The following is a 115,343-nucleotide window of genomic DNA, read 5'->3' as shown; positions in this document are numbered from 1 at the left end:
GATCCCGATGACCGTCATGCGTGGCCACCACCAACCGAGCACCCACCGCCAACGGCAAGAAGAACCCCCACAACGACACATCGAACGTCGTCGCAGTCTTCTGCAAATACACATCCGACCCAGTCAGAACATACTGACCCTGCATCCACGCCATCTGATTGACGATCGCCTCATGCGAAACCGCCACACCCTTCGGCTTCCCCGTCGACCCCGACGTGAAAATCACATACGCAGCATTCGAACCACGCAGCGGCGCAACCCGATCCACATCCAACACAGGCGCATCCGAGAACCCGGACACATCCAACTCGTCAATCAACACCACATCGAACTCACCCGGCAACACCACACCGTCACCAGCAGTGGACAACACACACACCGGCGCCGCAGTACCGAGAATATGACCATTGCGCTCGACCGGATGATCCGGATCCAACGGCGCATACGCCCCACCCGCAGCAACCACCGCATACATACCCACAACAAGATCAACCGACCGACGCATCGCCAACGCCACCAACGACTCCGGCCCCACACCCACCGAAACCAAATACCGCGCAAGGCGATTCACCCGAGCATCGAACTCCGCATACGACAGAGACTGCCCCTCGAACACCACCGCCACCGCATCCGGCGTCGCCGCCACCTGCGCAACAAACCCATCCAACACCGACACACCCGCAACCTCACGCGCCGTGTCATTCCACCCCTCGAGCACCAACGAACGCTCAACAGAATCCAAAATGTCAACGTCGCCCAAAACGGCCGACTGATCAGCAACGACGGCACCGAGGATCCGCCCGAACCTGTCCGCAAACGAGACAACCGTCGACTCGTCGAACAAATCCGTCGCATACGTCAACGACGCCGCCATCCCCGCCGGAGCACCAGATTCCTCGAACTGCTCCACCACCGTCAGCTGCAGATCGAACTTCGCCGCCACCGCAGTGGCATCGACACCCGCAACCCGCAGATCACCCAACTGCAACGCCGACTGCTCCATGTTCTGGAACGCCAACATCACCTGGAACAACGGACTCCGAGCCTGCGACCGCGCCGGATTGAGCACCTCCACCAACCGCTCGAACGGAACATCCGCATGCGCAAACGCCTGAAGATCAGCCTCCCGCACACCTGCGAGCAGATCGACGAAGCTCTCCGAAGAATCCACCTCCGTCCGCAACACCAACGTATTGACGAACATCCCGATCAAATCATCGAGAACCTGCTCACCACGACCCGCCACCGGAGTACCGATCGCAATATCGGACGTCCCCGACAACCGCGACAACAACACCGCCAACGCCGCATGCACCACCATGAACAACGACGAATTCGACTCACGAGCAACATCATTCAAACCAGCATGCACATCCGCACCCACCACGAACGAATGACTCGCCCCACGATTGGACGCCACCACAGGCCGCGGACGATCCGCCGGCAAATCCAACTGATCCGGCAACCCCGCCAACGCCGACTCCCAGAACCCGACCTGACGCGAAATCAACGACGACGGATCATCTTCCGAACCAAGAGTCTCCCGCTGCCACAACGCGTAATCCGCATACTGCACCTCGAGCGGCGCCCACCCCGGAACCTCACCCCGAGAACGAGCCTCGTACGCCACCATCACATCACGCGTCAACGGCCCCATCGACACACCATCACCACTGATGTGATGAACCACCAACGCCAACACGAACTCCGACTCCGACACCGCGAACAACCGCGCCCGAACCGGAACCTCCACCGCCACATCGAAACCGGCCGACAAGAACTCCGTCACCGCACCAACGACATCGGACTCCGACACCACCACCGGCGACACATCCAACCGCACCCGATCAGCAGACAACACCTCCTGGAACCCGACACCGTCGACCTCCGGATACACCGTCCGCAAAATCTCATGCCGCGCAACAACATCCGACACAGCAGCCTGCAGAGCCGCCGCATCCAACAACCCCGACAACCGAATCGCCACCGGAATATTGTTCGCCGACGACAACGTATCGAAACGGTTCAAGAACCACATCCGCTGCTGCGCCAACGACAACGGCACCCGCTCCGGACGCACCCGAGCAGTCAACGCCGCCCGAGCACCCGAACCGATCTCCGACTCCACCCGCGCAGCCAACAACTCCACCGACGACGCCTCGAACAACACCCGCACCGGAACCTGCGCATCGAGCGCCTGCCCCAACCGAGCCGCCACCCGAGTCGCAATCAACGAATTACCACCAAGCGCAAAGAAATCGTCATCGAGACCGACGCGCTCGACACCCAACACCTCGGCGAACACCGACGCAACGATCTCCTCCACCGCCGTCACCGGAGCCCTGAACACCGCGGCCTCGAACACCGGCTCCGGCAACAACTTCCGATCCAACTTCCCCGAAGCATTGAGCGGAAACGCATCCAACACCACAAACTGCGACGGCACCATATACGACGCCAACCGCTCCCCCACACCCACCTTCACCACATCAACATCAACCGAAGACCCCACCGCAGCAGTGACATACGCAACCAACTGATCACGCCACACCACCACCACCACAGAACCCACACCCACCTGATCCCGAACCGCAGACTCGATCTCCCCCAACTCGATCCGCTGACCACGCAACTTCACCTGAAAATCACTACGACCGACATACTCGAGCTCACCCGACACACCGATCCACCGCACCACATCCCCCGTGCGATACATCCGCGAACCCACCCCACCGAACGGATTCGCCACAAACCGCTCCGCCGACAAATCCACCCGCCCGAAATACCCACGAGCGACCTGCACACCCGACAAATACAACTCACCCGCAACACCCACCGGCACCGGACGCAACCGCGAATCCAACACCAACACCGACGAATTCCACACCGGAGCACCCATCGGCACCACCACACCCACACCATCGAGCGGACCCGCCGCCGTCGCATGCACCGTGAACTCCGTCGGACCATACAAATTATGAACCTCAACCGACGGCAACACCGACAACACCCGACCCACCACCGACGCCGGCAACGCCTCACCCGCCGCGAAAATCACCCGCAACGAACCCAACCCAGCACCACCGAGACGCGAAATCGTCGCCTCCGACGTGTCGACAACCTGATCGACGAACACCTCCAACATCGACGGCACAAACGAAACCATCGACACCGACTCCGCCGCCACCACCGACGCCAAATACCCCGGATCCCGATGACCGTCATGCGTGGCCACCACCAACCGAGCACCCACCGCCAACGGAACAAACAACTCCCACACCGACACATCGAACGTCACCGGAGTCTTGAACAACACCACATCAGAACCCGACACCGCATAACGCTCCGCCAACCACGACACCTGATTGACCACACTGCGATGACTGACCGCCACCCCCTTCGGCCGACCCGTCGACCCCGACGTGAAAATCACATACGCCGTATTCCCCGACCGCAACGGCGAAACCCGATCCACATCCAACACAGGCGCACCCGAAAAACCAGACACATCAACAACATCAACCTCGACCACCGGCACCACACCAGCATCGAAACCAACATCAGACGTACTGACCACACACACCGGCGACGCCGACTCCAACACATACCCATTACGCTCCGCAGGCTGATCCGGATCCACCGGAACATACCCACCACCAGCCCTGAGCACACCGTAAACCGCAACCAACAAATCAACCGACCGACGAACCGCAACACCCACCAACGACTCCGGCCCCACACCCACCGAAACCAAATACCTGGCAAAACGATTCACCCGAGCATCGAACTCCGCATACGACAGAGACTGCCCCTCGAACGAGAGCGCTACCGCATCCGGCGTCGCCGCCACCTGCGCATCAAACCCATCCAACACCGACACACCCGCAACCTCACGCGCCGTGTCATTCCACCCCTCGAGCACCAACGAACGCTCAACAGAATCCAAAATGTCAACGTCGCCCAAAACGGCCGACTGATCAGCAACGACGGCACCGAGGATCCGCCCGAACCTGTCCGCAAACGAGACAACCGTCGACTCGTCGAACAAATCCGTCGCATACGTCAACGACGCCGCCATCCCCGCCGGAGCACCAGATTCCTCGAACTGCTCCACCACCGTCAGCTGCAGATCGAACTTCGCCGCCACCGCAGTGGCATCGACACCCGCAACCCGCAGATCACCCAACTGCAACGCCGACTGCTCCATGTTCTGGAACGCCAACATCACCTGGAACAACGGACTCCGAGCCTGCGACCGCGCCGGATTGAGCACCTCCACCAACCGCTCGAACGGAACATCCGCATGCGCAAACGCCTGAAGATCAGCCTCCCGCACACCTGCGAGCAGATCGACGAAGCTCTCCGAAGAATCCACCTCCGTCCGCAACACCAACGTATTGACGAACATCCCGATCAAATCATCGAGAACCTGCTCACCACGACCCGCCACCGGAGTACCGATCGCAATATCGGACGTCCCCGACAACCGCGACAACAACACCGCCAACGCCGCATGCACCACCATGAACAACGACGAATTCGACTCACGAGCAACATCATTCAAACCAGCATGCACATCCGCACCCACCACGAACGAATGACTCGCCCCACGATTGGACGCCACCACAGGCCGCGGACGATCCGCCGGCAAATCCAACTGATCCGGCAACCCCGCCAACGCCGACTCCCAGAACCCGACCTGACGCGAAATCAACGACGACGGATCATCTTCCGAACCAAGAGTCTCCCGCTGCCACAACGCGTAATCCGCATACTGCACCTCGAGCGGCGCCCACCCCGGAACCTCACCCCGAGAACGAGCCTCGTACGCCACCATCACATCACGCGTCAACGGCCCCATCGACACACCATCACCACTGATGTGATGAACCACCAACGCCAACACGAACTCCGACTCCGACACCGCGAACAACCGCGCCCGAACCGGAACCTCCACCGCCACATCGAAACCGGCCGACAAGAACTCCGTCACCGCACCAACGACATCGGACTCCGACACCACCACCGGCGACACATCCAACCGCACCCGATCAGCAGACAACACCTCCTGGAACCCGACACCGTCGACCTCCGGATACACCGTCCGCAAAATCTCATGCCGCGCAACAACATCCGACACAGCAGCCTGCAGAGCCGCCGCATCCAACAACCCCGACAACCGAATCGCCACCGGAATATTGTTCGCCGACGACAACGTATCGAAACGGTTCAAGAACCACATCCGCTGCTGCGCCAACGACAACGGCACCCGCTCCGGACGCACCCGAGCAGTCAACGCCGCCCGAGCACCCGAACCGATCTCCGACTCCACCCGCGCAGCCAACAACTCCACCGACGACGCCTCGAACAACACCCGCACCGGAACCTGCGCATCGAGCGCCTGCCCCAACCGAGCCGCCACCCGAGTCGCAATCAACGAATTACCACCAAGCGCAAAGAAATCGTCATCGAGACCGACGCGCTCGACACCCAACACCTCGGCGAACACCGACGCAACGATCTCCTCCACCGCCGTCACCGGAGCCCTGAACACCGCGGCCTCGAACACCGGCTCCGGCAACAACTTCCGATCCAACTTCCCCGAAGCATTGAGCGGAAACGCATCCAACACCACAAACTGCGACGGCACCATATACGACGCCAACCGCTCCCCCACACCCACCTTCACCACATCAACATCAACCGAAGACCCCACCGCAGCAGTGACATACGCAACCAACTGATCACGCCACACCACCACCACCACAGAACCCACACCCACCTGATCCCGAACCGCAGACTCGATCTCCCCCAACTCGATCCGCTGACCACGCAACTTCACCTGAAAATCACTACGACCGACATACTCGAGCTCACCCGACACACCGATCCACCGCACCACATCCCCCGTGCGATACATCCGCGAACCCACCCCACCGAACGGATTCGCCACAAACCGCTCCGCCGACAAATCCACCCGCCCGAAATACCCACGAGCGACCTGCACACCCGACAAATACAACTCACCCGCAACACCCACCGGCACCGGACGCAACCGCGAATCCAACACCAACACCGACGAATTCCACACCGGAGCACCCATCGGCACCACCACACCCACACCATCGAGCGGACCCGCCGCCGTCGCATGCACCGTGAACTCCGTCGGACCATACAAATTATGAACCTCAACCGACGGCAACACCGACAACACCCGACCCACCACCGACGCCGGCAACGCCTCACCCGCCGCGAAAATCACCCGCAACGAACCCAACCCAGCACCACCGAGACGCGAGATCGTCGCCTCCGACGTGTCGACAACCTGATCGACGAACACCTCCAACATCGACGGCACAAACGAAACCATCGACACCGACTCCGCCGCCACCACCGACGCCAAATACCCCGGATCCCGATGACCGTCATGCGTGGCCACCACCAACCGAGCACCCACCGCCAACGGAACAAACAACTCCCACACCGACACATCGAACGTCACCGGAGTCTTGAACAACACCACATCAGAACCCGACACCGCATAACGCTCCGCCAACCACGACACCTGATTGACCACACTGCGATGACTGACCGCCACACCCTTCGGCCGACCCGTCGACCCCGACGTGAAAATCACATACGCAGCATTCGAACCACGCAGCGGCGCAACCCGATCCACATCCAACACAGGCGCATCCGAGAACCCGGACACATCCAACTCGTCAATCAACACCACATCGAACTCACCCGGCAACACCACACCGTCACCAGCAGTGGACAACACACACACCGGCGCCGCAGTCCCGAGAATATGACCATTGCGCTCCGCAGGCTGATCCGGATCCAACGGCACATACGCCCCACCCGCAGCAACCACCGCATACATACCCACAACAAGATCAACCGACCGACGCATCGCCAACGCCACCAACGACTCCGGCCCCACACCCACCGAAACCAAATACCGCGCAAGGCGATTCACCCGAGACCCGAACTCCGCATACGACAGAGACTGCCCCTCGAACACCACCGCCACCGCATCCGGAGACGCCGCCACCTGCGCAACAAACCCGTCGAGCAACAAAGCACCAACAGTCAACTCGTGAACAGTGTCATTGACCGCCACCAACACCTGCGAACGCTCGTCCTCGCCGAGCAACTCCACGTCCCCGACAACCGAATCAGGCTCCGCCACCATCGCTTCCAGAACCCGAACCAACCGCTCCGCAAACGAGACAACCGTCGACTCGTCGAACAAATCCGTCGCATACGTCAACGACGCCGCCATCCCCGCCGGAGCACCAGATTCCTCGAACTGCTCCACCACCGTCAGCTGCAGATCGAACTTCGCCGCCACCGCAGTGGCATCGACACCCGCAACCCGCAGATCACCCAACTGCAACGCCGACTGCTCCATGTTCTGGAACGCCAACATCACCTGGAACAACGGACTCCGAGCCTGCGACCGCGCCGGATTGAGCACCTCCACCAACCGCTCGAACGGAACATCCGCATGCGCAAACGCCTGAAGATCAGCCTCCCGCACACCTGCGAGCAGATCGACGAAGCTCTCCGAAGAATCCACCTCCGTCCGCAACACCAACGTATTGACGAACATCCCGATCAAATCATCGAGAACCTGCTCACCACGACCCGCCACCGGAGTACCGATCGCAATATCGGACGTCCCCGACAACCGCGACAACAACACCGCCAACGCCGCATGCACCACCATGAACAACGACGAATTCGACTCACGAGCAACATCATTCAAACCAGCATGCACATCCGCACCCACCACGAACGAATGACTCGCCCCACGATTGGACGCCACCACAGGCCGCGGACGATCAGCCGGCAAATCCAACTGATCCGGCAACCCCGCCAACGCCGACTCCCAGAACCCGACCTGACGCGAAATCAACGACGACGGATCATCTTCCGAACCAAGAGTCTCCCGCTGCCACAACGCGTAATCCGCATACTGCACCTCGAGCGGCGCCCACCCCGGAACCTCACCCCGAGAACGAGCCTCGTACGCCACCATCACATCACGCGTCAACGGCCCCATCGACACACCATCACCACTGATGTGATGAACCACCAACGCCAACACGAACTCCGACTCCGACACCGCGAACAACCGCGCCCGAACCGGAACCTCCACCGCCACATCGAAACCGGCCGACAAGAACTCCGTCACCGCACCAACGACATCGGACTCCGACACCACCACCGGCGACACATCCAACCGCACCCGATCAGCAGACAACACCTCCTGGAACCCGACACCGTCGACCTCCGGATACACCGTCCGCAAAATCTCATGCCGCGCAACAACATCCGACACAGCAGCCTGCAGAGCCGCCGCATCCAACAACCCCGACAACCGAATCGCCACCGGAATATTGTTCGCCGACGACAACGTATCGAAACGGTTCAAGAACCACATCCGCTGCTGCGCCAACGACAACGGCACCCGCTCCGGACGCACCCGAGCAGTCAACGCCGCCCGAGCACCCGAACCGATCTCCGACTCCACCCGCGCAGCCAACAACTCCACCGACGACGCCTCGAACAACACCCGCACCGGAACCTGCGCATCGAGCGCCTGCCCCAACCGAGCCGCCACCCGAGTCGCAATCAACGAATTACCACCAAGCGCAAAGAAATCGTCATCGAGACCGACGCGCTCGACACCCAACACCTCGGCGAACACCGACGCAACGATCTCCTCCACCGCCGTCACCGGAGCCCTGAACACCGCGGCCTCGAACACCGGCTCCGGCAACAACTTCCGATCCAACTTCCCCGAAGCATTGAGCGGAAACGCATCCAACACCATGATCTGCGACGGCACCATATACGACGGCAACACCGCACCCAACGAATCCACCAGTGCCGCAGTATCAACCACCGCACCCGACGCCGGCACCACATACCCCACCAACTGATCACCGGTCACCGTCGACACCACAGCCACCGACGACACAGACACCGACACATCAGCCACCAACGCCGACTCGATCTCCCCCAACTCGATCCGCTGACCACGGAACTTCACCTGAAAATCGGTACGACCGATGTACTCGAGCTCACCCGACACACCCCACCGCACCAAGTCCCCCGTGCGATACATCCGCGAACCCACCCCACCGAACGGATTCGCCACGAACCGATCCGCCGACAAATCCGGACGAGAAACATACCCACGAGCCAACTGCACACCCGACAAATACAACTCACCCGCAACACCCACCGGCACCGGACGCAACCGCGAATCCAACACGAAAACCTGCGAATTCCACTGCGGCACACCAATAGAGACCACACCACCATCGACGGCGCCCGTCACATCCGCGAACGTGATCGACACCGCAGCCTCGGTCGGACCATACAAGTTGTGAACCCGCGCACCCGACACCACACCGAAATCACGCACCGCCTGCGCCGGCAACGCCTCACCGATGACGAACACATCACGCAACGAACCCAACAACTCCGCAGACACAGCACCCGCGAACACCGACAACATCGTCGGCACGAAGTCCGTCACCGTCACACCCTGATCAGCGATCACCGACGCCAAATACCCCGGATCCCGATGACCGTCATGCGTGGCCACCACCAACCGAGCACCCACCGCCAACGGCAAGAAGAACCCCCACAACGACACATCGAACGTCGTCGCAGTCTTCTGCAAATACACATCCGACCCAGTCAGAACATACTGACCCTGCATCCACGCCATCTGATTGACGATCGCCTCATGCGAAACCGCCACACCCTTCGGCTTCCCCGTCGACCCCGACGTGAAAATCACATACGCAGCATTCGAACCACGCAGCGGCGCAACCCGATCCACATCCAACACAGGCGCATCCGAGAACCCGGACACATCCAACTCGTCAATCAACACCACATCGAACTCACCCGGCAACACCACACCGTCACCAGCAGTGGACAACACACACACCGGCGCCGCAGTACCGAGAATATGACCATTGCGCTCGACCGGATGATCCGGATCCAACGGCACATACGCCCCACCCGCAGCAACCACCGCATACATACCCACAACAAGATCAACCGACCGACGCATCGCCAACGCCACCAACGACTCCGGCCCCACACCCACCGAAACCAAATACCGCGCAAGGCGATTCACCCGAGCATCGAACTCCGCATACGACAGAGACTGCCCCTCGAACACCACCGCCACCGCATCCGGAGACGCCGCCACCTGCGCAACAAACCCGTCGAGCAACAAAGCACCAACAGTCAACTCGTGAACAGTGTCATTGACCGCCACCAACACCTGCGAACGCTCGTCCTCGCCGAGCAACTCCACATCCCCGACAACCGAATCAGGCTCCGCCACCATCGCTTCCAGAACCCGAACCAACCGCTCCGCAAACGAGACAACCGTCGACTCGTCGAACAAATCCGTCGCATACGTCAACGACATCGGCATCCCCACACCGACGCCGTCCTCCTCCAACGGTGACACCGTCAACTGCAGATCGAACTTCGCGATCTCCACACCCGCGTCGAAACCGGCAATCGACAGCCCCGGCAATTCCAAGACACTCTGCGCCATGTTCTGGAAGAACAACGCAACCTGGAACAACGGATGATGAGCCTGCGACCGCGCCGGATCAAGCACCTCCACCAACCGCTCGAACGGAACATCCTCGTTGCCGAACGCCCCCAGATCGACCTCACGAACCCGACCCAACAACTCCGAGAACGACTCCGAAGAATCCACCTCCGTCCGCAACACCAACGTATTGACGAACATCCCGATCAAATCATCAAGCTCCGGCTCACCCCGCCCAGCGATCGGCGAGCCCACCACAACGTCATCACTACCACTCAACCGCGCCAACACCACCGCCAACGCCGCATGCACCACCATGAACAACGACACACCACGATCAAGCGCCAACTGCTCGAGCGCCCGATGCAACCGCACATCAACCGAGAACTGGTAACTAGCACCACGATTGGACGCAACCAACGGCCGCGAACGATCCGCCGGCAACTCGATCCGCTCCGGCAACCCCGCCAACACCGACGTCCAATACCCCAACTGCTCAGACATCAACGACGACGGATCACCCTCGCACCCCAACACCTCACGCTGCCACAACGCGTAATCCGCATACTGCACCGCCAACGGCGCCCACCCCGGGACCTGTCCACCCGCACGCGCCACATACGCCATCGACACATCACGCACCAACGGCCCCATCGACACACCATCAGCAGCAATATGGTGAACCACCAACGCCAACACAAACTCCGACGAACCCGTCTGGAACAAACGAACCCGCAACGGCACCTCAGAAGTGACATCGAACCCCTCAGTCACCACCGGCGCCAACACACCCAACAAATCAGCCTCATCGGCCGGCACCGCAGAAATATCCACAGCGAACCCACCCACCGGAAGAACCTGCTGGAACCCGCCCCCCTCGAACTCCGGATACACCGTCCGCAAAATCTCATGCCGCGCAACAACATCCGACACAGCAGCCTGCAGAGCCGCCACATCCACCACACCAGACAAACGCAACACAATCGGAATATTGTTCACACCCGACACAGCATCAAACCGCGACAAAAACCACATCCGCTGCTGCGCCAACGACAACGGCACCCGCTCCGGACGCACCCGAGCAGTCAACGCCGCCCGAGCACCCGAACCGATCTCCGACTCCACCCGCGCAGCCAACAACTCCACCGACGACGCCTCGAACAACACCCGCACCGGAACCTGCGCATCGAGCGCCTGCCCCAACCGAGCCGCCACCCGAGTCGCAATCAACGAATTACCACCAAGCGCAAAGAAATCGTCATCGAGACCGACGCGCTCGACACCCAACACCTCGGCGAACACCGACGCAACGATCTCCTCCGCCGCCGTCACCGGAGCCCTGAACACCGCGGCCTCGAACACCGGCTCCGGCAACAACTTCCGATCCAACTTCCCCGAAGCATTGAGCGGAAACGCATCCAACACCACAAACTGCGACGGCACCATATACGACGCCAACCGCTCCCCCACACCCACCTTCACCACATCAACATCAACCGAAGACCCCACCGCAGCAGTGACATACGCAACCAACTGATCACGCCACACCACCACCACCACAGAACCCACACCCACCTGATCCCGAACCGCAGACTCGATCTCCCCCAACTCGATCCGCTGACCACGCAACTTCACCTGAAAATCACTACGACCGACATACTCGAGCTCACCCGACACACCGATCCACCGCACCACATCCCCCGTGCGATACATCCGCGAACCCACCCCACCGAACGGATTCGCCACAAACCGCTCCGCCGACAAATCCACCCGCCCGAAATACCCACGAGCGACCTGCACACCCGACAAATACAACTCACCCGCAACACCCACCGGCACCGGACGCAACCGCGAATCCAACACCAACACCGACGAATTCCACACCGGAGCACCCATCGGCACCACCACACCCACACCATCGAGCGGACCCGCCGCCGTCGCATGCACCGTGAACTCCGTCGGACCATACAAATTATGAACCTCAACCGACGGCAACACCGACAACACCCGACCCACCACCGACGCCGGCAACGCCTCACCCGCCGCGAAAATCACCCGCAACGAACCCAACCCAGCACCACCGAGACGCGAAATCGTCGCCTCCGACGTGTCGACAACCTGATCGACGAACACCTCCAACATCGACGGCACAAACGAAACCATCGACACCGACTCCGCCGCCACCACCGACGCCAAATACCCCGGATCCCGATGACCGTCATGCGTGGCCACCACCAACCGAGCACCCACCGCCAACGGAACAAACAACTCCCACACCGACACATCGAACGTCACCGGAGTCTTGAACAACACCACATCAGAACCCGACACCGCATAACGCTCCGCCAACCACGACACCTGATTGACCACACTGCGATGACTGACCGCCACACCCTTCGGCCGACCCGTCGACCCCGACGTGAAAATCACATACGCAGCATTCGAACCACGCAGCGGCGCAACCCGATCCACATCCAACACAGGCGCATCCGAGAACCCGGACACATCCAACTCGTCAATCAACACCACATCGAACTCACCCGGCAACACCACACCGTCACCAGCAGTGGACAACACACACACCGGCGCCGCAGTCCCGAGAATATGACCATTGCGCTCCGCAGGCTGATCCGGATCCAACGGCACATACGCCCCACCCGCAGCAACCACCGCATACATACCCACAACAAGATCAACCGACCGACGCATCGCCAACGCCACCAACGACTCCGGCCCCACACCCACCGAAACCAAATACCGCGCAAGGCGATTCACCCGAGACCCGAACTCCGCATACGACAGAGACTGCCCCTCGAACACCACCGCCACCGCATCCGGAGACGCCGCCACCTGCGCAACAAACCCGTCGAGCAACAAAGCACCAACAGTCAACTCGTGAACAGTGTCATTGACCGCCACCAACACCTGCGAACGCTCGTCCTCGCCGAGCAACTCCACGTCCCCGACAACCGAATCAGGCTCCGCCACCATCGCTTCCAGAACCCGAACCAACCGCTCCGCAAACGAGACAACCGTCGACTCGTCGAACAAATCCGTCGCATACGTCAACGACGCCGCCATCCCCGCCGGAGCACCAGATTCCTCGAACTGCTCCACCACCGTCAGCTGCAGATCGAACTTCGCCGCCACCGCAGTGGCATCGACACCCGCAACCCGCAGATCACCCAACTGCAACGCCGACTGCTCCATGTTCTGGAACGCCAACATCACCTGGAACAACGGACTCCGAGCCTGCGACCGCGCCGGATTGAGCACCTCCACCAACCGCTCGAACGGAACATCCGCATGCGCAAACGCCTGAAGATCAGCCTCCCGCACACCTGCGAGCAGATCGACGAAGCTCTCCGAAGAATCCACCTCCGTCCGCAACACCAACGTATTGACGAACATCCCGATCAAATCATCGAGAACCTGCTCACCACGACCCGCCACCGGAGTACCGATCGCAATATCGGACGTCCCCGACAACCGCGACAACAACACCGCCAACGCCGCATGCACCACCATGAACAACGACGAATTCGACTCACGAGCAACATCATTCAAACCAGCATGCACATCCGCACCCACCACGAACGAATGACTCGCCCCACGATTGGACGCCACCACAGGCCGCGGACGATCAGCCGGCAAATCCAACTGATCCGGCAACCCCGCCAACGCCGACTCCCAGAACCCGACCTGACGCGAAATCAACGACGACGGATCATCTTCCGAACCAAGAGTCTCCCGCTGCCACAACGCGTAATCCGCATACTGCACCTCGAGCGGCGCCCACCCCGGAACCTCACCCCGAGAACGAGCCTCGTACGCCACCATCACATCACGCGTCAACGGCCCCATCGACACACCATCACCACTGATGTGATGAACCACCAACGCCAACACGAACTCCGACTCCGACACCGCGAACAACCGCGCCCGAACCGGAACCTCCACCGCCACATCGAAACCGGCCGACAAGAACTCCGTCACCGCACCAACGACATCGGACTCCGACACCACCACCGGCGACACATCCAACCGCACCCGATCAGCAGACAACACCTCCTGGAACCCGACACCGTCGACCTCCGGATACACCGTCCGCAAAATCTCATGCCGCGCAACAACATCCGACACAGCAGCCTGCAGAGCCGCCGCATCCAACAACCCCGACAACCGAATCGCCACCGGAATATTGTTCGCCGACGACAACGTATCGAAACGGTTCAAGAACCACATCCGCTGCTGCGCCAACGACAACGGCACCCGCTCCGGACGCACCCGAGCAGTCAACGCCGCCCGAGCACCCGAACCGATCTCCGACTCCACCCGCGCAGCCAACAACTCCACCGACGACGCCTCGAACAACACCCGCACCGGAACCTGCGCATCGAGCGCCTGCCCCAACCGAGCCGCCACCCGAGTCGCAATCAACGAATTACCACCAAGCGCAAAGAAATCGTCATCGAGACCGACGCGCTCGACACCCAACACCTCGGCGAACACCGACGCAACGATCTCCTCCACCGCCGTCACCGGAGCCCTGAACACCGCGGCCTCGAACACCGGCTCCGGCAACAACTTCCGATCCAACTTCCCCGAAGCATTGAGCGGAAACGCATCCAACACCATGATCTGCGACGGCACCATATACGACGGCAACACCGCACCCAACGAATCCACCAGTGCCGCAGTATCAACCACCGCACCCGACGCCGGCACCACATACCCCACCAACTGATCACCGGTCACCGTCGACACCACAGCCACCGACGACACAGACACCGACACATCAGCCACCAACGCCGACTCGATCTCCCCCAACTCGATCCGCTGACCACGGAACTTCACCTGAAAATCGGTACGACCGATGTACTCGAGCTCACCCGACACACCCCACCGCACCAAGTCCCCCGTGCGATACATCCGCGAACCCACCCCACCGAACGGATTCGCCACGAACCGATCCGCCGACAAATCCGGACGAGAAACATACCCACGAGCCAACTGCACACCCGACAAATACAACTCACCCGCAACACCCACCGGCACCGGACGCAACCGCGAATCCAACACGAAAACCTGCGAATTCCACTGCGGCACACCAATAGAGACCACACCACCATCGACGGCGCCCGTCACATCCGCGAACGTGATCGACACCGCAGCCTCGGTCGGACCATACAAGTTGTGAACCCGCGCACCCGACACCACACCGAAATCACGCACCGCCTGCGCCGGCAACGCCTCACCGATGACGAACACATCACGCAACGAACCCAACAACTCCGCAGACACAGCACCCGCGAACACCGACAACATCGTCGGCACGAAGTCCGTCACCGTCACACCCTGATCAGCGATCACCGACGCCAAATACCCCGGATCCCGATGACCGTCATGCGTGGCCACCACCAACCGAGCACCCACCGCCAACGGCAAGAAGAACCCCCACAACGACACATCGAACGTCGTCGCAGTCTTCTGCAAATACACATCCGACCCAGTCAGAACATACTGACCCTGCATCCACGCCATCTGATTGACGATCGCCTCATGCGAAACCGCCACACCCTTCGGCTTCCCCGTCGACCCCGACGTGAAAATCACATACGCAGCATTCGAACCACGCAGCGGCGCAACCCGATCCACATCCAACACAGGCGCATCCGAGAACCCGGACACATCCAACTCGTCAATCAACACCACATCGAACTCACCCGGCAACACCACACCGTCACCAGCAGTGGACAACACACACACCGGCGCCGCAGTACCGAGAATATGACCATTGCGCTCGACCGGATGATCCGGATCCAACGGCACATACGCCCCACCCGCAGCAACCACCGCATACATACCCACAACAAGATCAACCGACCGACGCATCGCCAACGCCACCAACGACTCCGGCCCCACACCCACCGAAACCAAATACCGCGCAAGGCGATTCACCCGAGCATCGAACTCCGCATACGACAGAGACTGCCCCTCGAACACCACCGCCACCGCATCCGGAGACGCCGCCACCTGCGCAACAAACCCGTCGAGCAACAAAGCACCAACAGTCAACTCGTGAACAGTGTCATTGACCGCCACCAACACCTGCGAACGCTCGTCCTCGCCGAGCAACTCCACATCCCCGACAACCGAATCAGGCTCCGCCACCATCGCTTCCAGAACCCGAACCAACCGCTCCGCAAACGAGACAACCGTCGACTCGTCGAACAAATCCGTCGCATACGTCAACGACATCGGCATCCCCACACCGACGCCGTCCTCCTCCAACGGTGACACCGTCAACTGCAGATCGAACTTCGCGATCTCCACACCCGCGTCGAAACCGGCAATCGACAGCCCCGGCAATTCCAAGACACTCTGCGCCATGTTCTGGAAGAACAACGCAACCTGGAACAACGGATGATGAGCCTGCGACCGCGCCGGATCAAGCACCTCCACCAACCGCTCGAACGGAACATCCTCGTTGCCGAACGCCCCCAGATCGACCTCACGAACCCGACCCAACAACTCCGAGAACGACTCCGAAGAATCCACCTCCGTCCGCAACACCAACGTATTGACGAACATCCCGATCAAATCATCAAGCTCCGGCTCACCCCGCCCAGCGATCGGCGAGCCCACCACAACGTCATCACTACCACTCAACCGCGCCAACACCACCGCCAACGCCGCATGCACCACCATGAACAACGACACACCACGATCAAGCGCCAACTGCTCGAGCGCCCGATGCAACCGCACATCAACCGAGAACTGGTAACTAGCACCACGATTGGACGCAACCAACGGCCGCGAACGATCCGCCGGCAACTCGATCCGCTCCGGCAACCCCGCCAACACCGACGTCCAATACCCCAACTGCTCAGACATCAACGACGACGGATCACCCTCGCACCCCAACACCTCACGCTGCCACAACGCGTAATCCGCATACTGCACCGCCAACGGCGCCCACCCCGGGACCTGTCCACCCGCACGCGCCACATACGCCATCGACACATCACGCACCAACGGCCCCATCGACACACCATCAGCAGCAATATGGTGAACCACCAACGCCAACACAAACTCCGACGAACCCGTCTGGAACAAACGAACCCGCAACGGCACCTCAGAAGTGACATCGAACCCCTCAGTCACCACCGGCGCCAACACACCCAACAAATCAGCCTCATCGGCCGGCACCGCAGAAATATCCACAGCGAACCCACCCACCGGAAGAACCTGCTGGAACCCGCCCCCCTCGAACTCCGGATACACCGTCCGCAAAATCTCATGCCGCGCAACAACATCCGACACAGCAGCCTGCAGAGCCGCCACATCCACCACACCAGACAAACGCAACACAATCGGAATATTGTTCACACCCGACACAGCATCAAACCGCGACAAAAACCACATCCGCTGCTGCGCCAACGACAACGGCACCCGCTCCGGACGCACCCGAGCAGTCAACGCCACACGAGCACCCGAACCGATCTCCGACTCCACCCGCGCAGCCAACAACTCCACCGACGACGCCTCGAACAACACCCGCACCGGAACCTGCGCATCGAGCGCCTGCCCCAACCGAGCCGCCACCCGAGTCGCAATCAACGAATTACCACCAAGCGCAAAGAAATCGTCATCGAGACCGACGCGCTCGACACCCAACACCTCGGCGAACACCGACGCAACGATCTCCTCCGCCGCCGTCACCGGAGCCCTGAACACCGCGGCCTCGAACACCGGCTCCGGCAACAACTTCCGATCCAACTTCCCCGAAGCATTGAGCGGAAACGCATCCAACACCACAAACTGCGACGGCACCATATACGACGCCAACCGCTCCCCCACACCCACCTTCACCACATCAACATCAACCGAAGACCCCACCGCAGCAGTGACATACGCAACCAACTGATCACGCCACACCACCACCACCACAGAACCCACACCCACCTGATCCCGAACCGCAGACTCGATCTCCCCCAACTCGATCCGCTGACCACGCAACTTCACCTGAAAATCACTACGACCGACATACTCGAGCTCACCCGACACACCGATCCACCGCACCACATCCCCCGTGCGATACATCCGCGAACCCACCCCACCGAACGGATTCGCCACAAACCGCTCCGCCGACAAATCCACCCGCCCGAAATACCCACGAGCGACCTGCACACCCGACAAATACAACTCACCCGCAACACCCACCGGCACCGGACGCAACCGCGAATCCAACACCAACACCGACGAATTCCACACCGGAGCACCCATCGGCACCACCACACCCACACCATCGAGCGGACCCGCCGCCGTCGCATGCACCGTGAACTCCGTCGGACCATACAAATTATGAACCTCAACCGACGGCAACACCGACAACACCCGACCCACCACCGACGCCGGCAACGCCTCACCCGCCGCGAAAATCACCCGCAACGAACCCAACCCAGCACCACCGAGACGCGAAATCGTCGCCTCCGACGTGTCGACAACCTGATCGACGAACACCTCCAACATCGACGGCACAAACGAAACCATCGACACCGACTCCGCCGCCACCACCGACGCCAAATACCCCGGATCCCGATGACCGTCATGCGTGGCCACCACCAACCGAGCACCCACCGCCAACGGAACAAACAACTCCCACACCGACACATCGAACGTCACCGGAGTCTTGAACAACACCACATCAGAACCCGACACCGCATAACGCTCCGCCAACCACGACACCTGATTGACCACACTGCGATGACTGACCGCCACACCCTTCGGCCGACCCGTCGACCCCGACGTGAAAATCACATACGCAGCATTCGAACCACGCAGCGGCGCAACCCGATCCACATCCAACACAGGCGCATCCGAGAACCCGGACACATCCAACTCGTCAATCAACACCACATCGAACTCACCCGGCAACACCACACCGTCACCAGCAGTGGACAACACACACACCGGCGCCGCAGTCCCGAGAATATGACCATTGCGCTCCGCAGGCTGATCCGGATCCAACGGCACATACGCCCCACCCGCAGCAACCACCGCATACATACCCACAACAAGATCAACCGACCGACGCATCGCCAACGCCACCAACGACTCCGGCCCCACACCCACCGAAACCAAATACCGCGCAAGGCGATTCACCCGAGACCCGAACTCCGCATACGACAGAGACTGCCCCTCGAACACCACCGCCACCGCATCCGGAGACGCCGCCACCTGCGCAACAAACCCGTCGAGCAACCGAAGCACCAACAGTCAACTCGTGAACAGTGTCATTGACCGCCACCAACACCTGCGAACGCTCGTCCTCGCCGAGCAACTCCACGTCCCCGACAACCGAATCAGGCTCCGCCACCATCGCTTCCAGAACCCGAACCAACCGCTCCGCAAACGAGACAACCGTCGACTCGTCGAACAAATCCGTCGCATACGTCAACGACGCCGCCATCCCCGCCGGAGCACCAGATTCCTCGAACTGCTCCACCACCGTCAGCTGCAGATCGAACTTCGCCGCCACCGCAGTGGCATCGACACCCGCAACCCGCAGATCACCCAACTGCAACGCCGACTGCTCCATGTTCTGGAACGCCAACATCACCTGGAACAACGGACTCCGAGCCTGCGACCGCGCCGGATTGAGCACCTCCACCAACCGCTCGAACGGAACATCCGCATGCGCAAACGCCTGAAGATCAGCCTCCCGCACACCTGCGAGCAGATCGACGAAGCTCTCCGAAGAATCCACCTCCGTCCGCAACACCAACGTATTGACGAACATCCCGATCAAATCATCGAGAACCTGCTCACCACGACCCGCCACCGGAGTACCGATCGCAATATCGGACGTCCCCGACAACCGCGACAACAACACCGCCAACGCCGCATGCACCACCATGAACAACGACGAATTCGACTCACGAGCAACATCATTCAAACCAGCATGCACATCCGCACCCACCACGAACGAATGACTCGCCCCACGATTGGACGCCACCACAGGCCGCGGACGATCAGCCGGCAAATCCAACTGATCCGGCAACCCCGCCAACGCCGACTCCCAGAACCCGACCTGACGCGAAATCAACGACGACGGATCATCTTCCGAACCAAGAGTCTCCCGCTGCCACAACGCGTAATCCGCATACTGCACCTCGAGCGGCGCCCACCCCGGAACCTCACCCCGAGAACGAGCCTCGTACGCCACCATCACATCACGCGTCAACGGCCCCATCGACACACCATCACCACTGATGTGATGAACCACCAACGCCAACACGAACTCCGACTCCGACACCGCGAACAACCGCGCCCGAACCGGAACCTCCACCGCCACATCGAAACCGGCCGACAAGAACTCCGTCACCGCACCAACGACATCGGACTCCGACACCACCACCGGCGACACATCCAACCGCACCCGATCAGCAGACAACACCTCCTGGAACCCGACACCGTCGACCTCCGGATACACCGTCCGCAAAATCTCATGCCGCGCAACAACATCCGACACAGCAGCCTGCAGAGCCGCCGCATCCAACAACCCCGACAACCGAATCGCCACCGGAATATTGTTCGCCGACGACAACGTATCGAAACGGTTCAAGAACCACATCCGCTGCTGCGCCAACGACAACGGCACCCGCTCCGGACGCACCCGAGCAGTCAACGCCGCCCGAGCACCCGAACCGATCTCCGACTCCACCCGCGCAGCCAACAACTCCACCGACGACGCCTCGAACAACACCCGCACCGGAACCTGCGCATCGAGCGCCTGCCCCAACCGAGCCGCCACCCGAGTCGCAATCAACGAATTACCACCAAGCGCAAAGAAATCGTCATCGAGACCGACGCGCTCGACACCCAACACCTCGGCGAACACCGACGCAACGATCTCCTCCACCGCCGTCACCGGAGCCCTGAACACCGCGGCCTCGAACACCGGCTCCGGCAACAACTTCCGATCCAACTTCCCCGAAGCATTGAGCGGAAACGCATCCAACACCATGATCTGCGACGGCACCATATACGACGGCAACACCGCACCCAACGAATCCACCAGTGCCGCAGTATCAACCACCGCACCCGACGCCGGCACCACATACCCCACCAACTGATCACCGGTCACCGTCGACACCACAGCCACCGACGACACAGACACCGACACATCAGCCACCAACGCCGACTCGATCTCCCCCAACTCGATCCGCTGACCACGGAACTTCACCTGAAAATCGGTACGACCGATGTACTCGAGCTCACCCGACACACCCCACCGCACCAAGTCCCCCGTGCGATACATCCGCGAACCCACCCCACCGAACGGATTCGCCACGAACCGATCCGCCGACAAATCCGGACGAGAAACATACCCACGAGCCAACTGCACACCCGACAAATACAACTCACCCGCAACACCCACCGGCACCGGACGCAACCGCGAATCCAACACGAAAACCTGCGAATTCCACTGCGGCACACCAATAGAGACCACACCACCATCGACGGCGCCCGTCACATCCGCGAACGTGATCGACACCGCAGCCTCGGTCGGACCATACAAGTTGTGAACCCGCGCACCCGACACCACACCGAAATCACGCACCGCCTGCGCCGGCAACGCCTCACCGATGACGAACACATCACGCAACGAACCCAACAACTCCGCAGACACAGCACCCGCGAACACCGACAACATCGTCGGCACGAAGTCCGTCACCGTCACACCCTGATCAGCGATCACCGACGCCAAATACCCCGGATCCCGATGACCGTCATGCGTGGCCACCACCAACCGAGCACCCACCGCCAACGGCAAGAAGAACCCCCACAACGACACATCGAACGTCGTCGCAGTCTTCTGCAAATACACATCCGACCCAGTCAGAACATACTGACCCTGCATCCACGCCATCTGATTGACGATCGCCTCATGCGAAACCGCCACACCCTTCGGCTTCCCCGTCGACCCCGACGTGAAAATCACATACGCAGCATTCGAACCACGCAGCGGCGCAACCCGATCCACATCCAACACAGGCGCATCCGAGAACCCGGACACATCCAACTCGTCAATCAACACCACATCGAACTCACCCGGCAACACCACACCGTCACCAGCAGTGGACAACACACACACCGGCGCCGCAGTACCGAGAATATGACCATTGCGCTCGACCGGATGATCCGGATCCAACGGCACATACGCCCCACCCGCAGCAACCACCGCATACATACCCACAACAAGATCAACCGACCGACGCATCGCCAACGCCACCAACGACTCCGGCCCCACACCCACCGAAACCAAATACCGCGCAAGGCGATTCACCCGAGCATCGAACTCCGCATACGACAGAGACTGCCCCTCGAACACCACCGCCACCGCATCCGGAGACGCCGCCACCTGCGCAACAAACCCGTCGAGCAACAAAGCACCAACAGTCAACTCGTGAACAGTGTCATTGACCGCCACCAACACCTGCGAACGCTCGTCCTCGCCGAGCAACTCCACATCCCCGACAACCGAATCAGGCTCCGCCACCATCGCTTCCAGAACCCGAACCAACCGCTCCGCAAACGAGACAACCGTCGACTCGTCGAACAAATCCGTCGCATACGTCAACGACATCGGCATCCCCACACCGACGCCGTCCTCCTCCAACGGTGACACCGTCAACTGCAGATCGAACTTCGCGATCTCCACACCCGCGTCGAAACCGGCAATCGACAGCCCCGGCAATTCCAAGACACTCTGCGCCATGTTCTGGAAGAACAACGCAACCTGGAACAACGGATGATGAGCCTGCGACCGCGCCGGATCAAGCACCTCCACCAACCGCTCGAACGGAACATCCTCGTTGCCGAACGCCCCCAGATCGACCTCACGAACCCGACCCAACAACTCCGAGAACGACTCCGAAGAATCCACCTCCGTCCGCAACACCAACGTATTGACGAACATCCCGATCAAATCATCAAGCTCCGGCTCACCCCGCCCAGCGATCGGCGAGCCCACCACAACGTCATCACTACCACTCAACCGCGCCAACACCACCGCCAACGCCGCATGCACCACCATGAACAACGACACACCACGATCAAGCGCCAACTGCTCGAGCGCCCGATGCAACCGCACATCAACCGAGAACTGGTAACTAGCACCACGATTGGACGCAACCAACGGCCGCGAACGATCCGCCGGCAACTCGATCCGCTCCGGCAACCCCGCCAACACCGACGTCCAATACCCCAACTGCTCAGACATCAACGACGACGGATCACCCTCGCACCCCAACACCTCACGCTGCCACAACGCGTAATCCGCATACTGCACCGCCAACGGCGCCCACCCCGGGACCTGTCCACCCGCACGCGCCACATACGCCATCGACACATCACGCACCAACGGCCCCATCGACACACCATCAGCAGCAATATGGTGAACCACCAACGCCAACACAAACTCCGACGAACCCGTCTGGAACAAACGAACCCGCAACGGCACCTCAGAAGTGACATCGAACCCCTCAGTCACCACCGGCGCCAACACACCCAACAAATCAGCCTCATCGGCCGGCACCGCAGAAATATCCACAGCGAACCCACCCACCGGAAGAACCTGCTGGAACCCGCCCCCCTCGAACTCCGGATACACCGTCCGCAAAATCTCATGCCGCGCAACAACATCCGACACAGCAGCCTGCAGAGCCGCCACATCCACCACACCAGACAAACGCAACACAATCGGAATATTGTTCACACCCGACACAGCATCAAACCGCGACAAAAACCACATCCGCTGCTGCGCCAACGACAACGGCACCCGCTCCGGACGCACCCGAGCAGTCAACGCCGCCCGAGCACCCGAACCGATCTCCGACTCCACCCGCGCAGCCAACAACTCCACCGACGACGCCTCGAACAACACCCGCACCGGAACCTGCGCATCGAGCGCCTGCCCCAACCGAGCCGCCACCCGAGTCGCAATCAACGAATTACCACCAAGCGCAAAGAAATCGTCATCGAGACCGACGCGCTCGACACCCAACACCTCGGCGAACACCGACGCAACGATCTCCTCCGCCGCCGTCACCGGAGCCCTGAACACCGCGGCCTCGAACACCGGCTCCGGCAACAACTTCCGATCCAACTTCCCCGAAGCATTGAGCGGAAACGCATCCAACACCACAAACTGCGACGGCACCATATACGACGCCAACCGCTCCCCCACACCCACCTTCACCACATCAACATCAACCGAAGACCCCACCGCAGCAGTGACATACGCAACCAACTGATCACGCCACACCACCACCACCACAGAACCCACACCCACCTGATCCCGAACCGCAGACTCGATCTCCCCCAACTCGATCCGCTGACCACGCAACTTCACCTGAAAATCACTACGACCGACATACTCGAGCTCACCCGACACACCGATCCACCGCACCACATCCCCCGTGCGATACATCCGCGAACCCACCCCACCGAACGGATTCGCCACAAACCGCTCCGCCGACAAATCCACCCGCCCGAAATACCCACGAGCGACCTGCACACCCGACAAATACAACTCACCCGCAACACCCACCGGCACCGGACGCAACCGCGAATCCAACACCAACACCGACGAATTCCACACCGGAGCACCCATCGGCACCACCACACCCACACCATCGAGCGGACCCGCCGCCGTCGCATGCACCGTGAACTCCGTCGGACCATACAAATTATGAACCTCAACCGACGGCAACACCGACAACACCCGACCCACCACCGACGCCGGCAACGCCTCACCCGCCGCGAAAATCACCCGCAACGAACCCAACCCAGCACCACCGAGACGCGAAATCGTCGCCTCCGACGTGTCGACAACCTGATCGACGAACACCTCCAACATCGACGGCACAAACGAAACCATCGACACCGACTCCGCCGCCACCACCGACGCCAAATACCCCGGATCCCGATGACCGTCATGCGTGGCCACCACCAACCGAGCACCCACCGCCAACGGAACAAACAACTCCCACACCGACACATCGAACGTCACCGGAGTCTTGAACAACACCACATCAGAACCCGACACCGCATAACGCTCCGCCAACCACGACACCTGATTGACCACACTGCGATGACTGACCGCCACACCCTTCGGCCGACCCGTCGACCCCGACGTGAAAATCACATACGCAGCATTCGAACCACGCAGCGGCGCAACCCGATCCACATCCAACACAGGCGCATCCGAGAACCCGGACACATCCAACTCGTCAATCAACACCACATCGAACTCACCCGGCAACACCACACCGTCACCAGCAGTGGACAACACACACACCGGCGCCGCAGTCCCGAGAATATGACCATTGCGCTCCGCAGGCTGATCCGGATCCAACGGCACATACGCCCCACCCGCAGCAACCACCGCATACATACCCACAACAAGATCAACCGACCGACGCATCGCCAACGCCACCAACGACTCCGGCCCCACACCCACCGAAACCAAATACCGCGCAAGGCGATTCACCCGAGACCCGAACTCCGCATACGACAGAGACTGCCCCTCGAACACCACCGCCACCGCATCCGGAGACGCCGCCACCTGCGCAACAAACCCGTCGAGCAACAAAGCACCAACAGTCAACTCGTGAACAGTGTCATTGACCGCCACCAACACCTGCGAACGCTCGTCCTCGCCGAGCAACTCCACGTCCCCGACAACCGAATCAGGCTCCGCCACCATCGCTTCCAGAACCCGAACCAACCGCTCCGCAAACGAGACAACCGTCGACTCGTCGAACAAATCCGTCGCATACGTCAACGACGCCGCCATCCCCGCCGGAGCACCAGATTCCTCGAACTGCTCCACCACCGTCAGCTGCAGATCGAACTTCGCCGCCACCGCAGTGGCATCGACACCCGCAACCCGCAGATCACCCAACTGCAACGCCGACTGCTCCATGTTCTGGAACGCCAACATCACCTGGAACAACGGACTCCGAGCCTGCGACCGCGCCGGATTGAGCACCTCCACCAACCGCTCGAACGGAACATCCGCATGCGCAAACGCCTGAAGATCAGCCTCCCGCACACCTGCGAGCAGATCGACGAAGCTCTCCGAAGAATCCACCTCCGTCCGCAACACCAACGTATTGACGAACATCCCGATCAAATCATCGAGAACCTGCTCACCACGACCCGCCACCGGAGTACCGATCGCAATATCGGACGTCCCCGACAACCGCGACAACAACACCGCCAACGCCGCATGCACCACCATGAACAACGACGAATTCGACTCACGAGCAACATCATTCAAACCAGCATGCACATCCGCACCCACCACGAACGAATGACTCGCCCCACGATTGGACGCCACCACAGGCCGCGGACGATCAGCCGGCAAATCCAACTGATCCGGCAACCCCGCCAACGCCGACTCCCAGAACCCGACCTGACGCGAAATCAACGACGACGGATCATCTTCCGAACCAAGAGTCTCCCGCTGCCACAACGCGTAATCCGCATACTGCACCTCGAGCGGCGCCCACCCCGGAACCTCACCCCGAGAACGAGCCTCGTACGCCACCATCACATCACGCGTCAACGGCCCCATCGACACACCATCACCACTGATGTGATGAACCACCAACGCCAACACGAACTCCGACTCCGACACCGCGAACAACCGCGCCCGAACCGGAACCTCCACCGCCACATCGAAACCGGCCGACAAGAACTCCGTCACCGCACCAACGACATCGGACTCCGACACCACCACCGGCGACACATCCAACCGCACCCGATCAGCAGACAACACCTCCTGGAACCCGACACCGTCGACCTCCGGATACACCGTCCGCAAAATCTCATGCCGCGCAACAACATCCGACACAGCAGCCTGCAGAGCCGCCGCATCCAACAACCCCGACAACCGAATCGCCACCGGAATATTGTTCGCCGACGACAACGTATCGAAACGGTTCAAGAACCACATCCGCTGCTGCGCCAACGACAACGGCACCCGCTCCGGACGCACCCGAGCAGTCAACGCCGCCCGAGCACCCGAACCGATCTCCGACTCCACCCGCGCAGCCAACAACTCCACCGACGACGCCTCGAACAACACCCGCACCGGAACCTGCGCATCGAGCGCCTGCCCCAACCGAGCCGCCACCCGAGTCGCAATCAACGAATTACCACCAAGCGCAAAGAAATCGTCATCGAGACCGACGCGCTCGACACCCAACACCTCGGCGAACACCGACGCAACGATCTCCTCCACCGCCGTCACCGGAGCCCTGAACACCGCGGCCTCGAACACCGGCTCCGGCAACAACTTCCGATCCAACTTCCCCGAAGCATTGAGCGGAAACGCATCCAACACCATGATCTGCGACGGCACCATATACGACGGCAACACCGCACCCAACGAATCCACCAGTGCCGCAGTATCAACCACCGCACCCGACGCCGGCACCACATACCCCACCAACTGATCACCGGTCACCGTCGACACCACAGCCACCGACGACACAGACACCGACACATCAGCCACCAACGCCGACTCGATCTCCCCCAACTCGATCCGCTGACCACGGAACTTCACCTGAAAATCGGTACGACCGATGTACTCGAGCTCACCCGACACACCCCACCGCACCAAGTCCCCCGTGCGATACATCCGCGAACCCACCCCACCGAACGGATTCGCCACGAACCGATCCGCCGACAAATCCGGACGAGAAACATACCCACGAGCCAACTGCACACCCGACAAATACAACTCACCCGCAACACCCACCGGCACCGGACGCAACCGCGAATCCAACACGAAAACCTGCGAATTCCACTGCGGCACACCAATAGAGACCACACCACCATCGACGGCGCCCGTCACATCCGCGAACGTGATCGACACCGCAGCCTCGGTCGGACCATACAAGTTGTGAACCCGCGCACCCGACACCACACCGAAATCACGCACCGCCTGCGCCGGCAACGCCTCACCGATGACGAACACATCACGCAACGAACCCAACAACTCCGCAGACACAGCACCCGCGAACACCGACAACATCGTCGGCACGAAGTCCGTCACCGTCACACCCTGATCAGCGATCACCGACGCCAAATACCCCGGATCCCGATGACCGTCATGCGTGGCCACCACCAACCGAGCACCCACCGCCAACGGCAAGAAGAACCCCCACAACGACACATCGAACGTCGTCGCAGTCTTCTGCAAATACACATCCGACCCAGTCAGAACATACTGACCCTGCATCCACGCCATCTGATTGACGATCGCCTCATGCGAAACCGCCACACCCTTCGGCTTCCCCGTCGACCCCGACGTGAAAATCACATACGCAGCATTCGAACCACGCAGCGGCGCAACCCGATCCACATCCAACACAGGCGCATCCGAGAACCCGGACACATCCAACTCGTCAATCAACACCACATCGAACTCACCCGGCAACACCACACCGTCACCAGCAGTGGACAACACACACACCGGCGCCGCAGTACCGAGAATATGACCATTGCGCTCGACCGGATGATCCGGATCCAACGGCACATACGCCCCACCCGCAGCAACCACCGCATACATACCCACAACAAGATCAACCGACCGACGCATCGCCAACGCCACCAACGACTCCGGCCCCACACCCACCGAAACCAAATACCGCGCAAGGCGATTCACCCGAGCATCGAACTCCGCATACGACAGAGACTGCCCCTCGAACACCACCGCCACCGCATCCGGAGACGCCGCCACCTGCGCAACAAACCCGTCGAGCAACAAAGCACCAACAGTCAACTCGTGAACAGTGTCATTGACCGCCACCAACACCTGCGAACGCTCGTCCTCGCCGAGCAACTCCACATCCCCGACAACCGAATCAGGCTCCGCCACCATCGCTTCCAGAACCCGAACCAACCGCTCCGCAAACGAGACAACCGTCGACTCGTCGAACAAATCCGTCGCATACGTCAACGACATCGGCATCCCCACACCGACGCCGTCCTCCTCCAACGGTGACACCGTCAACTGCAGATCGAACTTCGCGATCTCCACACCCGCGTCGAAACCGGCAATCGACAGCCCCGGCAATTCCAAGACACTCTGCGCCATGTTCTGGAAGAACAACGCAACCTGGAACAACGGATGATGAGCCTGCGACCGCGCCGGATCAAGCACCTCCACCAACCGCTCGAACGGAACATCCTCGTTGCCGAACGCCCCCAGATCGACCTCACGAACCCGACCCAACAACTCCGAGAACGACTCCGAAGAATCCACCTCCGTCCGCAACACCAACGTATTGACGAACATCCCGATCAAATCATCAAGCTCCGGCTCACCCCGCCCAGCGATCGGCGAGCCCACCACAACGTCATCACTACCACTCAACCGCGCCAACACCACCGCCAACGCCGCATGCACCACCATGAACAACGACACACCACGATCAAGCGCCAACTGCTCGAGCGCCCGATGCAACCGCACATCAACCGAGAACTGGTAACTAGCACCACGATTGGACGCAACCAACGGCCGCGAACGATCCGCCGGCAACTCGATCCGCTCCGGCAACCCCGCCAACACCGACGTCCAATACCCCAACTGCTCAGACATCAACGACGACGGATCACCCTCGCACCCCAACACCTCACGCTGCCACAACGCGTAATCCGCATACTGCACCGCCAACGGCGCCCACCCCGGGACCTGTCCACCCGCACGCGCCACATACGCCATCGACACATCACGCACCAACGGCCCCATCGACACACCATCAGCAGCAATATGGTGAACCACCAACGCCAACACAAACTCCGACGAACCCGTCTGGAACAAACGAACCCGCAACGGCACCTCAGAAGTGACATCGAACCCCTCAGTCACCACCGGCGCCAACACACCCAACAAATCAGCCTCATCGGCCGGCACCGCAGAAATATCCACAGCGAACCCACCCACCGGAAGAACCTGCTGGAACCCGCCCCCCTCGAACTCCGGATACACCGTCCGCAAAATCTCATGCCGCGCAACAACATCCGACACAGCAGCCTGCAGAGCCGCCACATCCACCACACCAGACAAACGCAACACAATCGGAATATTGTTCACACCCGACACAGCATCAAACCGCGACAAAAACCACATCCGCTGCTGCGCCAACGACAACGGCACCCGCTCCGGACGCACCCGAGCAGTCAACGCCACACGAGCACGCCCAGTGGAAGCTGCGAGCGCAGAGGCAAGCGACGACACGGTCGAAGACTCGAACAACGTCTTGACTTGTACCCGCACGTCGAAGACAGCACTCAACCGTGCTGCCAACTTCGCTGCGACAAGCGAATTGCCTCCAAGCTCGAAGAAATCGTCATCCGCTCCGACCTGCTCCAGCCCGAGCAGTTCACCAAACACCGTGGCGATCTGGATTTCATCCTCAGTGGAAGGAGCACGGAATGGACGAGACTCGAAATGCGGCTCCGGCAACGCGGAAGCATCCAACTTGCCCACGGGTGTCAACGGAATTTCACTGATGAGAACGACAGAGGCAGGCACCATATGCCTAGGCAATTCTTGTCTGCAGACGTCGAGCATTTCCGTGATGTCTACCTCAGCTCCCGCCCGTGGCAGCACGTATGCCACCAGAGCCTGCTCCCCATTGTCGAGCTTGCGACCGAGGGTTGCAACGAAGTCGACCGCGCGATGGGATGCAAGAACTGCGTCGATCTCTCCGAGCTCGACCCGGAAGCCTCGGATCTTCACTTGGGAGTCGGATCGCCCGACGTATTCGAGGTCCCGTGCACCCCCATCTGCGATGACCCAGCGTACGAGGTCACCACTGCGGTACATTCGTTCGCCCTGCGCTCCAAACGGATTCGCGATGAAACGGTCGGCAGTCATTCCCGCCAGATTGTGATATCCGCGCGCAACCTGAGGCCCGGCAAGATACAGCTCACCTGTCGACCCGACTGGGACTGGCTGTAACCGTGAGTCCAGAACCAGGGCGGAGGCCCCGCGAACAGGTCCACCAATTGTCACGCGGTCACCTGGTGCCAGTTTCGGGCTGATGTTGGTGACAATAGTCGTCTCGGTTGGGCCGTATCCGTTGTAGAAGGCCCTGTCCCGTCCCCACCGTGCAACAAGCTCAGGTGGGCATACCTCGCCACCGACTACAGCGGTGACGATGGAATCCAACCCCGAGGGATCGACAGATGCCAACATTGACGGGGTTCCCACCACATGCGTGACGCGTTCGGTTTTCAATAGTTCCGCGAGCTCGTCACCACCGTAAACCGTCGTCGGAACGATAACCATCGTCGCGCCGGAACCGATGGTAAGCAACAGCTCGAAGAGCGAAGTATCGAAGCTGGGGGTGGCGAAGTGCAGAACCCTCGAGTGGGCTGTGGCACCAAGTCGCTCAGCCTGTTCACTCAGCAAATTGCCCAGGCCTGCGTGCGTGACAACAACACCTTTCGGACGTCCAGTCGACCCTGAGGTGTAGATAACGTATGCAGGGTGTTCGACTCGCAGAGTGCGAACACGGTCCGAATACGCCACCGGTTCGCCGGACATCGCTTCCGATGCCTGCGTCGTCTCGAGAGAATCGATCGCGATCCACCTCACAGACGATGGCAAATCAATACCTAATTCGCCGACGGTCAAGCCGATCGAGACACCCGAATCCTCGATCATGTACGCAACACGGTCAGACGGATAGTTCGGATCCACCGGCACAAAAGCTGCACCGGTCTTCGCGACTGCCCACACTGCCAGCACTGATTCGATTGACCGCGGGATGGACACGGCAACCCTGTCCTCCGGACCTACACCGCCGGCAATCAACATACGAGCCAGGCGAGACGACCGCGCATCCAATTCGGCGTAGGAAAGTGAGTGCCCCTCGAATCGCAACGCGTCCCTCGAAGGATCCAACTCGACGGCCGCCGCCAGCAACTGGGGCAGCAACAATGTCCTCGCTCGGCGAGTGCGGGCGGGCCGCTCCCGTCGACTCTTGCGAGTACCAGAGGTATCCGGCGTCACACCATCGGCGCTCATGCGGCCACGACCTGCGCTCGAACGGCGTGATGGAGGAGCTCGTGCTGCGTCAAGACATTTCACCTTCGCTTTGGTACTGCAGTTCGATCGGTATTCGCGGGAATCCGATCACTTCCGAGGTTCTACCCTTGACCTGGGCAAATCGAGTTCGACGTCCCGGTATAACCCCAGTAGTTGATCGGACACACCGAACCATTGTTACAGCTGTCGAGGAGTGGACATCATCGGACTGTTCGGGATATGGGCGTCCATCTACTTCCAGAACGGCGGCGTCAGCTCAGAGTCCACGTCGCGGAATCACACGCCAGCCGTAGATCAGGCAACGCTCCTTCGACGACATCTGTGAAGACGTCTGTCTGACCTACCGCGTGCGAAACCCACTCCTCCTCGAGGAGTCCGTGCACATCGGCATTCCTAGACTCTTCCGAGGACAGGAGAACGACGCCACCGACCACCCCGGCCAGCAGGATCGTCATAACCGATGTGTCGTCGTCCGCGGGACCGAAGTACATCAAACGCGATTCGTAGTCGACCTCGTGCTTTTGCGACATAGCATCCAACTTCGCCGCGAGCTCTCCCTGGGTGATCTGGTCAGAGGCTGATCCGGTAACCACGACCGCGACGTCGTCAACATTGAGCGGACGAACCCGGTCCGCGTAGTTCACGGAACGACTCGAATACGACGCCACCAATTCGACAACATCGGGCCGGGCCAGATCGAGGGTCGTCTCCAGCGGAACATCGGAATTCACAGAATCTGCATCGCCCGAAGTCAGCGTCAAGGCCAGACTCGGGCTTGTTCCATTCGCACCCGCTGTTCCTGTTGTAGCTCCCACGAGTACTGCCACACCTGCTTTGGACAGCGCCCAGATCGCCACTACCAGTTCGATGCCACGCAGCCCTGTCATCGCCACTGCGTCGCCCGGGCCGATCTCAAGACTGATGAGGTGGCGTGCAAGGCGAGATGATCGTGCATCGACCTCGTGGTATGTCACTTCCTCTTCATCGCACACGACTGCGACGGCGTCAGGATCAGCCTCCACGGAGTTCGTCAATCGCTGTGGCACGAGTCTGCCCGTCGAAGCGCCAACTGCCGGGGGTGGCGTTGTGTCCACGGAGCCGAGGACTTCTGCTCGTTCGGAGTCGGTGAGCAGTTCGATGTCACCGATCGGACGTGAAGGATCCGAGGACACCCGATCGAGAACGCGTACGAATCGCTCGACATGTGCGTCGGCGGTCGCTTGGTCGAAAAGATCGGCGGCGAAAACCAAATGGCCAATCAGTCCTCCTGTGATCGGATCAGAACTGAGATTGAATTGGAGGTCGAACTTCGCAGTCGCCTCCACACCCTCGACTGCCGAGATCTTCAGATCCGGCAGAGTGAACTCGGCTCCTGCCATCGGCTCGACCGACAGTGCAACCTGGAAAAGCTCGTTCGCTGACGCCGACAAGGCGCCGGTAACTTCCTCGAACGGTATGTCGCCGTTCGCAAATGCCTCGAGATCGACATTTCGAACCAGCGAGACCAATTCGCCGAATCCTGCTCCGAGGTCCGGAGCGGTCCTGAGTGCGAGTGTGTTGACGAACATTCCGACTATGTCGTCCAGTTGCTGCTCACCTCGCCCGGCTACAACTGTTCCGATCGCGAAATCTCGGCTTCCGCTCAACCGTGAGATGAGAACTGCAAGCGCGGCATGCACAACCATGAACAATGTGGCGTTGTGTTCGCGCGCAATCTCGTTGAGCCGCGTCGCCGTGTCCGCACTGACGGAGAACTCCGAGACACCGGCCTTTGCAGACATCTGCGCGGGTCGCTGACGGTCGGAAGGCAATCCGGGCGTCGACGACACACTGTTCAACGTCCGGCGCCAGAAGTCGAGTTGCTGTGCAGCCTGCGAGCCGATCTCGTCGACGCTACCGAGCAATTCGCGCTGCCAGATCGCGAAGTCCGCGTACTGAACAGTCAACGGCGTCCACGACGGCGCGGTACCGCGCATGCGGGCCTCATAGGCGACCATCATGTCTCGGGCCAGAGGTCCCATCGATTCACCGTCAGCGGCGATGTGATGAGCGACCAAGACGAATATGAAGTCTGCCGGCCCCAACTCGAGCAACCCAGTGCGTACAGGTACTTCCTGAGCTACGTCGAATCCGGTCGTCACCAACTCCACGACGCGATTGAACGCCGCGGCCTCGTCGTCCACCTGAATCGTTTCGAGAGGCGAAAGGAGTTCGTCGATCGCGACGATTTTCTGAACCGGCCCTTCGATGTCACTCGGGTAGCTGGTCCGGAGCGACTCATGTCGAACCAAAACGTCGTGAAGAGCCTGGCGCAAAGCCGCGACATCCAAGTTCCCTGTCAATCGCAGAGCCAACGGAATGTTGTATGCCGCAGAACCGGGATCCATCTGGTTTACCAACCACATTCGCTGCTGGGCCAAGGACAGAGGAAGACGTTCTGGACGTTCCCGCGCCTCCAACTCCATCCTCGCACCGGAACCTGCGGTCTTTTGCGCTACTGCAGCCAAACCTTCCACTGTCGAGTTCTCGAACAGCACGCGCACCGGGACCTGCGCATCGAGCGCCTGTCCCAATCTTGCTGCCAACCTGGTAGCGATCAACGAATTACCACCCAGCGCAAAGAAATCGTCATCCAGACCGACCCGCTCCGCGCCCAACACATCTCCGAACACCGACGCAACAATTTCCTGCACCGCTGTGACCGGCGCCCGAAACTCTGCTGCCTCGAATACCGGTGACGGGAGAGCCTTTCGATCCAATTTGCCCGAAGCATTGAGAGGAAGCTCGTCGAGGACAAGAACCTTCGAGGGCACCATGTACGTCGGAAGCACGGCCCGGGCAGACTCCAGAACTTCGGACGCATCTACTGAAGTTCCCACGACATACCCGACCAGGCTGTCGCCGAACGTCGCATCGCTGTGCAGGACGACCACCGCATCTGAAACCGCTTCGTGCGAGATCAGAGCAGATTCGATCTCGCCGAGTTCGATACGCTGCCCCCGCAGTTTGACCTGGAAATCCGATCGGCCGATGTACTCGAGCTCGCCCCGACCGTTCCACCTGACGAGGTCGCCGGTTCGATACAACCTGCTGCCGCCATCTGGGGCGCCCCTTTCCTCGACCGCAAAGGGGTTGGCGACGAAACGCTCCGCCGTCAACGCTGCTCGGTTTCCGTATCCGCGACCGACACCGACACCACCGACATACAACTCGCCGATCACGCCCGGCGGCACCATACCCAACGACCGATCCAGAACGAACAGATCCATGTTCGGCACCGGTGCACCGATCGGAACGCTGACGGTGTCATGCGCAGTCACTGCGTGGAACGAGACCACGTCCGACGCTTCCGTCGGGCCGTAACTGTTCACCAGGCGTACGCCGCCTGACAACAAACTGCCAAGACGATTGAGCCGGATCGACTCGCCTCCAAGGAACACAACATCGAGAACGCTCAGAGCAGACTCCTCATCGGAATCCACCACGGCTTCGAATGCGCTCGGCGACATGTTCGCCACTGCGACGTCACCGTGCCCGACGCGAGCGACGATCGCATCCGGATCGAAACCGTCTGAGGCAAGCACTGCGGTCCGACCGCTGCTCAGCGCTGCCCAGACGTTCTTCTGCGTCAGGTCGAAACTGGGTGACGACGCGATCAAAAGACCACCAGTTTCGGGCAACTCGCTGCGATACCAGGCCACCGTATTCTCGATGCCCGCCATCGGCACCAACGTCGGCTTCGGACGACCAGTCGAACCGGATGTCGAAATGACATACCCCAAGCGGTCCCCCGCACCGAGTTCACGCCATCGATCCGTCGGCCCCTCCACAATCGGCGAATCGCGCATGATGCTGTCGAGGACGATGACGTCCACCGCCAGATCGAGAGTCGTCGTACTCACCGCACATCGGGCGCCAGTGTCGGCGATTATCGCTTCGATCCGATCCTGTGGGTACGACGGATCGATCGGCCCGTACGCAGCACCCGCCTTCCACGCCGCCAACATACCTACGACCCACTCGACCGACCTCGGCACGATCAACGCGACGACGTCATCCGGACCGACGCCGGCCGCCGTCAATCGCTCGGCCACCACGTTTGCGTAGGCGTCGAGTTGCCCGTAGGTCAGCGCCTCGCCATCGCACTCGACGGCAAGAGAATCAGGGGTCTGCCCAACCTGTTCGTCGAACATCGCAGTCAGGGACGCGCCTGCCAACGCTGTGCGCCCACCAGTGGACCAGCTGAGAAGGTTGCTGCGCTCAGCAGCGGTAAGTACGTCGATATCACCCAACCGAACTGACGGATCAACAGTGATCTCAGCAAGGATGCGCCCGAACCTGCCGGCAAAGCCTGCCACCGTCGACTTGTCGAACAGATCCGTCGCGTACGTGAACTGCGCCGCCATCCCCGCTGGTGCGCCCGCCTCGTCAAACTGCTCGACCATGGTCAACTGCAGATCAAACTTGGCCGCCACCGTGTTGGCGTCGATTCCCGCAACTGTCAGATCGCCAAGTCGAAGCACCGACTGCTCCATGTTCTGGAACGACAGCATCACCTGGAACAACGGATTACGAGCCTGCGACCGCGCCGGATTAAGCACCTCCACCAACCGCTCGAACGGCAGATCTACATGGGCAAATGCACCCAGATCGCCCTCACGAACCCGACCCAACAACTCCGAGAACGACTCCGAAGAATCCACCTCCGTCCGCAACACCAACGTATTGACGAACATCCCGATCAAATCATCGAGAACCTGCTCACCACGACCCGCCACCGGAGTACCGATCGCAATATCGGACGTCCCAGACAACCGCGCCAACAACACCGCCAACGCCGCATGCACCACCATGAACAACGACGAATTCGATTCGCGCGCAATCTTTTTCAGAGACGAGTGCTCGATTTCGCCGATCACGAACGCATGCTTGGCACCGCGATTGGACGCCACCGCAGGCCGCGGACGATCAGCCGGCAAATCCAACTGATCCGGCAACCCCGCCAACGCCGACTCCCAGAACCCGATCTGACGCGAAATCAACGACGACGGATCATCTTCCGAACCAAGAGTCTCCCGCTGCCACAACGCGTAATCCGCATACTGCACCGCCAACGGCGCCCACCCAGGAACCTCGCCTCGAGAGCGAGCCTCGTACGCCACCATCACATCACGCGTGAGCGGCCCCATCGACACGCCATCACCACTGATGTGATGAACCACCATCGCCAACACGAACTCCGACTCCGACACCGCGAACAACCGCGCCCGAACCGGAACCTCCACCGCCACATCGAAACCGGTCGACAAGAACTCCGTCACCGCACCAACGACATCGGACTCCGACACCGCCACCGCCACCGGCGACAAATCCAACCGCACCCGATCCGCAGACAACACCTCCTGGAACCCGACACCGTCGACCTCCGGATACACCGTCCGCAAAATCTCATGCCGCGCAACAACATCCGACACCGCAGCATCCAACGCCGCCACATCCAACAACCCCGACAACCGAATCGCCACCGGAATATTGTTCGCCGACGACAACGTATCGAAACGGTTCAAGAACCACATCCGCTGCTGCGCCAACGACAACGGCACCAGCTCCGGACGCACCCGAGCAGTCAACGCCGCCCGCGCACCCGAACCGATCTCCGACTCCATCCGCGCAGCCAACAACTCCACCGACGACGCCTCGAACAACACCCGCACCGGAACCTGCGCATCGAGCGCCTGCCCCAACCGAGCCGCCATTCGAGTAGCAATCAAAGAGTTTCCGCCGAGTGCGAAGAAATCGTCATCCAGACCCACTCGCTCGACCCCGAGTACCGCCGAGAAAACAGAAGCGACAATTTGTTCTACCGGCGTGACCGGGGCCCGGAACACCGCAACCTCGAACACCGGCTCCGGCAACAACTTCCGATCCAACTTCCCAGAGGAATTCAGAGGCAACTCGTCCAAGACCATGATCGCGTTCGGAATCATGTAGACAGGTAGCGATTCAGGAAGCGCATTCCTCAGGACTTCTACGTCGATCACAGAATCCGGGACAGCGATCACATATGCGACCAGCTGATCGCCCATATCGGTGGATGCCACAGTGACCACGCACTGAGCTACCGTCGAGTGCGCCAGCAGAGCTGACTCGATCTCACCCAGTTCGATCCTCTGACCACGGAATTTGACCTGAAAATCGGTACGCCCGACATACTCGAGTTCGCCTGCGGTGTTCCACCACACCAGGTCCCCGGTGCGATACATCCGACTGCCACCGGGATTGATTTCACCGTTCGTGTCGCTCGCCTCCACAAATGGGTTCGCGACAAAACGATCACTGGTGAGATCGGGTCGCGCGACGTAACCGCGCGCCAGTTGATCACCGGCCAGATACAGCTCACCTGCAACGCCTACCGGCACCGGCTGCAACCGACTGTCCAACACGTAGACCTGCGAGTTCCACTCGGGCACCCCGATCGGAATCCCTGTTGATTCCGATCCATCGATTTCGTAGTAGGTGATCGAGACCGCAGCCTCGGTTGGGCCGTACACATTGTGCAGGCTTGCAGACGAAACCTGAGCGAATGCACGTACCGTCTCCACCGGCAACGCCTCACCGATCACGAAGACGTCCCTCAGCGACACCAACGCGTGCTCTGGAACCGAAGCCGCGAAGACGGTCAACATCGACGGAACGAAGTCCGTCAGCGTCACCCGATGATCTTCGATCAGACCAGCCAGATACGCGGGATCTCGATGTCCGTCGTGAGATGCCAGCACCACTCTCGTACCGGACAGAAGCGCGGTGAAGTAACCCCACAACGAGACATCGAATGTCGTTGCAGTCTTTTGCAGATAGACATCTTCTGTGCCGATGGCGTACTGATCCTGCATCCACAGGACCTGGTTCACGATGGCGTGATGCGAGACCGCAACGCCCTTGGGCTTGCCCGTGGAACCCGAGGTGAAGATCACGTAAGCGGCATTCACATCACGCAGTCGACCACGACGATCAGCATCGGAAACGACGGAAGGCGAATAGCTCGAGAGGTCAGCAGCATCGATCAACAGCACGTCGGCGCCGTTCGGCGCTACGAAAGCGTCCCTCGTCGTCGACAGCACACAGACTGGATCGGCCGTCGTGAGGATGTGCCCGATCCGCTCGGCGGGGTGATCGGGATCCAATGGCACGTAGGCTCCGCCCGCGGCGATCACCGCGTACATACCCACTACGAGATCGAGCGACCGACGCATCGCCAAGGCCACCAACGACTCGGGCCCAACACCATCGTCTATCAGCTTGCGTGCCAATTTGTTCACACGATCGGACACCTCGCCATAGGTCAGCGACTGGCCGTCGAACACCACGGCAACAGCATCGGGCGCCAACGCAACGCGAGTGTCGAACAGCGAAGCCAATGTCTCACTGTTCCCGACGTCACGTGCGGTGGAGTTGCGCGCAGTCAACAGCGACTCGCGCTCGGTCTCCTCCAACAGATCGATGTCACCCACAGTGATCGACGGATCCACGACCACCTGCTCGAGGATCCTGGTGAACCGATCGGCGAATCCACGAATCGTCGACTCGTCGAACAGATCTGTGGCGTATGCGAACTCGGCGAACATGCCGTCTTCGACACGGGGAGCGAGAGTAAGTTGAAGATCGAATTTCGCGATACCGGCATCGAACTCGAGGCCCGACACCTCCAACCCCGAAAGCTCCAACGCATCCTGGGACATGTTCTGAAAGAACAGCGCGACCTGGAACAGCGGGTGATGTGCCTGCGATCGGGTGGGGTCCAGTACCTCGACCAATCGCTCGAACGGAACATCGCCGTTGCCGAGCGCCTGAAGGTCCGTCCTCCGCGTTGCCGAGACGAGCGCACCGAACGGACTGGCGAGGTCGACAGGAGTCCGCAGGACCAGCGTATTCACGAACATACCGATCACATCGTCGAGCGCCTTTTCGCCTCGCCCTGCAACCGGAGTACCGATCACGATGTCACTGGTACCGGACAACCTTGCGAGAAGCACGGCGAGGGCCGAATGCATCACCATGAACAGCGACGCGTTCCGCTCGCGTGCGAGTGAGTCCAAGCTCGACCGAATCTTTTCGCTGACGGAGAAGCGGTACGTAGCGCCACGATTCGAGGCGACGACCGGGCGGGATCGGTCAGCTGGTAACGCAAGCACTTCCGGAGAATCACGGAGGACGGAGCGCCAGTGGTCCAGCTGAGCCGAGATCAAAGAATTCGGATCGTCCTCGTCGCCGAGGACCTCCCGCTGCCAGAGTGCATAATCGGCGTACTGCACCTCGAGCGGAGTCCAATTCGGAACGCCGTTCGAAACCCGAGCGGCGTAGGCAACCATGACATCCCGAGTCAGCGGACGCATCGAGAACCCGTCCGCTGCGATGTGGTGCACAACGAAGGCGAGAACAAATGCGTCCGCCCCCACCTCGAACAACTGCACACGGAACGGTACCGACGTTGTCACATCGAACCCTGCCAGAGCGAGCGTCAGCAGTGCCTCTTCGACCCGAGTTCCGCCCAGAGTGACTGGGGTGAGATCAAAAGATACCTCTGAGGCAGGCAGAATCACCTGCTGACCTTGCCCACCCGCCTCGGGGTAGATCGTCCGTAGCGATTCGTGCCGATCCACCACATCCGATACGGCCAACTGCAGTGCCGACAGGTTCAACTGGCCACTCAAACGCAGCGCAATCGGAATATTGTTGACGGCCGATTCGGGGTCGAAGCGGCTCAGGAACCACATGCGCTGCTGAGCAAGTGACAACGGAATCGTCGTGGGGCGAGGTCCTGCAACTAGTGCCGGAATGTTCCCGGAACTGACGTGTGACGAGATCGCCGCCGCCAGCGACTCTACATTCGAATTTTCGAACAGGACCCTCACGGGGATCGTCGTCTCGAGCGCTCGCCCGAGCCTGGCGACCAATCGTGTGGCTACGAGCGAATTGCCACCCAAAGCAAAGAAATCATCATCCAACCCGACACGCTCGACCCCCAGAACGTCGGCAAAGACGGCCGCTACCGCCAACTCCGTATCAGTCGCGGGTGTTCGATACTCCCGCACCTCGAATACTGGCTCCGGCAACGCCTTCCGATCCAACTTACCGTTCACCGTCAGCGGAAGCTCCTCGAGCACCACCACAGCATCCGGAACCATGTACCCGGTCAAGAACTCGCTCACCCTCGTCGACACAACGGAAGCAGCAAGATCCATGCCAGCCTCGGGGATCACATACCCCACAAGACGATCACCGAGCGCAACATCCGAGCGCACAACCGCCACAGCGCCAGCCACCCCAGGCACACGCAACAACGCAGCCTCGACCTCGCCGAGTTCAATCCGGAACCCACGCAACTGAATCTGCGAATCACTTCGGCCCGCATACTCGAGGACCCCGTCGGCATTCCACCGCGCAATATCACCTGTCCGGTACATCTGATCACCGGAACCGCTGCGTCCGAACGGGTTCGCAACAAAACGACCAGCAGTCAGCCCGGGCTGGCCCACATACCCACGCGAAAGCTGTCCACCAGCGACATACATTTCTCCTCGAACACCTACCGGCACAGGGCGAAGCCGATCGTCGAGTACGAACACCGACAACCCACCAAGGCCACGGCCGATAACCGAACCGGTCGCCTTCCGAACCATCACCGAGTCGAGTGCCGAGAACGACACATGCACAGTGGTCTCGGTAATCCCGTACATGTTCACCAATCGCGGAGAACTATCGTCATGACGGTCATACCAACGCACCAATTGAGACAAATCCAGCGCCTCACCGCCGAAGATCACATGACGCAACGACAACGAACCGGCCGAATCACCAGCCATCCGATCCGCCTCGGCGAACTGATAGAACGCCGAAGGAGTCTGATTGAGCACCGTCACCCGCTCCCGCACAACCAACTCACGGAACTGCTCCGGCGAGCGAGAAGTCAGGTAATCCACCACCACAACAGTGCCGCCGTACAACAGCGGGCCCCACAACTCCCACACCGAGAAATCGAACGCGTAACTGTGGAACAACGTCCACACGTCCGAACCATCGAAACCGAACCGCGGCTGAGCATTCGCAAACAACTCCACCACATTCCGATGACTGACCGCCACACCCTTCGGCTTCCCAGTCGAACCGGACGTATAGATCACGTAGGCAATATCATCGGCACGCAACGCAGAACGACGATCACCGTCCGACACCGGCGAACCGTCGTAATTCGCCAAGTCCAACGCCATCACATCAAGAACTGGCACCTCGACATCGACGACATCACCCGCAGCGACGACGCACACAGGACGCGCGTCCCCCAACGTGAAAGCGATACGCTCCGCCGGATACGTCGGATCAATCGGCAGATAGCCACCCCCGGCCTTCACCACAGCCAACAACGTGACAACCAACTCGACCGACCGCGGCAAAATAACCGCCACCAACGACTCCGGACCAACACCCGACTCGATCAGCTTGCGCGCCAACCGATTTGCCGCCGCATCCAGTTCACCGAACGACAACCGGCGATCCTCGAACACCACAGCGGTCGACGAAGCCTCACCCGCAACCCTCGCATCGAACATCGACACCAACGTCGTGCCTGGCTCAACCTCGACACCAGGAACCATCCAAGAATCCAAAACATCCGAACGCTCGGCAGCATCGAGCAAATCGATATCACCGACCACTACCGCGGCATCCGCAGCGATCGCTTCGAGAATCACAGTCAACCGACCGGCAAAAGATTTCACCGACGCCTCGTCGAACAAATCCGTCGCATAAACGAGTGCCACGCTCAGGCCCCCTGACGCAGCAGTCGCGTCGGACTCCCAGATCGTGAACTGCAAGTCGAATTTGGCTGTCGCCGAATCGACATCAAGCCCAGAGATGGTCAATCCCGGTACCTCGAGGCTGCTTTGCGTGCTCTGCCCAAGATTCTGCATAGAGAGCATCACTTGAAACAGCGGATTCCTCGACTGCGATCGCGAGGGATTGAGCACCTCCACCAACCGCTCGAACGGAACGTCCGAGTTACCGAATCCATCGAGATCGATATCTCGTACCCGGGCGATCAAGTCGATGAAAGACATGTTGACGTCAACATCTGTGCGGAGCACGAGCGTATTGACGAACATCCCGATGAGGTCATCGAGAGCTTGATCGCCTCGACCGGCGACCGGAGTGCCGATCGCAATGTCCGAAGTCCCGGACAACCGCGCCAGCAGAATCGCCACGGCACTGTGCAACACCATGAACAGGGATGCGTTGTTGTCCAGCGCAATTCGATTGAGAGCCTGGTGAAGGTCAGGCTCGATCGTGAATGTGTGCCCGGCTCCCCGGTTCGACGCGACGCGCGGGCGCGGGCGGTCCGACGGAAGATCGAGCTGATCGGGGATACCGGCCAACGCGTGGCGCCAGTAGTCGACCTGGCGAGTGATCAGAGAATCCGGGTCGTCCTCACTGCCGAGAACTTCGCGCTGCCACAGTGCAAAGTCGGCGAACTGTACGGGCAGCGGAGCCAGATCATGCGCAATTCCCTGTGTCCGAGACACATAGGACGAAACGATGTCCTTGGTCAACGGTCCCATGGAGAACCCGTCACCGCTGATGTGATGGACGACGAACACGAGGACGAATTCGTCGGCGGTGGGTTGGAAGAGTGCCGCCCGAATCGGAACCTCGGTGGTCACGTCGAACCCCGGGGTAACGAAGTCGGTCACGCGCTCGACGATCGCCGACTCGTCTACCCGTATGGGAGTCAGGTTCGGTACCACGGCTGCAAGGTCGACCAAGCGCTGATATCCGACGCCGTCGACCTCCGGGTACACGGTTCGAAGGATCTCGTGCCGCTCGATCAAATCTTCGAGCGCGCCCTGCAAGGCATCGACATCGAGCGCTCCGCTGAGACGCAGCGCGACCGGAATGTGGTCGACTGCCGATTCTGGTTCGAATCGGTTGAGGAACCACATGCGCTGCTGCGCCAAAGACAGCGGAACCAACTCGGGGCGCTCGCGAGGGATCAGGGGAACGTGAGCCTTGCGGTCTTCTGAGATTTTCGCTTCGTCGATGAAGACGGCAAGTTCTGCGGCGGTGGGTGCGTCGAAGAAGTTGCGCATGTCGATGGAGATGCCGTGTTCGGCATTGATCCGCGCAACCACGCGAGTGGCGAGCAACGAGTTGCCGCCCAGTTCGAAGAAGCCGTCGTCTGCCCCTACCCGATCCTGCCCGAGTAGATCGGCAAAGATCGCGACCACGCCGGCTTCGGTGGGTGTCGCAGGCTCGCGGAACTCGACCGTCTTCGACACGAATTCGGGTGCGGGCAAGGCTTTTCGATCCAGCTTGCCGCTGGCATTGAGCGGAAACTCGTCCAGTTCGACGAACATGGCAGGGACCATGTAGTCGGGTAGCCGTTCACCCAGCGACGACGTCAGAATCTCTGAATCGATGCCATCGCCGACGATGTACGCGACCAAGTTGTCACCGATCGTTTCGTCCGAATGGACGATCACCACGGCTTGGGAAACACCTTCACAATCGAGCAGTGCCGCCTCGATCTCACCGAGTTCGATGCGCAGACCGCGGAGCTTGACCTGAAAGTCAGTGCGACCGATGTATTCGAGCTGGCGGTTCGCTCCGACGCCGCGCCAACGCACCAGGTCTCCGGTTCGATACATCCGCGATCCGTCGGTAGTGCCCGGCCGAGCCACGAAACGGTCTGCCGTGAGATCGGGACGCGACACGTATCCCCTGGCCAGCTGAATCCCGGCAAGATAGAGCTCTCCTGCCACTCCTGAAGGCGACGGCCGGAGCGCGTCGTCGAGCACCAGGAGTTCGGTGTCTGCCACGGCCGCGCCGATCGGCACGGACACCTGATCTCGCTCACCGGTTTCGTAATAAGTCACGTCGACGGCAGCCTCGGTCGGGCCGTACAGATTGTGGAGTCCAGCACTGCTGACCTCGCGCAGACGTGCCGCGGTTCGAGCCGGCAACGCCTCACCGGAAGCGAACACGTAGCGAAGGGTTTTGACCTGCGCAACAAGGGGTTCGGCGACGAACACGGCGAGCATCGACGGCACGAAGTGCACCGCCGTCACTCCGCGCTCGATCATCGTGCGAGCCACGTACACCGGATCACGATGTCCGTCGGGTTCCGCGATCACCAGCGATGCACCGACCTGCAGCGGCCAGAAGAACTCCCACACGGACACATCGAAAGTGAAGGGCGTCTTCTGCAAGATCACGTCGTCGGCAGTGAATCCGTACTCGGTCTGACGCCATTGCAGGTTCGCGACGATGGCACGGTGAGAGACTGCAACGCCTTTGGGGCGTCCGGTCGATCCGGACGTGAAGATGACATACGCAGTGTTGTCCGCGCGCAGCGGCGCCAACCGGTCGGCGTCGGTGACAGTTGTCTCGGCACGACCCGACAAGTCGAGGGTGTCGACGTCGAGCGTGGGCGTACCGTGCGGCAGCACCACGGCATCGGACGTACGTGTGAGCACAGCCGTGGGCTTCGCGATCTCGAGTACGTAAGCGAGACGGTCGGCAGGATGATCCGGGTCGAGTGGAACGTACGCGCCGCCGGCCTTGACGATCGCGTACATCGAGACGAGGAGATCGATCGATCGACGCATCGCGAGACCGACGAGGCTGTCCGGTCCGACACCTGCCGCGACGAGTTCACGGGCCAGGCGGTTCGCTCGCGCGTCGAACTGCGCGTAAGTGAGCTGCGTTCCGGCGTAATCCAGCGCGAGCGCATCCGGCGTCCGCTCGACCTGCTCGTCGAAGAGTCCGGCTAGGGTCACGTGTGCGTCGGCCTCGGACGCGACCTCGACGATCGAAGTGCCGTCGGCGATGAGCCGGTCGACCACCGCGCCGAGACCGTCGGCCTCGCTGGCGATCAGCTCCGGCAGCACCGTGGAAACGACAACAGGAACCAGGGCATCCGCCCCCAATGCCCCACCCATCGCGGTGTCGAGAGTGACCAACTCGTCATTGAGTCGTCCGTAGCTGATTTCGGTTCCACCGTGGCTCAGGGCCACACGATCAGGATCTACCGCCGCAACTGCAGCTACCAACTTCGGCAGATCTTCGATCGTCAGCGACTGCGGTCCCGGAATACCGACGGACATCTACACTTCCTCCAACTGACTTTCGTGAAGTGCGCCCCGGCCGAGCACAGCGTTCTGCTCGGCCGGAGGCGTTCACTGGGCAAATACTGAATGTTACCCGGCCGTACCCCCACGGCCCGCTGACACCGACTGTGCGTCAGCTATCACCGAGCTCACAAGTGTGGCGAGACCGTCGACGCCAAGTGCCGGCAGGATGCCCGGAACAAGGCCGGCGAGCGACACCGAAACCAGTGCATCGGGAGCCAGAGCAGCGCCCATGGCGGTACGCATAGCAACGAGTTTGGTCGACAACTCACCGAAGGTGACCGCCTGATCACCGTGGGTGAACGCAATTGCCTCAGGATCGGCGGCCGCCGCCGCGGCTGCCAGTTCGGGCAGATCTGCCGCGGACTTCGGCTCGGCAGCGCTCGCTTCCTCGCGTTCCTGATCGGTCACGATGTCGATCGTACGAATCACGACCCCGGGATCGGTCACCAGTTCTTCGAGCACCCGCCCGAATCGCGCCGCGAAAAGAGCGATGGTCGATTCGTCGAACAGGTCGGTCGCATAGGTGAAACGCATCCTCAGCCCGGACAGCACCCCGGCATCGTCGAATTGCTCGATACCGGTGAGCTGCAGATCGAACATCGCCTGATCGAAACCGCTGTCGACCGCAGAGAGTTCCAGGCCTGGGAGTTGGAACGTACCAAGAGCCATGTTCTGGAATGTGAGCATGACCTGGAAGAGCGGCGAGTATGCGTGAGAGCGCTCTCGCCCCAATTCGTCGACCAACCGCTCGAACGGTACGTCGGCATTGGCGAATGCCGACAAGTCCTTGTCCTTCACGTGCCCCAGAAGGTCGACGAAAGTCGAAGCAGGAGCGATCTCCGTTCGCAGGACCAAGGTGTTGACGAACATCCCGACAAGATCGTCGAGAGCCCGCTCACCTCGACCCGCGATCGGCGTACCGATTGCGATGTCGTTCGATCCACTCATCTTCGCCAGCAGCACGGCCAGGGCAGTGTGAACCACCATGAAGACTGTCGAGTTCTGCTCCCGTGCGATCGTCGCGAGCCGGTCCGTGGTCTCGGAATCGACGGCAAACTCGAATTCCGCACCACGCATGCTCGCGCGCGCCGGCCGCGGCCGGTCGGTCGGCAGTTCCAGAAGCTCCGGAGTGCCCTTGAGCTCGTTCACCCAGTACGCGAGTTGACGGCCCAGCTGACTGTCCGCGTCCTCCGGCGATCCGAGGACATCACGCTGCCACAGCGTGTAGTCGGCGTACTGCACCTCGAGCGGAGCCCACTCCGGCGTCTCCCCGCCGGTACGTGCGGTGTACGCAACCATGGTGTCTCTGATCAACGGAGCCATCGAGAAGCCGTCACCGCTGATGTGGTGAATGACAACGACGAGGACCCGCTCGGATTCGTCGACCTCGAAGAGACGGATTCGCAACGGAACGGCTGTCGTGACATCGAAGCCCTCGCGAACTGTGTCAGCCACCTGCTCGGCGACCGACGCTTCGTCGGTTGCGATCACTTCCAGTCCCACCGTCGCTGCGGAGCGAGGCAGGATCATCTGAACCGGTCCGTTGCCCTGGTCCGGGTATACCGTCCGGAGCACTTCGTGACGCTCGATCAGATCCGACACCGCGGAGTGAAGTGCGTCGACATCGAGAGCGCCGGACAGCCGGATCGCGACCGGGATGTTGTACGCACCCGAGGTCTTGTCGAACTGATTGAGCACCCACATACGTTGCTGCGCCAACGACAGCGGGATCTCGTGCGGACGCACCTGGGCCACCAACGGTGGGCGGCCACCCGATCCCGCGTGTTCGAGAACCCTCGACGCCAATGCCCCGACAGTCGAGGCCTCGAAGATCACACGGACCGGAATCTGCGCGTCCAACGCCTCACCCAGCCTCGACACGACCTGCGTCGCGACGAGAGAGTTTCCGCCGAGCTCGAAGAAGTCGTCGTCGAGTCCGACCCTCGCCACACCGAGTACGTCAGCGAACACACCCGCCACGATCTCTTCTACGGGGTTGGTCGGCGCACGGAATTCGGTCGCCTCGAATTCGGGGTCGGGCAGGGCTTTGCGATCGACCTTGCCGTTGATGTTGAGCGGTAGTTCGTCCAAGACCATCAATGCCGCCGGCACCATGTAACTCGGCAACTCAGCCACAAGAGTCCGCTTCAAGGTTTCGACATCGATGCTTTCCCCGCTTTGAGGAACGACGTAGCCGACAAGTCGATCACCGGTACGCGCATCCGACTTGGCCACCACCACAGCGGAGTCCACGCTGGCCTGCTTGCGAAGAAGCGCTTCGATCTCACCGAGTTCGATGCGGTAGCCACGGATCTTGACCTGGAAGTCGGCGCGCTCCACGTAGTCGAGTTCGCCGTTCTGCGTCCACCGGACGAGGTCGCCCGTGCGGTACAACCGCGAACCCGCGTCACCGAAGACGTTGGCCACAAATCGTTCCGACGTCAGATCCGCGCGCCCGTGATAGCCGCGAGCAAGCTGGGCACCGGCGAGGTAAAGCTCCCCGGTGACTCCGACGGGGACCGGATGCAAACGCGTGTCGAGCACGAACACCTGCGTGTTCCATTCGGGGGCACCGATCGGCACCGACGTCGTATCGTCCGAACCGACGACGTGCGCTGTCACCGAGACCGCGGCCTCGGTCGGACCGTACAGATTCACCAACTGCGCGTCGCTGAGTTCTGCAAACTCGGTGGCCGTCGCGGCCGGCAACGCTTCACCGATCGCGAGCACCTGACGAAGCGATTCCGGAAGACTATTTTCCGACGCCGACTGCAACATCGCGAGCATCGACGGCACCACGTGGAGCGTCGTGACCTTCTCCCGCGTCATCAGGTCGAGCAGGTAGCTCGGGTCCTTGTGACCTTCAGGTTCGGCGATCACCAGTCGTGCACCGGAAGTCAGTGCCGACCAGAACTCCCAGACCGAGAGGTCGAAGGTTGCCGCCGTCTTGAGCACCATCGCATCGGATCGGTCCAGGCCGTACTGATCGCGCTTCCAGAGAATCTGGTTGACCACCGCCCGATGCGAGATCGCGACGCCCTTCGGCCGCCCCGTCGATCCCGACGTGAAGATCACATAGGCGGTGTTGTCCGCTCGCAGTGGAGCACTGCGATCCCCATCGGTAACCGTCGCGTCCGCGTAGGACGCGAGATCGATCGTGTCCATCTCGATCACAGAATCACCGAACGCCGGATTCTTCGCAGTGGTCGAGGTAGTGAGGACGCAGACCGGATCTGCCATGGTCAACACGTACTCGATGCGATCGGCCGGGTGGTTCGGATCGATCGGTACGTATCCACCACCTGCCTTCACCACCGCGTACATGGCGACCAACAGTTCGACCGATCGCTCGATTGCCAACGCGACCAACGACTCAGGACCGACACCGGTTGCAATCAGATGGCGTGCGAGACGGTTGACACGTGCATCGAACTCGGCGTAGGTCAGCGACGTGTTCCCGGCGACCAATGCCACCGCACCTGGGTTCGAACCGACCTGCTCGTCGAACAGTTCGACCAGAGTGGCTCCCGGGACGGGGTGATCGGTGTCGTTCCAGCGGTTCAGGATCCGGTCGCTCTCGGACGAATCCATCAGCGCGAAGTCGCCTACGGTCAACGACGGATCCGACGCGATCTCCCCGAGCAATCGCACGAATCGATCGGCGAAGTCCTGCACGGTCGACTCGTCGAACAGATCATGCGCGTAGCTGAACATCGACGTGATGCCGGCTGCAGATCCGTTGGCGTCGTAACGATCACTGACGATCAACTGAAGATCGAACTGCGCGACCCCATTGTCGATATCGACACCCTTGACGGTGAGTCCCGGAAGCTCAAGCCCTCCGGTTTCCATGTTCTGGAACAGGAAGCCGACCTGATAGAGCGGATGACGAGCGGTCGAACGCGGAGGGTTGAGCACCTCCACGAGTCGCTCGAACGGAACGTCCGAATGTGCGAACGCTTGAAGGTCGGTCTCCCTGACACGTCCGAGCAGGTCGAGGAACGGCGCACCGCTGTCGATCTGCGTACGGAACACCAAGGTGTTCACGAACATGCCGATGAGATCGTCGAGTGCCCGCTCACCGCGTCCGGCAATGGGCGTACCCACCGCGATGTCCTCGGTTCCGGACAGTCGAGCCAACAGCATCGCGAACGCAGTGTGCGTGAGCATGAACAGCGTCGAATTGTTTGCCCTGGCAAGACCGCTCAGCCGAGCATGCAACTCTGCATCGATATCGAAGTGCAGGTAACCGCCGCGGAAGGACTGCGTCGCGGGGCGCGGCCGGTCAGCTGGAAGTGCAAGCTGATCAGGCAGCCCGGCGAGAGCATCGCTCCAGTACGCAATCTGCTGCGAAGCGATAGATCCCGGGTCTTCCTCACGGCCCAGCACCTCTCGCTGCCACAGGCTGTAGTCGGCGTACTGAACGTCGAGAGGAGCCCAGGACGGTGTGTACCCGGCAACCCGCGAGGCGTATGCGGTCACGACATCTCGAGCGAACGGTGCCATCGAGGAACCGTCGGCGGAAATATGATGAATCGCGACACCGAGTACGTATTCGTCGGAAGCCAACTGGAACAACCGGATACGAATCGGGATCTCGCGTGTGACGTCGAAGCGCGTCGACGCCAGCGCGACCAACTCACCTTCGAGTTCGTCCACGCCGGTCGGTTCTGCGACGATTTCGTCCGACCAACTCGACACGGGCTTGACGACCTGCACCGGACCGTCTCCGATTTCCGGGTAGACGGTTCGAAGTGATTCGTGCCGCCCGATCACATCAGAGATGGCCGCGCTCAGCGCCGAGACATCGAGATCACCCTGAAGGCGCAGCGCCATCGGGATGTTGTATGCAGCAGCGCTCCCGTCGAATCGGTTGAGGAACCACATACGCTGCTGCGCCAACGAAAGCGGAATCCGCTCTGGCCGTTCGACAGCGGTCAGCGCGACTCGCCCACCCGAACCGGTCCGGCTTTCGGCATGTGCCGCGAGATCCTGCACCGTGGACGCTTCGAACAGAACTCGAACCGAAAGTTCGGTATCGAGAGCGTCGGCGATTCGCTTGATCGTACGAGTGGCGTTGAGGGAGTTGCCGCCGAGCTCGAAGAAATCGTCATCGAGACCCACACGATCGACACCCAACACCTCGGCGAACACCGACGCGACGATCTCCTCCACCGCCGTCACCGGAGCCCGGAACACCGCAACCTCGAACACCGGCTCCGGCAACAACTTCCGATCCAACTTCCCCGACGCATTGAGCGGCAACGCATCCAACACCACAAACTGCGACGGCACCATATACGACGCCAACCGCTCCCCCACACCCACCTTCACCACATCAACATCAACCGAAGACCCCACCGCAGCAGTGACATACGCAACCAACTGATCACGCCACACCACCACCACCACAGAACCCACACCCACCTGATCCCGAACCGCAGCCTCGATCTCCCCCAACTCGATCCGCTGACCACGCAACTTCACCTGAAAATCACTACGACCGACATACTCGAGCTCACCCGACACACCGATCCACCGCACCACATCCCCCGTGCGATACATCCGCGAACCCGACACACCGAACGGATTCGCCACGAACCGCTCCGCCGACAAATCCACCCGCCCGTGATACCCACGAGCGACCTGCACACCCGACAAATACAACTCACCCGCAACACCCACCGGCACCGGACGCAACCGCGAATCCAACACCAACACCGACGAATTCCACACCGGAGCACCCATCGGCACCACCACACCCACACCATCGAGCGGACCCGCCGCCGTCGCATGCACCGTGAACTCCGTCGGACCATACAAATTATGAACCTCAACCGACGGCAACACCGACAGCACCCGACCCACCACCGACGCCGGCAACGCCTCACCCGCCGCGAAAATCACCCGCAACGAACCCAACCCACCACCACCAAGGCGCGAGATCGTCGCCTCCGACGTATCGACAACCTGATCGACGAACACCTCCAACATCGACGGCACAAACGAGACCATCGACACCGACTCCACCGCCACCACCGACGCCAAATACCCCGGATCCCGATGACCGTCATGAGTAGCCACCACCAACCGAGCACCCACCGCCAACGGAACAAACAACTCCCACACCGACACATCGAACGTCACCGGAGTCTTGAACAACACCACATCAGAACCCGACACCGCATAACGCTCCGCCAACCACGACACCTGATTGACCACACTGCGATGACTGACCGCCACACCCTTCGGCCGACCCGTCGACCCCGACGTGAAAATCACATACGCAGCATTCGAACCACGCAGCGGCGCAACCCGATCCACATCCAACACAGGCGCATCCGAAAAACCAGACACATCAACAACATCAACCTCGACCACCGGCACCACACCAGCATCGAAACCAACATCAGAAGTACTGACCACACACACCGGCGACGCCGCCGCCAACACAAACCCATTACGCTCCGCCGGCTGATCCGGATCCACCGGAACATACCCACCACCAGCCCTGAGCACACCGTAAACCGCAACCAACAAATCAACCGACCGACGAACCGCAACACCCACCAACGACTCCGGCCCCACACCCACCGAAACCAAATACCGCGCAAAACGATTCACCCGAGCATCGAACTCCGCATACGACAGCGACACACCCTCGAACGAGAGCGCCACCGCACCCGGAGACGCCGCCACCTGCGCATCGAACCCATCGAGCAACAACCCACCATCAGTCAACTCGTGAACAGTGTCATTCCACCCCTCGAGCACCAACGAACGCTCAACAGAATCCAAAATGTCAACGTCACCAACACGAACGGAAGGATCGGTAGCGACGGCGGAGAGCAGTCGAAGAACTCTGTCCAGTAACGCAGTTGCGTAGTCGGCATCGAAGAAGTCCGGCAGGTACCGAAGTGTCAAGTGCAACTGCTCGTCGAGTGCGATCAGCAGGGTCAACGGGTAGTTCGTGGAATCGTCCGAGGAGATGTCGTCGATCATCATTCCGTCGAGAACATCCGCCTGTGCGGCGAGGCCCTCACGGTCTACCGGGTACGACTCGAAGACCACCAACGTGTCGAACAATGTTCCGACGTCCGCAGCTTTCTGCACATCGGTCAAACCGAGATAGTGATGATCGAGCATTCTCGCCTGCTCGATCTGGACCCTGGCAACCAATTCTTCGACGGACTCCGCAGCGTCGAGGCGCACCCGCACCGGGAGGGTGTTGATGAACAACCCGACCATCGATTCGACGCCTGTGAGTGCCGGGGGCCGGCCGGACACTGTTGCACCGAAGACAACATCGTCGGTTCCGGTCAACGCACCGAGCAGGACCGCCCACGCGCTCTGCACGATCGTGTTGGCGGTGACGCCGAGTCGTGCAGCCAGAGCTGTGAGCGTCGCGGTTGTCTCCGACGACATCGACACGTTCAGCTTCTGTGACAGCGCGGTGAATTCCTGTCCGCCTGTGACCTGAGCGAGCAGCGTCGGCTGCTCGACGCCGGAAAGCGCATCCGCCCAGGCGGTAAGTGATCGATCGCGATCCTGATCGACAAGCCACGCCAGGTAATTGCGATAGCTGCGCACACGCGGAAGAACCGAGTCGTCACCACGCGTCGCGTACAGCGCCAACAGGTTCTGCAAAAGCAGCGGCACCGACCAACCGTCGAGAATGATGTGGTGATTCGCCACGACCAAGCGGTAGTCCCCCTCCGCCATCGTGACGAAGGTGAACCGAATCAACGGCGGTGACGCCATGTCGAAGTGTGTCGCCTGGTCAGCCGTCAAAACTGCGTCCAGTGCTGCCTCACGGTCGACCGCCGCGACATCGCTGAGATCGATGTTCCGCCACGGGACAGCAACGTCCTCGAGGACTATCTGGACCGGCGTTCCGTCGTCGTCGGCCGTGAATGCTGTTCGCAGGTTCGCGTAACGGTCGATGATTCCCTGTGCTGCAGTCCGCAATCGGTCGGCATCGACCTTCCCGGACAAAGTGAGAATCATCTGCACCGAGTAGAGGTCGACGCTGGATTCCGCCAACATCGCATGGAAGAGCAAGCCCGACTGCAGCGGTGCCAGCGGCCAGATGTCGGTCACCGTACCGAATCGATTCTCGAACCCGTCGATATCTCGTTGGCTCACCGAGACAAGCGGCACGTCGGACGGAGTGAGTCCTCCGGCACCGACGGATCGAGAATGCTCCGCCAGGGCGGTCAGTGCTTCGACCCAAATCTGTGCAAACGCCTCGACGCTCTCGCCGTCGATGGCACCGACGGGGTAGGCGAAGGAGGCCTCCAGAACAGCTCCGTCTGCGCCGTCGTTGACGATCGCATTGATGTCGACGACCTTGTTTGCGGGCATGTCGACGTCTTCGGGTGCTGACACGTTGGCGAAATCGCCCGCCGGCAGCCAGCCGAGCCCCTCGACACCTGCCGGAAGATCCTCGGCGACAACCCTTCCCAAGTAGTTGAAGCTGACCTGTCCCCCGGCGAAGCGCGAAAGCACTGCGCGCGTGTCTTCGTTCAGGTAGCGCAGCAGTCCGTACCCGACGCCCTTGTCCGGGATCGCCAGCAACTGCTCCTTCACTGCCTTGATCGCGCGTCCCGCCGAATCACCTCCGGCAAAAGCGTCACCCAGATCAACATCGGCAAGATCGAGACTGATCGGGAAGGCTGCAGTGAACCAGCCAACAGTCCTCGACAGATCCGCACCGGGAATCACGGCTTCTTCACGACCGTGGCCCTCGAGTTGCAGCAAGGCAGACGTCGAGTCGATTCCGGCTCGGCGACGCCACTCGATCAGCGCGAGTGCCAGTCCAGCGAGCAGGCCGTCGTTGGCGCCGCCGTTGAAAACCTCCGGCAGCGTGGTCAACAGAGTCTCCGTCACCTGAGTGGGGACCGTCACGCTTATCCGCTGAACCGTTGCCGCAACGTCGACGGCAGAGTCGTACGCCCTCTTACCCAGCACCGGGTCCGGTGTCTGCAACACCTTCCGCCACGTATCCAGCTCGGCCACACGCGAATCCCGATGGGCCTCTTCGGACAAAGCATGAGCCCAGCGTCGCATCGACGTACCCGTAGGTTCGAGAGCCACATCCCCCGTCGCTCCGCTCGCCCCGGCCATCTGAGCCGCAGCCGACACCAGATCCGGAACGATGATTCGCCAGGAAACCCCGTCGACGATCAAGTGATGCGCAGCAATGATCAAGCGCCCGGTGCGAGTGGGACCGAAGTCGACCCACACGAACTGAACCATCACGCCGCCTGCCGGATTCAACCGGCCGAGAGCCTCGTCGAGGCCCTTGGAAGCCGTGAGAACAATTGTCGACTCGTCCGAGGACGCATCAACATCCACCCGGCTGAGTAGATCCTCGACGTCCACGGTTCCCGGCTCGGAGACCGACATTCCCCATCCGCGACCGTCGGAGATCAACCGCGAGCGGAACATGTCGTGGTGGTCGACGACGGCGGCGAGGGTTCGCACGATGTCGGTTCGCTGCGCTCCGAGTGGAAGCTCGAGAGTCATCGTCTGTGTGAATCGGTTGTAGCTGCCACCGCGCTCGACCATGAATCGTTCGATCGGCGTCAACGGCATCCAGCCGACTCCACCGCCCGGCAACTCCTCGAGCACCACCGCGGCCTCGACGTCGGCGGCATACTTCGCCACTTCGGCCAATGCCGCGACAGTCTTGCTCTCGAAGACGTCACTGGGTGCGAATACGACCCCACGTGCCTTCGCCCGCGAGACGAGCTGGATCGACATGATCGAGTCGCCGCCCTGCGCGAAGAACGAGTCGTCCGTTCCGATTCGATCCAGACCGAGAACGTCCGCGAAGATCTCGCTCAGGACTTGTTCCATCTCGGTAACCGGGGCGCGGAATTCCTTGGTCTCGAAGACCGGCGCTGGGAGCGCTTTTCGGTCCAGCTTGCCGGCCGGGCTCAGTGGCATGTCCGAGGAGACCATTATCGAAGCCGGAACCATGTGAGCCGGAAGGGTTCTGGAGACGAATTCGATCAATTCCGCCGAAGTGACCGAAGCGTTCTTTCCGGTGAACACGTACGACACCAGTGCCGGAGCACCCGACGGCAGGGTCGTACCCATCGTCGCAGCGAACTCGACCTCGGGGTGTGCGGTCAATGACGCATCGATCTCACCGAGTTCGATACGGAAACCGCGAATCTTGACCTGGAAATCGTTGCGGCCCACGTATTCCACGGCGTAGGTGGAGGGTGCGGTTCCAGCGACCCAGCGCACCACGTCACCGGTTCGGTACATTCGCTCGCCCGGATTACCGTGCGGGTTTGCCACGAATCGATCGGCGCTCAAGCCCGGGCGACGATGATAGCCGCGGGTCACCTGAGGACCGGACAGATACAGCTCGCCCGAGACTCCGAGTGGAACTGGATTGAGTCGTGTGTCCAGAACGAAAGCGGCCATGTCACCGATCGTGGCGCCGATGTCCATTCGGTCACCCGGCAGAAGCGGAACGCTGACGTTCGTCACGATCGTCGTCTCGGTCGGGCCGTAGACATTCAAGAACGTCCTGGGAGCCGAAGCCGATGCGGTCGAGCCGTCACCTGTCGTCCACTTGCTGATCAGTTCCGGCGAATACGCTTCGCCACCCACGCCTACGACCGTCAGGTCGTCCAGGCCGCTCGGGTCCATCGACGCCAGAGCAGCCGGCGTGATGAACGCATGGGTGACTCGTTCGCTACGGAACACCTCAGCCAGCTCGTCGCCGCCGTACACGCCAGGTGGGACGATGACCATCGTCGCGCCGGTGGCCACCGCGAGGAACAACTCGAGCATCGACGCGTCGAAACTCGGTGACGCGAAGTGCAATGTCCGCGAGGTGGGCTTCACGAGGTAATGCGCGGCCTGCGTGACACTGAAGCTCGCCAGACCTGCGTTGGTGGCGACAACGCCCTTGGATAGACCGGTCGTGCCCGAGGTGTAGATGACCCAGGCCGGATGAGCAGTCGTCAGTGGACGGACACGTTCCTCGGCATCGATTGGCGCTGCGGACACTCCGGCGGTCATCTGTTCGCCGCGTGGTCCGTCCACGACCAACCACTCGACGTCGTCGGTGAGGTTCGGACGTTCGACGTCGAGGGTCAGGCCTACCTTTGCACCAGAGTCGCTGAGCATGTGCGCGATACGGTCTGCCGGATAGTGCGGATCGATCGGAACGACCGCTGCCCCGGTCTTCGACACTGCCCAGACCGCGAGTACCGATTCGACGGATCTCGGAATCGACACCGCCACAAGATCTTCAGCCCCGAGACCACGGTTGATCAAAACGCGGGCCAGCTTCGACGACCACTCGTCGACCTCGCGATACGTCATGGACCTACCGGCAGCGGCCTGCGCCGTGCCGGGGTAGCGCAATGCGACGTTGTCCGGGTAACGCGCAGCAGCGTCGGCAAGAATCTCGGCCAACGGCGCCTGCGCTACTCCTGACGAAGCTCTTTGACTCGTCAGAACCTCACGCTCGGACGAGTCGAGGATTTCGATGTCACCCACTGAAGTTGCGGGGTCCGTCGCAATTCCGTTCAGGATGCGCATCAATCGTGCGGCGAATCCGCGGACGGTCGATTCGTCGAACAGATCCGTCGCGTACGTGAACGTCGCCGACAGCCCTTCTGATACCTCACTGATCGTGAGCTGCAGGTCGAACTTGGCCACAGTCTCGTCGATTGCGAACTCGGCGGCCGTCAGACCCGGCAGAGCCAACGAATTCTGCCCCAGGTTCTGGAACGCCAATGCCACCTGGAACAGCGGGTGGTGTGCCCTCGACCGAACGGGATCCAGCACTTCCACGAGCCGCTCGAAGGGAAGGTCCGAGTGCGCGAACGCCTGAAGATCGGTCTCTCGAGCCGACGACAGAAGTGTGGTAAACGGGGCCGAAGGATCAACCTCGGTACGTAGCACCAAGGTGTTGACGAACATTCCGATCAGATCGTCGAGTTCGGATTCACCTCGTCCTGCCATCGGCGCGCCGATGGTGATGTCCGTTGTTCCCGACAGACGTGCGAGAAGTGATGCCAGAGCCGAATGGACCACCATGAACATCGACGCATTGTGCTCACGACCGACACCGATCAGCCGCTCGTGCAGTTCCTGGCCGATCGAGAATTCGAATGTTGCTCCCTGACCGGAGAATACCGCCGGCCGGGCCCGATCCCCGGGAAGATTCAACTGTTCGGGCACGCCGTCCAGTGCTTGCGCCCAGTAAGTGATCTGCTGCGCGATGATTGACTGCGGATCGTCCTCGGACCCGAGAACCTCACGCTGCCACAGTGCGTAGTCGGCATACTGCACCGGCAACGGCGTCCAGGTCGGAGCCTGGCCGTTGGTTCTGGCGTAGTAGGCGGTCATGATGTCGCGGGTCAGCGGGCCCATCGAGAAACCGTCGGTCGAGATGTGATGCACCACGAATACGAGAACGTGCTCGTCGGCCTTGGTCTGGAAAAGCCTGGCGCGCAACGGAACCTCGGTTGTCACGTCGAAACCCGTCGCCACGAAGTTCGTTACCTCGGAAACAATCTCTGAATCCGAGACCAAGGTTGCAGCGAGGTTCACGTCGACATCAGACGGTGCAACGATCTTCTGGTAGCCGATTCCGTCGACCTCGGGGTAGACCGTGCGCAGAACCTCATGGCGGCCGACAACGTCCGAGACAGCCTGTTCCAGCCCCGACACGTCCAGTTTGCCGGTGAGCGTGATCGCAACCGGAACATTGTTCCCTGCCGAGTTCGTATCCAACTGGTTGAGGAACCACATGCGCTGCTGCGCCAACGACAACGGAACCTGCGCCGGACGCACCTGCGCAGTCAACGCCGCACGCGAACCACCACCAACATGAGAACCGAGTCGGGCAGCAAGCCCTTCAACGGTCGACGCCTCGAACAACTCCCGCACCGACACCGAAGCATCCAACGCCTGACCCAACCGAGACGTCACCTGCGTCGCAATCAGCGAATTACCACCGAGCGCGAAGAAATCATCATCCAAACCAACACGCTCAACGCCCAGAACATCCGCAAACGTCTGCGCCACAACCTCTTCCACCACCGACGTCGGAGCCCGGAACACCGCAACCTGCAACGACGGAACCGGCAACGCCCGACGATCCAACTTCCCGTTCACCGTCAACGGAATCGAATCCAACACCACAAACGCCGACGGCACCATGTACTCCGGCAACAACGAACCCACCGACACCCGAAGATCGTCGACCGAAACGCTCACACCCGCAGCCGAAACCACATACGCCACCAACCGCTGATCACCCGGAGAATCCTCACGAACAACCACCGCCGTCTGCGCCACCGACACATCCGCCAACACCGCAGACTCGATCTCACCGATCTCGATCCGGAACCCACGGATCTTCACCTGATCATCCGCGCGACCCAGATACTCCAAATCACCAGCACTGTTCCACGACGCCACGTCACCCGTGCGGTACAACACCTCACCAGCAGTAAAAGGACTCGCCACAAACCGCGTCGACGTCAACCCCGCCTGACCCAGATAACCCCGAGCCAACTGCACACCCGAGACATACATCTCACCCGCGACACCAACCGGCACCGGAGCCAAACGCGTATCGAGCACAAACACCTGCAGACCCGAAATAGCCTGACCCACAACACTCGCCGACGCATCCGCCGCCAACGCAGCATCCAACACACGATGGCTCACATGCACCGTCGTCTCCGTGATGCCGTACATGTTCACCAACGTCGGCGCAGAGTCACCGCGGCGGCCATACCAGTCCGACAAGCGTCGAAGCTCGAGCGCCTCGCCACCGAAAACAACCCACCGCAACGACAACTCGGCAGCCAGACCGGATTCCGACGCCAACCGATCAGCCTCGGCCAACTGATAGAACGCCGACGGCGTCTGATTGAGCACCGTCACCCGCTCAGCAGCAAGCAACTCCAGGAACTGCTCCGGCGACCGCGACGTCACATAGTCCACGACGACCAACGTGCCGCCGTACAACAGCGGACCCCACAACTCCCACACCGAGAAGTCGAACGCATAACTGTGGAACATCGTCCACACATCCGACTCGTCGAACCCGTACACACTCTCGGTATTCGCAAACAACTTCGCCACCGTGATGTGCGGAACCTGCACACCCTTCGGGCGACCCGTCGAACCCGACGTGTAAATCACATACGCAACATTCGACGACCGCAACGGCGCAACACGATCCGCATCCGTCACCACCGAACCCTCGAACTCCGACACATCCACCGCGTCGATATCAACCACCGGCAAACCAGCGGGCAACACCAACTCACGCCCGGACCACGAAATCGCAGCCACCGGAGCAGCATCGGCCAGCATGAACTCGACACGATCAGCCGGATACGACGGATCCACCGGCAAATACCCCGCACCGGACTTCACCACCGCCAACAACGCCACCACAAGATCCGCCGACCGCGGCAACGCCACCGCCACCAACGACTCCGGACCACAACCCTGAGCAATCAACCTGCGCGCCAACCGATTCGACCGAACCGACAACTCCGCATACGTCAACGACTCGCCACCGAACCGCACCGCGGTCCGATCACCAAACCGCGCAGCAGCATCATCGAACCACGCCGACAACGTCGAATCCACACCGCTGTCGACACCCGTGTCGCTCCATGACAGAACGCGATCCAACTCACCGGCGGTCAGAACATCCACGTCGCCAACGGCAGCAGTCGGATTCGCGACAACGCCACGGAGGACGGACACGAACCGATCAGCGAACTCGGCCGCTGTCGACGCGTCGAACAGATCCGTCGCGTAGGTCAGGGTGCCGGACATACCGGCGTCAGCGGCGTCTTCAAGAGTGAATTGCAGATCGAACTTGGCCAGTGCTGCGTCGAACTCGACTGCAGCAGCACTGAGGCCGGGCATGTCGAGAGACGTCTGACCGAGGTTCTGGAACGTCAACGCCACCTGGAACAACGGGTGGTGTGCCTGCGAACGAACCGGGTCGAGTGCTTCCACGATCCGCTCGAACGGAACATCCGCATGCGCGAACGCCTGCAGGTCCACCTCACGCGCCGACGCCAACAACTCGGCAAACGACATCGACGGATCAACCTCGGTACGCAGCACCAAGGTATTGACTAACATACCGATCACGTCATCGAGCTCAGCTTCACCACGACCCGCTATCGGGGCACCGATCGCAATGTCGGTCGTCGCGGACAGTCGTGCCAACAGCACCGCCAGAGCCGAGTGAACAACCATGAACGGAGTTGCATTCGTTCCCTTGGCCAGTTCGTCCAGCTCGGACCACAGCTGCGGTTCGATGGTGAAACTGTGATTGGCGCCGCGCCCTGAAGCAATCTCGGGACGCGGACGATCACCAGGCAGATCCAACTGCTCCGGAAGATCAGCCAACGCATCCGACCAGAACGCAATCTGCTGCGCGATGACGGACTGCGGATCGTCCTCGGACCCGAGAACCCCACGCTGCCACAACGAGTAATCCGCGTACTGCACCGGCAACGGCGTCCAGGTCGGAGCCTGGCCGTTGGTTCGCGCGTAGTAGGCGGTCATCACGTCACGGGTCAACGGGCCCATCGAGAAACCGTCAGTCGAGATGTGATGCATCACGAACGACAAGACGAAGTCGTCATCGGCGACCTGGAAAAGCTTGGCGCGCAACGGAACCTCGACGGTGACATCGAAGCCCTGGGCGAAGAACGAATACAGCTCCGCCTGGATTCGGTCGTCGGTGACGCGTTCTGCACCGAGATCGATCGAGACATCTCCTGCCGAGAGGATCTTCTGGTAGCCGATTCCGTCGACCTCGGGGTAGACCGTGCGCAGAACCTCGTGGCGGCCGATAACATCGTGAACTGCCGAATTCAGGGCGGCCAGATCGAGCGCACCCGTAAGCCGAACGGCAACAGGGACATTGTTGACAGCCGATGCCGTGTCGAATCGATTGAGGAACCACATGCGCTGCTGCGCCAACGACAACGGAACCTGCGCCGGACGCACCTGCGCAGTCAACGCCGCACGCGAACCACCACCAACATGAGAACCGAGTCGGGCAGCAAGCCCTTCAACGGTCGACGCCTCGAACAACTCCCGCACCGACACCGAAGCATCCAACGCCTGACCCAACCGAGACGTCACCTGCGTCGCAATCAGCGAATTACCACCGAGCGCGAAGAAATCATCATCCAAACCAACACGCTCAACGCCCAGAACATCCGCAAACGTCTGCGCCACAACCTCTTCCACCACCGACGTCGGAGCCCGGAACACCGCAACCTGCAACGACGGAACCGGCAACGCCCGACGATCCAACTTCCCGTTCACCGTCAACGGAATCGAATCCAACACCACAAACGCCGACGGCACCATGTACTCCGGCAACAACGAACCCACCGACACCCGAAGATCGTCGACCGAAACGCTCACACCCGCAGCCGAAACCACATACGCCACCAACCGCTGATCACCCGGAGAATCCTCACGAACAACCACCGCCGTCTGCGCCACCGACACATCCGCCAACACCGCAGACTCGATCTCACCGATCTCGATCCGGAACCCACGGATCTTCACCTGATCATCCGCGCGACCCAGATACTCCAAATCACCAGCACTGTTCCACGACGCCACGTCACCCGTGCGGTACAACACCTCACCAGCAGTAAAAGGACTCGCCACAAACCGCGTCGACGTCAACCCCGCCTGACCCAGATAACCCCGAGCCAACTGCACACCCGAGACATACATCTCACCCGCGACACCAACCGGCACCGGAGCCAAACGCGTATCGAGCACAAACACCTGCAGACCCGAAATAGCCTGACCCACAACACTCGCCGACGCATCCGCCGCCAACGCAGCATCCAACACACGATGGCTCACATGCACCGTCGTCTCCGTGATGCCGTACATGTTCACCAACGTCGGCGCAGAGTCACCGCGGCGGCCATACCAGTCCGACAAGCGTCGAAGCTCGAGCGCCTCGCCACCGAAAACAACCCACCGCAACGACAACTCGGCAGCCAGACCGGATTCCGACGCCAACCGATCAGCCTCGGCCAACTGATAGAACGCCGACGGCGTCTGATTGAGCACCGTCACCCGCTCAGCAGCAAGCAACTCCAGGAACTGCTCCGGCGACCGCGACGTCACATAGTCCACGACGACCAACGTGCCGCCGTACAACAGCGGACCCCACAACTCCCACACCGAGAAGTCGAACGCATAACTGTGGAACATCGTCCACACATCCGACTCGTCGAACCCGTACACACTCTCGGTATTCGCAAACAACTTCGCCACCGTGATGTGCGGAACCTGCACACCCTTCGGGCGACCCGTCGAACCCGACGTGTAAATCACATACGCAACATTCGACGACCGCAACGGCGCAACACGATCCGCATCCGTCACCACCGAACCCTCGAACTCCGACACATCCACCGCGTCGATATCAACCACCGGCAAACCAGCGGGCAACACCAACTCACGCCCGGACCACGAAATCGCAGCCACCGGAGCAGCATCGGCCAGCATGAACTCGACACGATCAGCCGGATACGACGGATCCACCGGCAAATACCCCGCACCGGACTTCACCACCGCCAACAACGCCACCACAAGATCCGCCGACCGCGGCAACGCCACCGCCACCAACGACTCCGGACCACAACCCTGAGCAATCAACCTGCGCGCCAACCGATTCGACCGAACCGACAACTCCGCATACGTCAACGACTCGCCACCGAACCGCACCGCGGTCCGATCACCAAACCGCGCAGCAGCATCATCGAACCACGCCGACAACGTCGAATCCACACCACGATCGATCTGGCCAGCACTGAAGCGGGACAGCAGGTTTCGTTCACCATCGACCAAGATGTCAACGTCACCCACCGCTACGGTGGGATCAGCAGTCACCGCACGGAAGGTCCGTACCAGCCGATCACCAAATTCCACAACGGTCGACTCGTCGAACAGATCCGTCGCATACGTCAAGGAGGCGGACATTCCGGCGGGTGCGCCGGCCTCGTCGGTCCGTTCGGTCAGGGTCAACTGGAGGTCGAATTTCGCCAGTGCAAGATCAGCACTTTCGATCGACACTTCGAGGTCGCCCAGTTCGAGCGTTGTCTGTTCGTGGTTCTGGAACGTCAACGCCACCTGAAACAACGGATGACGAGCCTGCGAACGAACCGGATCGAGAACCTCCACCACACGCTCGAACGGAACATCCGCATGCGCGAACGCCTGCAGATCCACTTCCCGCGCCGAAGCCAACAGCTCCGCGAACGACATCGACGGATCAACCTCGGTACGCAACACCAAAGTGTTGACGAACATACCGATCAGATCGTCGAGCTGCGCCTCACCGCGACCCGCGATCGGTGTACCGATCGCGATGTCGGTCGTTGCGGACAAACGAGAAAGTACGACGGCGAGCGCTGCGTGAACAACCATGAACGGTGTCGAGTTACTGCTGTGCGCAATCGAATTGACAGCTTCGTGCAGAGTGGCGTCGATATCGAACTCGACCTCGGCTCCGCACCCTGAAGCGACCTCGGGACGCGGACGATCACCAGGCAGATCCAACTGCTCCGGAAGATCAGCCAACGCATCCGACCAGAACGCAATCTGCTTCGCGATCACGGACTGCGGATCCTCCTCGGACCCGAGAACCTCACGCTGCCACAACGAGTAATCGGCGTACTGCACCGGCAACGGCGTCCAAGCCGGCACGGACGCTCGTGTACGTGCTTCGTAGGCAACCATCACGTCGCGGGTCAACGGGCCCATCGAGAAACCATCGGTCGAGATGTGATGCACCACGAACACCAGGACGTATTCGCTGTCGCCGACTTTGAAGAGCTTGGCGCGCAACGGGACTTCAGACGTCACGTCGAAGCCGACCGTCGCCAGCTCTGCGACGCCTGCAGCCAGGCGATCTTCCGTGATCGACACGGGGCTGAGATCGACAACAACGTCTCGAACGTCACGGATTTCCTGGTACCCGACGCCGTCGACGTCCGGATACAGCGTCCGCAGTGATTCGTGTCGGCCCACGACATCGAGCACGGCAGCGTTGAGAGCTGCCACGTCGAGGGCGCCCGAAATCCTGATCGCCGCCGGAACGTTGTTCACTGCCGACGCGGGTTCGAACCTGTTCAGGAACCACATGCGCTGCTGCGCCAACGAAAGTGGGATCCGAGCGGGCCGAGACTGCGGGACCAGTGGGGCCGTGGCACCCGAACCGGCGTGCAGCTCGAGCCGGAGGGCGAGTGACTGCACGGTCGACGCTTCGAAGAGCGCACGAACCGGAACGCTTGTGTCAAGCGCCTCCCCCAGCCGTGCGGCGACACGGGTCGCGATCAGCGAGTTGCCTCCGAGCTCGAAGAAGTCGTCGTCGCGGCCAACCTGTGCGACTCCGAGAACTTCGGAGAACACCTGCGCGACAGTCTCTTCGACGGTCGTGATCGGCGCCTGATACACCTTCGACTCGAACACGGGCGACGGCAGAGCTTTGATGTCCGTCTTGCCCGCGGTGGTCAACGGAATCGAATCGAGCACCAGGACCGAGTCGGGAACCATGTAGCCGGTGAGGAACGTCGACACCGACTCGATGACCTGTGTGGGATCCACCTCGGCGCCGGCCTGTGGCACCACGTATGCAACGAGGCGATCGCCGAAGTGATCGTCGGAGCGTACAAGAGCAACAGCTTGCGCAACGCCCGCGCATCGGGTCAGCGCGGCCTCGATCTCGCCGAGTTCGATACGGAACCCACGGATCTTGACCTGGAAGTCACTGCGGCCCACGTACTCCACTGCGCCACCGTCGATCCACCGGACCACGTCACCCGTGCGGTACAACCGCTCTCCCGGCGCCCCGAACGGGTCTGCGACAAAACGACCCGCCGTCAATGCCGGCTGTCCCAGGTATCCACGAGCGACCTGAACACCCGACACGTACAACTCACCTGCGACACCAACCGGAACGGGCTGCAAGCGGCCGTCCAAGATCCGCGCGGCCATACCTCGAATCGGGCCGCCGATGTTCATACGATCAAACGCGGTCAGCGTATCGCTGATGTTCGAGGCGACTGTCGACTCCGTCGGACCGTACGCATTGAAGAATCCACGCACACCGCCATCCGGAAGCGGCACCGCCCACTTGGCAACGAGTGACCGCGAACTGGCTTCGCCACCGACGACAACCACCCGCAACGCGTCGAGCCCGCTCGGATCCACTGATGCCAGCGCAGCGGGCGTCACGAACGCATGCGTCACGCCCTCCGAGCGCAAGATCTCGGCCAATTCCGCGCCGCCGTACACCGTCGTCGGCGCAATCACCATCGTCGACGCGGAGCCGAATGCCATCAGCAACTCGAGGACAGACGCATCGAAACTCGGCGAGGCGAAATGCAGCGTCCGAGCATCCGCGGTCAGCGCATAGCGCTCGACCTGCTCGGCACAGAAATTCGCCACACCGGCGTTGGTGACCACAACGCCCTTGGGCAGACCTGTGGTGCCGGACGTGTAGATGACGTACGCAGGCTGCCGCTCGTCGATCGCACTACGTCGATCCGAATCACTCACCGGCGCGCAGGATTCTGCCGCGCACGCCGCCACTGTCTTCTCGTCGTCGAGAACAACCCACGTCAACGCCGACGGCAATCCTGCCTCGACGTCACTGAGCGCAAGACCCAGCACCGCACCGGAATCGGAGATCATATGGGCGATACGGTCAACCGGATACGTCGGGTCGACTGGTACGAACGCAGCACCCGTTTTCGCCACTGCCCACAGAGCGAGAACCGAATCGGCCGAACGCGGAATCGCGATCGCGACCCGATCCTCCGGCCCGACGCCCTTCGCAATCAGAACACGAGCGAGTTGCGACGACCGCTCGTCGAGTTCGAGGTAGCTGATCGACTGACCGTCGAAGCGAATCGCATCCGCCGACGGATCCAAAGCGGCCGCCGCTGTGAGAATCTCGACCAGGGTTCCCGAGACCGACTGACCTCCATGAACATCGGCCAGCACACCCCGCTCGGCCGCATCGAGAATATCGATGTCACCGACGACAATCGAAGGAACCGACACGACAGTCTCGAGGATACGAACCAGACGCCGAGCAAACCCCTCGACCGTCGAAACGTCGAACAGATCTGCAGCAAACGTGAATTCGGCCGAGAGCCCTTGCTGGATCCCGTCTTCGCCGATCGACTCGGTTACTGCGAGTTCGAGGTCGAACTTGGCAGTGGTCGTGTCGATTTCGGCGGCCTTGATCGCCAGTCCCGGCAGTTCCAATGCCGTTTGCGCGAGATTCTGCAAGGACAGCACAACTTGGAACAGCGGATGTCTGGCCTGCGACCGGGCGGGAGCCAAGACGTCCACCAACCGCTCGAAGGGCACGTCCGAGTGAGCGAACGCTCCGAGCGCAGAATCACTCGCCGCAGCCAGCAGATCCGTGAATGCCTGGGCCTGGTCGACCTCGGTGCGCAGAACAAGCGTGTTGACGAACATACCGACGAGATCGTCGAGCGCCTCGTCGCCGCGACCGGCAACGGGAGTGCCCACGGCGATGTCCGAGGTCCCGCTCAGTCGGGCCATCAGAACGGCAAGCGCCGAGTGCAACGCCATGAAGAGCGTCGCGTTGTTCTCCCGTGCCAGCGCGTCCAATCGACGGTGCACATCCCCGGAGATCTCGAACGCGAATCGCTCGCCGCGCATCGACGCTACATCAGGCCGAGACCGGTCCGACGGAAGCTCGATCACATCCGGTAGGTCTGCCAGAGTCTCGGTCCAGTACGAGATCTGCTGCGAGATCAGTGATTCCGAGTCGTCTTCCGACCCCAGAACCTCACGCTGCCACAACGAATAGTCGGCGTACTGCACAGTCAACGGCTGCCACGCCGGCGCGATCCCGTCCTTGCGTGCCGAGTAGGCAATCATGACATCGCGAGCCAGGGGCGCCATCGACCAACCGTCAGCGGCGATGTGATGAACCACGATCGCAAGGGTGTGCTCGGTGTCGCTGACCGTCAACAGGCGGACACGGATCGGCACGTCGACGGTGACGTCGATCGCTGAGGATCCGATTGCAGCGACTCGACTTTCGAGCTCGTCCGGATCCGAAACCGACTCCACGGTCAGTCCGCCGAACGCCTCCGAAAGCGACAGAATCGACTGCTTCGGTCCGGAAGCCCCGTCCGGATATACCGTTCGGAGCACTTCATGCCGGGCCAGTACGTCCTCGAGGGCAGTTTCCATCGCGGCAGTATCGAGTTGACCAGTCAAGTGCAGAGCAAAAGTGATGTTGTAAGCAGCTGAGTCGGTGTCGAAGCGGTTCAGGAACCACATGCGCTGCTGCGCCAGCGACAACGGAATTTCCGCGGGACGCACCTGTGCGACGAGCGCCTTCTGCCCGCCGCTACCTACGTGCGACTCGATGTGTGCGGCGAGCGCCTCGACGGTGGAAACGTCGAATAGCGTTCGCACCGGCACCGTCGTGTCGAGCGCCCGCCCCAATCGGGAGGTGACCTGAGTAGCCACCAGGGAGTTGCCACCGAGTTCAAAGAAGTCGTCGTCGAGGCCGACTCGTTCCACTCCGAGAACATCCGCAATCACCTGCGCGACAATCTCTTCCACCGGCGTAGTGGGTGCACGAAACTCGCGGACCTCGAAAACAGGCTCCGGCAAAGCCCGGCGATCCAATTTGCCCACCGGGGTCAACGGAACCTCGGCGAGTTCCATGATGACGGACGGAACCATGTAGCTCGGCAGAGCCTCCGCCACGAACGAGGCGAGCACGTCCCGATCGAAACTCGACCCGTCAGCCAGTTCGACGTAGGAAACGAGGGTTGTGACACCCGCCGCGCCTTCGCTTCCGACCGTCACCGCGAAGCGCACAGACTCGTGCGAGGACAGAACTGCGTCGATCTCACCGAGTTCGATACGGAATCCGCGAACCTTGACCTGGAAGTCACTGCGGCCGACGTATTCGAGAACCCCCGCGTCACCGCGCGCGTCTCCGCCGGTCCAGCGCACGACATCGCCGGTCCGGTACATTCGCTCGCCGTCCGGCGAATACGGGTTTGCAACAAACCGTTCCGCAGAAAGACCTCGCCGCTCGTGGTAGCCGCGAGCCAATGCAGCGCCTGCAAAGTAGAGCTCTCCCCTGGTACCGACTGGAACAGGATGCAGACGCTCGTCGAGTACCAGTGCCGACATGCCCTCGACGGGACGCCCGATGTCGATCGATCGGCCGATCGCGAGATCGCCGAACGACGAGATGATAGTGGTCTCGGTCGGACCGTACCCATTGAAGTAGGCGCGCCCTGGGGCCCATTTCGCCAGCAACTCGGGAGTGGTCACGTCACCGCCGACGGAGACGACTCGCAATTCAGGCAGCTCTGCCGGCTCCATGGTCCCGAGTACTGCGGGAGTGATGATCGCGTGTGTGACCTTCTCGGAATGAAGAAGATCCGACAACTCGTGTCCACCGATAATTGTCGACGGAACGATCACCAAAGTTGCACCCGCAGAGAAGGCGACCATCCATTCGAGTACCGACGGGTCGAAGCTCGGCGAACAGATATGGAGGAAGCGTGAGGACTGTTCTACCTCGTAGCGACGCTGTGCTGCGTCTCTGACCCCACGGAGACCACCGTGAGTGACGCTGACACCCTTCGGTTTTCCCGTGGAACCGGATGTGTAAATGACATATGCAACGTGAGAACTGTGAATCGGAGCGATTCGGTCCTCGTCCGTGACCGGCGCTGAAGATTGCGTCGACAGTTCTCCGTTCAGCGCCTGGCCGTCAAGGACCAACCATTCTGTGACCGCAGGAAGCTTATCTACGAACTGTCCCGACGTGAGTCCGATCGCGGCCGAAGAATCGGCCAGCATGTGCCGGACACGATCTTCCGGATAGCTCGGGTCGACTGGGACGTATGCCGCCCCTGACTTCGCCACCGCCCATACTGCACAGACCATCTCGTACGAGCGAGGAAAGGCGAGAGCAACAATGGTCTCGGGGCCGGCGCCACGTCCGATCAGAACCCGTGCGAGCTTCGACGACTGCTCATCGAGCTCGCGGTAGGTGATCGATCGACCCTCGAAGCGCACAGCAACCGAATCCGCCTCAGCCGTGCCGGACAGGAAGATGTCGACGAGACTCTGCCGGGGCATCGTGTAATCCGCGGCTACGACCGTCAGATCGGTGCGCTCGGAGCGTGAGAGCAGGTCGATATCGCCGACGATCGTTTCAGGTCGGGTAGCCACGGCATCGAGAATGCGCACGAACCGAGTAGCGAAAGTGTTCACCGTGGCCGGATCGAACAAGTCCGTGGCGTAGGTGAAGGTGGCACTCAAGACATCCGCGTCTTCGGTCCCTTCGGGATTCTCGGACACCATGAGTTCGAGATCGAATTTGGCGACCGGTACTTCCAATTCAGCTGCAACTGCTTTGACACCTGAGAATTCCAGTTCGCGTCGTCCACTGATCTCCGCAGTGAGCGCAACCTGGAACAGCGGGTGACGAGCCTGCGAACGCGCCGGACTCAGGACTTCGACCAACCGCTCGAACGGCACATCGGCATGCCCGTAGGCAGACAAGCCCGATTCCCTTACCCGAGCGAGCAACTCTTCGAATCGTTCGTTCGGATCGACCTCGGTGCGAAGCACCAGGGTGTTCACGAACATGCCGATCACGTCGTTGAGCGCTTGATCGCCTCGCCCGCCGATCGGGGCACCGATCGCGATGTCGGAGGTACCACTGAGCCGGCTCAACAGCGTTGCATATGCCGCCTGCAACACCATGAACAGCGAGACGCTCCTCGAGCGCGCCAACTCGTTCAACTTGCGCGTCGTGCGTTCGCTGATCTGAAAATGGTGCTTGGCACCGTGATTGGACGCGATGGCAGGACGAGGTCGGTCGGTCGGCAGATCCAACTGATCCGGCAAATCGGCAAGTGCCCGGCGCCAGAAGTTGATCTGGCGAGACGACTCCGAGCGCGGGTCTTCGTCGGATCCCAGTGCTTCGCGCTGCCACAGGGCGTAGTCGGCGTACTGAATCGGCAGCGGCGTCCACGCCGGCGCAGACTTCTCACTTCGCGCAGAGTATGCGACGAGAAGGTCACGTGCGAGCGGACGGAACGACAGTCCGTCTGCAGCGATGTGATGGAGAACCATCACCAGGACGTAGTCCGTCGGAGACACCTCGAAGAGGGCAACCCGTACCGGGATTTCGAGCGTCACGTCGAAGCCGCGAGACGCCACGTCGAACAGGGCCGCGTCGAGATGCGAATTCCGAATCTTGACCGGATTCAACTCCACTGCAGCCCGATCGACCGGCAGTACAAGCTGTTGCGCGGTTCCGTCGACATCAGGGTAGATCGTCCGCAAGGACTCGTGTCGCTCGAGAAGATCCATCACCGCGGCATGCAGGGCGGACGGGTCCACCGAACCGGTGAGCCGGACCGTGAACGGAAGGTTGTACGCGGGCGTCGACGGATCGAGACGGTTGATGAACCACATGCGCTGCTGTGCAAGCGAGAGCGGGACAATCTGGGGACGAGGCTTGGCGATCAGCGGGGTGAGCTGCCTGGCGTTACCCGCCACAGACTCGGCGCGGGCCGCCAAGGTAGCGACCGTGGTGGACTCGAAAAGCTCTCGAACGCCGAGTTGCACTCCCAAGGCGGAACCCACGCGGGTCACCAACTGTGTTGCAACCAGCGAGTTTCCACCGAGTTCGAAGAAGTCGTCGTCGATACCGACGCGCTCGACACCGAGAACGTCGGCAAAGACGTCAGCGACAACCCGCTCGATTTCGGTGCGGGGCTCGCGGTACTGCTTCGCACTCGCGAACACCGGCTCGGGCAACCCGGCACGATCCAATTTGCCACTCGTGTTGAGCGGCAACGCATCGAGCACCATCAACGCGGCCGGAACCATGTACGAAGGGAGGCTTCGACCGGCGAACTCACTGAGCACCGCAGCATCGATGTTTCGGCCCGGGCCCGGCACGACGTAGCCGACCAATTGATCACCGGTCGGGGTGACGGTCACCAAGACAACAGCCTGGGAAACGTCGGGGTGTGCCAGAAGGACGGTCTCGATTTCGCCGAGCTCGATGCGCTGCCCACGGAACTTCACTTGGAAGTCGGTACGCCCGATGTAGTCGAGGTTTCCGTCCTCACGGCGACGGACGAGGTCGCCGGTCCGGTACATACGCTCACCGGCCGTGCCGTACGGATTGGCTACGAACCGATCCGAGCTCAGGTCCGGTCGACCAACGTATCCGCGCGCGAGTTGAACGCCGGCGAGATAGAGCTCACCCGGCTGCCCGATGGGGGTCGGGCGAAGTTGTCCGTCCAGTACGTGCGCCTGAGTGTTCCACTGCGGCATACCGATCGGCACGGAAGTAGTATCCGTGGCCACGGCCTCGTAGTACGTGACCGACACCGCGGCTTCGGTCGGACCGTACAGGTTGTGCAGTCCGGCTCCACAGAGTTCGCGGAAGGCGGAAGACGTCTCGGGCGGGAGCGCCTCGCCGATGACGAACACGTGGCGCAACGAATCACAAGATCCGGCAGGTGCATTCGCAGTGAACAGCGTGAGCATGGATGGCACGAAGTCGGTGATCGTGACGCCGAGCTCCGCGATCTTGTTCGCCACGTAGATCGGGTCTCGATGACCGTCCGGAGTCGCGACGACGAGCGTGGCGCCGACCTGCAACGGCATGAAGAATCCCCACAGCGACACGTCGAATGTCGTAGCGGTCTTCTGCAGGTAGATGTCCGACGCCGAAAGCCCGTACTCGGCGTTCATCCACTGAAGCTGATTGTTGATCGCTGCGTGAGTGACCGCGACACCCTTGGGTCGCCCGGTCGAGCCGGAGGTGTAGATCACGTACGCGGTGTTCGAGAAATGCAAGGGAGACAGGCGATCTGCGTTGGCGATCGGCCTGCTGTCGAGCTGCCCATAGTCCAGTGTGTCGATCTCGATGACCCGTGTGCCCGAGGGCAGATCCACGTCGTCCCGCGCAGTGGTCACAACACACGTGGGCTGCGCCGACTCGAGAATGTAGGCGGTGCGTTCCGCTGGGTGGTCGGGATCCACCGGCACCCAGGCTCCGCCGGCCTTGGCAATCGCGTACAGACCGACCATCAAGTCCAAAGACCTGCGGATCGACAGTCCTACAAGCGATTCGGGCCCAACACCCATGGCGATGAGTTGACGAGCCAAACCATTTGCGCGAGAGTCAAATTCGGCGTATGTGAGGCTGGCGCCTTCGAAAACGACAGCGGTGGCATCGGGAGTTCTCTCGACCTGACGCTCGAATGCTTCGGTGATGGTCTGCGAGGCAACGTGGAAGCCGGTGCGGTTCCACAAGGCAACCTTGTTTCGCTCCTCGTCGGTGGCGACAGGAAGATCCCAGACCTTGCGGCTCGTTTCGGCCGAGACGAACTTCTCGAGAAACTCCACGAACCGCGAGTGATTTCGCTGGGCGTCCGCGGGCGCATACAGATTGGGATTCGACTCGAAGTCGATGTGTGTGCGGGTATCGCCGACGCTCTGGTACAGGTTGACACCGAGGTCTTCGATCAAACCCGTGGACAGGATGTGAAGCTCGCCGACGAGGGGCCCGAACGCCAACTCGGTGGAAAACATCATGATGTTGATCCACGGGCCGAAGAATCCGCCCCGGCCCGGCCCGTCACCGCCGCGAACCATGTCCTCGTGTCGGTATCGCTGGTGGCGCAGCGCGCCGGACATTTCGTTCCTGACGTCGTCCAGAAGCTCCTGGACGGTGGTGTCCGCAGTGACGGTCAGGCGCAGCGGCACGACGTTGGAGACCATGCCTCCGGATCGACGCAGCACGGCTGTCGTTCGACCGGAAACGGGCAGACTCAGCGACACGTCCTCTCGTCCGGTCATCTGAGCGAGGTACGCCGCAAACGCCGCGACGACAGTGCCGGCAACAGTGGTCTTCTCTATGCGCTCGAGGAACCGCCCGAGCAGCGCCTCGACGTGGTTGGACAGCGCTGCGCTGTCGATCCGACTGACTGGAGCCGGCGCGGCACTTCGACCCGCGAGGCTCGAGATCTCGTCGAGATTCTCGATCTTGTCTGCCCAGTACTTGCGATCGGTTTCGAAACGACTCGACTGGCGGTACTTGTTGTCCACCTCGTAGACGTTCCGGAGATCGGAGGCCTCACTCGGCTCCGGATCCCGGCCCTCCACGCGCGCCGAGTACAGCTCCGCCACACGAGTGACGAACGTCGACGCACCGAAACCGTCGAGAATTGTGTGGTGGACCCGCGTGTACCAGTAGTAGCGGTTCTCGCCGAGGCGCAGGATCGTGGCAGAGATCAGTCGGTCCGTAAGCATGTCGATCGGCCGACTGCGATCTGCTCGCATCCACCGCATGGCGGCGTCGTGCGAGTCGTCTTCACTACGAAGATCGACGTAACCGACTGAATCATCGAGTGTGGGGTCGATGATCTGGTACGGCTGGGCATCGATCTCGAAGATCCGCACGAAGGCCGACCCGATTTCGCGACCGGCGTCTGCACAGGCCTGGCGAAGGGCGTCAAGCTCCAGAGCACCACGGAGTTCGACGTACTGGGCGATGTTGACCGGTACTGCGGGATCAAGGTGCTGCGCGAACCACATACCGAGCTGGGCCGCCGAAAGTGGGAATGCGTCTGATCGCTGAACGTCTTCCGGCGAGCTGCCGACCTCCGGCTTGCCGCTCCCCAGTTCTCCGTTACCCAGCGAATTCACGCCCACAGCCTCTCTTCCACACCATTGCGCACCCGTGCGAGCCGAACGTCCGATTCGCAGCAGCTACCGACCTCATCCAACCTCGACGAGCCAGAACCACCCATTGTCTCCGATACATAGGTGACAAGAGAAATCCATACCCCGGTGTATCGACGGTTTTGCTGCAATTCGTTACAAATCGCCCAGCTCATCTACCCCCCGATCGCATTGCCGAAACGCACGGTTCAGACAATGTGCGCGACATCTCCACCCCTGGAACAATCAATTTGCAGCCGACGATCTGCACCCCCATCCACATCAGTCACCTCGGACAATTTACAGGCCCCTCAGCTACTTGGTGCCCGAGCTCGAACCAGATTCGACAGTCGCTGATCGAGACTATCGGTACACGCCGACAGACCGACGAAAGAACGCGCCGACCAGCGGTCGGCGCGTTCTTTCGATTGAAGGTACGAAGCTTCAGGAAAAACCCACACCAGTCACACTCTTCAGGTGTTCACTGGTGACACCTGGAGCCAGCTCCACAAGCTCCAGCCCGTCCGCGGTGACGTCCAGCACTGCCAGGTCGGTGATGATCCGGTGGACGACGCCCTGCCCGGTAAGCGGCAGGGTGCACGCCTCGACGATCTTGGGGTTTCCGTCGCGATCGGTGTGCTCCATCACGACGATGACGCGGCGGGCACCGTGGACCAGGTCCATCGCCCCGCCCATGCCCTTGACCATCTTGCCGGGGACCATCCAGTTGGCGAGGTCACCCGTCTTCGACACCTGCATCCCGCCGAGCACCGCGGTGTCGATGTGGCCGCCGCGGATCATCCCGAACGAGAGGGCCGAGTCGAAGAACGCGGCACCAGGATTGACAGTGACGGTTTCTTTACCTGCATTGATGAGGTCGGCATCGACCTGATCATCGGCCGGATACGGTCCGGTACCGAGGATGCCGTTCTCGCTGTGCAGGACCACCTTGACACCCTCGGGCAAGTAACTGGGGATCAGCGTCGGCAGGCCGATACCGAGGTTGACGTACTCACCCGGCCGCATCTCGGCAGCAGCGCGAGCGGCCATCTCGTGGCGGGTCCAACCGATACGAGTTTCCTCTGCGCTGCTCACTTGGTACCTCCTGAGACGGTCCGCTTCTCGATCCGCTTCTCCTGTGGGCCTGTGTGCACGACCCGCGCGACGAACACACCAGGTAGGTGCACGTGTGCGGGGTCGATGTCGCCCGGCTCGACGAGGTTCTCCACCTGCGCGATGGTGATCCGGCCGGCCATGGCAGCAAGCGGGTTGAAGTTCATCGCCGTCTTGTTGAAGACGAGATTTCCTTCGGTGTCGCCGTAGTCCGCGTGCACGAGCGCGAAGTCAGCGGTGATCGCCTCTTCCAATACATACGTGCGGCCACCGAACACTGCCGTCGCCTTCGGTGGCGACGCCACGGCGATCGAACCGTCCGGGTTGTATCGCCACGGCAAGCCGCCCTCGGCGATCGGTGTGCCGACGCCGGCCGGAGTGTAGAACGCCGGGATGCCGGTACCGCCTGCTCGCAGCCGCTCGGCCAGCGTCCCCTGCGGCGTCAACTCCACTTCGAGCTCACCGGCGAGATACTGGCGGGCGAACTCCTTGTTCTCCCCCACGTACGACGCCGTCACCCTGGCGATCCGGTGCGCGCCGAGCAGAATGCCGAGACCGTAGTCGTCGACACCGCAGTTGTTGGAGAACACCTCGAGATCGGTGGCGTCGCCGTCGGCGATCGCCGCGATCAGTGCGTCGGGAATACCGCACAGCCCGAAGCCGCCCACTGCGAGCCTGGATCCGCTCGCGATGTCGGCAACTGCCTCAGCTGCCGTATTCACGACTTTGCTCATCCGTTAGTTCTCCTTCTGCTGAAAGATTCCGGCTCGGTGAAGAAGCTTCTCGGCGTGACGAAGAACGGGAGCGTCGACCATCTTGCCCTCGAACGCGAACACACCACGTTCAGTAGACACCGCGGCAAGCACTCGTGTGGCCCAGTCGATCTCTTTTTCCGAAGGTGCGAAGGCACCACGGATGACCTCGACCTGACTCGGGTGGATCGCAACCTTCACGTCGAAGCCGACTGCGACAGCATCAGCGGACTCGACGCCCAGGCCGACGAGGTCCTTGATGTCGAGATACACGGAATCGACAGCCAACCGGCCGTAGCTCTTCGCAGCCAGGAGAGACGTCGATCGGACGTGCTTGGCAACGTCGCGGTACGAACCGTTCGGGTGCCTGCTCGAATTACCGCCGAGACCGGCCACAAGATCCTCGGCTCCCCACATGACACCGATGGCGTTCGCAGCAAGCGCGATGTCGGCCACGGCGAGGGCTCCTCGCGGGGACTCGACGAGTGCAACCACATCCGCCGGTGCGAGCGAGAGGACGTCCTCAGCCGATTCGCACTTGGACAGCATGAGACGCGAATAGTGTGTGCCGTCCAGCGCGATCAGATCGAGTTCGTGATCAGGCGTACCGACCGGATTGACGCGCACAATCGTCCGGTCCGGATCGAGAGGAGTGTCGATCAGGGCTGCACGTGCGGCTTCTTTGTCGGCCGGAGCCACCCCGTCTTCGAGATCGAGGATCACGACGTCGGCAACGGCGGCCGCCTTCGCGTAGCGCTCGGGACGATCCGCCGGGCAGAACAACCAGGCCGGCCCCGGTGGCGTCCACGTCATGAGGACACCTCGGCCGGGCGGAGCTGCACCAACGTCTTGCGCGTGGCAAGTGCGACGACATCGCCGTGCTGATTGCGCCCGGTGTGCACGAGCGTCACGATGCCTTCGCCCGGACGGCTCTTCGACTCACGCTTGTCCGCGATGAGCGTCTCGGCGTACAGGGTGTCCCCGTGAAAGAGCGGCTTCGGGAAGCTGATCTCGGAGAAACCGAGGTTCGCGACGATGGTGCCCTGCGTCAACTGCGCGACCGAGAGGCCGACGATGGTCGACAGGGTGAACATCGAATTGACCAGCCGCACACCGAATTGAGTGCCTTCGCTGTACGCAGCATCGAGATGCAGCGCCTGCGTGTTCATCGTCAGAGTCGTGAACAGTACGTTGTCAGCCTCGGTCACCGTTCGGCCTGGGCGATGCTCGTAGATCGCGCCGACCTCGAACTCCTCGAACCAGAGTCCGCGCTGAGTGATCTTCTTGGGGTTCGTCACAACCCTGCCTCACGGGCGATGAGCATCAACTGCACCTCGGTGGTTCCCTCACCGATTTCGAGGATCTTGCTGTCACGGTAGTGGCGCGCGACGGCGTACTCGTTCATGAAGCCGTATCCGCCGTGGATCTGGGTGGCGTCGCGGGCGTTGTCCATGGCAGCTTCGGAGGAGATGAGCTTGGCGATGGACGCCTGCTTCTTGAACGGCTTGCCCGACAACATGAGTGCGGCCGCGTCGTAGTACGCGGTGCGGGCCACGTGGGCGCGAGCCTCCATGCGCGCGATCTTGAACGCGATCGCCTGGTTGTGTCCGATGGGCCGACCGAACGCCTCGCGCTCCTTCGCGTACTTGATCGACTCGTCGACGCAGCCCTGGGCGGCACCGACGCTCAGCGCCGAAATAGCGATTCGGCCTTCGTCGAGGATGCGCAGGAAGTTCGCGTAGCCGCGGCCACGCTCACCGAGCAGATTCTCTTCGGGGACACGAACATCGGCGAACGTGAGGGGATGGGTGTCGGATGCGTTCCAGCCGACCTTGTTGTACGCGGGCTCGGCCGTGAAGCCGGGGGTCGTTGTCGGTACCAGGATGGTCGAGATCTCCTTCTTGCCACCGTCCTTGACACCCGTGACCGCGGTGACCGTCACGAGCTTGGTGATGTCGGTGCCCGAGTTGGTGATGAACTGCTTGTTGCCGTTGATGATCCACTCACCGCTGTCGAACTTCGCGGTGGTCTTGGTGCCGCCGGCGTCGCTACCCGCACCCGGCTCGGTCAGGCCGAAAGCAGCCAACGACTTTCCGCTGGTGAGCTGCGGGAGCCACTCTTCCTTCTGCGCCTCGTTGCCGAAACGGTAGATCGGCATGGCGCCGAGGGACACACCAGCTTCGAGAGTGATCGCGACGCTCTGGTCGACCTTGCCCAGCTCTTCGAGCGCCAGGCAGAGTGCGAAGTAGTCGCCGCCCATTCCGCCGTACTCCTCGGGGAACGGCAGGCCGAACAGTCCCATGTCGGCCATCCCGGCCACTACCTCGTACGGGAAGGTGTGGTTGGCGTCGTGCTCGGCAGCAACCGGTGCCACGACGGTCTTCGCGAAATCCGCAACCGTCTTGGCGAGCTGCTGGTATTCGTCCGGAAGCGCTCCGGTGGCAAGGTAATCGGACATCAGGCGTCTTCCTTCTGCGTCGTGTTCTCGGTCTTTTCTTCTGCAGTCTCTTCGTCCGCGACAGGTACCACGCGGGCCAGAACCTGATCCACCATCACCTGATCGCCCTGACGGACAAGCACTTCCACGATCCCGTCGATCGGGGACGTCAAGGAGTGCTCCATCTTCATGGCCTCGACAACGACGAGTGGTTGTCCCGCGCTCACTGCCGCGCCGTTCTCGACGTTGACTGCGATGACGGCACCGGGCATGGGGCTGGCGATTTCGGCGTCACCGGCATGCTTGTCCTCACCGCGAACGCTGACTTCGGCAACCTCGCGCACGTGCCAGGTTCCGCCGCCCGCCAGCCACAGACCACCATCGGTCTCGGCGACGACAAACCTGCGTCGGCGTCCGTCGATGACTACCGCCAGTTCGGATCCCGTCAGGGTCGCGCTGAATGCGCGCGGCTGTGAACCTTCGACCTCGACCTTTGCATCGGCGGGAACGCCGACGATCGCAACGTGCGACGTTCGGGTGCCGGCGGCGAGCCTGATGCTGGTCGGAGCGGGAGTTCCGACGCGCCATCCACTCGGGACGTCCCAGGGATCAACGGATTCCGAAGTTGTCCATCGCGAGAGCCAGCGATACGCCGCGGCAGCAATGAGAACCTCGTCGGAGGCGTCGGCCGCGACGAAGTCTTCGACGCGACGATCGAGCAGACCGGTGTCGAGGTTGCCCGCGATCACATCCGGATCAGCGAGGAGGAATCGTGCGAACTCGATGTTGGTCACGACTCCGAGCACTGCGGTGTCACCGAGTGCGCGATCGAGCTTGCGCAGTGCGCCTGCGCGGTCGGGAGCATGGGCGATGACTTTGCTGAGCATCGGGTCGTAGTCACTGCCGACGACGGTGCCCGCGAGCAGTCCGGAATCGACGCGCACGCCGGAACCTGACGGCTCGACCAGATCGACGACGCGGCCGCCGGTCGGCAGGAACCCACGGCCCGGATCCTCCGCGTACACACGAGCTTCGATAGCGTGCCCGGTCAGTGTGATGTCGCTCTGGGAGAAGGCCAACTTCTCCCCTGCTGCCACACGAACCTGCCATTCGACCAGATCCAGTCCGGTCACCATTTCGGTGACGGGGTGCTCGACCTGCAGGCGGGTGTTCATCTCCATGAAGAAGAACTCGTCCGGCTTGTCGGCGGAGACGATGAACTCGACAGTGCCGGCGCCGGTGTAATCGACGCTTCGAGCGGTGTTGCAGGCTGCCGCGCCGATCCGGTCACGGGTCACCTGATCGAGCAGCGGCGACGGAGCCTCTTCGATGACCTTCTGGTGACGCCGCTGCAGGCTGCATTCGCGCTCACCGAGGTGAACGACGTTGCCGTGCTGGTCGGCGAGAACCTGGACCTCGATGTGCCGGGGCCGCAGGACGAATCGCTCGAGGAACAGGGTGTCGTCGCCGAACGACGACGCGGCCTCACGGCGGGCACTGCGAAGAGCCTCGGCCAGATTGGCCGGATCCTCGACCAGACGCATTCCCTTGCCACCGCCGCCTGCCGAAGGCTTGACCAACACCGGGTAGCCGATGTCCTCGGCCGCTGCGATCAGTTCTTCGTCGGTCAGATTCGGGCGAGCGATACCCGGGACCACCGGCACGTCGAACGCGGCAACCGCGTTCTTCGCGGTGATCTTGTCGCCCATCACCTCGATAGCCCGCTCGGAGGGGCCGAGGAAGGCGATTCCGGCGGCCGCGCAGGCAGCCGAGAACGCCGAGTTCTCCGACAGGAAGCCGTAACCGGGGTGAATACCCTGAGCACCGGTGGACTTGGCAGCGTCGATCACCTTGTCGATGACGAGGTAGCTTTCACGCGCCGCGGCCGGTCCGATGTTGACGGCAGTGTCGGCCTCGCGGACGTGGCGAGCATTCGCATCGGCGTCGCTGTAGACGGCGACGCTGCGAATTCCCAACTCACGCAACGTGCGGATCACGCGAACCGCGATCTCACCGCGGTTGGCCACGAGAACAGTATCGATAGTGCGCAACTCAGTCATTTCGCTCACATCCGGAAGACGCCGTAGGAGACCGGCTCGATCGGTGCGTTTGCGCACACCGAAAGGGCCAGGCCGAGAACAGTTCTGGTATCGGCGGGATCGATGACACCGTCATCCCACAGCCGCGCAGTGGAGTAGTACGGATTGCCCTGAGCCTCGTACTGCTCACGGATCGGCGCCTTGAACGACTCTTCGTCCTCGGCCGACCACGGATTGCCCGCGCTGTCGAGTTGCTCGCTACGAACCGTCGAGAGCACCGAAGCTGCCTGCTCGCCGCCCATGACCGAGATGCGCGCGTTCGGCCACATCCACAGGAAGCGAGGCGAATACGCGCGTCCACACATGGAATAGTTGCCGGCGCCGTACGAGCCGCCGATGACAACTGTCAGCTTGGGGACCCGTGCACACGCAACTGCCGTGACCATCTTGGCGCCGTGCTTGGCGATGCCGCCGGCCTCGTAGTCGCGTCCCACCATGAAGCCTGCGATGTTCTGCAGGAACAGCAGCGGCACACTGCGCTTGTCGCACAGTTCGATGAAATGTGCTCCCTTCATGGCGGATTCGCCGAAGAGAACGCCGTTGTTGGCGATGATGCCGACCGGGTGGCCCTCGATGTGGGCGAAACCGGTGACGAGCGTCTTGCCGTATTCAGCCTTGAACTCCTGGAACGCGCCACCGTCGACGAGCTTGGTGATCACCTCGTGCACGTCGTACGGAGTACGGGGATCGGTCGGGACGACGTCGTACAGCTCGCTCTGATCGGCGACGGGCGGAACCGTGGAGATGACGTCCCACGGGCGCTCGGAGCGGGGGCCGAGCGTGGCAATGATGTTGCGCACGATACGAAGTGCGTCGCGGTCATCCTCGGCCAGGTGGTCGGTGACGCCGGAAACCTTGGAGTGCAGGTCGCCGCCGCCGAGCTCTTCCGCCGTCACGATCTCACCGGTGGCTGCCTTCACCAGCGGCGGGCCGCCGAGGAAGATGGTGCCCTGGTTGCGGACGATGACTGCTTCGTCGCTCATCGCGGGCACGTAGGCGCCGCCCGCGGTGCACGAACCGAGAACCGCGGCGATCTGGGGAATCCCCTTGGCGCTCATGGTCGCCTGGTTGTAGAAGATCCGGCCGAAGTGCTCACGGTCCGGGAAGACCTCGTCCTGGCGCGGCAGGAAGGCGCCGCCGGAGTCGACGAGGTAGATGCAGGGAAGGTTGTTCTGCAGAGCAACTTCCTGCGCGCGCAGGTGCTTCTTCACCGTCATCGGGTAGTACGTGCCGCCCTTGACCGTCGCGTCGTTGGCAACGATGACGCACTCCCGGCCCGACACACGGCCGATACCGGTGATGACGCCGGCGCCGGGGCACTCGTCGTCGTACAGGCCGTTGGCCGCCAGCGGCGACAACTCGAGGAACGGGCTGCCCTGGTCGAGCAGCGAGTCGACGCGATCTCGCGGCAGCAGTTTCCCTCTGCTCACGTGGCGCTCGCGAGAGCGCTCGTTGCCACCCAGCGCTGCTTGCGCCAGTTTCTTCTTCAGTTCGTCCACCAGAACGGTGTGATCGGACCGGTAGCCCGATCCTTGCGTGATTCCACTGGGAGTCATCCCGCCGCCTTCGCCATGAGTTAATGCTCGATAACTGAAACTAGATTAACTATGATTAACTGAGTTGTCCAGAACACAAGCGAAGAAAGATCGAGAGAATGACCTCTGAGCAGGTAGCAGCTCCGACGCGACGCGATCAGATGAAGGCCGACCGTCGTCGTCAGCTCTTGGATGCCGCCGCACGGTTGATCGCCGAACGCGGATTCGTGAGTGTGCGACTCGAAGACCTCGGCGCGGCCGTCGGTATCAGCGGCCCGGCCGTGTACCGGCATTTCCCCAACAAGGATGCCGTCCTCGTGGAACTTCTCGTCGGCATCAGCACGCGCCTGCACGAAGGCGGTTCTGCGGCAGCGGAGGCAGCGGACTCACCGAGCGCCGCTCTCGACGCACTGGTGGAGTTCCACCTCGACTTCGCGCTCGGCGAGCCGGACCTGATCCGCATCCAGGACCGCGACCTCGAAAGCCTGCCGGCCGACGCGCGTCGACAGGTGCGCCAAACGCAGCGCAAGTACGTCGAGGTGTGGGTCGGAGTCCTCGAGCAACTCGATCCCCAGCTCGACCAGGCGGATGCCCGCATCAAAGCGCATGCCACTTTCGGACTGATCAACTCGACCCCTCACAGCGCCAACCCAGCTTCGCCGGCACGCGCACGTCGCGTCCTGCGGGATATGACGCTCGCCGCACTGCGCACCCACTGAAACCGGACACGGCACAATCGGTGGCAGACTGGTTACACCAGCTAACAGATGAGGGTGCCGAACGTGGAAGACAGCAGTGGGGTCAGCAGAGCCGATTTCGCCGATCTGCGGACCGAGTTCTCCCGCTTCATGATGTTGTACCAATTCGGAATCTCCGAACTGATGACCAAGGTGAACATTCTCAAGGACGAGTTCACTCACATCAATCAGTACAGCCCCATCGAACACGTGACGTCACGGGTCAAGTCGCCGGACAGCATCCTGCGTAAGGCTCAACGCCTGAACATCCCGCTCACGATCGACGACATCTCGAAGAACATCTTCGACATCGCCGGCGTGCGCATCACCTGCAGCTTCATTTCCGACACGTACCGGATCGCCGAGATGCTCACCAGCCAGACGGACCTTCGGGTGATCGAGCGAGAGGACTACATCGCCGATCCGAAACCCAACGGCTACAAGAGCTTGCACCTGATCGTCGAGGTCCCGGTTTTCATGAGCGATCGCGTCAGGCACGTACCGATCGAACTTCAGATCCGCACCATCGCGATGGATTTCTGGGCGAGCCTCGAGCACAAGATCTATTACAAGTACAACCGCGAGGTTCCCGTCGAGCTTCTCGACGAACTCACCGAGGCTGCTGCCGCGGCACACCGCCTCGACGTCAAGATGGAACGCCTCAACGACGAGTTCGCGAAAATCAAAGCGCTACCGCATCCCGATGACGAAATCCTCGAGCAGGATCTGCCGGCGCAGTTCCTCGAGGCGCTGCATCTTCAGCGACGAGCGCTCTGAATTTACGGCGACCCTCCCCTGAGCGAACGCGCCTTTCGGCGTATCTGAGGCGACGAGAGTGCCGTTCGCTCACAACTGGGGTCGGACAACTAGGGCAAACCAAAAGTGCGCCCTCCCGAACTCCGGGAGGGCGCACTTCGCGAATTGCGTTGGCTTGCTATTTCTTGCCCGTGACGGCGCTGTAGCCGATCGAGAGCACGGCCGCCGCGGCGATGCTGATGATCCAGCGGATCCAGTCGATTCCACCCGTGTCGCCCTTGTCCGAGATCGCTCCCCAGACCCAGTACCCGATAAGCGCTCCGGCGACACCGAGGACGACGGTGATGATCATGCCGTACTGCTGCTTACCTGGCAGTACGAGACGAGCCAGGATTCCGATGACTGCGCCGAAAATGATGGTTCCGATAATTTGCCCCATGACAGCCCCTCTCACACGTCGTGCATGCACGCGGACGGAAGATCACCGCTCAGGGAAACAATAACCACAGTCACACACAACTGTCGCTTGTTGACCGAATTGTTGTCCGAGATGCAACCTCGACGTGTTACATCCACGACATTCGCGAGTTATTTTTTCGCAATCAAGCAGACCTACCGTTCCCATCCATGCCAACTTCCGTAAAACTGCCGAACAGCGAGCTCGCGCGACTCGCCAACAAGCCGCCCTGGTACCGATCACTGTTCGTGCAATTGATCGCCGCTATCGTCATCGGCGTTCTCATCGGCTGGTTGTGGCCGGAATTCGGCGCGAATCTCAAGCCCCTCGCCGACGGCTTCATCAAGCTGATCAAAATGCTGATCGCGCCGATCATCTTCTGCACCGTCGTGATCGGGATAGCTCACGTCGGGGATCTGAAGGCCGTGGGGCGTATCGGCGTCAAAGCACTCATCTACTTCGAGGTGGTGACCACCTTCGCCCTGTTGTTCGGGCTGCTCATCGGAAATCTGATGAAGCCGGGTGCGGGATTCAACATCGATCCGGAGACGCTGGCGAACGGTGCGGACGCCGTGGCCGCCAAGACTGGAAGCGGCGAGCTTCCCCACACCGTCGAATTCCTGCTCAATATCATTCCGGTGTCGATAGTTTCGGCCTTCGCCGAGAACGCACTCCTCCAAGTCCTCTTCTTCGCCGTACTGTTCGGGCTCGCCTTGGCCAAGGCAGGCGAGAGTGGACCACCGATCGTGTTCGAACTAGTCGATCGTCTGAGTCATCTGTTCTTCACGATCATCGGCTGGATCATGAGACTGGCGCCGTTGGGCGCTTTGGGCGCGATGGCGTACATCGTCGGCCAGTACGGGATCGCTTCGCTCGGAAGTTACGGAAAGCTGATCGCCGCATGCTATCTCGCCGCCGTCCTGTTCATCCTCATCCTGGCCGCGATAGTCAGGTACTTCGCGGGCGTGAACCTGTGGAAGTTCGTCAAGTACATCAAGGACGAACTCTTCCTCGCGTTGGGAACGGCGTCGACCGAAGTAGTTCTGCCCCGAATCATGGTCAAGCTCACCAACGCCGGATGCTCGCGCACTACAACAGGATTGGTGGTGCCTACCGGCTACTCGTTCAATCTCGACGGCGCCACGCTGTACCTGTCGATCTGCATGCTGTTTCTGGCTCAGGCACTCGGCGTGGACCTGACACTCGGTGAACAGATCACTGCCGTCCTGGTACTGATGCTCACGTCCAAGGGAATGGCCGGCGTGCCGGGATCGTTATTCCTGGCACTGTCCGCCACCGTGGCCGCGATCGGTCACGGCGCAATTCCAGTTGCCGCAGTCGCCCTCCTGCTGGGCGCCGATCGAATCATGGACTCGATGCGAGTCTCGGTGAACCTGCTTGGGAACTGTGTCGCTACCTTCGTGGTCGCGAATTGGGAGGGGCAGCTCGACAAGGAGCGCATGCGCCGAGTGCTCGACGGAGAAGACGTTCCACCGCTCCAGGAAGTCGATCCGATCACCGGGAAAACTGTTCCGGCACCCGAAACCGAAGGCATCCTGACCCGTTAGGTAAGTGCCGGCTACTGGTTGCACGTCGGGAATCGGTGCTGACGAGTCGCGGGGGCGTACTTTGCTGGAAAATCCAGACCGGCAAGTACAAAAGCAAATATTTGCAGATGGCGACAACGTGGCCGACGAGGGACCGTTGAATCTACAAATACGACGCTTGCGCTGCACTGACTCGACATCACTGGAAAGCGACTTGCGATATCTCGATATTGCTACGCGGTTGCCTCGGCGGTGATTAAAAATCAGCGAACTGCCAGCATTATGTTTGCCGGAATTACAAGGACTAAAGTCCGGTGTTCAACCGACGAAGAGACTTGAGTGGGCAAAAATCAATCAGCGCTGAAAGCACTCTCGTGCATACAGTTACGCCTTCCCACCTGGTCTTATGTAGATTATTTCACGCGATGAGCTATTGCGGGATTGACCATATGCCCATAGGTTCAAATTGTCCGAATGGTCACCTATTGCTATCGTAACCTTTGCGAAGGACTGGACCCGATTGCCCAGCAAAGGAATACAGTGACCGCATCCATGCAGGATATTGAACACTTGTCCACTAATCGACTCTCGGTGGTTGTTCCGGTATTCAACGAAGAAGACGCGGTTTCCGACTGCATCGAGCGTCTTCTGACCCAGCCGGAAATCGATGAGATTCTAATTGTCGACAACAACTCGACAGACGGCACTGCATCGATCATCCAGGAGTTCGCCCGGAAGTACGACAAAGTCAGATACGTCTTCGAGGCCCGCCAAGGCGTCGTACACGCACGGAACGCGGGCTTCGACGCCTCGACCGGCAACATCATCGGTCGGATCGACGCAGATACTCGGGTCCAACCAGGCTGGGCTAGTGCCGTCAAAGCATTTTTCCAGCGCAGCACCGCTCATTCAGCGGTCGCCGGACTCACCTATCTCTTCGAATCGCCGTTTGCTCGAATCCACCGATACGCACTGGACAGGCAGGTGAAGCAGGGGAAGTTCGATTGCGAACGTCAAGTACTCGCTGTCGCCGGAGCGAACATGGCGATCAGAAAGAGCGCATGGCTGTCCGTCCGCGAGCAAGTCAGTGACCGGCCGGACATTCACGAAGATATCGACCTTTCACTGTGCCTTCGGGAGGGTGGAATGACGATCGGACAGATCGCGGACATGCGAGCGGAAACGTCCGGCCGACGCGGCGAAACCCCTCCGTTGGAGTACTTGAAATACAACCAGGCTTCCGAGTCGGTTCTGCACCTTCACAACATCATGAATTGGCGCCTCAAACTAACTATCTGGGGCGACTCGATGCTCCACGCACTGGCGTGGCCCGTCTACCGCCTCTACAACTTCGAGCAGGAGCGCTTGGAATTCAGATGCTTGTTTTCCAGATCGCAAGGTCGAATCATGCCGGTTCACCAGTAGCCCATCGAGTTTCGCTGATCACCGAAGATTCGCAGGCCCCGAATTTCACGACAGTTTCAACGCCGTGATGCGGTCTTCACTGGAACGCAACAGCACCTTGTCCCCCGCCCACAGCTCCCGCGGCATCGCCCAGGGGGTGAACTCGTCGTCCCCGTCCTGGTCCACCCGAACCTCCCAACTCCGTTGGCCCGTACGGACGTCCGTTCCGTAGACGTTTCCCTCGTCGATAACGACATCGCCGTGCCAGACAACCTCCCCGGCGCGCTCGGCGTTCGATCGCCACAGGACCTCACCGGTGAAGAGGTCCACGAACTGGACCTCGGGCTCGGAACCGGAACGGGTCACGGCAACCACGTCGCCGATCACCGCCAACGACTGTGCGGTGTCGAAGAGTTCACTGTTCGACCACAATTTCTCGCCGGAAGTCCGGTCGAAACCGCTGTGTCCCAGAATGATCGGAGTCGATCTTCCCGCGGGATCATCTCGGCTGTATCGCCCGCCGTAGTACGAGGACTCCGAGGGCAGTTCGTCCGTCCTGGCGAACTCGCGCCCGTTCTGATCGAGCGCGTACTCACTTGTCGGACGGCCATCGCCTTCGCAACCGCCATCCGACACCAATGTCACGCCGTCCGACGATGTATGCGCGGTCGAACAGGTGGAGTAACCGTGTACCCACCGCTGTTCGCCCGTCTTCAGATCGAATCCCAGAGACTCGTCGAGAGCGATCACACCCAGATCGCCGTGCACCGACATCACCGGATCGACGTATCCGGCTTCCCACGATCCACCGACGTCGAACGCTTTGGACCAGTTCGCTTCCGGATCGTCGACGGTTCCGCTGTGCACGCGAACGTCGTTGCTCTCGATATCACCCTCGAGCGCGAGGACCGTGTCACCCGAGACAACCGCGATGATCGGTGCCCACGGCGTCTTGATGTCTCGACGCTCTCCTGTCTCGATATCGAAAAGTGAGTACGAACCACCGGATACGTACGGCCCGGAGAAACACAGCACCGAACTGCCGAGCAAAGTCTCGGAGCAACCACCGATGTCGACCGCCGACGTGCGCCAACGGACCGCGCCGTCCTCAGCGTCCAATCCGACCAATTCCGCGTCGTCCAACGAATACGCCTGGCGGTCCGGCATGCCGACCATCGTGACCACGAGTGATCCGGCGTCGATGAATCCGCCCATGTCCATGTTGAATTCGGTTCCAACAAGTGGGCTCCGAAATATCGCGAACTCGCGCCCGAGAATCTCGGAGGCCTCGACGCTCCATGGCGGCGACGAGATCGCTGTCGGTCCGGAACTCATCGACGTGACCACCGTGGCGATGGCGGCGGGGACCGTGACTACGGCTACGGCGGCTGCGATCCGAAGGCGGGCCTTGGGCGAATACCTGGCGGTCATCGAATCTCCAGCCCGTCGATCGTCGCGAGAAACTCCAACTGCTCGAACGTCATCGGCACGTTCGGTGCCTCTGCCGAAGAGCTCACCGTTACTTGCGTCCCACCGGGGTGGGTAACTACTACAGACCTGTGGACATTCTCCCAGCGACTCTCATCACGTTCGATCACGGACCCGTCCTCGGCGGTCACCATCGAGAGCGGGTGTCCGTCGTAAGAAGGGTCGTACTTGTTCGGAGGCGTAGGAAGCGGCTGCCCACTGGTAATCGAGATACTCAGACGCGACTCGTTGCCGCCCGACCGTGCAACGACATCCTGGCACGCAGTGGTGGTGTCGTTTTCGGCCAGAACCAGATCACCCAGCTGGCTGCCGAGGTCAGGCGCTTCTGACGGTGCTGCGCGCCAACCCGATCGGAGCGCTTCACCGAGCGCGTCGACGATTCCTCGATCCAGTTCCCGCCCTGATGACTCGTCCGTCCAACCGCCGCAATCAATCTGAAGCGGAGCAGTGCCTGGTGGAACAGGCGCGGTGATTCGCAACTGTGGCATTTCGACAAGGGTTACAAGTTCGTCGAGCGTCAGTGGCACCGCGCCGGAACTCTCGGCGTCCGGACCTCCGTCGTTGTTCGTGTCGTTGACATACGCCTGAATACGGGTCCCGTCGACTCCGTACAACATTGCCGACCGATTAAGGGTGCGTACACCATTGGTTTCGCTCCACGTATCCTGCAGATCCACCACAGACTGGTCGGCCAGCACCCGACGTTCGACGAGCGACCCCGCAACACACGATGGGATCGGATCAGAACTCGAGTGCAGCATCAGGCTGAGCGCGCCGATCTTCCCGTCCCGAATCAGCGTCCCGGACGCAGTGGTGGACGCCAACTCCTCGAGCGAGAATCCCTCGGGCAGCCCATCTGTGTTCGAAGGTGCAGAGATCGGCCCGAACTGCAGCGAATTACCCGGGCTGGCGAACTTCAGCTCGACATCTTTCGGGAGCGCCTGCTTGACCGCTTCCGACATCGCGGCTGCCTTGGCGCTCGAGAACCACGGAAAGCGTGGATCGTCGTACGTGTCAGATCCGTCCAGAATATAGGAGAAGAACGAATCCTCTTCTGGCGCTGCGACGCTTTCACAACCCGGAATCGTTGTCGGGTACACCGCGCTCGGCGTAACGTACGAGAATTCAGGCACGTCCTCCGCCGAAATCTCGTCCGGTGTGGACGTTATGGTGACCGACGATGACGCAGCTACCGAGATGTCATCGGACGGCGAGCTGCTCCACCGATCCACCAGCCCGGCAACCACTGTCCCACCGGCGATCAGGGAGACGACCGTCAGCGCGAAGGTCCACTTCTCGGCCCGCTTCGAATCGGTTTGCTCCTTCGACACGTACCCTCGCAGTCACCGTCACGGCTCGCTCCCGATGCGCGTCGCCTCTGGAAGTCCTGTCGCGATCACAGCGATTTCTGTTACCAACCGGATGGTTTCCTATCGCGCGAGCGCCGCATGAAGACAGAAGAACGGGGTGCCAGTTGCTGTGCAACCGGCACCCCGTCCTGACGACCTGAGTGCTTAAACCCTCACCGGCACCTGATTCGGGTCTGGATCGGAATCCGGATCCTGCTCGATCGGAATCCGCCGAATCGCTTCACCCTCGATGTCGACGTTCGGCAGGATCTTGTCGAGCCACGCGGGCAACTTCCACGCCGAATCACCGAGGATCGACATGACCGCAGGGATCACGATCATGCGGATGATGAAGGCGTCGAAGAAGACTGCCGCCGCGAGACCGAAGCCCATCATCTTGCTTGTCGTCTCCGAGGACAGCATGAATGCGCCGAACACGGAGATCATGATGATGGCCGCCGACGCGACCACGCGAGCACCATGGGTGTAGCCGGAGATGATCGCGTCCTTGGCCGACAATCCGTGCACGTATTCCTCGCGCATTCGCGTCACGAGGAACACTTGATAGTCCATCGCCAACCCGAAGACCACACCGATCATGAAGATCGGCAGGAACGAGATGATGGGTTGTGTGTGCTCGATCAGCCCGAAGTCGCCCAACTGGAAAATGGCCACCGTGGCGCCGAAGGTCGCACAGACGGAAAAGAGGAATCCGAGAGTTGCGGTCAGCGGCACCAAGATCGAACGGAAGACGACCATCATGATGATGAACGCCAGCCCCACAACCACGATGAGATACGGGATGAGCGCGGAACTGAGCTTCGACGACATGTCTGCAACGATCGCGGTTTGACCCGCTACACCGAGTTCTGCGCCTTCCGACTTCACCGTCGATCCGTAGTCCCGGATCTGATTCATCAGCTCGTGGGTTTCGGGGCCGCTCGGAGACATCTGCGGGGTGACCGCGATGAGCGCAGAGTTTGCGCCCGCCATCGGGTTTGCCGCGTCCGGTCCGTTTCCGACCCACATCAACTGATCCGGCGTTGCGACGTTGTCGAGGCCCTTGATGTGCGCGACAGTGCCTTCGGCAATCGCAGTGATGTCGGTACCGTCGGGCGCGTCGAGCACGACGAACAATTCACCGTTGACGCCTTCACCGAATCCTCGTTGCAGGAGGGCCAGTGCCGGTCGCTCTTCGTCTTGAGTGAACGAGAGTCCGAGTTCGAGCTTCGTCATCGGAATAGCCGCGATCACCAGGAGGACCAGAGCAGCACCCGCGATCGGCCACGGGTACTTGGTGACTATCTTGGCCCAGCGATGTCCGTTGGATTCCATCGTCTCGGGCTCGTCACCGTGGCGAAGCCCGGGAATACGAGGCGAGAACGCAAAGCGGCCGAAGATACCCAGAACGGCTGGGATCAACGTGATTGCGCCGAGTACGGCGATGATGACGGCAACCGCCGCCGAGATTCCCATCTGCGTGATCATCGGGACCCCGACCACCGCCAGGGCTGCCAGCGCGACCACCACTGTCAGGCCCGCGAATACGACCGACGAACCTGCTGTACCTACTGCGCGTCCGGCAGCAGCTTCCCTGGTTCCGCCCAGATTGAGCTCACTGCGGTAGCGCGAGACGATGAACAACGCATAGTCGATCGAGACTGCGATGCCGATCATCGTGACGATTCCCGTGACACCTTCGTTGATGTCGAAGAAGCCCGAGCCGAGTGTGACCGTCAGAGTGGCCAGCGCAATTCCAAGAATTGCAGTGAACAACGGGATGAACGCCGCGATGAGTGCGCCGAACGCCACGATCATCACGATGAACGCCACCGCGAAGCCGAGCATCTCCGACAGACCGCCCGCGGCCTGCACCTGCATCATCGAACCGGTGCCTTCGACTTGCAGGCCACCGGTGCGGAATTTTGCCATCAAATCGAGGAACGCCGTCTTGTTCGCCTGCGTCTGATCCTCGATGCGAATCGACTGATTGAGCTGGATCAGCCCGACCTTGCCGTTGTCGCCGAGAACGGCGGACGCCACCGCCGGATTGGCCTCCGCGAGCGTGACCGGATTGACGATCTTCTCGGGATCGACGATGTCCGGCAACGTCTTCGCCTGTGCGATCAACTGGTCGATCTGATCGCTGTGCGCGGCAAGCCCGTCGTCTGCCGCGATGAGAATGCTGGTCGACGCCTGAGTTTGCTGCTCCGCGGCAGCTGCAAAGTTCTCGTTCATCAACTCGGTCGCACGCTGTGAATCCGTGCCCGGAAGATTGAATTCCTTGGAGAACGTCGGATTTGTGGCGCTGATAGCGCCCCCTACCACCGCGATCACGATAATCCACGCGGCCACCACAAGATACTTGTGGCGGAAAGCGAACTTCCCCAACCTGTAAAGATACGTAGCCAACGTAGGCCTCTCTCGCCGTGGACTGGTCTGTCCGAAGAACACGGAGTCTTTCGGTGCCAAGGTCATACGGTACGGACCGATCGGCCCATTGGCACCCGGTATATCTGCGAAAACGGCATATCCGGCGCGCTCTCCGTCTCCTTTTCAGACCGCTCGGTACCGTGGACACGACACGGGCAGGCGCCTCACCAGAGCAGACGTCGCGTAGTACGAAAGGCAATCCCATGAATCACGGCCAGGCCGTCGATCGCGATCTCCTCCTTGCCGGCCAACAGCGACTCGACGCGCTGGGGCCACGATTGACGGGATCGCCTTCCCACCACGCTGTGGTGGAAGAAGTCGCGAACGAACTGACCGAACTGGGCCTCGAAGTCCGGCGTGATTCACACACTTTCGAACGCTGGGATCTACCGGACACATCTGAGGGGCTTCGCATCGAGTTGCCGACGGGACCGATCAAGGTTTCGTCCGCATTCCCCTACTCGGGATTGACCGGGCCTCAGGGAATCTCCGCTCCCCTGGTCTACGTCAGCGCGCGACGCCCCAAATGGTCCGCGGCCAAGGGCGCGATCGCGGTGATCGAGGTCCCGCACGTCGATCTTCCCCGCAAGCTCCTGGTCAGCGAGTGGGGTCCGATCGCCACCGCCGAGACTCTTCGAAATCCGGTTCTCTCCGCAACTCTTCTGGGCCCGAAACTCGACAAGGCCCGCAAGGCCGGAGTGCTCGGCGTGATCGCGGTGTGGCGTGACATCGCTCCGGACAACGCACTGGGACAATATCTTCCGTTCACGCAGCCGTACCACGACATCCCCGCCGTCTGGGTGGCCGGCGACGAGGGCAAGAAGGTTGTCGCTGCAGCTCGTTCCGGTCAGCGGGCGACTCTGGTTCTGGATGCAACTCTGCATCCGGACACCCGGACCGACACGGTGTGGGCGGTATCCCCGGGGACATCACCGGAAGAGACGATTCTGCTCATCACTCACAGCGACGGAACCAACGGCGTCGAGGAGAACGGGCATCTGGGAATGTTGGCCTTGGCGCGGCACGCCGTCGCGCAGCCGCATCGACGGTCGTACGTTTTTGTGCTGACGACTGGCCACCTGCGAATTCCAGCGGTGTCCAAGCACGGACAGGCAACCTCCACCTGGCTCGAAGCGCACCCCGAGATGTGGAAGGGCGAAGCCGGTCAGGCGCGCGCAGTAGCCGGGATCGCGATCGAACACCTCGGCGCGCTGGGTGATACCGAGGACACCTCGACCGGCAGCTATGCGTTGGTGACCACTCCGGAACCGGAACTGCTCTACGCGACGAGCCGAGAAGTACACGACATCGTTGCACCGCTGTGGCGCGACATCGGGGCAGGCGATCGCCGAATCGTGGCGCCAGGACCGGTCATTCATTTCGGCGAGGGTGAACCACTGTTCGAGCGGAAGATCCCGGCAGTCGCCTTGGTGACGGCGCCGCAGTACCTACTAGCTCTGCGCGATGCCGACGCCGCCACGCACGTCGATCTCGACGCGATGGTCAAACAGGTCGAAAGCTTCCGCGATCTGCTCGACGCGTTCGATGCAACCGACACCGCGGCTTTCGGTCCGGTGGTCTCGCGCTCGGTATTCGCGAAGTTCTCAGCACTACTTCAGTTGATGCAGATTTTGTCGAAAGCCAAGAAATAGTGCTGTGCGCCTTTATTAACCGCCCGCGGTTAATAAAGGCGCACAGCAGTTGTCCTACTTGTCGTGAATGATCACGCCACGGATGTTCTTGCCATCACGCAGATCCTGGTAGCCCTGGTTGACGTCTTCGAGGCTGTAGGTGTTGGTGATCAGTTCGTCGAGCTTGAGCTGACCCGCATCGTAGAGACGAAGCAGTCGCACGATGTCGTACTGCGGGTTCATGGATCCGAACAATGTGCCCTTGATCGTCTTCTGGTTCAGCGTCAGATCGGTTCCCGACACGTGCACGGTCAACTTGGCCGGATCGGCGAGACCCGTGATCACCACGGTGCCGCCCTTGCCGATCACTGCTGTCGCTGCACTGACCACGTCCTCGTCGACGGTGCCGACAAGGATGAGCGCCGCGTCGGCGCCCTGTCCCCACGTCAGCTCGTTGACCTTGGCAGCAGCGCTCTCGGCGTCTGCAAAGGCATGGGTTGCACCGAACTTCAGTGCGGTCTCACGCTTGAGAGCAACCGGGTCGACCACCACGACATACTTGCAGCCGGCCGAAACGGCGCCCTGGACGGCATTGATGCCGAGGCCACCGATGCCGTAGATCACCGCGGTGTCGCCGGCGCGAAGGTTACCGGCGTTGACTGCCGTTCCCCATCCCGAAGGCACGCCGCAGCCGACGACCACTGCTGTCTCCAAGGGAAGCCAGTCGTCGATCTTGACCACCGAGTGCTGAGAAATGGTGGCGCGCTCGGAGAACGTTCCGAGCATGCACATTCCGCCGAAATCCATTCCATTGCCGTGGAAACGGAAGGAACCGTCCGTCATCGAACCTTCGAGGATGGTGGCACCCATGTCACAAAGGTTCTGGCGACCGGTCGAGCAGTAGCGACAGGTGCCGCAGTTGGGGATGAAGCTACACACGACGTGGTCGCCCGGCTTGACCTTCGTGACGCCGGGTCCGACCTCTTCGATGATGCCCGAGCCTTCGTGTCCGCCGACAATCGGGTAACGCGGCGGGAGATCACCGTCGGTCAGGTGCAGATCCGAATGGCACAGTCCGGCAGCGGTGTACTTGATCAGTACCTCACCCACCCCCGGGCCGTCGAGGTCGAGTTCCATGATCTCGAAAGGCTTTCCGGGCTCGAGCAGTACAGCAGCTTTGGTCTTCACTGGTGATCTCCTTGATTGTCGGACGAGAGAATGAGCGATGGGGGTCGGTCAGAGGGCGATGTTGACGGCCTTGGTCTGGGTGTAGAGATCGATAGCCGAAGCGCCGAGCTCGCGGCCCCAACCGGACTGCTTGTATCCGCCGAAAGGCATTGCGGTGTCGAAGCCGTTGTACTGGTTGATCCACACCGAGCCAGCCTTGAGACGCTTGGCCGTGCGGTGGGCCTTGGAAATGTCACGGGTCCAGATGCCGGCGGCAAGTCCGTAGATGGAATCGTTTGCGGCAGTGATGGGTCCGTCGTCCGCGTTGAACGGCAGCGCTGCCACGACGGGTCCGAAGATCTCCTCCTGAACGATGGAGAATTCGGGCTTGACGTCGACGAAGACAGTCGGCTCGACGAAGTAGCCCTGATCGCCCCAGCGGTTACCGCCGGTGAGTGCACGTGCGCCGTCGGCGATTCCCTCACGGAGGTAACCGGTGACCTTGTCGAACTGCTCCTGCGAGACCAGCGGTCCGAGCTGGGTGGTGGGATCGAGGCCGGGTCCGATCTTGACCTGGCTCGCTGCGTGCGCGACGGCCTCGGTGAACTTCTCGAAGATGGTGTCCTCGACGTACAGACGGGTACCCGCAACGCAGCACTGACCGTGGTTGAACAGCCAGGCGTTGAGTGAACCCTCCACCGCGGAATCGAAATCCGCGTCGGCGAATACGATGTTGGGGCTCTTGCCACCGAGCTCGAGCGTAACCTTCTTCAGGTTGCCCTTGGCGGCGTCGACGATCTTCTTACCCACCTCGGTGGAACCGGTGAACGCGACCTTGTCCACGTCGTCGTGGCCGGACAGTGCAGCACCTGCATCGCCGAAGCCGGGAACGATGTTGACGACGCCGGGCGGGAAGCCTGCTTCTTCGAAGACCTCCGCGAGAAGCAGTGCGGTGAGCGGGGTCTGCTCAGCGGGCTTGAGGATCACCGTGTTGCCGGCGGCGAGCGCGGGGGCGAGCTTCCACGACGACATCAGCAGCGGGAAGTTCCACGGCACGATCAGTCCACAGACGCCGATTGCCTCACGCAGGGTGTAGGCGTGGAACTCGCCGCCCGGAGAGAAGGGCATCGACACGTTGACGGTGCTGCCTTCGATCTTGGTGGCCCAACCCGCGTAGTAGCGGAAAACGTCTGCAGCCCAAGCCACGTCGACGGCGGTGGCGATGGCAACGGACTTGCCGTTGTCGAGAGCTTCGAGCTGACCGAATTCCTCGGCACGAGCACTGAGAATGTCTCCGACGCGCCAGATCATCCGCTCGCGCTCGTTTGCCTTCATCCGAGACCAGGGGCCGTCCTCGAAAGCCGTTCGGGCGGCGCGTACCGCGCGGTCGATGTCTTCGGCCTGGCCGTGTGCCACGTCTGCGAGCTTCTGTCCGTCAGCCGGGTTGTACGTCGCGAAGGTCTGACCCGAAGCGGCGTCGACGAATTCGCCGCCGATGTAGAGCTTCTTCGGTCCGTTCAGGAAACCCTGTACCGCGGAACTGATGGTGTGTTCGGCTACTGCCGTCATCGGAAACTCCCCTGAAGTAGTGAGGTGCGAATGTGATGCACGCCATACTTCCGCGCTTCCGGGGGTGCTAACTGTCCGAACTTTGTACAACTCAATTCGGACATCAAACTACACAGTGATGTCGAGCGCCCGCATCCGTGTGTAGAGAGTGCTTCGGCTGATTCCGAGTTGCGCCGACGCGTGAACCTTGTTGCCGCCGCAGTCTTTCAACGCTCCGATAATCGCCTGGCGCTCGGCCTTCTCCCGCCCTGCCAACCGCGACACCTTGGCCGTGGTGCGATAGTCCTCGGGCAGATCGACGACGTCGATGCGAGTGCTCGAGCGTTCACCTGAGGCCCGATTCAACACGACGCGCAATTCGGCCAGGTTGCCCGGCCAACTGGCCGCAGCGAGCGCTTCGGCAGCGCTGGCGGTCAACCTCAACTCGGGCGAGATCCCCTCCAACATCGCCTGAGCCAACTCGGCGATCTCGGCTTGTCGTTCTCGCAGCGGGTTGATGGCAATCCTGGAGGCACAACGCGAGATGAGTGACACGATGGCTGGCGGCAAATCCGCGACCGCGCCGCTGGTCAACACAATCCTCGGCCCCTCGGCGCTGGCATCGACCAGGTCTGCAACCAGTGGCAACACCGAATCGGGAAGGAGCTGCACCTGTTCGATCACGACCACGCCCGAACGCTTTCGGGCTGCTCGCACAAGATCGGTGATCCACTGCTCACGGCCGTCGAACGCGATCCGCGTGGCATCGTGCCAACTGGCGTCGACGCTCCCGACCACGTCCGATGCTGCCGAAGTTCGACCGGAACCTGCTTCACCCGAGATGGCAACTGCGGACGACGAGGCCCGCGCTCGCATGAGGTCTCGGCGCAGTCGCTCCCCCGGAGATGGTGCTCGCTCGTGGGTTCTGCGGATGGGTGCCCGTTCCCGCTGGAGTGGTTCGACCAGGAAGAGTGCGCCGCCGTCGGCCCCGGAAATCCGGTCGGCTTGAACTCGCGCCAGCGCACCGGACGCCAATTCGACTGTCACAAGCCTCGATTGATCAGGATTGAGATCGGCGATCAAGGACCGGAGTGATACGTGGTCGGCGGTGTCGAGCAGATCCAAGGCCGTTCGGTTGCTCAGCAGGATGTCGTCGCCGATGGCCGCGACGGCAATGTGGCGCTGATGTGACACTCGCTGGAATGCGTCGACCAGCCGCTGCTCCGACGCTTTGGAGCCTTCGAGCAGTCGTTTTTCGATATCCGCTGCAGCACGCGCAAGGAAGGGCGCGAACAGCGGGTTTGCCTGCGAGACAACGCCGGTCATGTCGAGAATACCCTCGACGCGACGTGTGACAGGATGCAGGATCGGCTGGCCGTAGCAGCTCAATCCCTTGAGGCTGTCGAGGAAATGCTCGTCCCCGTGGATCACCACGCTTCGACCTACCTCGAGCGGCGTACCGAGTGCATTGGTACCGGCGTGCTCTTCACCGAAGCGTGAACCGTTGACGACGCCCAACCGCTCGATCGTCCGCTCGACGCGGCTGTCGGAGTACACCGAAGCGACCACGCGACATTCTCGATCAGCAAGCAGCACACAGAAACCGGTGCCCGCGATCTGTTGCGACACCTCGTCGAGCACGGGCGCGGCGGCCCGGAGCAGACGAGACTCGCCGTCTTGCTCCTCGGTGTCCACGGCGATTGCCGACGACGGATCGAGGCCACTCAGTCGAGAACGCTTCCAGGAGAGCGCGATCTCGGGGCGTACCGGCTCACGCTCCCCTGGGTTCGCGGACATATGCTCAGGCCTGACCGATCAATTCGATCGCCTGTTCTCGCATCGCGATCTTGCGGACCTTGCCCGTGACTGTCATCGGGAACTCGTCCACGACATGGACGTACCGCGGAATCTTGTAATGCGCGAGCTTGCCGGTGCAGAAGGCACGGACCGAATCGGCGTCCAGATCGTCTGCACCTTCGCGCATCTGGACCCACACCATCAATTCCTCGCCGTACTTTGCGTCAGGCACACCGATGACCTGCGCGTCGAGAATGTCGGGATGGGTGTAAAGGAACTCCTCGATCTCACGCGGATATACGTTCTCACCACCGCGGATGACCATGTCCTTGATGCGTCCCGTGATAGCGACGTATCCGGCCTCGTCCATGACTCCGATGTCTCCGGTGTGCATCCACCGGGCAGCGTCGATCGCCTCGGCGGTCTTCTCCGGGTTCTCCCAGTAGCCGAGCATGACCGAGTAACCACGCGTGCACAGTTCGCCCGGCTCGCCGCGCGGCACCGTCAGTCCGGTTGCCGGATCTACGATCTTGATCTCGAGGTGCGGCCCCACCCGACCGACGGTTTCGGTGCGCTGCTCGATCGAATCGTCCGAGCGGGTCTGCAACGACACCGGCGACGTCTCGGTCATGCCATAGCAGATGGACACCTCTGCCATGCCCATGCGATCGATGACCTGCTTCATCACCTCGACCGGGCAGGGCGAACCCGCCATGATGCCGGTGCGAAGGGACGACAGATCGAAGCTGTCGAAGTCCGGCAGCGCCAACTCGGCAATGAACATCGTCGGAACGCCGTAGAGGGACGTGCACTTTTCGGCCTGGACGGCCTCGAGCGAAGCGCGCGGATCGAAGGCGGGGCCCGGAATGACCATGGCAGCACCATGACTGGTGCACGCAAGGTTGCCCATCACCATGCCGAAGCAGTGATAGAACGGCACCGGGATGCACACCCGATCGACCTCGCTGTAGTGGCACAACTCGCCGACGAAGTAGCCGTTGTTGAGAATGTTGTGGTGGCTGAGCGTCGCGCCCTTCGGGAAACCGGTAGTGCCCGAGGTGTATTGGATGTTGATCGCGTCGTCGGCCGACAGCGCGGCTTGGGCAGCTGCGAGCGGAGCCGGATCGCTTGCCTGGGCCGCCAACCCGTCCGCCAGCACGCCGTCCCACTCGGGTGAACCGAGCAGGAGCACCGACGTCAGATCCGGGCACTGCGGCCGCACCGTCTCGATCATCGACGCGTAGTCCGAGGTCTTGAAGCTGGCCGCAGACACCAGCATCGAGATTCCGGCCTGCTCGAGCACGTACTGCAACTCGTGCGAGCGGTAGGCCGGATTGATGTTGACCAGGATCGCGCCGATCTTTGCCGTCGCGTACTGCGTGAACGTCCATTCCGGACAGTTGGGAGCCCAGATCCCCACCCGATCGCCCTTCCCCACACCACGGGAAAGTAGTCCGGCAGCGAGCCCGTTCACCTGCTCGGCGAACTCTCGGTACGTCCATCGTCGACCGCTGGCATGGTCGATCAACGCATCGCGGTCACCGTGTGCGGCAACCGTGCGATCGAGGTTGTCTCCGATGGTGTCGCCCAGCATCGGACCGTCCCATACTCCGGACGTATAGCTGGGCAGCGGCGTACTCATGTGTTCTGTCCTCTCCGGTTACCTGTTCAGGCACCTATGAGAGGGGCCGCCGCAGCGGACCCTCTCATCTACGAATTTACTCGATTCGGTGTGATGCACGACATACTTCCCGGTGCGGGGTGGCCGTAACTGTTCGAAGTCCGGACATCCCACCCGCCTGCTGTGCGCCTTTATTAACCGCCGGCGGTTAATAAAGGCGCACAGTGTTTACAGGGCGTGGTCCTTGGTCTCGACGAGCGCCCAGGTGCAGACCAGACTCACCACGCCGAGGATTGCCAACATGATTCCGATGGCCATACTCCCGTATGCCGAGGCCAGCGGTGCGGCGATCAGCGGCGGCACTGCGCCGCCGAGCACTCCGGCGAGGTTGTAGCCGAGGCCGGCTCCGGTGTAGCGGTAGCGGGTCTGGAACATTTCCGGAAGCAGCGCACCGCAGGGGCCGTACGCGATTCCGAAGATCATCAGCGTGCCGAACATTCCGAGGATGAACGCGATCGGTGTTCCGGTGTCCAGGAGCGGGAACAGAATGAGCGCCCACACCACAGCCAGACCACAAGAGATCATGATGACCTTGCGACGCCCGATGCGGTCCGAGTACAAGGCGGAGACGATGATCGCCGCACCGAAGACGAAGGCGGAAGCGATACCGACCGACAGGACGAACGGGCGGGAGAAGCCGAGGGTCTTGGTTCCGTAGCTCGTGAGGAACGCCGTGCCCATGTAGAAGAACGCGAACAGGCAAGCGAGGGCGCCGGCCGAGAGCAGGATTTCCTTGGTCTGGAACCGCCAGGCATCCAGGAACGGAAGGGTGCGAGGTGCTTCGTTCTTCTGCTCTGCGACGCGCTCTGCCTGCTCCGCCTTGAAGACCGGGGTCTCCTCGATGGCGAGTCGCATGTAGAGGCCGATGCCGACCAACACGATGGAGAACAAGAACGGGATACGCCAGCCGTAGTCGAGGAAGGCTTGGTTGGTATCGCCGAGAACAGCGCCGGTGATGAGGAATGTACTGCTCGAGAGCACGAAGGCGATTGCGGGGCCGAGCTGCGGGAACATCGCATACAGACCACGTTTGCCCGGTGGGGCGTATTCCGCGGTGAGCAGAGTTGCGCCTGCCCATTCACCACCGACCGCGAAGCCTTGGCCGAATCGCAAGAGCACCAGGATGATCGGAGCCGCAACACCGATAGTTGCCGCACCGGGTAGCAAGCCGATCAGGAGCGTCGAGATACCCATGAGCAGGAGCGTCGAGATCAGAGTCTTCTTGCGACCGATGCGATCACCGAAGTGTCCGAACAGCATTGCGCCGACGGGCCGGGCGATGAATGCGACTGCGAAGGTCGCAAACGATGCGACGGTTCCCGCGGTGGCACCGAGCGCGGGGAAGAATACCGTCGGAAAGACAAGTGCCGCAGCAGTTCCGTAGATGAAGAAGTCGTAGAACTCGATGGTCGTGCCGATGCAGCTCGCGATCGCGACGCGCCGCACACTGGTGGTCTGCGGGGGTTGTGTCGCGCCTGCGGCACTCGCGCCCCCGGCGCCGGCGGCGCTGTTGCCGCCTGTGGGAGAGACTGTGGTCACTCGATTCCTCCGTGGTCCCGTGGTGTCGCCCTGTGGGCATCACCGTCGATAGGAGGAAAGGTAGTGATGTGGCTCACCCCCGCACTACCCCCGAAAGGGGGTAGGAGTGATCTCGGTCACGACTTGTATGCAATGGTAACGAGTTTCACGGCTCTTCACATGCCGTGGGCCGTCCGATTCGTTCACACGAATCGGACGGCCCACGCCGAACTGCGTCAGGATCCAGCGCTACGAATCAAGCCTTTCCGGCAGCCCCGAAAAGCTCCTGACGGATCTCCCCCCACACCGTGGCATAGGAGTCGATGATCGGTTCCGAAATCCACTTGGACTCCCCCGCTTGAACTTTCGCGAGAGCATCCGAGAAGAGATCCTGGTAGCGGGACAACCGCGGAACGAATGCCGACAGATCGTCGAACAGGTTTGCAGCCCGGCGGTCCAGCTCGGCAAGGGAATTCGCGTCTGCGTCGTCGATAAGTGCAACGAACTCCTCGTCCAGCGGAACGAAAGCCTCGTACACCTCGCCGATGGAGTCCTCGTCGATCGAGACCCGCTCAGCGTCCAACTGATCTTCGAGTTCCGCGAGGCCTTTCTCGGTCAGGCTGACGGCACCTTCTGCTTCGGCCGCTTTACCCTGCGCGACAAGTGCGTCGTACGCAGCTTGACCGGACGCTGCGCTGACGCCCAAGTGCTCGGCCAGGACGACCGCTCCGACCCGCTCTTTGAGACGTACTGCTTGGAGCAGTGCCAACTCGTCCACATTGCCAGCGAAGGCCATCGATTTCTCCTACTCACGTGCCGCCTCTGCGGCTCCAGCATCACAGCGGACACCCGTGGGTTTCCGCAGCCCGACAAAGGGCTCGAAAGAATCAGATCACACGCCGATCGATCGTTGTGAAGTCACCGCACCAAGCCGACTGTCACGCGACGGAATCCACCTGATCGGGGATCACGCTGCCGTCCGCACGAGTCACGGCGCCTTTCTCCCCGGCCGCGTCGGTGTATGCATCGGTCGAGCAGTGATAGGGAGCATCCGCCTGTGCTTTCGGTTCGATGAACATGGGGTTGACCAGCCATTTTCCGTCACTGTTGTCGTAGGCATTGCACATCAGTTCGGGATTGTTGCGGTTGATCACCAGGCGCGCACCGGTCGCATCTCCGAGGAACGTCACGTCGGTGACAGAATCACCGGCAGCAAACACCTGACGCCGATCGGCAGGCAACTGCTCGAACGCCGTAGGCCCTTGGACCCCGTAGACAACCTCGTTGACCTGGCACCGCTTCCCGTCGATGTACGGAATGACCGAGTCGTCACCGTCCGCAACCCCACCACATCCCCGCAGGCGCCCCGTCAGAACGCCGCCCTCGACGATCGGCCGAACTCCCATCACGTGATCGGCATCCAATCCCAGCTGCTCCGACCAGACACGAACGACCGGTTCGGCCGACGCGGAGATGATCCGCACGTCGAATCCATGAGCGCCGAGGGTTTTCACCAAATCTTCGATTTGCGCGTAGTAACGCACCGAGCCGTCGACTTCCGTGGTACCGACGGTCTGATCGGATCCTTCTGCAGCAGCGAGATTCTCAGCACGCGCTGCGCGGGCGTACTCGGTGATCTCGTCCTCGGTGTGCCCCGCCATCAACTGCACCGCCCACGCGTATGCAGCCTTGGTCCGGCGGTGATCGTAGCCGTCGAATGCAACCTGTCCGTCGCGAGTCTTCTCCTCGAGTACCGCAACGATCTCGTCAGCGCAGTCCAAGTCGGTACTGGTTACCAAGGGTTGACCCGGGGCGGTCTCCGAGCCACACGCGGCGGAAAGTGCGGCGGCGCCGGCTGGAGCCATGAAGCGACTCGTGGTCGCCCAGTCCGCTCCGGCGGGCTGTAACACCTTGTTGTTTTTGATCATCCAGAATGCAGTGGCGCTTCCGATGTCGTTCTTGACAACTGTGTTGTCCCAGTCGAAGAGCGCCAACGGAGCGCCGTCATCGACATCACCTGCAGCTCCACACGTTCCGAACTCCGTCATCATGGCATCCAACCTCACACGGTTGTCGCCGTACCACGCCAGACTGGGATCCAACGCCGCGCAGGATGAACTACTCTGCGCCGCATCCTCTTTCGTGGCACTCTCGGCCGAACTACACGCAGTTGCACTCAACAGGACACTACCTACGGCCAACGCACACAGGGCGCGGGCATGCAGCGAACGGAACATCGATTCCCTCATTTTCGTCGTGATTCGGGTACGACGGCATACCCGAGTGTCGATCGACCCGGGTATGCCGTGCAGGTGTCAACTAATCGAGCGTCAGCACTTCTCCCGACGCAACGGCGTCGGCGCGAGAGGTGTCCTTGAGGTCGACGCCGGAGCGGCCCAATTGGCGCGCTCCCGTCACCAACCCCAGAACGACACGAGCAGCCTGCTCGTATCCGAGGCCCTCGGGTGGGTGGACATTGGAAATGCAGTTTCGATCCGCGTCGGTACGACCGACGCGCGGAAGGTGAGTCAGATAGATCCCGACGCTGTCCGCAACGGAGAGCCCTGGACGTTCGCCGATCAGGACGATCGCCGTCTGCACTCCCATCGCGGCGGCGATGTGATCACCCAGTGCCACACGGGCATTCGTGGCGATCACCGGCGGCGCAATCGAGTACCGCTCCCCCAACACCGTGACCAACGCGGACAGTAGTTGCTCGCCGTGGTCCATCAGTGCTCGCGGGGAGAGTCCGTCGGCGAGGATGAACCCGATTTCCTTGTCGGAGCTCTTGATCGCGCTCAGGTCAGCAGGCTGGCGACCCAGGTCGGGTCTCCGGAGATACTCGCTGCGAGTGGAGACGCTGCTCGCGACTACCACCGGTGCCCCGATACCCACCCCGTCGACCCGACTGGCGAGAGTCTCGGAATCGAGTGGCTCGTGCACTGCGTCGCGGGCTGCGGCGTGAGCTGCCTTGAATTCGAGAACCCGCTTGGTGGGCAACGAATCTCCGGCACGCCCCAGCCCGATACGCGATTGTGTGGTCTTGCGCAGTGGACCCCAGAAATCGAGGATCGGTGCCTGATCTTCGGTCATGAGTTCACCGTCAAAGCCCTCAGCGGCGACATTTCGGCGTCGATCGGGAGAACCCGACCGTTTGCGTCGGTCATCCCCAAGTTGTGGAGCCAGATCTCGAACTCCGGGGCGGGCTGCAAACCGAGGACCTTACGCACATACAGCGCGTCGTGGAACGCCAGACTTTGATAGCCGAGCATCACGTCGTCGGCGCCGGGCACCGCGATCACGAACGCCGCGCCGGCGACGCCCAGCAAGGTGAGGAGGTTGTCCATGTCGTCTTGATCGGCTTCGGCGTGGTTGGTGTAGCAGACGTCCACTCCCATCGGCAGCCCGAGGAGTTTTCCGCAGAAGTGATCTTCCAAGCCCGCGCGAATGATCTGCTTGCCGTCGTAGAGGTACTCGGGACCGATGAAACCGACCACCGTGTTGACCAGCAGCGGCTCGAGATCTCGGGCCACGGCGTATGCCCTGGTCTCGAGTGTCTGCTGATCGACCGGAACTCCGCCGGTGCCGTAGTGGGCACCTGAACTGAGGGCGGACCCCTGCCCTGTCTCGAGGTACATGACGTTGTTGCCGACCGTTCCGCGGTTCAAGGAGCGTCCGGCCTCGTTTCCCTCGCGCAGTAGCGGAATGTTCACTCCGAAACCGGAATTGGCGCCTTCGGTACCGGCAATCGATTGGAAGACAAGATCGACCGGCACCCCCGATTCGATCAGTCCGATCGTGGTGGTCACGTGAGAGAGCACGCACGACTGAGTCGGGATCTCGAATCGCTGACGGATGTCGTCGAGCAGGTGGAGCAGATCCGAGGTGGCCTGGGGTGAATCCGTCGCGGGGTTGATGCCGATGACGGCGTCGCCACATCCCATCAGGAGACCGTCCAATGTGGCCGCCGCAATGCCGCGTGGATCGTCCGTCGGGTGGTTTGGCTGGAGTCGGGTGCTCAGCCGTCCAGGCAGTCCGATGGTAGTGCGGAACCCCGCGGTGACCGTGATGGCCTTGGCGACGGCGATCAGGTCCTGATTGCGCATGATCTTGCTGACCGCGGCAACCATCTCGGGGGTCAGACCGGGACTCACGGCGGACAAGCGTGCTGAAGCTTCCGGCGCCGACGCAGTCTCGAGCAGCCAGTCCCGTAATCCGCCAACAGTCAGGTGGGCCACTGGCGCAAATGCGAGGCGATCGTGGCTGTCGATGATGAGCCGGGTCACCTCGTCGTCCTCGTACGGAACCAACAGATCTTCGAGGAACACCGTCAACGGAAGATCAGCCAGAACCCATTGGGCAGCAGCACGTTCGGCGTCGGAGCTTGCCGCGCAACCGGCTAGTTCGTCACCCGACCGCAGTGGTGTCGCTTTTGCCATCAGATCGACGAGACCGTCGAACGAGTAGTTGGTTCCGGATACCTGCTGGTGATACTTGGCCATCCCGCGACTCATCCCAATTCTTCTTCCGCCTGTGCAAGTACAGCAAACTCCTCGTCCGGCGAGTTGGCAACAAGGTGGTGACGACTGTAGAGACCGAAGTACGCCATCAGAACTCCGAAGGCAACCAACGTCAGCAATGCCGCGACGGGATCGACCAGGAAGGTGGCCACCACCGACACTGCCGCGATCACGAGCGCAAACGAGGTGGTGGCGATACCGCCGGGCGTGCGGTACGGGCGCGGCATGTTCGGCTCACGCTTACGAAGAACGATGTGACTCACCATCATCAGGACGTAACTGACTGCCGCGCCGAACACCGCCATGTTGAGCAACATGGCACCTTCACCGGTGAGTGAGAGCGCGAAGCCGATGATTCCGGGAACGACGAGCGCGAGAGTGGGGGCCTTGCGCTTGTTGGTCACCGACAGGTTCTTCGGCAGGTAGCCGGCGCGGGAGAGCGCGAACGTCTGACGTGAGTAGGCGTACATGATCGAGAAGAAGCTCGCGACCAGACCGGCAAGTCCGATGTAGTTGACGGCCTTTGCCGCTCCGCTGTCCCCCAGCGCCTCGACGAGCGGATTTCCGGAGGTGGACAGGGCGTCGGCGCCGAGCGCACCGGTGGCGAGGAAGAGAACCGTTGCGCCTGTGACGATCAGGATCAACATGCTGATGATGATGCCGCGGGGGACGTTCTTCTCCGGCTCACGCGCTTCCTCTGCGGCCAGCGGCACACCTTCGACGGCAAGGAAGAACCAGATCGCGAAGGGCACGGCGGCCCAGATTCCGAGCAGACCGAATGGCAGGAACGACGACGATCCGACTGCGCTGGTGTCGACGGCGATATCGGTGAGGTTGGACGAATCGAAAAGGCCGACAGCCGAAACCGCGAACACGACCAGGCCGACGAGTGCAATGGCGGTGATGATGAACATCGCCTTGAGTGCCTCACCGGCGCCGGTGAGGTGAATGCCGATGAAGATCGCGTACACCGCGAGGTACACCCACCACCCGTCGGTGATCCCGAACAGGTTCAGGGACTCGACGTACGCACCGATGAAGGTCGCGATCGCTGCGGGCGCGATCGAGTACTCGATGAGAATTGCTGTGCCGGTGGCAAATCCACCCCAGGGCCCCATGGCCCGTCTGGCAAACGTGTATCCACCACCAGCGGCAGGAAGTGCCGACGACATCTCGGCCATACCGAGCACCATCGCCAGGTACATCCCCGCGATGACGACGGCCGCGATGAGAAGGCCACCGAAACCACCTTCGGCCAGACCGTTGTTCCAGCCGGCGTAGTCACCGGAAATCACATAGCTGACACCCAACCCCGCAAGCAGCACCCACCCTGCTGTTCCCTTTCGGAGTGTTCGTTTCTCCAGATACGAATTGTCTTCCGCATGGAAGTCTGCGCCGTCGTGGTGTGCACCCGCGGCACCGGCGTTTTTGCCGGTTGCGTGGTCGGAAAGAGACATGTCCATCCTCTGAATCGGTCAAGAATGAGACGACGCACGGTGGATGCGTCGCGTGAAATGAACGGTATGTGGGCGATGTACGGAGAAGGTCGCCTGGAGATGACCGTGCTGTTAACTGGCTGTCATGTGAGTGGCCCCGAGTCTGTTCAGATCTTCTTCAGGCGGCCGTTCTCAGGATCGGGCGGCCGCGCCCGGCACCGGGCAGGCATCGACGGCCTCGGCGACGACCTGGGGAACCGTCGGGGGCGAAGGACGCACGCCCGCTTCCCAATCAGCGCCTACGAGAATGCTCGACGCGCCGAGTGCTTCGTTTTCGTCCGGTGTGAATGCCCTTGCTCGACTGAGGAATCTGAATCCTTCAGGAGACTCCAGGCTGAATCCGCTGCCGCGGCCGGGCACGACGTCCAGCACCAACTGGGTGTGCTTCCAGGCTTCGAACTGTGATCCGGAAATCCAGACCTGTACAGCGTCGGTTCCGGTGGGAAGGTCTTCGGGAATCTCTCCGACCGCAAGTCGGAGATCGACGATTCCGAGTAGTACGTCACGGTCCCCGACGATGAATTCGCCTGAGGGATAACACATCGGGGCCGAGCCGTCGCAGCATCCGCCGGATTGATGCATCATCAGTTCGCCGTGAGTCCCGCTGAGGCGGCGTAGCAGGTCAGCCGCCCCAGCGGTGGTCACCAACCGGGGTGGAACGGCGCCGGTATCGGGTGTGTCCGTGGCGCTCATTCCAACCTCCGTGTGTTTGTGCAGGTTTCGCGTGTTGCAGTCTTGCGCACCGGCACCCGCAGCGAGGGGCTCACGGGTGCCGGTGGGTCGATCAGAAGAAGCCCTGAGCCTTCTGGGCGTAGCTGACCAGGAGGTTCTTGGTCTGCTGGTAGTGCGAGAGCATCATCAGGTGGTTCTCGCGGCCGATGCCGGACTGCTTGTATCCACCGAAAGCGGCGTGTGCCGGGTACTGGTGGTACGTGTTGGTCCAGACGCGACCGGCCTGGATGTCGCGGCCTGCGCGGTACGCAACTCCGCCGTCGCGGGACCAGACACCGGCGCCCAAACCGTAGAGCGTGTCGTTGGCGATTTCGATGGCCTCGTCGTAGTCCTTGAACGAGGTGACCGAGACGACGGGTCCGAAGATCTCTTCCTGGAAGATGCGCATCTTGTTGTTGCCGGTGAACACCGTCGGCTGGACGTAGTAGCCGCCGGACAGGTCTCCGCCGAGTTCGGCCCGCTCACCACCGGTGATGACCTTGGCGCCTTCGGCCTTGCCGATCTCGATGTACGAGAGGATCTTCTCGAGCTGATCGTTGCTGGCCTGGGCACCGATCATGGTGTCGGTGTCGAGCGGATCCCCTTGGCGCACAGCCTTGGTGCGAATGGCGGCCATCGCGAGGAACTCGTCGAAGATGTCTTCCTGGATCAGCGAACGTGACGGGCAGGTGCAGACCTCGCCCTGGTTGAGGGCGAACATCGTGAAGCCCTCGAGTGCCTTGTCCTGGTAGTCGTCGTTGGAGGCGAGGACGTCGGAGAAGAAGATGTTGGGGCTCTTGCCACCGAGTTCGAGGGTTACGGGGATGAGGTTCTGCGACGCGTACTGCATGATCAGGCGACCTGTGGTGGTTTCACCGGTGAACGCGATCTTCTTGATACGCGGGCTCGACGCGAGCGGCTTTCCGGCCTCGACGCCGAAGCCGTTGACGATGTTGAGCACACCGGCAGGCAGCAGGTCACCGATGATGCCGATGAGGTGCAGGATCGAGACGGGTGTCTGCTCGGCAGGCTTGAGCACGATGGCATTGCCGGCAGCGAGGGCGGGTGCGAGCTTCCACACGGCCATGAGGATCGGGAAGTTCCACGGAATGATCTGGCCGACTACGCCGAGCGGCTCGTGGAAGTGGTACGCCACAGTGTCGGAGTTGATCTCCGAAAGCGAACCTTCCTGTGCGCGAATAGCTCCCGCGAAGTAACGGAAGTGATCGATGGCGAGCGGAATGTCGGCGTTGAGGGTCTCGCGGATCGGCTTGCCGTTGTCCCACGACTCGGCGAGTGCGATGGATTCGAGGTTCTCCTCCATACGATCAGCGATCTTGTTCAAGATGATCGCGCGCTCGGCGACCGAGGTCTTGCCCCAGGCCGGAGCTGCTGCGTGCGCTGCGTCGAGAGCGAGCTCGATGTCTTCTGCGGTGGAACGAGCCACATCACAGAAATTCTGTCCGGTCACCGGTGTCGGGTTCTCGAAGTACTGACCCTTGACCGGAGCAACCCATTCGTTGCCGATCCAGTTGTCGTATCGAGACTGGAAGGACATGATCGCGTCGGCGGTACCTGGGCGGGCGTACACGGTCATTGCAAGCTCCTATGTAAACGTGATCTTCCTGGGCGCACCCACCAAATCGGTGACTGCAATCCCACCCCCCGGTGGGGTGTGATTCACAACACTAGGAGTTGCAACGTTGCAAGTACGTTGCGTGCGAGAAACGCAGATGATTCTCAGATGCCCAATTGGCGGTCGAGGAGATCAATTCTTGCCTGGACCTGCGAATACAGCGGAGATTGAGGATCCAACGTGGACAGGTAGGCCTCCCACACGACGGAGTCTTCGCGCCCGTGTACGGACGTGGTCCACCGGGCCAGAAGGTTGGCATCACCTCCACGCAGCAGAGCCGCCTGAACCCTGGTGCGTAGTTCCTCCCGCACCTCTTCGATTCCCGGGGAGGCCGAGCCTGCCAGTACCGGGCCCGAATACAGTTTCATCGCCGTCGCTGCGTCTCCGCGATCCAACGCCGCCCGCACGTCGCCGACGTCTGTCGTGAACTCCGTGATGATCCGATAAGGACGCGAAGCCAGCCGGTCGGCACCGAAAACCTTACGAAGCCGCGACATTTCCGCGCGAATGGTCACTGCGTCGAGCTCCCCCTCGTCGAGCAGGACCGCAAGGTGGTCGGAGCTCAGACCCTCCGGATGTTCGGAGAGCAGAAGGAGAATCTCGGCGTGACGCTGCGAAATCGGGATGCGGTCACCGCCGCGAACCAGCGTCGGCCGTCCGGCACCGAATGTTTCGAGGCGCGGAGCCGTCGCGCTGAGCGGGATAGGCGAGTTCAAGAGGTGGAATCGCAATTCCGATTCGGCGGCCGCAACAGTTGCACGGATCAGCGACAGCACTTCGGGAACTGCGACCCTGGGACCACCGGTGATGTCGATGGCACCAAGGATTTGCCCAGTGGTGGGATCGTGGACGGGTGCGGCCGAACAACTCCAGTCATGCACGGTTCGGTTGAAATGCTCGGATCCGAAAATCTGTACGGAGTGATCGAGAGCAAGCGCCGTTCCCGGCGCATTGGTGCCGACACGATCTTCGCTCCAGTCGGCGCCTTCGACGAAGTTCATGGACAACGCCTTGTCCTTGGCCGAGTTGTCACCCTCGACCCAGAGCAGTCGACCGTGTGCGTCGCTGATCGCGATCAGCAATCCGGTCTCGGCAGCATCTTCCACCAGGAGTTTCCGAATCACCGGACGGATCAGTGACATGGGATGCGCGGACCGATATTTTTCGAGTTCCAACCCTTCGAGCATCTCAGGGTTGCCGACAACATCAGGATTTACTCCCTTGTTGCGGCTCCGCATCCAGGACTCGAGCACGACCGAACGGACATGGGAGTCGTCGGTCAGCCCTTGGCCGGGCACGCCGCGGGCATCGATGAACGACTGATGGGCAGACGAAAGTCGCCGCGCGAGTAACGCGACGTCATCCCCTGGCCTGACCGCCACCCACGGGTTGCCGGACACAGCCTGTTCACGTGCCATATTTTGCGTTCCTCCGCTCCGTGGACCACTGTAACGCCGATCACAGCCCATAGGCGAGAACGACCATTCGGTATGACTGTCGACCTAGCCTGCTGCCCCTCGCGGTCACTCGTCACCGAGCAGGACGGCGCTTGCTCGTTCCGCGACCATCACCGCGGTCGCGTGTGGGCCGCGGGTCGGGATCGTCGGCAGGATTGACGTGTCAACAATACTGAGTCCTTGCGCGCCGATCACACGGCACCGATCATCGACGACTGCGAACGGGTCCGATTCGGCGCCCATCACGCAGCTACCGGACATGTGCAAGGACGTACCGAGGCGAGATTCGATCCACTCGTCTGTGTACTCCACGACGGGGCGATCGATCAACCCGGTCTCGGCGATCGACTCGAGAAGGTTCTCGGCGATCTGCATTCCTTCCCGAATGGCTGCTCGATCGTGCGTCGACGCGACGTAGTTGTATCGAATACGCGGTGCCCCAGCGGGATCCCCCGATGCCAGTTCGATGCTCCCCCGACTTCGCGGCGCCATGAGGACCACCCCGACGCCGTGATCCATGCGAGGCACACCGGGAACCAAGTCTGTGAAAGATGCGGTGTACGGACGGATTTCAAGCTCGGCGAGATTGAGCGCAGTCTCCAGCACCGGTGTCTGCGAGCGAATCGCACGAGGCGTCGAAAAATGGTACGGCAGCAGCACTTCCGGATGGTCGACGAAGTTCTGGCCGACGCCAGGCCGATCGAGAATGACGGAAACTCCTTGCTCTGCAAGTTGTTCCGCCGGACCAACACCGGAATTCAAGAGAATGTGCGGCGTCGCCACCGCACCCGAACACACGATCACGTGGTCGGCACGAATGCGTCGGACGTTGCCGTCGTCGAGAACGTCGACGCCGATCGCACGGGTTCCCGAGAATACGATGCGAATGACGTTCACTCCGGATTCCACCCGCAAATTCGGGCGGTGCAATGCCGGCATCAGATACCCGATCGCAGTACTGATCCGACGATGATCCGCCACGTTCAGTGGCACTCGGCCGACGCCGAACGAGTCCGGCGCATTCTTGTCGACGTCGTCGGGAAAGCCTGCTCCGAGCGCTGCCGCATGAAACTCACCGCTCAGTGGATGCAGTTGGTCCCACGCTCGACGCTCGACCGGGATCGGACCGGCGGTCCCGTGGAACTCGCCCTCGAAATCACGATCAGTCTCAGACTTCTTGAAGTACGGCAAGACGTCGTCGTATCGCCAAGCACTCGGCCAGTTCTCGAAATCTGCGCGGGTCGCGCGCGTGAAGTACGCACCGTTGACGGCCCCGGACCCACCGAGCGTCCGCCCGCGCGCAATCGTGGACGCCCGACGCGGTGTCAGTTCGACCGGATACGTCCACGTGTATTCGCTCGCAGGTCCGACCGGCAGTCGGTACGGATCACCCAGGACGTCCGGAAGTTCGAGCGCCGAACGATATCCGCTTCCCGATTCGAGGAGCATCACCGTGGCGGATGGATCTTCACTGAGCCTGGCTGCGACGACGCAGCCACACGTGCCACCACCGACAACCAGGAAATCTGCGTAGTCGGCTTCTGTCACTTGGTGATTCGAGGTTTCAGCGCCGCCCAGTCACGGGCGTCGAACGCGCCCCGCCAGAGTCCGGCTCCATACGCGATGTCATCTGCTCGTTTGAAGAAGACGTACCGAACCGGACCCAGCCCGCCTGGCTCACGGTGGCGATACCAGTCCACCAAACCTTCGGTGACTGCCGCAGCGACGGCCAGTCGCCGAATTCGACGGGAAGCGATCACCGCCAGAAGAGTCACCGGCCAGTAGTGACGACACATCGCCGAGGCGAGTTGCCAGAATCCTCCGACAAACCCCTGCGCAGTGAGGATCGCTGCGATCCGGGTGGGCTGACTCAGCCCGTTGAACATCTTTCGCAGGCGATACACCGTGAAGAGCAGAGCGCCCAGCGCACTCGCAAGACCGGAACGGGTCAGTGTTGCGGCGGCGATGCACGCGAAGAGCGTCGAGAACGACATCGCCATCGGCGGAACCGAACCCTCGTGTCTTGCAGCCAACGGCGCCGCGCCCGTGCCGTAGAACGCTCTCCTGGCGAACCACTTGTCGAACTGAACTCGATGATCGTGGGCGACATGCGCAACCGGTTCGTACCTCAATCGCCAACCCGCAGCCTGCAGTCGCCAGCAGAAATCGACGTCCTCGGCCACTTCGAGACTCTCGTCGAAACCGTTGCATTCGAGCGCCACGTCGCGCCGGACGATCACGGCCGCGCTGGGAACATAGGCGACCGGACTTCCCGACTTCACCGCAGCTTCTTTGCGTCCGAGGTCGAGAGACGATCGCA

At 61.4% G+C, this 115,343-nt stretch carries 34 protein-coding genes and 1 pseudogene (2 of these 35 only partly in view); 5 read left to right on the top strand and 30 right to left on the bottom strand.

Annotation, left to right across the window (positions count from 1 at the left end):
• The 11 genes and pseudogenes from RA302_RS09225 to RA302_RS09175 form a co-directional block, all read right to left on the bottom strand.
• A protein-coding gene (locus RA302_RS09225; RefSeq protein WP_338480292.1) for a non-ribosomal peptide synthase/polyketide synthase crosses the window boundary here: on the bottom strand, positions 1-19,876 show its 5' portion. It extends 1,865 nt beyond the left edge of the window; 19,876 of the gene's 21,741 nt are visible here — the first part of the coding sequence; the start codon lies at positions 19,874-19,876; the stop codon falls past the left edge of the window.
• A 52-nt stretch (positions 19,877-19,928) separates the two neighbouring features.
• Positions 19,929-32,720, bottom strand: a pseudogene (locus RA302_RS09220) (amino acid adenylation domain-containing protein); the annotation flags it as partial.
• A 272-nt stretch (positions 32,721-32,992) separates the two neighbouring features.
• Positions 32,993-46,897 (bottom strand): amino acid adenylation domain-containing protein, encoded by a 13,905-nt coding sequence (locus RA302_RS09215; RefSeq protein WP_338480290.1) that lies wholly within the window; start codon positions 46,895-46,897, stop codon positions 32,993-32,995.
• A 93-nt stretch (positions 46,898-46,990) separates the two neighbouring features.
• On the bottom strand, positions 46,991-75,739 hold the full coding sequence (locus RA302_RS09210) for a non-ribosomal peptide synthase/polyketide synthase (protein WP_338480289.1): 28,749 nt from the start codon (positions 75,737-75,739) through the stop codon (positions 46,991-46,993).
• Positions 75,740-76,198: 459 nt separating this feature from the next.
• Positions 76,199-76,804: a 3-oxoacid CoA-transferase subunit B gene (locus RA302_RS09205; protein ID WP_338481164.1), complete on the bottom strand. Its 606-nt coding sequence runs from the start codon at positions 76,802-76,804 to the stop codon at positions 76,199-76,201.
• Between the two features lie 41 nt (positions 76,805-76,845).
• Positions 76,846-77,601 (bottom strand): CoA transferase subunit A, encoded by a 756-nt coding sequence (locus tag RA302_RS09200; RefSeq protein ID WP_007730192.1) that lies wholly within the window; start codon positions 77,599-77,601, stop codon positions 76,846-76,848.
• A 3-nt stretch (positions 77,602-77,604) separates the two neighbouring features.
• Positions 77,605-78,432 carry a CoA ester lyase gene (locus RA302_RS09195; protein ID WP_020906880.1) on the bottom strand — a complete coding sequence of 276 codons (828 nt, stop codon included), beginning with the start codon at positions 78,430-78,432 and terminating at the stop codon, positions 77,605-77,607.
• The gene (locus RA302_RS09190; protein WP_020969025.1) at positions 78,429-78,917 is read right to left on the bottom strand and encodes a MaoC family dehydratase; all 489 of its coding nucleotides are present in this window, start codon (positions 78,915-78,917) and stop codon (positions 78,429-78,431) included. Before RA302_RS09190 ends, RA302_RS09195 begins: the two co-directional genes overlap by 4 nt.
• A complete protein-coding gene (locus tag RA302_RS09185; RefSeq protein ID WP_020906879.1) occupies positions 78,914-80,077 on the bottom strand; it encodes an acyl-CoA dehydrogenase family protein in 1,164 nt (387 codons plus the stop codon). The genes RA302_RS09190 and RA302_RS09185 overlap by 4 nt, the downstream gene beginning before the upstream one ends.
• On the bottom strand, positions 80,077-82,116 hold the full coding sequence (locus RA302_RS09180) for an acetyl/propionyl/methylcrotonyl-CoA carboxylase subunit alpha (RefSeq protein WP_338480285.1): 2,040 nt from the start codon (positions 82,114-82,116) through the stop codon (positions 80,077-80,079). The genes RA302_RS09185 and RA302_RS09180 overlap by 1 nt, the downstream gene beginning before the upstream one ends.
• Before the next feature lie 5 nt (positions 82,117-82,121).
• A complete protein-coding gene (locus tag RA302_RS09175; protein ID WP_021334316.1) occupies positions 82,122-83,711 on the bottom strand; it encodes a carboxyl transferase domain-containing protein in 1,590 nt (529 codons plus the stop codon).
• Positions 83,712-83,809: 98 nt separating this feature from the next.
• Here RA302_RS09175 and RA302_RS09170 point away from each other — a divergent pair, with 98 nt between their 5' ends.
• Together RA302_RS09170 and RA302_RS09165 are read left to right on the top strand one after the other, a co-directional pair.
• A complete protein-coding gene (locus RA302_RS09170) occupies positions 83,810-84,409 on the top strand; it encodes a TetR/AcrR family transcriptional regulator (RefSeq protein WP_003941968.1) in 600 nt (199 codons plus the stop codon).
• 48 nt (positions 84,410-84,457) lie between these two features.
• The gene (locus RA302_RS09165; RefSeq protein ID WP_020906876.1) at positions 84,458-85,204 is read left to right on the top strand and encodes a GTP pyrophosphokinase family protein; all 747 of its coding nucleotides are present in this window, start codon (positions 84,458-84,460) and stop codon (positions 85,202-85,204) included.
• A 157-nt stretch (positions 85,205-85,361) separates the two neighbouring features.
• Here RA302_RS09165 and RA302_RS09160 read toward each other — a convergent pair whose 3' ends face one another.
• Entirely contained in the window at positions 85,362-85,622 is a 261-nt protein-coding gene (locus RA302_RS09160) for a GlsB/YeaQ/YmgE family stress response membrane protein (protein ID WP_021334317.1), read from the bottom strand.
• A gap of 188 nt (positions 85,623-85,810) precedes the next feature.
• Here RA302_RS09160 and dctA point away from each other — a divergent pair, with 188 nt between their 5' ends.
• Both dctA and RA302_RS09150 read left to right on the top strand, forming a co-directional pair.
• Positions 85,811-87,208 (top strand): C4-dicarboxylate transporter DctA, encoded by a 1,398-nt coding sequence (gene dctA, locus RA302_RS09155; protein WP_338480282.1) that lies wholly within the window; start codon positions 85,811-85,813, stop codon positions 87,206-87,208.
• A 531-nt stretch (positions 87,209-87,739) separates the two neighbouring features.
• Positions 87,740-88,612, top strand: a complete 873-nt coding sequence (locus RA302_RS09150) for a glycosyltransferase family A protein (protein ID WP_020969020.1) — start codon at positions 87,740-87,742, stop codon at positions 88,610-88,612.
• A 45-nt stretch (positions 88,613-88,657) separates the two neighbouring features.
• Here the strand turns inward: RA302_RS09150 and RA302_RS09145 are convergent, their stop codons facing one another.
• The 3 genes from RA302_RS09145 to RA302_RS09135 all read right to left on the bottom strand — a co-directional run bounded on the left by RA302_RS09145 (position 88,658) and on the right by RA302_RS09135 (position 93,840).
• Positions 88,658-90,022 carry a PQQ-binding-like beta-propeller repeat protein gene (locus RA302_RS09145; RefSeq protein WP_338480281.1) on the bottom strand — a complete coding sequence of 455 codons (1,365 nt, stop codon included), beginning with the start codon at positions 90,020-90,022 and terminating at the stop codon, positions 88,658-88,660.
• Positions 90,019-91,410, bottom strand: a complete 1,392-nt coding sequence (locus RA302_RS09140) for a hypothetical protein (protein ID WP_256064617.1) — start codon at positions 91,408-91,410, stop codon at positions 90,019-90,021. The genes RA302_RS09145 and RA302_RS09140 overlap by 4 nt, the downstream gene beginning before the upstream one ends.
• 183 nt (positions 91,411-91,593) lie before the next feature.
• A complete protein-coding gene (locus RA302_RS09135) occupies positions 91,594-93,840 on the bottom strand; it encodes an MMPL family transporter (RefSeq protein WP_070387076.1) in 2,247 nt (748 codons plus the stop codon).
• Between the two features lie 224 nt (positions 93,841-94,064).
• Between RA302_RS09135 and RA302_RS09130 the strand changes: the two genes are divergently transcribed.
• Entirely contained in the window at positions 94,065-95,513 is a 1,449-nt protein-coding gene (locus RA302_RS09130; protein ID WP_338480278.1) for a hypothetical protein, read from the top strand.
• Between the two features lie 54 nt (positions 95,514-95,567).
• Here RA302_RS09130 and RA302_RS09125 read toward each other — a convergent pair whose 3' ends face one another.
• The 15 genes from RA302_RS09125 to mftF all read right to left on the bottom strand — a co-directional run.
• Positions 95,568-96,680 (bottom strand): NDMA-dependent alcohol dehydrogenase, encoded by a 1,113-nt coding sequence (locus tag RA302_RS09125; protein WP_019744235.1) that lies wholly within the window; start codon positions 96,678-96,680, stop codon positions 95,568-95,570.
• 48 nt (positions 96,681-96,728) lie between these two features.
• Positions 96,729-98,228: an aldehyde dehydrogenase family protein gene (locus RA302_RS09120; protein WP_019744236.1), complete on the bottom strand. Its 1,500-nt coding sequence runs from the start codon at positions 98,226-98,228 to the stop codon at positions 96,729-96,731.
• A 108-nt stretch (positions 98,229-98,336) separates the two neighbouring features.
• Positions 98,337-100,004, bottom strand: coding sequence for a helix-turn-helix domain-containing protein (locus tag RA302_RS09115; RefSeq protein ID WP_338480277.1), 1,668 nt, complete (start codon positions 100,002-100,004; stop codon positions 98,337-98,339).
• A gap of 4 nt (positions 100,005-100,008) precedes the next feature.
• Entirely contained in the window at positions 100,009-101,646 is a 1,638-nt protein-coding gene (locus tag RA302_RS09110; RefSeq protein ID WP_283384639.1) for an AMP-binding protein, read from the bottom strand.
• Positions 101,647-101,853: 207 nt separating this feature from the next.
• Positions 101,854-103,131 (bottom strand): MFS transporter, encoded by a 1,278-nt coding sequence (locus tag RA302_RS09105; RefSeq protein WP_020906868.1) that lies wholly within the window; start codon positions 103,129-103,131, stop codon positions 101,854-101,856.
• A 328-nt stretch (positions 103,132-103,459) separates the two neighbouring features.
• Positions 103,460-103,999: a hypothetical protein gene (locus RA302_RS09100; RefSeq protein ID WP_338480273.1), complete on the bottom strand. Its 540-nt coding sequence runs from the start codon at positions 103,997-103,999 to the stop codon at positions 103,460-103,462.
• A 142-nt stretch (positions 104,000-104,141) separates the two neighbouring features.
• Positions 104,142-105,440 (bottom strand): HAD-IB family phosphatase, encoded by a 1,299-nt coding sequence (locus RA302_RS09095; protein WP_338480272.1) that lies wholly within the window; start codon positions 105,438-105,440, stop codon positions 104,142-104,144.
• 82 nt (positions 105,441-105,522) lie between these two features.
• On the bottom strand, positions 105,523-106,296 hold the full coding sequence (eutC, locus tag RA302_RS09090; RefSeq protein WP_019744242.1) for an ethanolamine ammonia-lyase subunit EutC: 774 nt from the start codon (positions 106,294-106,296) through the stop codon (positions 105,523-105,525).
• Positions 106,293-107,717: an ethanolamine ammonia-lyase subunit EutB gene (locus tag RA302_RS09085; RefSeq protein ID WP_338480270.1), complete on the bottom strand. Its 1,425-nt coding sequence runs from the start codon at positions 107,715-107,717 to the stop codon at positions 106,293-106,295. Before RA302_RS09085 ends, eutC begins: the two co-directional genes overlap by 4 nt.
• Positions 107,714-109,186, bottom strand: coding sequence for an ethanolamine permease (gene eat, locus RA302_RS09080; protein ID WP_003941913.1), 1,473 nt, complete (start codon positions 109,184-109,186; stop codon positions 107,714-107,716). Before eat ends, RA302_RS09085 begins: the two co-directional genes overlap by 4 nt.
• A gap of 165 nt (positions 109,187-109,351) precedes the next feature.
• Positions 109,352-109,912, bottom strand: a complete 561-nt coding sequence (locus RA302_RS09075; RefSeq protein WP_019744244.1) for a DUF779 domain-containing protein — start codon at positions 109,910-109,912, stop codon at positions 109,352-109,354.
• 91 nt (positions 109,913-110,003) lie between these two features.
• The gene (adh, locus tag RA302_RS09070; RefSeq protein WP_007730158.1) at positions 110,004-111,527 is read right to left on the bottom strand and encodes an aldehyde dehydrogenase; all 1,524 of its coding nucleotides are present in this window, start codon (positions 111,525-111,527) and stop codon (positions 110,004-110,006) included.
• A 143-nt stretch (positions 111,528-111,670) separates the two neighbouring features.
• A complete protein-coding gene (locus RA302_RS09065) occupies positions 111,671-112,984 on the bottom strand; it encodes a helix-turn-helix domain-containing protein (RefSeq protein ID WP_019744245.1) in 1,314 nt (437 codons plus the stop codon).
• Positions 112,985-113,089: 105 nt separating this feature from the next.
• On the bottom strand, positions 113,090-114,571 hold the full coding sequence (gene mftG / locus RA302_RS09060; protein WP_338480265.1) for a mycofactocin system GMC family oxidoreductase MftG: 1,482 nt from the start codon (positions 114,569-114,571) through the stop codon (positions 113,090-113,092).
• On the bottom strand, positions 114,568-115,343 hold the 3' portion of the coding sequence (mftF, locus tag RA302_RS09055; protein WP_020906864.1) for a mycofactocin biosynthesis glycosyltransferase MftF. Its footprint extends 622 nt past the window's final position; the window shows 776 of its 1,398 coding nt (coding positions 623-1,398); the start codon falls outside the window, past its right edge; it ends in the stop codon at positions 114,568-114,570. The genes mftG and mftF overlap by 4 nt, the downstream gene beginning before the upstream one ends.

It is taken from the genome of Rhodococcus sp. DN22 (genome assembly GCF_036669995.1).
Taxonomy (GTDB): Bacteria; Actinomycetota; Actinomycetes; order Mycobacteriales; family Mycobacteriaceae; genus Rhodococcus_F; species Rhodococcus_F erythropolis.
The sequence above is the reverse complement of the archived record's forward strand: the minus strand, read 5'-3'. Positions and strand labels throughout refer to the sequence as shown.

Coding starts and splice junctions, on each gene's coding strand:
- RA302_RS09215 (WP_338480290.1), bottom strand. CDS start 46,897: ATGTCCGTCGGTATTCCGGGACCGCAGTCGCTGACGATCGAAGATCTG.
- RA302_RS09200 (WP_007730192.1), bottom strand. CDS start 77,601: ATGAGCAAAGTCGTGAATACGGCAGCTGAGGCAGTTGCCGACATCGCG.
- RA302_RS09130 (WP_338480278.1), top strand. CDS start 94,065: ATGAATCACGGCCAGGCCGTCGATCGCGATCTCCTCCTTGCCGGCCAA.
- RA302_RS09205 (WP_338481164.1), bottom strand. CDS start 76,804: ATGGCCGCTCGCGCTGCTGCCGAGATGCGGCCGGGTGAGTACGTCAAC.
- RA302_RS09065 (WP_019744245.1), bottom strand. CDS start 112,984: ATGGCACGTGAACAGGCTGTGTCCGGCAACCCGTGGGTGGCGGTCAGG.
- RA302_RS09170 (WP_003941968.1), top strand. CDS start 83,810: ATGACCTCTGAGCAGGTAGCAGCTCCGACGCGACGCGATCAGATGAAG.
- RA302_RS09165 (WP_020906876.1), top strand. CDS start 84,458: ATGAGGGTGCCGAACGTGGAAGACAGCAGTGGGGTCAGCAGAGCCGAT.
- dctA (WP_338480282.1), top strand. CDS start 85,811: ATGCCAACTTCCGTAAAACTGCCGAACAGCGAGCTCGCGCGACTCGCC.
- RA302_RS09120 (WP_019744236.1), bottom strand. CDS start 98,228: ATGACGGCAGTAGCCGAACACACCATCAGTTCCGCGGTACAGGGTTTC.
- RA302_RS09180 (WP_338480285.1), bottom strand. CDS start 82,116: ATGACTGAGTTGCGCACTATCGATACTGTTCTCGTGGCCAACCGCGGT.
- RA302_RS09145 (WP_338480281.1), bottom strand. CDS start 90,022: ATGACCGCCAGGTATTCGCCCAAGGCCCGCCTTCGGATCGCAGCCGCC.
- RA302_RS09175 (WP_021334316.1), bottom strand. CDS start 83,711: ATGACTCCCAGTGGAATCACGCAAGGATCGGGCTACCGGTCCGATCAC.
- RA302_RS09100 (WP_338480273.1), bottom strand. CDS start 103,999: ATGGCCTTCGCTGGCAATGTGGACGAGTTGGCACTGCTCCAAGCAGTA.
- RA302_RS09075 (WP_019744244.1), bottom strand. CDS start 109,912: ATGAGCGCCACGGACACACCCGATACCGGCGCCGTTCCACCCCGGTTG.
- RA302_RS09150 (WP_020969020.1), top strand. CDS start 87,740: ATGCAGGATATTGAACACTTGTCCACTAATCGACTCTCGGTGGTTGTT.
- RA302_RS09195 (WP_020906880.1), bottom strand. CDS start 78,432: ATGACGTGGACGCCACCGGGGCCGGCCTGGTTGTTCTGCCCGGCGGAT.
- eutC (WP_019744242.1), bottom strand. CDS start 106,296: ATGACCGAAGATCAGGCACCGATCCTCGATTTCTGGGGTCCACTGCGC.
- eat (WP_003941913.1), bottom strand. CDS start 109,186: ATGGACATGTCTCTTTCCGACCACGCAACCGGCAAAAACGCCGGTGCC.
- RA302_RS09115 (WP_338480277.1), bottom strand. CDS start 100,004: ATGTCCGCGAACCCAGGGGAGCGTGAGCCGGTACGCCCCGAGATCGCG.
- adh (WP_007730158.1), bottom strand. CDS start 111,527: ATGACCGTGTACGCCCGCCCAGGTACCGCCGACGCGATCATGTCCTTC.
- RA302_RS09185 (WP_020906879.1), bottom strand. CDS start 80,077: ATGTCCGATTACCTTGCCACCGGAGCGCTTCCGGACGAATACCAGCAG.
- RA302_RS09110 (WP_283384639.1), bottom strand. CDS start 101,646: ATGAGTACGCCGCTGCCCAGCTATACGTCCGGAGTATGGGACGGTCCG.
- RA302_RS09160 (WP_021334317.1), bottom strand. CDS start 85,622: ATGGGGCAAATTATCGGAACCATCATTTTCGGCGCAGTCATCGGAATC.
- RA302_RS09085 (WP_338480270.1), bottom strand. CDS start 107,717: ATGAGTCGCGGGATGGCCAAGTATCACCAGCAGGTATCCGGAACCAAC.
- RA302_RS09095 (WP_338480272.1), bottom strand. CDS start 105,440: ATGTTCCGTTCGCTGCATGCCCGCGCCCTGTGTGCGTTGGCCGTAGGT.